Source organism: Streptomyces sp. SLBN-118 (assembly GCF_006715635.1).
Lineage (GTDB): Bacteria > Actinomycetota > Actinomycetes > Streptomycetales > Streptomycetaceae > Streptomyces.
The window spans coordinates 3,306,236-3,418,893 of the sequence record NZ_VFNP01000002.1; the positions used below are offsets into that span (position 1 = coordinate 3,306,236).

The following is a 112,658-nucleotide window of genomic DNA, read 5'->3' on the forward strand; positions in this document are numbered from 1 at the left end:
ACCACCGATCAGCGCACAGTCGGCGACACCTGGGCCCGTCAGCTGGAGTACGCACCCGTGCTCGCTCTCGTCGACAGCGAAGAAGCCGACGACAAGGACCGCGCGCTCCTCGCTCAACTCCACCCGACCGCACACCAGGTGCCCGCCGGATCAGGCGAACTCGCCCAACTGGCCTTCGCAGGCTTCGACGTGGAACGCAGCACGGATCCGTCGTTCCCGTCTGCTACGAGCACATCAGCCCCTGCCGAAGCGGCCACGAACTCTGGTGCGACCAAGGCCGCATCGCCAAAGAGCGACACCGAACGCTGCTTTCACCGCGCCGAGTACCTCCAGCAGATCCCGCAGGCCAGCCTCACCCACCAACTTCTCTACCCCTACCGCGCCGACGCCGAGTCCGTGCACAGCCAGTTCGACCTCAGCCTCTGGAACCGTCGCAAGATCGCCTACGGCGTCGAACGCCAGAAGATCTTCGTCCTCGGCTTCGCCCTCTCGCAGAATGCCACCAGCCACCAGATCCACCTCGAAGCCCGCAGCAACGCCCAGCGGGCACTCCGCATGGCCTGACACCCCTCCACTCATCACGACGGCCGCACCCCCACCCCGGGGTACGGCCGTCGTCCATTTACGCCCCTGAGAGGGCGAGCGGAACAGAACGGACGCCGCAGCCACCTCACAGCACCCCCACGACGCCCCAGGCCTCCCCGCCCCCACCCCGCACGCCCAGAACCCCCAGGTCACAGCCACGCCCTCACCGAGGCCCCGCTCCCACGGCAATCCGGGCGACCACGCCCAGCACGATCCGCTAGGCTGTCAGCGGTCAGTCGGCTACTGGGTGTGTGCCGGGGAAGGTGTCCACTAGGACATCCTGCCCATCACGTGCGCATGTCGGCTGACCAGGGCGTTTGGCTCGCCGTGACGGGAATCCTTACTGAGGTTTCCGGCACGGTTTCCGACAAGCCCCCGCCTCCGTAGCTCAGGGGATAGAGCACCGCTCTCCTAAAGCGGGTGTCGCAGGTTCGAATCCTGCCGGGGGCACCAGCGAAAAGACCCCCAATCGGTCACGGTTGGGGGTCTTTGACATCCACATCTGACATCAGTGGCGGCGTTTCAGCAGCCTGTCCATGTGACTGATGGCCTCGCGCTGAGTGTCCTGGACGACGTGCGTGTAGACATCCATCGTGATGCTGATCTGGCTGTGACCCAGGATCTCCATCACGACGCGCGGAGCGACGCCAGCGGCTGTCAGCAGGGTCGCGCAGCCGTGCCGGGCATCGTGCAGCCGGATCACTCGAAGGCCGGCGCCATTGGCGACGCGGGTGAACGATCGGTACAGGTTCCTCGGCTCGATCGGCCGACCGTTTCGGGTGACGAAGACGTGGCCTTTGATCTCCGAAGCGGTCGCGGCCTGACGCATCCGGTGCCAGCGAAGAGGCGCGATGCACATCGCAGGCAGCGGCACGGCACGGCGGCGACGCCCCTTGGGATCGTCGTCGTAGAGAACCCCGCGGCGACGCTGCGTCTGCTGCCGGACGTAGAGGACCCGATTGTCGAGGTCGAGGTCTTCCCAGCGAAGGCCGACGATCTCACCCCGGCGCAGGCCCATGGCGATGGCGAGCACGAACGCGGCGTAGAGCGGGTCCTTTCGAGCGGCAGCGAGGAAGTCCAGGGTCTCGTCGAGGGTCCAGGGGCTCAGCTCTCGCGTCTTGGCCCGCGGAGGCTCTACGAGCTTGGCCACGTTCCGCGTGATCAGCTCCTCTCCACAGGCGGCGGAGATGGCCGTACGCAGCACGCGGTGTGACTCCTTCGCGGTCGCCGCGGTTGTCTTCTTCTCCAGCTGGTTGAGGAACCGCCGGACATCAGCAACGCCCAGCGACTCCAGGCGCTTGGTACCGAGCATCGGAGTCAGGTAGAGACGCACGTGTGCCTCGTACTTGTCGTAGGTGCTGAGCTTCCGGCGCGGCTTGACCATGTTGTCCAGCCAGTACGTCAGGTACTCCGAGAGCTTGGCCGACCTGGTGGGCACAGGCACGCCCTGGTCCACCTTGTCGAGCAGTGCGCGGCGCTTGGTGTCGCACTCGGCCCAGGTCTTGCCGTAGGCGAACTTCCGGGCGCGGGTGCCGTCCGGCTGGAGCACGTAGACCGCGGCTTGGTACCGGCCGTCCTTGCGCTTGGTGATCGTGCCCGCCCCGTTGGGGTTGCGCTTGCGCTGGGAAGCCATCAGGCGGCCTCCTCGATCCGATCGCGGATGTAGTCCTGGAGCGCGATCTCAGGGATTCGGCGGCAGCGGCCTTCCTTGATCGAGACGAGGCGCTTCGAGCGGATCAGGTCGTAGACCTTCGAGCGGCCGAGCTTGAGCCGCGCCATGACCTCGGGCACGGTCAGCAGTTCGGCAGTGGCGGTGGTCATGCTGCGGCTCCTTCCAGGGCGCGTCGGTCTTGCAGCGCTTCGCGGGCGGTTTCACGGTTGAGCTGGAGATCGCGGGCGATGCTGGCGGCGAGGGCAGACTCGCCGGGTGTGTGGCCGTGTCCGGCGTACTGCCAGTCGGAGAGGACGAGCACGGTGTCCGGCTCGTCGGCCAGGCCGAGGACTTCGCGTTCCTGGGCGGCCCGGTAGTCGGCGCGGATCTGCCGGAGGGCGCCCAAGGTGGTCGAGTAGCGACGGGACTTGGTGGAGAAGTGCCCACGGAAACCGAGCATGTGCGCCCAGGCCGTCAGCTTCCGGTCCGGGTACAGCGGGTCCAGATCGAAGCAGGCTTCGATGAGGCGGCGGGGGTGGTCCGGCACGTCGAGCAGGTCGAGTACTTCGCGGTTGCCGATCCGGCGATCCAGGCTGCCGGTGGCCTCGGCCGCCTTGGTGGCGTACTTGGCAACGTAGGCGGCGACTTTCTGTTCGGTGACGTCGTCCTTGCCGAAGGCTTTGATGGGTCGGACGTCGAGCTTTCGGCCCCAGCGAAAAGGCCGGCAGGGCTGGTCTTCAGCGGCGGGCGCGGTGACGGTCGTGTATGAGTGCGTGGCAGCGGCGCGGATCGCATCGGTGAGCAGCTGCAGCGTGGCCCAGGAGGGCGGCGGGGAGTCGGGCCCGTCCGGTCCGTCGAGACGGATCACGGCGTGGAAGTGGATCGCTCCGCGCTTCTGGAACTCAGCGACCTTTCCGTACGAGACCCGGCAGGCATCGGTGAGTTCACGGCGGGAGAGCCCGGCGCGGGCGGCGATCTCGCGGCGGAGCCGGGTGCTGAAGCGCTGCCACAGTTCGCCCGCGTGGTTGTTGAAGAGCACGGCTCCCGCGTAGTCGTACGTCTCCGGGTCGAGCGCCGTACCGAGGGCGGGGTCGTCGTCCTGGTGGTGGACGCCGCAGCGGCACGGCCCATGGTCGGGCTGGTTGTGTACGCGGCCGAACGAGGGCGCGGTGAAGGTAGCGAAGACGCGGGGGTGGTCGCGGACGGTCGGCGGGATGTCCTTGTCCTCATCCCCGGCGAGCCCGGCGCGGATCAAGTGGAAGGTGTCCCCGGCGTACGTGTGGGCGCAGGCGGGGCAGCGAGAGGCGCGGCGGTTGCCGCACGCGACTCGGAGACGCCCGCCGGGTTCCGTCTCGGTCGAGTAGTGGCGCAGTCTCTCGCCGGTCGTCTTGTCCTTGGCGAGGGTCCAGCCGGTGAGGTGGATCGGGTCGGCGCAGCCGCCGGTACGGCGCACCTGGTCCTGCCAGCGATCGAAGTCCGGAGAACCGGCCACCCGCAGCGCGTCGCCGAGGGTGGCCGGGTCCAGACCCGTGAAGGTCTCGGTCATGCGCGGCTCCCGGCGCGGACGGTGGCGCGGGCCGGAATGGTGCCGATGCCGTGGCAGCCGGTGCAGTGCGCGGTGATCGTGCGCAGGTGTCCGGCGCGGTTGCGGCCGCCGAGAGTGATGGCGACGGAGGCGAAGCCGTCACAGTCCGGGCAGATCCGGACTGGTGTCGTTGGGCGGTGGGTCATGCTGGTGCTTCTCCTTCGGTCTTCGGGTCGGAGGGGCATGGCTTCCGGGGCGGCGCGATGCTTGGCGGCTTGGGCCACCCCGGAGGCCGGTCAGCGATGCAGCTCGTCGCGAACGGTGCGGACGAGGAAGAGCAGGACCACGCCGCTGGTGGCCAGGGCGATGGCGGTGACGGCGACCGCGAGCAGCAGCGAGACGGCGACGGCGGCCAGGGCGAGAGTTCCGCCGATGCCCCCGGCGACCACGAGCACGGCGGTACCGGGTGAGCGCTGGACGAGTGCGGCGAGCCCGTTACCGGGAGCGGTCGGCGCGGGTGCCGGGGCAGGGCTGGTGTGCTGGACCAGCGGCGCAGTCGGGGTACTTGCCTCGAGGCTGGGCTTGTAGGTGTCCGGGGTCGGGTACTTGGGCTTGAACACGGCGTTCTCCCTTCGGGGCTACTTGGTGAGCGGGTCGATGGCGGGTGCCAGGAAGCTGTCGGCGAGGAGGTAGCCGCCGAGCAGCAGAAGGGCGACCAGCCACAGCGGCGGGCGGGCGAGCTTGATGCCGAGGGCGCCGACGATGATCAGGGCGAGCCAGAGCGGTACGTCCATGACGCGATCTCCCTTGTGATCAGCGGGGGTTGCAGCGATGGGCAGATGCGGCGAGTTCGGCGGCCGGGCGGGAGTGGTAATCGCCGGACCAGTCGCAGCCGGGGGCGGTGCAGGCGGCGGCGTGGGCTTCGCGGCCGTGGCGGTTGATGTAGCTGCCGACCTCGACCGGGCCGATCCGGCGCACATCGCGGAAGCGGTAGCGGGCCATCACTGCTCTCCCTGCTGGCGAAGGCTGCGGCCGGAGAACTCGCGCAGGATGTGAGCGGCTTCGGTCGGGTCGTCCGTGCGGTCGGCGGCCTCTTCGGCGAGCAGCCGAGCGAGCGTGGGGCGACCGGTGTCGGCCATCTCACGAGCAGCGTCGAGGAGATCGGCGCGGGACGGTTCGCGTCCAGCCATGGGTGATCAGTCCTTTCAGGTGAGTTGGGCGGCGATGGCGTCGGCCATCGGGATCGGGACGCCCAGGCGGGTGCGCAGGGTGTCGATGTCGATCGGGGCCCCGGTGCGCGTGTGGTGTTCGGCGGCGACCTTGCGCGCGTAGGAGAGCAGCGCGTCCGGGACGTTCACGGCCGGAGCCGCGGGAAGTGCCGCCGGGGGCTGATCCGGGGCGGCGATCTCTTCCGGGGCCGGGTCCGGCTCGGGGGCGGAAGAGGCCGGCACACTCACCGGTTCCACCGGGTCGTGCTCGGTTTCGCGGTCAGCGGGTGTGTGGACGAGGAGGGTGCCGCCGAGAAAAGCCAGCGCAGGCCATCCGGCGACCAGGATCCGCAGCCAGGCGGGGACGTTCGTCAGCTCGAGCAGTCCGGCGGTGGCGACGTTCGCCCCGAGCGAGGCAGCGAGTGCGACGGCGAACCACGTCCACGCGGCACGGATCGGCCCTCCCGTACTGCGGAGGATGCGTAGCCGCCGCCAGGCAGCGACGAGCAACAGATCCACGGAGATCGGGTAGGCCCAGGCCTTCCAGCCATCCTGTCCGGCAGCGGCGGCGATGTCGTGCAGGTGGGCGAAGGACAGCGCACCGGCGATCACGGCTTGCACCAGCACGGCATCGGGGCGGATCGAGCGGGTCACGGTCTTCACCTCCTTCACAGGGATTGGGGCCGGGGCCGGGCGGGGCTCACACGTCCTGCCGCCCGGTCCCAGCCGGAGCTAGTCGGCGGCCGGGTAGCCGTGACCGGGCGGCGGGTAGTACTGCGTGCCCAGGGCCAGTTCGAATGAGATGGTGAGCGCGTCGCCGACGACGTCCGCGAACTCCGGATCGGCGTCAGGGCCGGACTCGTAAGCGACCAAGTCGCTAAGCAGTTCGTCCGTGCGGGCAAGGTCGATGCAGTGCGGACACATTGCGATTCGCCCTCCTTCGGGCATGGCTCGGGTAGGGACCTGGCGCGAGACGGTCACGCCGACCGGGATGGAACGGGGTGGATCAGAAGGCGTCGGCTGCCAGCTCGAAGGCCTCGACATGCACCGCGGCGCGGTGCGGGCGGAAGGCAGCCAGAGCCGGGATGTCCGGCGTCAGCGCTTCGTGTTCGACACAGGCCGCGACGGCGTCATCCAGCGAGATGAACGGGGATCGGATACGGGCCCATCCGCCGGTGAGCAGACCAACTACAGCGGTACCGGGGCGGGTGGCTGCGATCGAGGTAGCGGCGCCTACGGCGCGGATGCTGATATCCGCGAGCGCCATCTTGGCGGAGGCTTCGTCATTGACGCGGTGAGCCACGCGGCCGCTGAGCTGAGCCCGCAGAGCAGTGGCGCCGGTGCCGAGTTCGGAGCCGAAGCGCTGCCCGCAGACTTCGAGATAAAGACCGGCGGCGCGGCCGAGCTGAGCTAGCCGGATGAGCTGGGTGACCATGTGGTCCCGGCGTTTCTCGTCGGCCTTGCTGGAGATCAGGAAGAGTTCGGCGACCTCGTCGACGAAGAGCACCAGGGGCACGGGGCGGATGTCCTCGGGCAGGCCCCAGATGTCCGAGGTGATCGACTCCAGCGGGCTTGCCGGGTCCAAGTGCTGTGCGGAGCGGATCAGTTCGTACCGGCTGGTCATCTCCTCGACCAGGGCGTCGAGCAGTTCGGACGCCTCATCCGGCGTACAGGCAAGAGCGGACAGGCGACGGGCGAACGGCGCCAGCTCCACACCCCACTTGCAGTCGATCCCGACCAGCGCGACCCGCTGAGGAGCCAACCCCTTAAACAGGCCCCGCAGGTACACGGACTTGCCCGACTCGGTCGCGCCGATCACCAGCTCGTGAGCGCTGGTGCGGAAGTCCCGCACATGGAGTCTGCCATCGGCCCGCAGTGCAACCGGCACCCGCAGCAGCTCAGTCGGGATCTTGCGGGGCATGACGACCTCGCGCAGCACGTCGTGGCCGATCAGCCGCACTTCCAGGAAGCCGGGCTTCAGCGCCTTCACGTGCACACCGTGCGCCCGCCACGAGTGCCGCAGCCGCTCGGTTGCCGCATCGAAGTCCTGAACTTCCTGACCGGGCTGCATCTTGAGCCGCAGCACCAGCCCGGAGCGGGTGATCCGCACCCGGCGCACCTTGGGCACCATCCGAGACGGCTGCCGGTTCCGTACCGCAGCCACCCAGATCCGCCAGCGCGAGGGCTGCTCAGTCAGCCCGCACGCCTCCATCACCGACCGGAACGTGACCACGATCCGGGCCAGCATGACCAGCCAGCCGAAGCCGAGCCAGTACCAAGCCGGAAGCCGCCAGCGCAGCAGCCCCAGCCCGACGGCGACCAGCACTAAGCCGATCAGCGTGGTGAGCTGTCCCCCAGTCATGGCGATCAGCCCTTGCCGCTCGAAGCCAGGTTGTGGGCGGTCACTGCCGCCGCACGGAAGCTGATGCCGTGCCGCTTCTGGCCGTTGAACTCGTTCTCCCACGGCCGGGCCACCAGACCGGTCAGGGCGACCGGAGCGCCCGTCACCATCTCACCGGAGACGTCCGGCTCGGCCACCGTCACGGTCAGCACCTCGGCGTTGCCGTTCATCACGAACAGCACGTCCACGGTCAGCAGCGCGTGCCCGGTCTCCATGTCGGTGGCGATGACGCCGTTCTTCTTGTCCTTCATCTTCGGCTGCGGCGGCTGAGCAACCATCACGGTCGCGCCGGTCGTGTCCACGGGGATCTGACGCACAGAGATCACTCCTATAGAGGGGTTGGACTCAGCCACTCATGTACATGAGTGACATGAAGAAGAGTGCCTGACTCCTATACATGAGTCAACCCGCTACGACGAGAAACTCGCAGCGGGCTGTGGGGAGTTGAGTGAGCGTCAGTCTGCAGCGGGGATGCGGTAGCTGAAAACGAACTGGTCAGCGGCCATGAGGGTGTCGCAGACCTCGACCACTCGACCCTCTTCGGTCACCGCCTCGCGGATGAGGTGGACGACGGGTGCACCGGCGCTCAGGGCGAGTTCGGAGGACTCGGCCTTGGTGGCCGGACGCGCTTGAAGCGTCTCAACGAACTCGGCGAAGACGTAGCCGTCCCCCTCCAGCCGGGCATAGATGCCACCGGGGCCGGGGTTCTCGGCGAACAGTTCGGGGATGTCCTTGACCACGTCCCACGGGAGGTACGACGTAGCGGTCTCGACCGGGGTCCCGTTGCGGAAATAGAGCCGCCGACGGGCGAGCACTTGGGTGCCGGCCTCAACACCGAGCCGATCGGCGATGTCCTCAGGGGCCTCCATCGGGCCGATGTAGAGGACGCTCACCTTCGCAGTGGCACCGGACTGCGCGGACTCTGCGAGATACGCGGCCTTGCCACTCCGGCGATGCGAAGCCCGGAAGCGGTCCGAGGAGCGCAGCCGCACGGGCGGCCGGTCCTTCACGATGGAGCCCTTGCCGTGGCGCGTGTCCACCAGGCCGCTGGCGCGGACCTCCACCATCGCCTTGCGAATCGTGCCGCCGGAGACGCCGTAGCGCTCGACAAGCTCGGACTCGCTCGGCACCATGTCACCAGGCTTCAGGACACCGGCCCGGATCTGCTTGACGATCTCGTCGGCGATCTGCACGTATCGAGGTCCGTTCGTGCCACCTCCTACCGCGGTTCCCATAGTCCTTCTCACTCTCCTATGCTCCTGTACATGAGTAACGGGTCCCAGCAACACAAGTCAACGCCACTGCACTCCGTGTCGGTGGCGGGGGCTGTAGTGCGCGAGGACGGCCGACTGCTGGCGATCCGCCGGGCCGACAACGGGACTTGGGAACTGCCGGGCGGCATTCTGGAGCTCTCCGAGTCACCCGAAGAAGGCGTCAACCGCGAGGTCTTGGAAGAGACCGGTATCCACGTTGAGGTAGTCGAGCTCTCCGGCGTCTACAAGAACACTGCGCGCGGCATCGTCGCCCTGGTCTTCCGCTGCAAGCCCTCCGGGGGCACCGAGCGCACCTCCGACGAGTCCACGGCAGTCCAGTGGCTCACGCCCGAGGAAGTCGCCGAGCGGATGTCCGAGGTCTACGCAGTCCGGCTACTCGATGCCCTCGACAGGAAGGGCCCGCACGTCCGAAGCCACGACGGACGCCGCTTGATCCCAGCAGCTGGATAGAACTTTCCCTACTTCATCAAGGGCCCGCGCAAGCGCGGGCGCGCCCCCTTGCTGGCGCCCGGGCCCCTGCCTTCGGCGGGCCCAGCCGCCCGCATGGGGCCGCAGCTCCACTGCGGCCCGTGTGTAGGAAACCCTCCGGGGCTGGGGCGGTCGGCTCCACGGCTTTAGCCACCTCCCCGATCAGGGTCCCTCGCCGAGCAAGACCAGGGGGCCAATCGGGCACATCAGCGGGCAGGCCAAGGGCTGCCCGATTTCGCTGACCAGCGTAAGGCCCCCTGATCATGCACGGCCCCAGACCGGGCAGGACACCGGCCAAACCCGCTCCGCCGACCTCTACGCCTTCAGTGCAATGCCTAGGTCTGAGGCCCCAAAACCGTGCACACTGTTCCCAGCATCCTCCCTAACAGGAGGTAATCACGACGTCGATCCGGAGGACAGCGTGGCTCCTCGCACTCGCCGCAAGTTCCCATACTCAATTGAGGAGTTGGAGATCGAGGGGTACAAGTCGCTCGGCCAGCGCAAGGTAATCACACTTAGGGCACTTACCTTGATCGCGGGAGTAAACAGTTCTGGAAAATCCAGCATTTTGCAACCCCTGCTTCTACTCAAGCAGACTGCCGACGCCCCCTACGATCCTGGGCCCCTGCAGCTCGATGGGCCGAACGTCAGTGTCACGTCAATCGAGCAGGTACTCTCCAAGACACTTTCAGCCACTGCCCGCTCTCGCGGCTTCTCGGTAGCTATCACTACTTCAGAGTCACAGACAAAGGTGAGGTTCAGCAAGGACAGCACAGGAAATCTGCGGGTAGCCGAGTACTCCGGATACTTCCTACCCAATCAGGAAGAAGCCATCACCATCAGAGAGGGAATGCCACAGAGTCAGTTGAAGAAGGTCGTGGAACCGCTCCTGCAAGCGGCAGAATTGCCCGACCTATTCAGGCAGTCCAAATCCAAGTTGGCAGTAGTTCGCGACCGCTTCATCCTCAGCCCAGCTATTGTATACGAGCGAGGGCCTAGCACTACTACCATCCCGCTCAATTTTAGCGGACGGGGTGACATTTCCGATATGGCCTCACGTATCATCCACCTGCCCGCACTCAGGGGAAATCCCCTGCGAACTTATCGAACAGCGGCAGTCGATGTCCGGTATCCGGGCCGGTTTGACACGTACACCGCAGGCATTATTTCTTACTGGCAAAGCAACAAGCGCACGGAAAAGCTCCAACAACTGAGAAAGGATGTCGAAGAGCTTGGGTTGACTTGGAAGATCGAAGCAAAGCAGGTTGATGACACGCAAGTAGAATTGCTTGTGGGTCGGCTACCCCAAGCACGACAGGGAGGTGCGCGCGATCTCGTTAACATCGCCGACGTCGGCTTCGGCGTGTCTCAGACTCTCCCAGTTGTAGTGGCCTTGCTTGCAGCCACCCCCGGACAGCTAGTTTATCTAGAGCAACCTGAAATTCATCTCCATCCACGTGCACAGTTGAAGTTCGCGGAACTCATTAGGCGGGCTATCGATCGTGGTGTACGCGTCGTCATCGAGACCCACAGCTCACTTTTCTTGCGCGCGGTGCAAACCCTTATCGCACAGGGCTCTCTCGACTCGGATGACGTGGCAATGCATTGGTTCACGCGCGACAGATATTCCGGGGAAACGCAGATCAGCACGGCCGACCTTCAACCGGATGGAAGTTTCGGTGACTGGCCCGAGGACTTCGACGACGTCTATTTGACGTCGGAGTCAGATTACTTGAACGCCGCTATGGAGAGGGCGGCTATCAGGTGAATCACATGCAGAGAACGCTTGTTATCGATGCCTCCGTCGCCAGATCCGCTGGAGGGACAGAGAATCCCATATCCAAAGCATGCCGAGATTTCATGGAAGAAATTCTGCACGTTGGGCACTACGTCGCCCTGAATCAGGCCCTATTGAAGGAGTGGCAAAAGCACCGTTCGAACTACTCACTTCAATGGCTGAGCTATATGCAACGCCGCGGAAAGGTCAGACTCGTTCGATGCCCCGAAACGAGAAATAGGATCCTGACCAATTGCGTCAATGGTACTGATGCAATTACGTCCAACCAGAAAGATGCCGTACGCAAGGACTTCCTTCTTCTGCATTGCGCTTGGGCCTCGGATGAGCTCGTATCTTCGATGGATGAAAAAATGCGAAAGCTTCTCTCCATCCTGGCGCTTGAGTGTGCGGAGATTGGCTCCGTGACATGGGTAAATCCTGCACGGGCGGAAGACAAGGCAGTCGGATGGGTTAAGGCCGGAGCTCGAACCGAGGAAGATCGTAAGCTTAGAAGCTGGAACGCTCCGACCTGATTCCGTGGCGGCAGGGCGCGGGGATCTGTTGCCGGGACAACCTTGCCTGCGCTTGCCGCGCGGACAAGACCCAGGTTTCGGGAACGCACTGTCCGCACTTCCCGTTCGACACGTGGGCAGTGGGCGGACCGTCCTGACGAGCCTCTGGGGCACTGCCCGCACCCACAGCCCTTCCGGTCCTGACATCCACGGCTGACATCAACGGCGGCGCACAGCCCCATCCCTGGGCGGCCCAGGGTGGCGCTCGGAAGCCCTGTCATACGTGCGGCAGAGGGGCAGAGATCGAACTCCTAAAGCGGGTGTCGCAGGTTCGAATCCTGCCGGGGGCACCACGCGTTACCGCTCTGACCTGGGGTTTCTCCCCCAGGGAGGGGACCTAATCGGCCTCGGACTCGTCGTCCGGGGCCGTTTGCGTGAGCGGGAGGACATCACCGTCGCGGTGGGCCGGAGGCTCGGCCGACCCGAGTTGGGGCGACAGGCCATAGACACCTGGCATCCACACGCATTCCGGCATCCTCAGGAGGACCACGCCGCGAGGAGTTCCGCCGGGCCGTACGCAGCGTCGAGCCCCGCACAGTCGGTCCCGCTGCGCGAGACAGCGATCACAGGCACGGGAGCAGGCGTGAGTGCGGCGCGGTGTCGGTGCAGCGCCGCGAGATCGTGCCGGTCGAACGGGGAGTTCTCCAGCCACTTCACCGAGCCGACGAACAACAGCTCCTTGGCGATCGGCGCGCGGTCCGCTCCCACGATGTCGATCTCCACATCGTTGGTACGGGTCCAGTAACCACCGATGGCGGGGGCAGCGGGGAGCCTCGCGTCGGGCAGCAATCGAGCCAGCGCCTCGCGCACCAGAGGTTCAACGGCCCTGCCGCGCCAGCTGGTCCAGTTTTCGCGGATGCGCCGCAGCGTCAGGTCACCCCGGCCCCGCTCGATCTCCTCCATCGCCGGGCCCAGGAGCTTCAGCCAGAAGCGGAGGTAGGGATCCGCGACCCGGTAGCGACGATCCTTCGAAGGCCGCGTGGACACGGGAAGCTCCGCTGCGATCACCCGTTTGTCCACAAGGATCCCCAGCGACCGCTGTAGCGGGGTCGCCCCGATCCCGCCGGCGGCGCGGGCAATATTGGAGAACGTCCGCTCACCGCTGCCGATCGCCGAGAGGACGGTGCGGGCTTGCACCTGCTGGGGGAACTCTGCAGCAAGCGAGCGCTCCGCCGACACCAGCAAGGCCGAAACCGGATCGCTGAGCGCCGCCTGCAGGAACTCCCACATCCCGGCACCGTGCGTCCACTCTGCACAGATCAGTGGCAGTCCACCGGTGATCAAGGCCGCATCGAAGGCCGAGGCGGGCTCGAGGCCAAGCATCTCGCCCACCTCCGCCGGGTTGAGCGGACCCAGCACCATCTCCCGTCCACGCTGGTGAAACGGGCGCCCATAACTGTTCAGCGCCTCCATCATCGACAGGTCGGAACCGATGAGAACCAGCAGAACCGGCTTATTCTCCAGCACTCGGTCCCAGGCCCGCTGAAGCATGCCCTCGAAGGCGCCCTCCGCATCCATCAAATAGGGCACCTCGTCCATGACCACCACGCTCGCCCGGTCGTGCGGCAGTGCCGCCGCCAGTACGTCGAAGGCCGCATCCCAACTCGCCGGGCGGGCCGCGGACAGCAGATTCGCCAGCGGAAGGCTGGACGACTGCGCATCCTGGCTGAGTCGCTCCAGGTCCGCCCCCGGCGACGCCCCAGTGGCTGCATAGAAGAGGAACGGCGCACCGGACCTCTCGGCGAACCGCTCCACCAACCGCGACTTACCCACCCGGCGGCGCCCTCGAAGCATCACGCACCGCCCGGGTCGCTCCCCACCGACCCCGGCCGTCACCTTGCCCAGCTCGCGATCCAGCGTCTCGAGCTCGTGCCGCCTGCCCACGAAATCTGCCATGTCGCCGCCTTCCATTACCCAGCACCCTCACGGATACTAACATTGCAGTTAGCAACATTAGCGTTAGTGACAGAGCCGGCTGGGAAGGACGGCTACTTACCCCGGTACACCCACAGGAGAAAGGCGGCCGTCGGCGCCACAGCATGGTCCGCCACTGGGCGCCACGGCCGCCGAATGCGTGAGCGGCGCGTGAGCGGACCGCGTAACAGGAGCCGTTCTGAGCCGGATGGCCGGTCATACCGCGCGGCGCTGATCAGGTAGAAGAGCACCACGCGGCACAACCAAGCACCACCGACTGTGTCAACGGGGACGGTCACCGACGACCGGGCACCGCCGCTTCCGCAGCAGCTGGTCCATGTGGCTCATGGCTTCGCGCTGGGTGTCCTGCACGCCGTGCGTGTAGACGTCCATGGTGATGCTGATCTGGGAGTGGCCGAGGATCTCCATCGCGACGCGGGGCGCGACTCCGGCCGCTGTGAGGAGGGTCGTCGTGCCGTGGCGAGCGTCGTGGAGGCGGATGACGCGGAGGCCGGCGGACTCGACGACGCGGGTGAAGGAGCGGTAGATGTTCCGGGGGCTCGACCTGGCAGCCTCCCGGTAGTCCGGGCTACCGCCGGGCCTTCGACGAGCGGCGGTGCTTGCGGGCGGTCGCGCGCAACTGCGTGATCCGCGCGCTGCCCGCCAGCGCGGTGAGCAGGATGCCCGCCACCGCGGCCAGCAGCCGGGCCACGCGCAGCGGAACGTGCCCGTGGGCACCGATTCCGCACCGATTCCCAATCGCTGCACGAGTGACAGGGCGTCCGGCACCTGGCAATACGGGACGGGCCACAGCGTGTCTCGGCGCGGTCAGGCAGCGGTCACGGCCAGCGCCTCGGGTGCTGTCACCTGTACTGATCCGTCCGCCGTCACGACGACGTCCAGCCGCTCCCCGTTGACCTGGAGTCCGGTCACGGTCAGCGGGCCGTAGTTGTGGGCGAAGGTGGGGGTCACGGTGACCGTCCCGGCCGGGGCATCGGCATCCAGGCCCAGGGCCGCCTGGAGGATGAGGACCGAGGAGGCGGCCGCCCATGCCTGGGGCCGGCAGGACGCCGGGTAGGGGGCGGGCCCGGTGCCCGCCTCGCTGCCGTGGCCGGCGAAGAGTTCAGGCAGCCGGGCGTCGAATGCCGCCGACGCCCCAAGCAGGCCATCCGCCAACGATGCCGCGGCGTCCGGGAAGCCAGCCTTGACCAGGCCATGCACGGCGATCGCGGTGTCGTGCGGCCAGATCGAGCCGACGTGGTAGCCGTAGGGGTTGTAGCCCACCGCGTCGCTGCTCAGCGTGCGGAGGCCGTGTCCCGCGTCGAGGTCGGGGCTGGTGAGGCGGGCGGCCAGCAGTGCGCTCTCCTGTGCGTTGAGCAGGCCGGTGCCGAGGAGGTGGCCGAAGCCGGAGGTGACGGAGTCGACCGGCTTACCGTCGCCGTCCAGCGCGACCGCAGGGAACGCGCCCTTCTCGTCCCGTACCCAGAAGCGCTCGCGGAAGCGGGTGGCGAGCTGGTCCGCCCAGTCCTCCCAGGCGTCCGCGCCCGGCCGCCCGAACGCGCGCAGCAGCGCGGCACCGGCGCGGGCGGCCTCGTAGGCGTACGCCTGGACCTCGCACAGGGCGATCGGCGCGTGGGCGCGGCGGCCGTCGCTGTAGCGGATGGAGTCGTCGGAGTCCTTCCAGCCCTGGTTGGACAGGCCGTGGCCAGTCTGGTCGACGTACGTGAGGAAGCCGTCGGCGGATGCCGCGTCGCGCATCCAGGCGAGGGCCGCCTCGGCGTGCGGCAGGAGTTCCTCGACCGCGGCAGGGGACATGCCCCAGCGCCAGGCGTCGTGGAGCAGGGTGATCCACAACGGCGTGGCATCGACTGTGCCGTAGTACACCGGTGGGAGGGAGAGCCGGTCGGCGATCTGGAGGGTGGCGCGGCGTACCTCGTGGAGGATCTTGCCCGGCTGTTCCTCCGTGGCCGGGTCGGTGACGGCGCCCTGGCGGCGGGCGAGCGTGCGCAGGGTGCCGGCCGCGAGGTCGGCGCCGAGCGGCAGGAGCATGCGTGCGGCCCAGAGCGCGTCACGGCCGAAGAGGGTGAGGTACCAGGGTGCGCCGGCGGCCAGGAACTGGTCCGGACGGTCCGGGTCGGGCGACTGGCGGTCCGTCAGGCGCAGTCGGTCCAGGTCGGCCAGGGACTGCTGAAGCCATTGGTCGAGGCGGCGGTCCGCGCTGCGCAGCGTGGGAACGGACCAGGGCAGTTGGTCCGCGGGCGGAGCCGGGAACTGGTCGCCGTCCATGTACGCCGCCGTACAGGTCAGCGTCAGGCTCCTCGACGTACCTGGCTTGAGGTCGATGTCGTACGACAGCTCCCCGGTCGGCACCTGTAGCGCGTCCGGCACGGGCTCGGCCGCCAGGCGTACGGCGAAGTCGTCCGCGGACCAGGCGAGCCCGATGGCATCGCAGTCCGCGACCTGCGGAGACACCTCCTCGATCACATGCCCCGACTTGACCTGCTCCATGGTGGCGAGGTCCGAACCGGCGCTCACCGTCAGCCGGAAGCGCACGTGCTCACCGCCCGCGTTGGTGACCTCGAAGACCTCCTCCAGTCGGCCGTTGGCCGTACTACGGCGGCGGTGCAGAGCTACGACAGGATCCGGTGTCACCTCGCCGAGCCCGCGCAGGATCGCTCGGAAGCCGGCGCGGTCCGCGCCCCGCAGTCCGCCCTGAACGGGAGCGAGTGCGATGTCGTCGGCGGTGACGGTCAGTCGGGAAAGTGCCCTGCGGTCGCCGTGGTAGAAGCCGTCCGCACCGCCGCTGAGCTGCCCGTCTTCCCCCGAGATCACGAGGCTGGGCGCGTGCAGCGTGACGACCGCGTCATGCAGGAACGGCTGCAGGCCGCCGGTCGCGGACGGGGAGGCCGTGACCGAGCCGTTGGTGTCCTGGGGCTTGACAGTGGAGTCCAAGGAAGTAGAACCTCTCAGCGTTGGATCGTTAAAACGACACTAAGCCAGTCGTCAGAGCGAACACAACGCCTATTGGAACGCTAAAACAAGGTCCATATCGCTTCGGCAAGTCGGAGAGCCGCATGCCCCGCTCCAGTAACGCTTCCTCGGCCAAAGGTGGCCCGGTGACCCTCGCGATGGTCGCCCGCCGGGCCGGGGTCTCCCCGCAGACCGTGTCGAACGCGATCAATTCGCCGGCCATGCTGCGGCCCGAGACCCTGGAGCAGGTCCGCCGTGTGATCGACGAGATGGGCTACCGCCCCAGCCGTGCGGCGCAGACGCTGCGCACCCGTTCCAGCAGGCTGATCGGCTACGGCATCCAGCCCACCCCTGCCAGCTCCCCGGTCCTGGACCGGTTCCTGCACGCCTTGTCACAGGCCGCCGACGACGCCGGTTACCGGATCCTGCTGTTCGCCTCCCCGCCCGGCGGTCCGACCCTCGAAGGGTACGAGGAACTTCTCGACCAGCATGAGGTCGACGGGTTCGTCCTCAGCGGCACCGAGCGCGGCGACCCGCGTCAGGCGTGGCTGGCCAAGCGCGGCGTGCCGTTCGTCGGCTTCGGCCGCATGTGGTCGGGACGGCCGATCGGCGACTGGGTCGACGTCGACGGCGCCTCGGGCACGGACGCCGCGGTCGAGCACCTGGTCTCCCTCGGACACCGCAGGATCGCCTTCCTCGGCTGGGAACGCGGCTCCTCCGGCGCCGGTGACGACCGCGCCGAGGGCTGGCAGCGGGCCATGCGGCGGCACGGGCTGCCGGTGCGCGGGCGGCGGGCGCAGAGCGTGAACGACATCGACGCCGCCCGCGCCGCCGTGAAACCGCTCCTGGACGCGGGTGCGACCGCCGTGATCGCGGCCAGCGACATGCTGGCGCTCGGCTGCTACCAGACGCTGCGCGAGCGCGGCGCCGCCCCCGGCCGGGACGTCTCCGTGGTCGGATTCGACGACTCGCCGACCGCCGAGATCCTTTCCCCCGCCCTGGCCTCCATCGCGCAGCCGCTGGAAGAGGTCGGCCGACAGTGCGTACGACTGCTGCTGGCGCGGATCGCCGCTCCCGACGCGGCGCCGGAGCGCCTGCTGCTGGAGCCGTCGCTGATGGTGCGCGACAGCGTCCGCGCACCGGGCGGCAGCGACGCGGAAGGACCGACTTAGCCAAGTAGCCGCTTCCTCAGTCCAGTTGTTGCTGCCTCAGCCGAGCAGCTGCCACCCCAACCGAGCCGAGCCGAGCCGGCGCCGACGGGCTCTCCGCCTCTTCGCCCCCTCGGCACGGCCCCTCTTCTTCCAGGCATTTCTTCTCCTCCTCCCCCACCCCGGCCCCGCGTCCCCGCGCCGACCGGGTGGAGCCGCACGTCACATCCGTAACCCTCGGAGGATTTCCATGGTCAACCGTACGGCCGCCGCGTCCCTCGTCACCTGCGCGGCACTGGTCACCGCCACAGGCTGCTCGTCGGGTTTCGACAGCGGCAAGAAGACTGAGCAGGACTCCAGCTCCAAGCAGCATCTGACCGTGCTGATCGCCAGCTCGGGCGACGCCGAGACCAAGGCCGTCAAGGACGCGGCGGCGGCGTACGCGAAGGAGTCCGGCAACACGGTGACCGTGGACGTCGCCAAGGACATCAACCAGCAGCTCGCCCAGTCCTTCGCCGGGCACAAGCCGCCGGACGCCTTCTACGTCAACTCCGACCAGTTCGCCAACTACGCCAAGGGCGGCTCCCTCTACGCCTACGGCGACCAGGTCAAGGACGCGAGCGACTTCTCCCAGCAGCTGCGCGCCTCCTTCACCTACAACGGCAAGCTGGTGTGCCTGCCCAAGGACACCTCCACCCTCGCCCTCGCGATCAACACGGACCTGTGGAAGAAGGCCGGTCTGACCGACAAGGACTACCCGACCACCTGGGCCCAGCTGAAGACGGTCGCCGCAAAGCTGACCAAGGGCAAGGTCACCGGCCTCGTCACCAACGGCGAGTGGGCACGGCTCGGCGTCTTCATGAAGGAGGCCGGCGGCTGGATAACCAATGCCGGCCAGACCAAGATGACCGCCGACTCCACGCAGAACGCCGAGGCGCTCACGTACGTGCAGTCCCTGCTGAAGTCCGGCGCCATGAAGTATGCCAACCAGGTCGACACCAACTGGGGCGGCGAGGCTCTCGGCACCGGCAAGGCCGCGATGACCATCGAGGGCAACTGGCTCACCGGCGGCATGAAGGCCGACTACCCGAGCGTGAAGTACACGGTGGTCCCGCTGCCCGCAGGACCGTCCGGCAAGGGCACGCTCGCCTTCAGCCAGTGCTGGGGCGTGGCCAAGGACAGCGCCCGCCAGGCCGCGGCCGTGGATCTGGTCAAGTACCTGACCTCCAGCGCGCAGCAGGTGAAGAACGCCGCCGCCTTCGGCGTGATGCCCTCCCGCACCAGCGCGCAGGCCGAGTACGCCAAGGAGAATCCTTCCGCCAAGGCGTGGGTCGACGCCAGCGCCTACGCACAGGGCCCGGTGACCATCGCCGGCTTCGACAAGGTCCTCACCCAGTTCAACACCGACCTCGCGGCACTGAACACCGCCGACCCGAAGAAGATCCTCGCCGACGTGCAGAGCAACGGCGAACAGGCCCTCACGAAGGGCGAATGAGCCGCCATGTCCCCCCGTGACACCACACCTACGGTGATCGGCGGCAGCTCACAGACGGCCGACTCGCCGGGCGCACCTGACGCGCCCGGCGAACCCGGCCCGGCCGCGGCGCCCCACGCCAAGCCCGCCCCGCGCGTGGGGCGCCGCGCCGAAGGAGCCTGGGGCTGGCTGTTCGTCAGCCCCATGGTCATCGTCCTCGGCCTGTTCCTGGTCCTGCCGACCCTGATGGCGCTGTGGGTGAGCCTGCTGCACTGGGACGGCCAGTCCAACCCCTTCAGCGGGCAGGCGAAGTTCGTCGGACTCGACAACTACCGAGCCCTGCTCACCCAGAACGGCCTCGACCGCACGCTCTTCGCGACCTCGCTGCGCAACAACTTCTACTACGTGCTGCTGACCGTGCCGCTGCAGACCGTCATCGCGCTGGGACTGGCACTCATCGTCAACCAGCGGATGCTGCGCGGCCGCGGCGCCCTGCGCACCACGTTCTTCTTCCCCTCGGTGACCAGCTCGATCGCGGTCTCCACCATCTTCCTCTTCCTCTTGCAGGGCAGCGGCGCCGTCAACACCCTGCTGTCCTGGATCGGCGTGAAGGGCCCGAACTGGTTCAACGACCCGCGCGGAGTACTCTCCCTCCTCCTCGGCGGCCTCGGCATCGTCGACCCCACCCACCCCTCGGGCACCCTCGCCGACCACTCCTTCATGGGACTGTCCTGGTTCGAGTGGCTGTCCGGACCGTCCGTCGCCATGTGCACGATCATCCTGCTCGCCGTGTGGACGACCTCCGGCACCTTCATGCTGATCTTCCTCGCCGCCCTCCAGGGCATCCCCCGCGAGCTGGAGGAATCGGCCGCCATCGAGGGCGTCAACCGCTTCCAGATGCTGCGCCACGTGACGCTGCCCGCCCTGCGGCCCGTCCTCTTCCTCGTCCTCACCCTGGGCACGATCGGCACGTGGCAGGTCTTCGACCAGGTCTACGTCATGAGCCAGGGCGCCCCCGGCAACACCACCCTCACCCCCGCCTTCCTGTCCTACTCGACCGCCTTCGGCGACGCCGACTTCGGGCAGGGCGCGGCCATCGCCTTCCTCCTGCTCGCGCTGATCCTCACCATGACCGGCCTGCAGCGGTACGCGCTGCGCGAACGCGCCGCCCGACCGGGGAGGAACCGATGACCTCCAAGTCCGTGACCGCCAAGTCCGTACTGTCGCAGCAGTCTCCCGTGCTCGGCCGATTCCCGGTGCCGCTGCGGATCCTCGGATACACCGCGGTGGCCGCGATCGGGCTGCTGTACCTCATGCCGTTCGTGATCCAACTCGTGACCGGCTTCAAGACCGACCCGGACGCTGCCGCGCACCCCCTCGGCCTGATCCCCACGACCCCCACGACGGCCGCCTACCAGCGCCTGTTCGGCCTCAGCCAGGCCGCCGACGGCGTGCCCTTCCTGCGCTGGCTGGGCAACTCGACCTTCATCGCCGTCGTCGTCACCACCGGACGGGTGCTGTTCAACTCGATGGCCGGCTACGCCCTGGCCCGCCTGCGCTTCCCCGGCCGCACCCTGCTGTTCGGCTTCATCCTCGCCGTCATGGCGGTGCCCGGCATCGCCCTGCTGATCCCGCGCTTCCTGGTGCTCAACACCTTCGGGCTCTTCGACACCTACACCGGCATGATTTTGCCGCTGCTGGTCGACGCGGCAGGCATCTTCATCATGAAGCAGTTCTTCGAGTCGATCCCCCGCGAGGTGGAGGAGGCTGCCCGCGTCGACGGCGCGGGCGTCTTCCGCATCTTCTGGTCGGTGGTCCTGCCGATGGCCCGCCCCGCCCTGATCACCATCACGATCCTGTCCTTCCAGGGCTCGTGGAACGAGTTCACCCACTTCCTCGTGGCCACCCAGTCCAGCCAGTACGAGACCCTCACCACCGGCCTCGCCCGACTCGTCTCCGGCGGCCTCGGCGGCGGCAAGCAGTACCCGCTGAAGCTGGCGGCGGCCCTGCTGTCCACACTGCCGGTGGCAGCGCTTTTCTTCTGCTTCCAGCGCTACTTCGTGCAGGACGCCAACGCCGGAGCAGTCAAGGAATAGCGACCCTCACCTGGCTGAACACCCGCGAAGGAGTCCTCGCCTTCCGCCTCCGCCAAGGCTTCACCAGGTTCGTCAACCTGTCCGTCGAGCCGTACCCGCTCCCCGAACACACCTCAATGACAACGGCGTCGGCCGATAAGCGCCCCTCCTGATCCTCGGCCCGACCCGCACCGCGGCGTTCAACGCTGCCCGCAGGGTGGAGCGGACGCGCCGGCGGGTAGCTGGGCTCACGATGCGGCGGTAGGGCTCCATCTCCTCGGCCACCTTCTCCAGCAGCTCCGCAATCTGAGCCAGTTCCTCCGCGTCGTCGGCGTCGGCGAGGGCGGCGAGCCCACCGACGCCGAGCCTCAGCAGACCCGGCGGTCGAGCCTGGTCACAGCCGGAATCCAACCACGGACTGCACACAGCGGCCATGGCTTCGAACGGAGGGAAAGGCCGCAATCATGGAGCGGAAAGGGAGCCGTTGCGTGCCTCGGGTTCATGATGTCTGGCCGCCCACGCGGCGATCTGAGCCCGTGAGGTGAAGCCGAGTTTTGTCAGGATGTGCTCAACATGACCCTCCGCAGTGCGCCTTGAGATCGTCAGCTCGGCCGCGATCTCATTGTTGGTCATGCCTCGGGCGACCAGATCGGCGACCTGGCGTTCGCGGCGGGTCAGCGGCGCCGTTGCCTCGTTCGCGGGCGGCGGTGGAGTGGGGGCCAAGGACTCTTCCAGGGCATAGGCCACGGACTGCTCCAGAGTGAGCCGCCTTCCCTCTTCGACGGAGGCGGTCCCCGTACGGCTCCTGCTGTGCGGCTCCGCCCTGTCCTTCATGGGCGGACTCCTCGCCGGCAACGCCCCGCTGCGCGGCCGCGCAGGCCTGGAACTCGTCGTCCCCACCCTGGACTTCCGCCTCGCCGCCGAGTTCTGGGAGATCACCGACCCGCGCACCGCACTGCTCACCCACGCCATCGTCGGCGGCACCCCCGCCTACCGCCGCGAGTTCACCCAGGGCGATACCCCCGTTGGGCCCCACGACTTCGACGCCTGGGTCACCCGCGCCGTCCTCAATCCCGCCCGTCCGCTCTTCCGCGAGGCCCGCTACCTGCCCGCAGAGGAAGTTGTCGGCCCGCACTTCGAACAGGTCTGCCGCGAATGGGCCCGCTGGCACGCGTCCCCCGCAACCCACGGCGGGAACGGTGCATCGTGTTACCTCCGGGCCGCCGTGCCGGAGTTACGGCACTTCGTGCGCCGTACCACTCAGCAGTGGGATTCCCGAGGAATCGAGCGAGACGCTGTCGCTCGTCGTCAGTGAACTGGTGACCAACGCCGTGCTTCACAGCGGCAGCACAGACGTCACCGCGTTGATCGTCTTCGACGGAGTCGCGGTGACCATCGAGGTCACCGACTCCGGCCGGTGGCTGGCACGTGGCTCCAACCGTTGTGTGGCGGAGGACGAGGACGCCGGCTTCGGACGAGGACTGGCCCTGGTCAGGGCCTGCACCAGCTGGTGCATGGCCCACCCGTCCGCGGCGGGCACCCGGGTCCTGGCCCGCCTCCCCGTCGCGGAGTCCGGCTCCGTCCGCGCCGAATGCCTGCCCTCAGCCAGTCAGGTGGATGGCGAGTTCGGCGTCCGTGGCGTTCACGAAGGTTCCGCTGATGTGGCCGCGGGCCTTTCGGTACTCCCCGGTGCCGCCGGTGATCGCGATGTCGAAGTCGGCCTCCCCGGTGGCGGACAGCCGGATCAGCCCCTGGGCCGCGATCTGCCCCCGGGGCAGCGAGAAGGTCGCCACGCACTGCGACTCGCTCGAACCGTCCGGTTCGAGGGTGAGAAGCGTGCAGACGCCTCCGTCGTGGCCGACCTTGACATTGCCACGGAAGAGGTCGTCGGTGAACACCTCCTCATCGCCCTGGTCGAAGCCCGGCTCGCCCAGATCGAGGTCGGTGCGCGACGTCAGGTGCGAGCGCAGGTTGATGACCTTGTCGTCACTTCCCGGGCCGTAGCTGCTGGACGTGGCCGCGGCGGCACCGGCGATCGGAAGGCCGGCGAGGACAGCGGTCAGGCCGGCAACCGCGCCCAGTCTCAGAGCCATGAATCGGCACACAGTGCACCTCCTTTGGAATGAACGGGCGATTTAGCGATGAATCAACATCCAAGGGCTATGTAAGCGACCCACAACCGGGCCACCCCCCGACGCGCCCGACACCCGCGAGCAATACCGCCCGATCAGTCGCGTCCACTCGGGCCCCCACCGGCGCCTGACAGAAGCGCGGCGCCCCGACCGCCCCACTGGCTCGCTCCGGATGCGGGGGCCCGGGATCGCGACGAGGATCGGCAGGTGGGCACAGGTGTGCCGACGCGCCAACGAGAGGTGGAGGACCATGAGGGTGTTGCTGACCGTCGAGATGGACACCGAGAAGGCGAACAAGGCGATCACGGGCAACACGCTGCCCCAGACCATGAAGTCGGTGATGGACCGGCTCAAGCCGGAGGCCGCTTACTTCGGGGCACAGGACGGGATGCGTACCGGGTACATCGTCTTCGACCTGAAGGAGGCGGCCGACATCCCCACCGTCGCCGAACCCTTCTTCCAGGAGCTCGGTGCCAAGGTGAGCTTCATGCCCGTGATGAACTTCGACGATGTCCAGGCCGGTCTGAAGAAGTACGGCGGGAAGGGCTGATCGCACGCCCACAACCGGTTCGGCACATCGCACGGAAGCCCTCCCGCCCAGCAGTGCGGCGGGAGGGCTTCCGGCGTGCAGAGGTGGTCCACGCCTCACTGAGCGCCCCGGGGGCCAGGACGTGCCGGGGGCTCAGGACGTGCCGGGCGCTCAGGACGTGCCGGGCCGCAGGTCGCCGATCACGCCGATCCGGATGCCCAGCCACGGATAGGTGTGGTTGTAGAACTCGTTGTCCTGCGGTTGCAGTCCGACCGCCGAGGGCCACATCTGGAAGGCAGGCGCGTTGGAGACTCCGCCGTGCAGCCGCCGCCAGACCCGTGCGGAGTTCCGTCCGGAGGGGGGCGCCGTGATCGTGTCGGTCCACTCCACCGCGTTGCCGCCCTGGTCGAGAGTGCCCCACGGTGAGGTGGTCCTCGTCTGGCCGACCGTGCTGAGGCTGCCCTGGTAGGCATCGGCGTAGGTGATGGGGTCCAGACCGATCGGGTTGACGGTGGCGCAGGCCTCGGGCTGCAACTGTCCCGGGCACCAGCTGGGTGCCGGCAGGCCGGAGGCGTGGTACGAGGCCAGTGGCTGGTCCGCCGCGTTGGTGACATCGCCTGTGGTCGGGTTCAGGACGGTGGGGTTGGGTGCCGTCGCGTCGCCGTCCCCGAAGACTCCCTCGTTGGTCGGGTACTTCCAGTAGGAGTAGGTGCCACCGCCGTTCGGGTCGTAGTAGGCCGCCTTGATCCACTCGTCCTGGCTGGGCACGACGAAGCCGGAGTCATGGGCTCGGGTCGCATTCGGCCGGGTGAGGTCGTACATCCCGCGATCGGTCCGCGCCGACAGTCTGATGCGGTAGGTGACGTACGTGAAGTCGCCGCTGCTGCTGGACTGCTCGGAGATCAGCCGGCCGTTGTAGAGCGAGTTGACGAAGCGCGCCGCCCTCAGGAAGTTCGCGAAGCCGTACGGCTTGTTCGCCCATTCCGGAAAGGCCACCGAGTAGTGGCGGCCGCTGCCGGCGTTTGCGGAGAGGTTGATCTGGCCGTACTTCGGCCACGCCGACGAGCTCTCGGTGTCGTCATAGAGACGAAGGCGATTGCGCCCCTCGGGATCGACCGTGTTCAGGAACGCCACCCACTGTTCGACGGTGACTTCGAGCTGCCCGATCTCGTAGGGATATCTGACGCCGCCGACCGTCAGACAGCCCGTCGGTGTCTGGGGGGCGTCGGCGCACGACTGGTAGATGGCGTCCGTGAACGGGACCACGCCCACCGAGGGATTACCGGGCGCGCCGACCTTGGCGGTCTTCACTGTGATGACCGCGCCCCCGGGAGAGGGGTCATTCCCGTGGCCACCCGGCCCGTCGGCAGCGGCGGCGGCAGCGGCACCCGAGCCGGCCGTAGCGGACGCGGCGAGCAGCAGCGCCGATGCCCCGCACGTCGCGACGACGGCCCTCCTGAGGCGGGTACGGCTGGAAACGAAGTGCATGGGGATACCCTTTTCGGCCATGGCGGCCCGCTCCGCAGCACGGAACAGCACGGAGCCGGCCGACGATCACACATCGGTTGACGCCACGCTAACCGCACCCGCTACTCTCCGCTTCCGGTGCATCACGTACAGGTAGCGGGAGAGACGCATGCAGTGGACCGTCCATGGCGAACGGCAGATCTACAGCAACCCGTGGGTCAACCTCTGGCTCACGGACGTCCAGCAGCCGGACGGCCACCGGTTCGAGCATCACGTCGTACGGATGCGCCATCTGGCGGTCGCCGCAGTGGTCGACGACCACAAGCGCGTACTGATGATGTGGCGGCACCGGTTCATCACCGACACCTGGGGCTGGGAACTGCCCATGGGCCTCATCGAGGCGGGCGAGACCCCCCAGCAGACCGCGGCGCGTGAGGTCGAGGAGGAGACCGGCTGGCGGGTCGAGGCCATGAAACCCCTGGTGTACGCGCAGCCCGCGAACGGCATCACCGACTCCGAGCACCATGTCTTCCGCGCCGACAGAGCCACGTACGCGGGCCCGCCCACGGAGACAAACGAGTCGGACCGGATCGAGTGGATCCCTCTGCGCGAGATCCGCGGCCTGATCGACCGTCGGGAGATCGTCAGCAGCGGCAGTCTGGTCGGCCTGCTGTACCTGCTGCTGGACGAGGCCGGCTGATCGCGGGCCGATCCAGCTCGTCGGCGGCCATGAGGGCCGCGGACACGCACGACCGACCGCCTCAGGCGCGGCAGACCGCCCGCATCTGGGCCGCCGCGTGGTGCGCACCGTCGCGTTCGTCGCTGCCCCAGTCCTTGCCGCGGTCCACCAGTTGCACCGCCAGCCGCTGGTTGGTGACCGGGATCTTCTCAACGATCAGGCCGCTGCCCCGCAGTGACATCTGGTCGATCTCGAAGGACTTGATCGCACTGTCCTCGTCGTCCGGGTCGGCCAGCACCCGGTAGGTCGTCGGGTCGCCCGCCACGTCCTGGTCGCGGTTGGCCTCCGGGATGACGACGGCCACCGAGCAGGTCGTGTATCCGCTGCCCACGTACCACGACCAGGTCGCCCTGCCCCCGCTGTCCCTGGTGTCACTGCCCGACATCGGCACCGCGCTGAAGCGGCCGTCGCAGCCGTCGCCTTTGTGGCCGCCGATGTTCACCGTGTACCAGCCGTCGAAGCCGTCGCTGAAACGGCCGGTCTCGCGGTAGAGGCCGCCGCCCGTGCACCCCGGGCCCGCCCAGGCGGAGTACGAGGGCCTGGCAGGGGCATTCGGCGTGGCCGGCTTCCTCGTGGCGCCGGAGCGGCTCGGACTCGGGACGGGCTGGGACGTGGACGACGCGGTCGGGGAGGTGCCGGGCAGTGCCGTGGGGACGATGCGCTGCGGGGCGCCGCCGAAGTCGCCCGGGTCGAAGTCCGCGTCGTCGGAGGCGTTCGCCTCGGTCGCGGCCGAGTCGCCTCCGTACAGCGTGACCGCCGAGACGGCCACGGCGAGGGCGGCCAGGGCAACTCCCCCCGCCAGCAGGATCTTTCCCGTACGAGAGAGGAGGGAGATACGTCCCGCCAGTGTCTCCCGGGCCATCCACGCCCCTCCCAGTGCCCGTGTTCCGCACTTCGGGCATCTCATGTCGGGCAGCGAACCTCTGCTGTCGCCCCCGCATCGTTCGCACGCCATGTCACACCTGAACCAGTAGACCAACTGCTTGGTAGGTCAAGGCTGTCCACTATGCATCAGCACGCCAGACCGAGATAGGTGTTAACGGCGGTAAGGGGATCAGCGGAGTTCATCGGGGCAGGGAGTGCCGCGCGGCAGCTGGTACGGAGCCGCCAAGCGGTACACCCCGGGCGCGGGCGCGAGCAGTTCGGTCCACTCGTCGCCCTCCGCGTCCTCCTGCGCCTTGAACAGGCAGCCGTGGCGATTGACGAAGGTCTTCGGATCGTCCTTGTCGTCCCGCTTCTTCGACGCCTCGGTCTCCTCGGGACTCTTCACCTTCTTGCCCTGCTCGTCGACGATGCTCAGCCACGGCGAGTACGGGATCCGGATCAGAACCCGGCCCGCCGTCTTCACCTGGATCGTGAGCTCGCCCGCGCCCGCGCGGTCCACGCTCGCCGGCGGGTCGGCCAGCGGCATGGGGTCCTTCACCTCGAACAGCTGCCAGTTCGCGTCGCTCCAGATCCGCGTCAGATAGGGCTGGCCCTCGCGCACCAGCTCCGCCTCCTGCTTCGCACCGCTGGAGTCGGGCGTGCCCTTCGGCAGCACCACGTAGTGGACCGCCCACCGGTCGAGCCAGGCGCGGTAGCCGGCCGAGGTCAGCGTCCTGTCGTCGTCGTAGAAGAGCGGATTGCGCTTCATGTCGGCCTGCCGGTTCCAGCCGCGGGCCAGATTGACGTACGGCGCGAGCGCGGACGCCTCCCGGTGGCTGCTGGCAGGAACGACCTCGACCCGGCCGCGCTCGGCGCGTACCTGCTGGAGCCGGTTGACCAGCGGCGCGAGCTCCCGGCTCCAGGAGGCGGCCGGGGCCGTACGCACCATGTCGTCCACGGCCTTGAAGCCGATCCAGAAGTTCAGCCCCGCGAAGGCGAGGACGAGCGCGTACCACTTACGGGACTTCGGCACGGTGTACGGCAGTGCCGCCAGCAGCACCACGCCCGCGAAGAGCATCGGGAGCCGCGAGACGTTGGAGCCGATCTGCGAATCGATCAGCCAGGTCAGCAGCGTGCCCAGGGTGTAGACGGCCGCCGCCACGCGGACCGTGAGCCACTCCTTGGGCACGAGGACGAAGACGAGGACCCCGAAGAGGAAGGGGAGCGACGTCGACCAGAACGACATCGGCTGCGTACCCGAGAAGGGGAACAGCAAGGAGGACAGCGCCACGACGGCAACAGGAGCCAGACCGAGGGCATACGCACCGGGACGGCGCCGGTTCAGGAACAGCGCCGCCGCGACCACGCCGAGGAACAGGCCCGCGACCGGGCTGGACGCCGTGGCGATACCCGCGAGCGGGGCGGCCACCGCCGCCTTGGCCCAGCGTTTCGTCCTCCAGCGGTGCGGCCAGCAGAAGACCGCGGCGACCGCGCCGAGCGCGAACATCATGCCGAGGCCGAAGGTCACCCGGCCGGACAGCGCGTTGCACAGGAAGGCGAAGACCCCGGCCAGCGCGCAGGCCGTGGGGTTACGGACGGCCCGGACACGCACCAGGATCAGCGCGGTCAGCGCGGCCGAGACGGTACCGGCGACCATCATGGTTGAGCGGACGCCGATCAGCGACATCAGATACGGCGAGACGACGCTGTAGGAGACCGGGTGCATCCCGCCGTACCAGGCGAGGTTGTACGCAGAGTCGGGGTGGCGTCCGACGAACTCGGCCCAGGCGTCCTGGGCCGCGATGTCTCCGCCGCTGTTGGCGAAGAAGAAGAACCAGATCAGATGGGTGAGCGCGGCGAGAGCCGTCGCGAGAAGCACCGGGTGACGGGTCAGCCGGTCCCGCAGGTCGGCGAGCGGACCGGGCTCGGTGCGGCCGGGCGCGGGCAGACGTATTCGCAGCCCGGTGTCGGGGCTGCTGCCGTCCGCCTGTGTCGGCTCAGCGGTGGTCACTGCGGCTCTCTCCGTCTTCCCCGGCTGTGCCGTTGTCCCTCGGCCTGCCTGCCTCCGACGCGCTTTTTGCTGCTGTTCATGTTCAAGGACGCCGTCCCGGCACCTTTGAGTTGCCCCGGGACGCTAGCACGCGGGCGCCCGGTCATCCCGGGACGCCCGCGTGAGCCGGGGCCGACCCAGGGCCTGTCGTTCGGATCTTGCCGGGCTCGCGTGCCCTGGCACGCCCATCTGCTGCGTTGTCGTCAGTCGCCTACGCTCCGCGTGGGCTCCTTCCTCCGCCTTGCAACTGCACGCACCAGACCCCGCTCACTGATCCGGCCTGATCCAAACGACAGGCCCTAGCCGAGCCGGATGAGCTTGTCGCCGAATCCAGGTTCCGCCAGGTCCCGCTGGAGCGCGACCGGGGCGTTCACCTTGCCCGTGCCCGAGCCGACAGAGACCTGGCCGACGACCGTGCCCGCCTTCGCGCTGTGCGGGATCTTGTTGCCGGCGTCGTTGATCGCGATCTGGACCTGGAGACCGGCCCAGCCGACCGCCTTGAGGTCCTTCGTGGCGACAACGGCCACCTGGCCACCGAGGCCGTCGTCGATATGGCCGACGACCTCACCCTTCTTGATGACGGTCGCCGACGTGACGCCCTCCTGTGCGGCCTTGATCAGGCTCAGGCTGTATGTCTTGACCGCCAGCGTCAGCTTCTCGTGCAGCAGCGTCGCGTTCTGCGCGCCCATCACCGCGCCGACGATCCGGCGCTTCTGGCCGTCGACGACCGTGTTGGCGGTCCAGAGGAGATTGCCTCCGGCCGGGGTGGACGAGCCGGTCTTGATGCCGCTCACTCCCGGCTCGAGAAGGATCGTGTTGTTGTTCTCGATCCGCTTCTCGATGCCCGGGATGGTGATGTTGGGCGTGTCGACGATGGTGCGGAAGATGTCGTTCTGCAGCACCGCCCTGGCCAGCTTGAGCTGGTCCTGCGGGGTGGACACGGTGGTGGCCTTCAAGCCGCTCGGGTCCGTGTAGGTGGTGTTGGTCATGCCCAGCCTCTTGGCGGCGGCGTTCATCTTCTTGACGAACTCGGCCTCGGACGTGGAGTCCCAGCGGGCGAGGAGACGCGCGGCGTTGTTCCCGGACGGAATCATCAGCAGCTGGAGCATCTGCTTCTCGGTGAACTGCTGACCCTTGGAGATCTGAGCGGTCGACTCGTCGTCGATCTTGGACTCGTCCTCCGCCTTCTGATCGACGGTGATCTTCTCGCCGACCTGCTTCCCGGAGATCGGGTGCTCCTGGAGGATCACGTACGCCGTCATCGTCTTGGCGACGCTCGCGATCGGCGCGGGCTTCTGCGCGCCGTACGTGCCGATGCTGCCGACACCCTCGACCTCGACCGCGCCCTGCCCCTCGCCCGGCCACGGCATGTTCAGCTTTCCGCCGGCGAAGGTGAAGGTGGGCTTGGCGGACAGCGAGAGCGCGGGGTCCGGGAGCGGACGCAGAGCCTGTGCAACCGCAAAGACGATCAGGAGCAGGGCGACGAGCGGCGTCCAGATCTTGATCCGCCGCAGGACGGTACGGACGGGCGTCTGGGGCGGCGGCGGGGTGTTCGTGAGCTCGGCGAGAAGATCCAGCGGCGGCAGCGGCGGCATGGGCTGCTGCTTGGTCCGCTCGGCTTCGGACAGCGAGGCGGGCGCGGACTCCGGCGCGGGTGCTCCGGGCTTGCTCGGGGTGGGCGTCCGTACGTCCTCGGTCCGCAGCGGCACAAAGGTGCTGCTGCGCCCGGCGGGGGGCTCGGGGGGGCGGGGCGCCGCGGGCACCTTGAGCGCGGTGGTCGGCTGGTCGACGGCGGGCCGCCGCGTGGTCTTGAAGACGGCGGTGGCTTGATCGACGGCGGGCTTGGCCGGGATGGCCGGGGTCTTTGCTTCCGCGGATTCGGGATCGGGCGGGGCGGCTTTTTCCTTGTCGCTGCCCTTGTCGCTTCCCTTGCCGCTGGCCTTGTCCTCGTCGGCCTCGTCGGCCGGCTTCAGGGCGGGCGCGTCGGCGTCGTCCTCTGCGGACGGGGCGGTGGCTTCGTCGTCCGCCTCGGGCTCGGGCTCGGGCTCCTCGTCGACCTCGGCCGCAGCCTCCGGCTCGGGCTCAGCAGGTGTGGACTTTGCGTCTGCGGACACGTCCTGGTCGCCCGCAGGCGCCTCGTCACGCTCTTCCACGTCCGACGAGTCGGCGGCAGCTTCCTCGGCGGCCTGAGAGGCGTCCTCGTCCGCGTCAGCGTCCTCGTCCGCGTCAGCGATCTCGTCCCCGTGAGCGTCCTGCGCGCCGCCGGGCCCATTGGAACCGGCGGCGTCCGGAGTCCCGCCGGTATCCGAGTCCTCCGCCACCTCCGGTGCCCCCGCCTCATCCGCGGCCTCAGCCTCATCGGCGTCCGCGCCGTCGGCAGCCGGAGCGGCCTGCATGTCCGCCTCCCCGGCCGGCGCGGCGTCCCCGTCCCCGCCGGCCACCCAGGCCGCCACCGCGGCCCGCAGCCTCGCGTCGTTCTCCGCGGAACCCGACTCCGTGCCCGGCTCGGCCTCCGGCCCGGAGTCCTTCCGTTCCGCCGGCAGCTTGAAGACCGCCGTCGCCTGGTCCACCTGGGGAGCCGTCGCCCCCGGAGATGCCTGCCGGAACACGGCGAGCCGCGGGTCGCGCTCACCCGGAGTCGTCCCCCCCGACGACTTCCGCTGCTCCGACTTGTCGGGGGACTCGCCCGCCACCGTGCCTCCTCCATGAGTCATGCGTCACGCGTTCCTGAGCCATACGTACGTACCCACAGGCATCGTCACGCGACAGCCCGTGTTGTCCGAACCATCTACCAGTGTCCTGTGTGAGAGCCCTGCTCCCGGGCCTAGACGAGAACGACATACCTGCCGGTTCCCGAAGAAAGCACCCAGGCGCTCTCGACAGACCAATGTGAGAGGGGTCACCCTGTCGTACATCCACGCGGGGAGGCATGGATGGGCAGGAGCCGCAGAACACTTCCGGAGGAGCTTCTGTTGCTCGCTCTGGACCCGGCCACGGGTACCACAGCGCAGCCGCAGTCGCTCGACATCGGCCTGGCCGGAGCCCAGCTAGTAGAGCTGGCTCTGGCAGGACGGATAGCCCCAGACGGGGATCGTATCGCCGTGGTGATGCCACGGCCGACAGGAGATCCGACTTTGGACTCCGCACTGGAACTGCTGCGCAGACGCGGCAGTCCGGTCCGGGCTGTCCACTGGATTGGCGGGCCCCGACTGGGGCTGCGCCAGATTTACCTCTCGCATCTGGAGCGGTGCGGCATGGTGCATGCCGTGGCGGGCCAGATGTGCGGGGTGCTGCCGACGACTCGCTACCAGGCGACGGACACGGCGATCAGCCGGGACATCAGGGCCCGGCTGGACAATGCGATCCGCACCGGTGTACCGCCGGACCCGCGGACCGCGGCGCTCGCCGCGCTGGCCCACGCGGTCGGACTCGGCAAGCACCTGTACCCCGGCAACGAGGGGCGTTCCTCGAGGTCCCGTCTGCGGGATCTCATCAGGCACGACCCGATGGGCGGCCTCGTGGCACACGCCGTGATGGACGTCCAGAACGGTGTGGCCGCTCAGCCGCGCCGTAATCCCACCGCGGTGAACGGCACCAGGCAGCCGGCAGCCGTGGCGGCGATGCAACCGCGCCATGGAGCGATGGCCCGCGTCGCCGCGCACTGACACAGATGCACCACCCGTAGCACCGCCGCACCGACGTCCCCACGTTCCGGTTCGGGAGCCGCACGGAACGCGCGGGGCAGCCTTGTCGCTGCCCTGCGCGTTCGCGCATGACGCCTGTGTAGCCATTTCGCAGCGCAGCCACGACCATTGGTGGCAGTCTGCTGAGCGGTAGATACGCTCAGCTACGCAGCCGGAGGTGCAGTTTCCGTGGCGTCCAATGTCAACCCCACCGTCAGGCGACGCCGTTTGGGACAGGAGCTGCGCAGGCTCCGGGAGCTGAAGGGCATGACGGCCGAAGAGGTGGCGGAGCGTCTGCTCGTCTCCCAGTCGAAGATCAGCCGCCTGGAGAACGGCCGCCGTTCCATCAGTCAGCGCGACGTCCGCGACCTGTGCGGAGTGTACGAGGTCGAGGACCACAGGATCGTCGACTCGCTGATGCAAATGGCCAAGGACTCCCGCCAGCAGGGCTGGTGGCACGCCTTCGGGGACATCCCGTACAGCGTCTACATCGGCCTGGAGACCGACGCGGCGAGTCTTCGGGTGTACGAACCCCAGGTCGTCCCGGGCCTGTTGCAGACCCGGCAGTACGCCGAGGCCCTGATCGCGGGGGCGCTGCCCGAGAGCGGGACCGCCGACGTCGAGAAACGGGTCAGCGTCCGGCTTCGCCGCCAGGAGCGGGTCCACGACGCGGAACACCCGCTGCGCCTGTGGGTGGTGATCGACGAGGCCGCACTGCGCCGTCTGGTCGGCGACAAGACGCTGATGCGCGAGCAGTTGGAGCATCTGATGGAGCTGTCCCAGCTGCCCCATGTGACCGTGCAGGTACTGCCCTTCGACATGGGCGCCCACCCGGGCATCCTCGGCCAGTACGCGATCCTGGAGTTCCCTGACGCCTCCGACTCGAGCGTCGTCTACATCGAGGGCGTCACGAGCGATCTGTACCTGGAGAAAGCCAATGACGTGCACAAGTACACCGTCATGTACGAGCATCTGCGCGCCCAGGCTCTGAACGTGGATCAGTCGCGTCAGTTCATCGCGGACATCGCCAAGGAGTACGCCCGCTGAACCGCTTCATCCGGGAGGGGGACGGCACGGTACACCCATGCCACCTCGCGGCGGAAGACTGCCGTGGTATATGCCATCCGGTCGAGTGAACGCCCGTCCCACGCGTAGAGGGCCGCGGGTAACGTCGATCACGCCAGCAAGAACGTTGGCGCAATTCACACCACTCGCCGAAGCGGAGCAGACATGGCAATCATTGAGGGCGCCACGGACACCTGGACGAAGTCCTCGTACTCCGGCGGAAACGGCGCTTGCGTAGAGGTCAAGTCCCCGGTCACACAGGCGATTGCCGTCCGGGACTCCAAGGTCCCCGCGGGCCCGTCGATCACCTTCGTCCCCGAGTCGTGGAACGCCTTCGTGAACGAAGTGGGTCACGGCGTGTTCGATCTCGGCTGAGCGCCACGCCGAAGAGCACGCCGAGCCGAAGCACCATCCCCAGAGCCCTCTCGACTGGTCCGCCGTCCCGGCCGAGGGGGTTCGGCCATGCCCCCACGGCCCTTCCCAACCCCCAACCCCGTGTCTGCTCAGCGCAGTTGATCGACATAGCGGTCGGTTCCGGGGACCGTGGGGATGAAGGGAGCCACGAGCTCCACCCGCCCGAGCCCCGATTCGACGACCGCCACGTCGAGGCCTGCACAGACAGAGTCCCAGTGCTCCCTCGGGTCCTCCTCGAGAAACCACAGCAGCGTCAGCCGGGTGTCCACGCCCTCCACCTGTTTCACATAGGTCATCCGGTCTCCGGGCAGTGGCGTCGGCCGGAAGACGGTCACCATCGCCGCGCAGGATCCCGCCAGCCGCTTGGGCAGATGCTTCGTACGCAGCCACTCCAGCAACTCGGCCCGCTGCTCGGGCCCGTCCGTGTCGATCACCTCGACGACCAGGCCCGCGTACGGATGGTCCAGTGCGTGAAAGTCGCGCGGGCCGGCCGCCCCGTCCCGGTAGACGGTCGCCTGGTGGTCCTGGAAGGCGGTGAAGACGTGGGTACGGTCCTGGTAGACGCGGCCGTCCCGGTTGAGCCGCTTGTTGATCCCGACGGTCCACTTCATGTGGTCGGCGTAGCGCCGGTCGGTGATCCAGTACGCGGAGAGGTAACAGCCCGCGGTGACGGGCTCGGCCACCGCCGACTTCTCCGGGTAGCGCAGCAGTTGGAGGTCCCGCGTGGCGACCCAGCGCCGTCCCGCGTACATCCAGGGCATGGCCATCGCGCCCGCGTAGTAGTGGTCGTCCTCGTACCAGCGGTTGTACGCGTACTCATGGCCCGGGTGCGGTTCGACCATGGTGATCAGGGCGTGGCCGGGGCGCACCCCGTAGGGGCCCACGGCCGCCAGTTCCGCGTACACCTCGGACCGGGTGTCCTCGCTCACGACGCTCCCCTTCCTTCCTCCGGTGGTCGGACCTACTCTGACGCCCCGTCAGAAGAACTGCCAGAGCCGGGAGGCGCCAAGATGCTGCTCCAGGGGAAGACCGTGATCGTCTCCGGCGTGGGGGCCGGGCTCGGCCATCAGATCGCCGCGACGGTCGTACGGGACGGGGGCAACGCGATCCTCGGCGCCCGAACCGAGGCGAACCTCGCCAAGTCGGCGCGAGAGATGGACCCCGAGGGATCACGCACCGCCTACCGCGCCACGGACATCACCGACGAGGCGCAGTGCGAGGCGCTGGCCGCGCTCGCGCTGGAGCGTTTCGGGAGGATCGACGCGGTCGTCCATGTCGCCGCCTGGGACAGCTGTTTCGGCGGGCTCGCGGACGCCGACTTCGAGACCTGGCAAGGCGTCATCGACGTGAATCTGCTGGGCACGCTGCGGATGACCCGGGCCTGCCTGCCCGGACTGAGAGAGCGCGGCGGCTCGGTCGTCATCATCGGGACGCAGTCGGCGGTGGCGGCTCCCTCGCAGGTGTGGCAGGCGGCGTACGCGGCGTCAAAGGGCGCGCTGACCTCGGCGATGTACTCGTTGGCGCGCGAGTTCGGCCCCGACCGGATCCGGGTCAACACGGTGCTGCCGGGCTGGATGTGGGGACCGCCCGTACAGGCGTACGTCCAGTTCACCGCGCACACCGAGGGGGTACCGGAGGACGAGGTGCTCGGGCGGCTCACCGAGCGGATGGCACTGCCGGAGCTGGCAACGGACGGAGATGTCGCGGGGGCCGCGGTCTTTCTCGCCTCCGACCGGGCCCGGGCGATCACGGGTCAGTCGCTGCTCGTCAACGCGGGTGAACTGATGCGGTAGCGGCCCCTTTTGATTCCCCTTCGAGTCATAGATGTGAACGAAGGTCATTGACTCGAACAATTTTACTTGCCCTTGACTCCTCGGGTCGTTGTCGTGGCCGCGCGCATGGACACACCATGAACGGCGTTCACAAGGCGGACCCCAGGAGGGGCACATGAACAGTCTCGACTGGACCGTGCTCATCGGATACTTCGGTGTGATGGTCGCGATCGGCCTCTGGTCGCACAAGCGCGTCGACAACGTCAGCGACTTCTTCACCGCAGGCGGCAAGATGCCCTGGTGGCTGTCGGGCATCTCGCACCACATGTCCGGCTACAGCGCGGTGATGTTCACCGGTTACGCGGGCATCGCCTACAAGTACGGTGTGACGTCCTTCGTGACGTGGTCCCTCCCGATCGCCATCGGCGTCTTCATCGGCGCCAAGCTCTTCGCGCCTCGGCTGAACCGCCTGCGCTCCAAGCTGCATGTCGCCTCGCCGCTGGAATATCTGAAGAACCGTTACAACCTCAAGACCCAGCAGGCGCTGGCCTGGTCGGGACTGCTGCTGAAGATCGTGGACGTGGGCGCCAAGTGGGCCGCCATCGCCACCCTGCTCTCCGTCTTCACCGGTATCTCGCTCAACCAGGGCATCCTGATCACCGGCGTCATCACCGGTGTCTACTGCACCGTCGGCGGTCTGTGGGCCGACGCCCTGACCGAGCTGGGGCAGTTCATCATCCAGCTCTTCGCCGGACTCGCGATGCTCGTCGCGGTCATGGGCAAGCTGGACGGCTTCAGCACCCTGTGGACGATCTGGGACGAGCCGGAGCTCCAGGGGCACGCGGACGCGACCGCCGGACCGTACACGGTGACGTTCCTGCTGGCGTTCCTCTTCATCAAGACCTTCGAGTACAACGGCGGCATGTGGAACCAGGCGCAGCGCTACATGGCGACCGCCAACGCCCGCGAGGCCACCCGCTCGGCGCGGCTCTCGGCAGTCCTGTGGGCCCTCTGGCCGCTGATCCTCTTCTTCCCGATGTGGTGCGCACCGCTGCTCGTCCAGGCGAAGAAGCCGGACGCGTCCGACTCCTACGCGCTGATGACCGAGCAGTTGCTGCCGCACGGTCTGCTGGGCCTGGTCATCGTGGGCTTCTTCTCGCACACCATGGCCATGTGCTCCTCCGACGCCAACGCGATCTCCGCGGTCTTCACCCGGGACATCGCGCCGGTCATCTCCAAGAAGGCGCGGAACTGGACCGAGCGGGCCGGGCTGGTCGCCGCCCGTCTGTCGACGATCTCGTTCCTGGCGCTGTCGATGGCGATCGCGACCCAGGTCAACTCGCCCACGTTCAAAGACATCATCACCATCGTGATCAAGTGGGTGGCGGGACTGATGGGCCCGATCGCGATCCCGTTCATGCTCGGCCTGCTGCGTCCCTTCCGTAAGTCCGGACCGACCGCGGCGCTCACCAGTTGGGCGGCGGGCCTGATCGCCTTCTTCTTCCTCAACTACGAGATCGACGGCACCGCAAGGACCGATGTGGCCCTGCAGTACCAGGTCTCGCTGCCGCTGGCGGTCTCGCTCGTACTCTACGTCGTGATCGGCCTGGTCAAGCCGGAGGACACCCCCGAGCGCGACGCGGTCATCGCCCGGATCAACTCGGACGACGACGGGCCGGGCACGGCGTCCGCCGGCGGGGCGGTGCCGTCGCCGGCCGAGCCCGTCGAGGCTGCCGAGCCCGTCGAGGCTGCCGAGCCCGTCGAGGCTGCCGAGCCCGTCGAGGCTGCCGAGGCTGCCGAGGCTGCCGAAACGAAGGTGCTGGGGGGCGAGGGCGCGGGCGCGCCTCAGACCCGGGGGTAGCGGGCGAGCCAGCCGGGCGAGGCGACCGTGGGGCCGTGCAGGGCCGGGCCCTGCGTCATCTCCATAGCGAAGTCGTCGGCCAGTTCGATGACGGTGGGGCGGCCCTCCAGCTCGGAGAGCCAGGCGGGCGGCAGAGCCGTCTCACCGTGCAGAGCACCCAGCAGCGCCCCGGTGACGGAGCCGGTGGTATCGGAGGGGCCGTCGTGGTTGACGGCGAGCCGCAGGCCGTGCCGGATGTCCTCGCCGACGAGAGCGCAGTAGACCGCGATGGCGAGGGCTTCCTCGGCGTTGTCGCCCTCGCCGATCGAGGCGATCCGGGCGGGGCCCGGAATGCCCTGGCGTACGGCGCCGAGCGCCAGCTGGAGGGCGTCCGTGACGGGCTGGTGCCCCGGCCGCGCCGACAGCAGGGCGAGCGCGCGCTGCACCGAGCCGTCGAGGGTCTCGCCCCGGGCCAGACCGTGCACGATGACGGCGAACGCGCCCGCCGAGAGATAGGCGGTGGGGTGGCCGTGCGTCTGCGCCGCGCACTCCACCGCCAGCTGGCACACCAACTGCGGCTCCCAGCCCACGAGCAGCCCGAACGGCGCGGAACGCACCAGCGCGCCCGCGTCGCGCGCGGTCGGGTTCTTCGGCGCTTCGACGGTGCCCATCGTCTCGTCGCCGAGCCCGATGAGGCAGGCCCTGACCGGGTCGCGGCGGGTGTAGAGCCACTCCTCGCGGGCGAGCCAGCCGTTGTCCTTGCGGCGTTCGTCGGGGCCCCAGTCGCTCTGGGTGGCGGCCCATCTCAGATAGGCGCGGTGCACATCGGTGGGCGGATGCCAGGCGCCGGTGTCACGGCGGACCTGGGCGCGTATCAGCCCGTCCACGGTGAACAGGGTCAACTGGGTGGCGGCGGTGACGGCCCCGCGGCGGCCGTGGGCGGGCACGAGGTCGGCGACGCCCTCGGGACCGTGGGCCGCGCGTATCTCCTCCAGGGTCAGCGCGGAGACCCCGGCGCCGAGCGCGTCGCCGATGGCGCCACCGAGCAGGGCGCCGCGCACCCGGGCGCGGAAGTCCTGCTGCTCGGCGCGGCCCCACACGGCAGTAGCTGCTGCGCTCACCGCGTGCCCCTCCCTGGACGTCGAACACATGCCTGGCGCAGCACTGTAATCGACCGGGGTTGATCGCTTCAGGACCGGAAGGACCGCTGAGCGGTATGTAACCGCTCGTCCGTGGAGCCGGATTAGCAGTGCGAGGTGCGCCGACGCCGTCGGCAGAGTCGCACGTCAGACCCGTACCGATCGGCCAGGCACCTGCGCCGCAGGTCGGCCCGAACGCGCCTGCATCCGTGCCGTGGACCGCCCCGGCACCCGCCCCCGCACCCACGAGGTCACCGTCCGCGCGACCCGAAGCGCACCGTGACGGTCACTGACCGTCGGCACCCGCAAGGCCGCTCCGGGCCACCGCCAACCGGGCGAGGAGCGGCGCATATCGCTGCCGGGCCGCACCGGGGCAGTCGTCCAGCTCGGCCAGAAGATCCACAAGATCGGTCACATCGCCCCACTCGGGGCGCTGCGCGAGCAGACGCTCCAGCCTGTGCTCGGCTTCGCTCCACTCTCCCAGCGCGCAGGCCATCACCACCAGGTCGACCAGCTCCTCCGCCGTCGGAGCCTCCGGGTCGGCCACGGTGTGCGCCAGGGCGCATTCCCGCCAGAGGTCCGCCACCGCCTCCGTACCCCGCATCCGGCTCTCCGCCATCGTCAGGTGGAACAGTCCGTCTTCGGCGTCGAAGGTGCGCAGCCGCAGCGCGGCTTCCCGAGCCTCCTCAAAGCGCCCGAGCCGTCGCGATGTCTCGGCGATGAGGCGCAGTTCGTCGTCGCGGGCCCCTGGAGGCAGCGCGTCGAGCACCGCCATCGCTTCCTCGGGCCGGTCCAGGTTGAGCAGTCCGACCGCACGCCGGCCCTCGACCCACGAGGGGGAGTAGCCGAGGGCCAGACTCCGGTCGAGATCGGCCATCGATCGTCGGGTGAGACCGGCCGACTGCAGCGCGAGAGCCCGGCGTCCAAAGGCCCAGCCCGAGTACGGGTTCGCGGCGACGAGACGGTCCAGTTCTTCGAAATGACCCTGCTGATCGCCCAGCCGGCCCCGGATCCACGCCCTGCGCGCCCTGGCCCATGTGTGCTCCGGGGCCAGCTCCAGGGCACGGTCAAAGGCCGCCAGCGCCTCCTCCAGCCGGGTCTCGGCCGTCCGCACCGACGCGTGCCGGATCCAGGATGCGGCGTCGCCTGCGTCGCCGAGGTCGGCGTCGTCGACCAGCAGCCATCCCCCGTCGGCGCTCCTCAGTTCGCGGTACAGGGCCTCGCGGTCGTTGAGCACCCAGGGGGTGTCCTTCAGCAGGAGCGCGGCCCGCTCAAGATCCGTAAGAGCCTGAGGATGCCGCTTCATCGCCCGGTACGTCTGGCCCCGGGTGCCGATGGCCCAGCCGTAGTCCGGCTTCAGCTCGACGGCTCGGTCCAGATCCGTCAGGGCTTGCTCGAACCGCCTCTCGCACCGGTACGCGTCACCGCGCACGGCCAGCGCCCATGCCGGGTCGTCGTTCACCGCCACGGCCTGGTTCAGATCGGCGAACTGGGCATCCCGGTCGCCCAGGCGGCGATGTATCTCGGCTCGCCGCACCAGGGCCCAGCCATAGTCCGGCTTCAGCTCGACGGCCCGGCCGAGTGCGGCCAGAGCCTCGTCGACCCTCCCCAGGGAGTCCAGGGCCAGCGCCCGGCTGCCCAGCGCCCACGCATAGGTGGGGTCGAGGGTCAGCGCCCGGTCGTACTCCACGAGAGCCTGTTCATGGCGGCCACATTGAAAGTGGAGATAGCCGCGCTCCCCCGGCACCCACGCCAACTCCGGTTCGATCTCCTCGGCCCGGTCCAGGTCTGCGAGCGCCCCCGCCTCGTCTCCGAGGTCGAAACGCACTTCCGAGCGCCGGATCAGCGCCCACCAGTACTGCGCGTCCAACTCCACCGCCCGGTCCAGATCGGCCAGGGCTTCGCGATTGCGGTCCATCAGATACTTGGCATGCCCCCGGGTCGCCAGCGCCCTGGCGCGGTCGGGTACGAGACGAAGCGCACGGTCGCAGTCCGCGACCGCCTCCTCAAGATGGTTCAGAACGCGATGGATCTCCCCGCGATGCTCCAGGATCCACGCCGTGTCGGGCGACAGGCTGTCCGCCCGGTCGAGCCCGGCCAGCGCTCCTGCGAAGTCGTCCTTCTCGAGGCGCACGACAGCTTGGCCGAAGTGGGCCCGCGCGCAGGTCGGATCGAGGGCCAGCGCCCGTTCGTAGTCGGCGACCGCGTTCGGGTAGTCGTTCGCCAGCCGGTGGTGCATGCCCCGGACGACCAGCGCGGCCACTTGGTCCTGCTCGCGGAACCCCGCGCGGGCCAGCAGGAGACTCACGACCCGTACGGGCCCGCCCTGTTCCCCCTCCAGCGCGGCGAGGGCGTCCCTCCCCCAGGTGCGCAGTTCCTCGGAGTCGGTGTCATCGCCCGCCGCGGCGAGGACCCGGGCCCATCGCCGGGTCGTCGCCCTGCCCGAGTCGCAGGCGTCCACGCCGTCGCGCAGCATGCGGGGCAGCGCCTCCTCCGGCCGTGCGCACAGCCGGTGGTACGCCTCCTCCATGTGTGGCCCCCGCCAGCTCTCCTGCTCCCAGAGCTCGTCCTCCGGCACACCCTCGGCGGCCGTCTCCGCCCACGAGGCGAAGGTCTGAGCCAGGCGCTCGTGGTCGGCGTGCCAGCGGCGGGGCGAGCGGGTGCGCTGGAGGCGCAGCATCGGGCCTCGCACGACGTCGTGATACTGGGCGTGGCCGTCGCGATCGGAGACGAACGGCAAGGTGCGCAGCCAGTCGTACAGCTCTGCATCCACGTCGGTGACCGCCGCGAAAACGTCCTCGTCGAGGCGGCGGGGCAGCGCGCACGCCAGGGCCACGGACCGGCGGACGGAGTCCGCCTCCCACTTGAGAAAACGGTCCACGGCGGTGGCGCTGGGGGCGCTCACCTCGCCCGGGTTCTGGGCGAGGGTCGACACCAGGACGGGCAGTCCGCCGGAGAGCCGGAGCACGTCCTGGACGACCTTCTCGTCCAGGACACCCTTGGCTGCCAGGAGTTGGCGGGACTCCGGTTCCGTGAAGGGCTCCAGGGGCAGTTCGGTCACGAGGTCGGCGTAGTCGGCCCAGCAACCGGGGTCGAGGCGGCCCTGCCCCGCCATGGTCACGACGACATGGGCGGGCAGGGTCCCGTACCGCTCGGTGGTGATCATTTCGCGCAGCCAGACATCGAGGAACGAACCCGTGCGTTCGTAGGTGTCGAAGAACAGCGCGATCCAGGGGCTGTCGGCACCCACTCGGTCCAGCTCGGCGATGAGGACCGGCGTGAGGAACCTGACCGGGTCCAGCACCAGCTGGACGTCCTCCTGGTTACGGAAACGGGCCCCGAGCACGGCCTTGAGCCGGTCGGCACCCTGCGCCACGTGCGCCGGGTCCATCGCGCCTGCGAGGGCGCCGACACCCGGCAGCAGGCCCAGCCCCACAAGGCCGGCCTGTGCGGCCACCATCGACCCGGCCGACGGCGGCGCGGGCGATGCCGCGTCCGCGGGCTGCTCCGGCTCGGGGACGGCCGCCTCCGCTTCGTGCCGCCGCTGCCGGTACGTGGCCAGCATCCGCTCCAGCGCCTTCAGCGGGCGGTCCTGCCGGGCGAACTGGGCCGCGATCGCGGCCATCGCTTCGGGCACGCTGTGCACCGAGTCGTCGAGCGTGGCGGTCAGGGCCTGCCGCTGCCGCGCTGCGTGCTCCAGCTCGCGCACGAGCGAGGTCTTGCCGACGCCCGCGTTGCCGTGGACGTGGAAGATGAAACGGTGACGCTCGTCTTCGACCGGTACATCGAAGTTCTCCCGGAACAGGGCGAGTTCACCCCGTCTCCCGACGAATCCGGCGCGCCTGCGGCGCTTGATCAGCTCCTGCATCGACGGTCTCGCCCCGGCCCGCTGCCCCATGGCGCAAGTATTTCAGCCCTGATCGAGGAGCGGCAGAAGCTCGGGCAGATGTCCGTCGGACGCCGTCGCGGCGCGCGTGCGCTCGTCCGCCACCTCGCCGTACAGCGTCGTACGCGGCTTCGACGGCCTCCCTGCCGCCTCGGCGATGGCGACGAGATCCTTGATGGAGCGGTACGAGCCGTAACTGGAGCCAGCCATACGGGAGATGGTCTCCTCCATGAGCGTGCCACCGAGGTCGTTGGCCCCGGAGCGGAGCATCTGGGCCGCGCCGTCCGCCCCCAGCTTCACCCAGCTGGTCTGGATGTTGGTGATGTGGGGGTGGAGCAGGAGCCGGGCCATGGCGGTGACCGCGCGGTTGTCGCGGACGGTCGGGCCCGGTCGCGCGATCCCTGCGAGATAGACGGGCGCGTTGGTGTGGATGAAGGGCAGCGTCACGAACTCGGTGAAGCCGCCCGTCTCCTGCTGGATCCGGGCCAGCGTCCGGAAGTGGCCGAGCCAGTGCCGGGGCTGGTCCACATGCCCGTACATCATCGTCGAGCTCGACCGGATGCCGAGCTCGTGCGCGGTCTTGACGACCTCGATCCAGGTGGCGGTGGGCAGTTTGCCCTTGGTGAGGATCCAGCGGACTTCGTCGTCGAGGATCTCGGCGGCCGTGCCGGGGATGGAGTCGAGCCCGGCTTCCTTGGCTTTGGTGAGCCACTCGCGGATCGAAAGCCCTGTGCGGGTCGCTCCGTTGACGACCTCCATCGGCGAGAAGGCGTGCACATGCATGCCGGGGACGCGCGCCTTCACGGCGCGCGCGATGTCGAAGTACGCGGTGCCGGGCAGGTCGGGATGGATGCCGCCCTGCATACAGACCTCGACCGCACCGACGTCCCAGGCCTGCGCGGCACGGTCCGCCACCTGGTCGAGCGAGAGGGTGTACGCATCGGCGTCCGTACGCCGCTGGGCGAAGGCGCAGAAGCGGCAGCCGGTGTAGCAGACGTTGGTGAAGTTGATGTTGCGCGTGACGACGTACGTGACGTCGTCGCCGACGACGTCACGGCGCAACTCGTCCGCGATACGGGTGAGCGCGTCCAGCGCGGGCCCGTCCGCGTGGAGCAGGGCGAGGGCCTCGTCGTCGGTGAGCTTCGTCGGATCGTCCGCGGCTTGCTTGAGAGCCCCTCGTACGTCGGTGTCGATCCGGGAGGGCACCATGCCGGGCCGGGCGGCCTCGCGCAGGGCCTCCCAGTCCCCGTAGACCTCGTCGAAGTCGTCACGCCGGTCGGAGGTCCGGCCCTCGGTGTCGATCGTCCGGTGCAGATCGGTGCGCCCGGTGGAGGAGAAGCCCTCGTCGGGTTCCTGCCACGCGTGTCCGACGACGGGGGCGTCCGGGTTCGCCAGCCCGGTCCCCGGATCGGCGAGCGCGCGGACGTGCGGCAGCAGCCGCGGGTCGAGCCAGGGCTCGCCTCGCTGCACGAACTCCGGGTAGACGCAGAGGCGTTCTTCGAGCCGGAAGCCCGCCGCCGCCGAGCGCTCGGCGAGCTCGCCGATCTGCGGCCAGGGCCGCTCGGGGTTCACATGGTCGGGCGTCAGGGGCGAGACCCCGCCCCAGTCGTCGATACCCGCCCCGATGAGCCGCGCATACTCGCCCGCCACCAGGTTGGGCGGCGCCTGGAGGCAGGCGGAGGGGCCCATGATGTGCCGGGCCACGGCGACGGTCGCGACCAGCTCGTCCATCTCGGCGTCCGGCATGCCGCGCATCGCCGTGTCCGGCTTGGCGCGGAAGTTCTGCATGATCAGTTCCTGGATGCCGTGATACGCACGGGCGATGCGCCGCAGCGCGAACAGCGAATCGGCGCGCTCCTCGTACGTCTCGCCGATCCCGATCAACAGCCCACTGGTGAAGGGGACCGAGGACCGTCCCGCGTCTTCCAGCACCCGCAGCCGTACGGCGGGTTCCTTGTCGGGCGACCCGTAGTGCGGCCCGCCCGGCTCGCTCCACAGCCGCGTCGCCGTGGTCTCCAGCATCATGCCCATGCTCGGCGCCACGGGCTTCAGCCGCTGGAAGTCGGTCCAGGTCATCACACCGGGGTTGAGATGCGGCAGCAACCCGGTCTCCTCCAGGATGCGGATCGCGATGGCCCGTACATACGCGATGGTGTCGTCGTACCCGTGCGCGTCCAGCCACTCCCGCGCCTCGGGCCAGCGGTCCTCGGGCTTGTCCCCGAGGGTGATCAGCGCTTCCTTGCAGCCGAGTTCGGCCCCGCGCCGGGCGATGTCCAGGACCTCGTCGGGCGACATGAACATCCCGTGCCCGGCCCGGCGCAGCTTTCCCGGCACGGTCACGAAGGTGCAGTAGTGGCATTTGTCCCGGCACAGCCGGGTGAGCGGAATGAACACGCTCTTCGAGTACGTGATGACGCCGGGGCGGCCTGCGGCCTCCAGCCCGGCATCCCGCACGCGCGCGGCGGACGCAGTGAGGTCTTCGAGATCGTCTCCCCGAGCCTGGAGCAGCACGGCGGCCTCGGTAACGTCCAGCGCCACGCCGTCCCGGGCACGCTTGAGGGCACGGCGCATGGCGTTCTCGGTGGGGCGTCCGGGCCGTCCGTGCTGGTGATCCGTCATGGACCGAGCATACGAGCGCGGGCTGACAGGCCGGCCCCAGGATGGAAGACGGCCTGGCCTGAGTACCTGCGCCCAGGTCTCGTGGGGATCGGCACGCAAGCCCGGCCCGGGCGGGCGCTCACGCCATCGCGAGGATCGCTGACGCAGTGACGATCTGCAGCGCGAGCTGGGTGAGGACGAGCGACTTCCGCGCCCGCCTCGCCCAACCACCCGTCGGGTAAAGGATCAGCGCCGCGACTCCCGCCGCTGCGCTCCCCCAGAACGCGTACCACGCCACGCCGGCCAGCGTGTTGTAGCCGGGGGCGCACTCCTCCCCGTAGGTCAGACAGCGCCCGAAGCTCTCGGACATCAGGACAGGGAGCCACGCGACAACCGCGGTCGGGAGCAGCGTCAGCAGCCCGAGGTAGGCCGGACGGCGCCATTGCCGGTCGCTGGTCCGGGCGGGGATGGCTGGAGCGTCACTCATGCCTTCAGTTCGCCACAGACGACACCCGCCCAAGATCCGTTCCGCTACTCATCCGCGTACTCAACTCGCATCACAGGCAGCACAGCACCAGGCGCCCGTCAGTCGGCGTAGTCCTTGAGCTTCTGCGTCTCCAGAGTGATCCCGACCGGGTCGGGGAGATCGACAACGGCGCCGAAGGGACGTGTGGTGATGCTTCGGTACGAGCCGCCCTCCGGTTCGGCATGGACGGTGACCGAGCAGGTGTCACGGTCGACGAGGAGATAGACCGGAATGCCTGCGGCCGCGTAGCCGTCGGGCTTCTCGACGCGGTTGCGCTGGTCGGTGTCCGCATCGCGCGAGGTGACCTCGACGGTCATCAGGACGCCGCCGGGCTCGGCCCACTCGCCCTGGGGGACGAAGTGGTCGATGGGCGCGAGAGCCCCGTCCGAACGAGCCCGCCCTCTGCGGTGCGTCTCGGCCTTCAGGCCTTGCTCGGGGTAGAGGCGATGATCAGGGAGATGCTGCATGCACTGCTCGAGGAGCCACATCATGATGGCTCCATGGACACCGTCCGGCACGGATTTGACCTGGACCTTTCCCTGGATGAACTCCAGCCGCACCATCTCTGGCGAACGGCGGGCTAGTTCCTCGAACTCCTCGACCGACATCTGGGGCCGGGACGGCCGGGGGGTGATCCTCGGGGTCAAGGCGCCGCCTCCTCCCCTCCTCGGTGTCCTGACCGGCGCATCCTGCATGCTCATCCGCGACTCCTCGGCGGCAGTCCTGCCGCGATGCGTGCAGCGTCGGCATGGGCTGCTACATCTGCCGGACGGGGCCCCGGGCGGAACGTGGCCGGGATGTCGTCCTCGTCCTCACTGCGGCAGGCCTCACACATGCCGTTGATCAGCGGCTCGTCCTCCTCGGTCGTGTCGCAGAACATGCAGACCATGACACTGCTCAGCACGGTCTCGCGCTCGCGGGCAGGCTTGGGCGGCATCTTGTCCTCCAGTCGTCGTTTCGCGATCCCCGCCGGGTGGTGGACCGCATCGGGCAGTCCGTCAGTGAGGGCGTGGGTCAGGTGCTTCACGCTCGCGCCGTACTCCAGCCAGGTCGCGGCAAGGGGTTCCAGCCGCTGACAGTCGGCGGCGGAGAGGGTCATGCGGGGGTCGGTACGGCCGAGGGCGGCGAGGGTCCGGTAGGCGGTGGTGCGCTCCGGCCCGGGCTCGGCGGTCGCGGTGGCCGACTCGGCGTTCGTACCGAGGCCCTGGGTGTCGTCGTGGGCGTCGAGCATCACACCGCGTACGCTCCGGCAGAACTCCTGCCACCACTCGGCACTGCGGGCTGTACGCGACCAGTACGTACGCGTCACCCAGCGGACCGCGTCGTCGTCGCGGACCACCTTTTCCTTGATCCGGCGCAGATGGCCTGCGTCCGTGAGTGCCTTGAGCGCACTGCGGATTGCCGCCTGGCCGTAGCCGGCGATGTGTTTGGCGAGGGTCTTGTGGTCCATCGCCGCGCCCTCGGGCAGGCGGTCGATGAAGCCTGCGACGGCCGCTTCACGCTGGGGCAGGTGTACGAAGTCGCCGCTGCGGTGGGGAGGTTCATCGGAAGCGAGGCGCTTGCCGTACCCCGGGCTGGCCATGGGGTGTGCGGGCGTAGGCAGGGCACAGCTAGAGTTGATGTAAGCCACGAGATCGGTCCTTGTCGATCTTGGAGGTCAGACCCCGATTGGTGCTGCTAACACCGGTCGGGGTTGTTTATTGCTGTGAACGCTAGAGGCATATGACAGCGCGTGGCAAGTTGAACACCGAAAGTCAACTCTCGTGGGCATTGCGGGTATTGGGGAGGGTGGGTGGGCTCAACCCACCAACCATTCCTCACAAAGAGGGCTCGGGACTCGGAGCTCAAAGCTTGGAGCTCAAGGGCCGGCTCCATGGGCGAAGTCCCCCTCTCCCACATCCGGCGGCCGATCGGCGCGCGTGTGTTCGACATGACACGACGTCCCCTCTTACTTCATTGCTGACGAAAAAATGTTCGTGGCACCATGCCGTGCATGACCAGCAACGGGGACGGCATACCGAAGCCCGAACAGCCCTTGAGACTCACCGATTTGGCCGATTCCGCAACAGATTCGCCCGCTGTGTGTGCGACACCCACAGCGCCTGTTGGTGATCAACTCGCAGCGGCCCGCAGAGAGTTTGCCGTGTTGCTGGGGGAATTTCGGCGCACCGCGGTGCTGGTGCCGTTCGACGCGTACGGGAGTCTGTGGACCGCGGACCAGGGCGGGGTGCGGTGGATCTGCGCGTTCTCCGACGAGGAGGCGCTGGCTCGGTTTGCGCGTGCGCAGGGGGACGCCGAGCGCGAGTGGACGTACCAAACGATCCTGGGCGCGCGGCTGCTGGACGTGATGGTGCCGATGCTGCCGGGACCCGCAGGCGTGGCGCTCGACGCGGGCAGTGACGAAGGAATGTTGTTCCCGCCGGTCCAGGGCATCGTGCCGGACGCGGTGGCGGTTGATCTCGGGGGGACGGAATGACCGGAAGCGATCCTGATCTCGCGGCGCCGCCGTCGGCGCTGGCGGAGATTGCCAAGGGCATCAACCTCGCGCATTCCGAGCTCAAGGATCTCGGGATGATCGGCGAGGCGTCGGTCGGGCGCGGCTTCTCCGATCTGTCCCTGTCCGGGATGGAGTTGGGGCACAGCGGGCTGACGGCGGAGTTCGAGACGTTCTGCGAGCGCTGGGAGTGGGGGGTGCGGGCGCTGACGTTGCGAGGGAACGGCTTTGCGCAGGCGGTGGGTCTGTCGGCCGGCTCGTTCGCCGAGCAGGAGCAGTACATCAAGGACTCGATCAAGATCGGCGTGAACTCCGTCAACGGGAACCCGCACTTGAGCGAGGACGACGTCAAGGGCATGAGCTGGGACAAGATCAGCACCCAGTCCGCGTTCGACGGTGCTGACTGGAGCCCGGAGTCCTTCTCCGAGGCCCAGAAAGAGGTCAACCAGACCTGGAAGAACACCGGATACGACGTCATGGACGCGGAGATGGACTCGATGGAGCGCTCGGGTCTGATCGATCCGAAGGTGCGCGGGAAGCTGGACGAGCAGCTGCGCGAGACGTTCGATCCGGACCAGCAGACGATCGATCAGGCTGAAGAGCCGCGGTGGGGGGAGCACGGCTGATGCCGGACTGGGGAGGATGGGTCGACAAGGGCATCGATCTTGTCGACAAGGGGGTCGACAAGGCCAAGGAGAAGGTCGGCGAGGGCGTCGACTGGGCAACGGACAAGGTCGGCGAGGGCCTGGACAAGGTCGGCGCCCACGACTGGGCCGACGCCGTCGAGGACTGGGGGGACGAGACCGCCTCATCGCTGGGCGCGGAGGTCGGTGAGCAGCAGCTCGGGCAGACCGAGGAAGCGAATGAGCTGATCCACGGCAATCCCGGGAAGATCGCCGAGACGGTGAAGAACCTGCGGGACTTCAAGACGGCGTTCGACCTGGTCGGCGGCGGGATGAAAAAGCTCGACGCCAGTCACTGGAAGGGCGAGGCTGCCAACGCCTTCCGCGAGAAGTTCCAGACGCTGCCCACCGACTGGCTGCGTGCGGCGGACGCGTTCGAGGACGCCGCGAAGGCACTGGAGACGTACTCCAAGTCGATCACCAGCGCGCAGGGCAAGGCGAAGGAAGCGATCGCCCTGTACAAGGAGGGCAACGAGTCCTCCAAGACGGCCGCGGAGGCGTACAACAAGAAGGTCGACGCGTACAACGACGCCCGCAACGGCGACAACCCGCTGCCCAAGCCCGATCCCTTCTCCGACCCCGGCGAGGCCAAGCGGGAGCGGGCGCAGGAGATCCTCAAGGAGGCGCGCACTCACCGCAACGAAGCCGCGGAGACTGCCAAGAAGGCCGTCACCGCGGCGTTGGCCCACGCCCCGAAGGAACCCCACGGGCGCGAGAAGCTCAAGCTCGAAGCCATGGACTACGCCCTGGGCCAGAGCTTCGAGCTGGCGCATTTCGGCGGTGGCGTCGTCAAGGGCACGGCGGGCCTGCTCAACTTCGTCCGCTCGGTCAACCCGACCGACCCGTACAACCTGACCCACCCGGCGGAGTACTACAAGGGCCTCAACATGACGCTGGCCGGGCTGGCGTCCACGGCCGCCAACCCGGACCGCGCGCTGAAGAACGCGTGGGACGCGGCGAAGGGGGACCCGTCCGAGTTCCTCGGCCGGCTGGTTCCGGAGCTGGTCGGTTCCAAGGGCGCGGGGCTCGTTCGGGGCGGCATCCGCGCCGGCATGCGGAACGGCGTCAAGCACGGACTTGAGGAGGGCGCCGAATCGGCCGCTCGTAAGGGCGTGAACGATCCCGCCAAGCCTTCTCGGCCTCAGGAGGCGGTGGAGAGCAAGGGAACCGACCCTGTCGATCTCGCCACCGGCACCATGTACCTCCCTCAGACGGACGTCACCCTGCCCGGTGTACTACCCCTCGTCTTCCGCCGCCGCTTGGCTTCCGACTACCGGGCGGGCCGCTGGTTCGGCCCCTCCTGGTCGTCCACCGCAGACCAGCGCCTTGAGATCGATTCCGAAGGCATCGTCTTCGTGTGTGAGGACGGCCTGCTGCTTGCCTACCCACATCCGGCACCCGGCGTCCCAGTCATGCCCAGCCACGGGCCGCGCTGGCCCCTGGACCGTGACAACGATGGGGACTTCACGGTCACCGACCCGGACACCGGCCGGGTTTGGCTCTTCAGCACGCGCAGCGCGGATGTTGCCCTGCTGGTTCAGATCGACGACCGCAACGGCAACTGGATCACCTTTGAGTACGACGAGACGGGCACGCCGACCGGGATCGTTCACCACGGTGGCTACCACCTGAAGTTCACTACCGACCAGGGCCGGATCACAGCTTTGCACCTAGCCTGCGCGGCACCGGACGGTACGGACCAGGAGATCCTGAGGTACGGGTACGCTGGCGGCCACCTCACCGAGGTCATCAACTCCTCTGGCCTGCCACTCCGGTTCGCATACGACGAGCGTGCCCGTGTCACCTCCTGGACCGACACCAACGGCAGCCGCTACGAGTACAACTACGACGACCGCGACCGATGCATAGCCGAAGGCGGCACCGAGGGCCACATGGCTCTGCGGCTGGACTACGGCGGCATAGACGCCGAAACCGGTCTGCGCGTCACCACGACAACCACCAGCAGCGGGGGCGTCCACCGCTATCTGATCAACGAAGCCCACCAAGTCGTCGCCGAGATCGACCCGCTGGGCGCGGTAACCCGCTATGAGCGGGACCGCTACAACCGACTGCTCTCAACTACCGACCCGCTCGACCACCACGCGCAGTTTGACTACGACGAAGCCGGGAACCTCGTTCGCGTCACCCGCCCCGACGGGCGGGAGTCCCGAACCGAGTACAACGACCTCGGTTTGCCCCTCAAGGTGAACGGCTTTGACGGCACGTCCCGGCGCCATGCCTATGACGAGCGCGGCAACTGCATCTCGGTGACCAGCCCAGCGGGCCAGACCACCCGCTTCACGTACGACGAAGGGGGACGACTCACCGCGATCACTGATCCGCTCGGCCACCGCACCACCGTCGCCTATGACAGTGCCGGACTCCCCATCCGGATCACCGACCCGCTCGGCGCGATGACGAGGTATGAACGCGATGCCTTCGGTCGGCCGATCACCGTGATCGACCCGCTCGGCGCAATTACTCGAATGGAATGGACCGTGGAGGGCAGGCTCGCAAGCCGCACCGCACCCGACCAGACCAGAGCAACGTGGACCTATGACGGCGAAGGCAACTGTGTGACCCACACCGACGCCTTGGGCTCCCTTACGCGCTTCGAGTACGGCCACTTCGATCTGCTCACCGCCCGCACCACGCCCGATGGGACGCGCTACGAGTTCGAGCACGACGCGGAGCTGAGACTGACGCAGGTACTCAACCCGCTCGGACTCCAGTGGATTTACGCCTATGACCCTGCGGGCAACCTGATCCGCGAGACTGACTTCGACGACCGCGTCCTCACGTACGAGCACGACGCGGCCGGCCGCCTCACGTCGCGCACCAACACCCTTGGCCAGTCGATCGTCTTCGAGCGCAACGAACTTGGCCAGGTCATTCGCAAGAATGTGGACGGGCAGGTCACCACCTTCGTATATGACGTCACCGACCAACTCGCCCAAGCCGATGGCCCCGACACCACCCTCTCCCTGCTGCGGGACCGATACGGCCGCCTACGCTCGGAGACGGTCAACGGGCGGGCGACGACACATGTATATGACGAACTCGGCCGCCGCATCGGACGCACCACGCCCTCCGGTGCAGTCAGCACCTGGACTTACGACGCTGTCGGCCGCCGCGCGGAACTTACGACCTCCGGCCGCACGCTGGCCTTCACCTACGACGCCGCGGGCCACGAGACCGCACGCCAGGTCGGTGACTCGCTGACCCTCGCGAGCACATTCGACGAGGTTGGACGTCTGGTGGACCAGGCGGTAAGCGGTCGGTGTGGCAAAACCTTGAGCCACCGTGCCTATCGCTACCGCGCCGACGGAACTCTCAACGGTGTCGACGACCAACTGCGCGGTACCCGCACGTTCGACCTGGACATGGTGGGTCGAGTCACCGCGGTCCGGGCCGCAGGATGGACGGAACGCTACGCCTACGACGAGGTTGGCAATCAGACCACGGCCTCATGGCCCGTGGGGCACCCCGGTCAGGAGGCGGTCGGAGCACGTGCATACCAAGGCACCCGCATCACCCGCGCCGGGAACGTGCGCTACGAACACGACGCCCTCGGCCGCGTCACGCTCCGGCAGAAGAGTCGGCTCTCGCGCAAACCAGACACCTGGCGCTACGAATGGGATGCCGAAGACCGCCTGACCACCGTGACCACTCCCGACGGCACTCAATGGCGCTACACTTATGACCCCCTGGGCCGTCGCACCGTCAAAATGCGGATGGCAGCCGACGGCCACACGGTCGTCGAGCGTGTCGCCTTCGCCTGGGACGGCACCACCCTGTGCGAAGAAACCACCACATCACCGCAGTTGCCAAACTCCGTCACCCTCACATGGGACCACGAAGGGCTGCACCCACTCGCCCAAACCGAACGCATCACGGCTGCCGCCGATGCGCCCCAGCCCGAGATTGACTCTCGCTTCTTCGCCATTGTCACCGACCTCGTCGGTACACCGACGGATTTGGTCGACGAGAACGGAAGCCTCGCCTGGCACGCCCGCTCGACCCTCTGGGGCACAACCACCTGGGCAGCAGACGGCATCGCGTACACGCCCCTTCGCTTTCCCGGTCAGTACTACGATCCCGAGACGGGCCTGCACCACAACTACTTCCGCACGTACGACCCCGAAACCGCTCGCTACCTCACGCCGGATCCCCTCGGTCTCACCCCGGCACCCAACCCGGCCACCTACGTCCACAACCCAACGGGGTGGACGGACTTTCTTGGCCTCGCCCCGGACTACAACGACTCAGTCCCCATCTACCGCACCCCCAAGGCGGCTCACGCACAGTACGAACTCGACCACGGACCAAATCCCGCGAACCATCAGCCCGGCGTCGACATCGGGGGCGGCATCCTCTCGGACGGGAAAATCTACTTCGGCGAACGCGGGGTAGCTGCTGAGTACGCAGGGCCCAACGGACTCAACTTCGCCAAGGGCATGGTTCAGTACGATATGCACCCGTCTTTCCTCTCCGAATTCGCCGAACATGCGAAGGTGCACGACCGTAATGGCCCGGGCGGAGCTGTCAGGCTTGAGTTTGAAGTCCCTGTGGATAAACTGGACAGGTTCAACGAACTGACCCGTCATAGATCTTGGGTCCGGATATATGGAGATCCCTAATGCCGCGGTTGGTGAATCACCAGGAAGTCGACGTCACGATCACGGCCGTCGCCCCCGTCGGATCACGAGTCGACGCCGACGGCATCATCGGCTTCATCGACCAGGTCAAACATCCCTCCTGGTGGTCCGCGGAAGAAGCACCTCCGCAGGTCGGCGATCACCTGCACGCAGTTGTCCTGGACGACTCCAGAACCCCTCCCCGGCTCAGCGCACTCCAGAAGGACATCGACATCGCGCGGGAGCTGCGCAAGCGCGCGTGAAGCTCTGGCGCATTCCGTCCACCCTCGCCGCTGCTGACCTCTGGGGTACATACCTCACGGATGCGGATCGGGGTGTGCATGGGCTGGGGATCTGCTCCACCCTCAGAGAGGTTGACCGGGCGTTCGACGACGACTTCGTGGATGTGGTCGACGGCGGAGGCTTGTCGCTGCGCCAGGACAACGGTTCCCCGAGTCGTCGTTCAACACAGAGAAGGAACTCGCGTCTCTGATCCAGCTTCGACTGTGCAGACATTCGAGAAAAGCACGAGCGTCAACGGAATGAGTGCCGGGTACCGTCTCGTTGTCGATTCCACGGACGGAAATTGCATCACGTTCTTCCCCGCAGGAAAGAGTTACACGCCGTGATCAAAATTAGATTCTCGGTACGCCCCGACCAGGGTGAAAATAGCGGGTTCGACCTCGGTGACATGGAGTTCTCCGGCGATCTGGGGCGAGTTGGTTCAACGGGCCGCACGCCCGACCAGGGGATGATGATCTATCTTTCCGTATCCCTACTCCTCGACACGTTTCGCCTTTTCCTGGAAGGAAGCCAGAGCGTATTCAGCTACACAGGTGCCGACACGTCATTCAATGTCCGTGTCCGCCGGATCAAGAAGGGTAGGCTTTCCGTTTTCCTCAATAAGGAACCCGTAACCAATGCTAGCCAAGCCGAATTGAGTAACGCGCTACTGGTCGCCGCCGAAGAATTCTTGGCAGAGGTATTGGACCTTCCCGAAACCGACGTTGCCAGAATCGACTACCTCGGCGCGCTCGAACGATTTCGACCTCTGGTCGACCCGACGCATCCTAAGACGCGACACGCGTGAGGCAACCTCGCCAGAGAACCCACCAGGCTCGAGAACGGCGCTGGTGAATCACGGGGAAATCGACGTAACGATCACCACCGCCGCCGTCGGATCACGAGTCGACGCGGACGGCGTCATCGACGAGGTCACGGATGTATCCAATTCACTCCGTCACAGATATCGCAATTCGCGGCGGAGGCGTACAAGCATGGCCGAGGCCAGCAGGATTCAGATCCATTCCGTCGAAGAGTCGAATGAGGCCGGAGGCATCTGCATCGCAAGGTGTGTCGGCGGGGTTGCACGGGTCGGGCAGGCTTTCGCCGTGGAGGGTGATTCGCAAACCAACCGCCCCGAACTGCGCGTCACTTTGGATCAAATCGAGCGGTACACCGGAGTATTTGTGGAGTTTTTCGATCCTCCGCATGCAGCCAGAATTTATCTCTCAGGGGAATCCGTCGGAGCGCTGAGCAGAGGATCTATCGTCGTTTCCTCGGCGTCAGGTACGCACGTTTCGCAGTAGCCGCCAAATCCACCCATCGCAGCGCCAGTTCGGCCCAGACTGCCGTCTTACCGACGACGCCTTCGGCGGTGCCCCATCCCTGGCGACTACGCGGCCACAGGAGCTGCGGCGCCTTCCCACTGAGCGGATCCGCATTCCATATCGCTGGCAGATCGCTGCCGCAAAAGACACGGCGAAATCACCCTCGCGCACAATGTTGTTCTCCTGGCAGCTCTCACAGCGCCGGAACACCACCTCATGGGTGAAACCATTGGGGCGAGCAAACCCCGCCCCGTCCAACGCATCGGCGACCGCCGGCCACGAGCTGATGTCAGGGCAATAACCAGTCGACTGGTTACTGACCCAAGTGACCGCCCAATGACCCGACTCGCGACTGAAGCCCATCTCGCCTCACTCAAAACCCGGCCGCCACCTGCACATGCCACGTGCTCACTACGCCGCGACGCCAGCCGCAGCCCGGCGTCCAAGTCGATGACGAACGTGAACGGCTCGTCCAGCTCCGCCTTTGCGCGTTCAGAAGCCCAGCCCTCGAAGTCGGACACCGAATGGATCATCTGGCTCTCGCTGCCAAGCCTGACCATAGCCCTCAGATCAGCGGGCCAAACATAACGATAAATCCGCCCCGTATTCACACAAGCCAACCTAACCCACGTGTAAGCAACTCACCTCGCGGTGGGTGAGCCACCAATGGCCCGGGGTGATGACCGGCGAGGAATTAAAGGGTTCACCGCCGCGGCAGTTCTGCCCAGACCGTCTTGCCGACGTCGCGGTCCGCCGTGCCCCACGCCGTGGCGAGTGCGTCGACCAGGAGCAGGCCGCGGCCCGTCTCCGAGTCGGGGGTTGGTGGCCTCGGGGACGGTTCGCGGTCGGCTCGGGCGTCCGAGACCTCGATGCGGAGGGTCATCGGGCTGAGCGTGAGGCGCAGTTCGAAGTCGCGGCCCTGGACGCGGGCGTGGGTGACCGCGTTCGCGCTCAGCTCGGCGACGATCAGGGCGGCCGAGTCGGAGAGGTCGCTGCCGTAGGGGATGCCCCAGCCGTTGAGCTGGTGGACAGCGAGGTGGCGGGCCACGCGGGCGCCCCGGCGGGTGGCGCTGAAGCGTTGGGTGAACTCGGACGTGGGGGTGGTGATTTCAGCTTTCACGTCACTGAGCGTGGCCGGTTCGCCGTACCCTGACCAGGAGTGAAATGGAGACTCTGGGTAACTGTACGGGCACGGACGGCAGGCTGTACGGAACGTCGGTCGTGTCCCGAGAAGGCGGTACGGCATGACGGAAGAGCGGCCGGAGCGGCCGGCTGAAGTGGACGGGACAGCGCACCTCTTCAGGGCGCTCGGCAAGCAAATCAAGGTGTTGCGGGAGCAGGCGGGGCTGAGCCAGCGGGAGTTGGGGGTTGCCGCGCACTGCGGCGAGGATCTGATCTCGTCGATCGAGCGTGGTGTACGGACGCCGCAGCCCGACTTCCTTGAGCGGGTGGATGGGTTACTGGCTGCGGGGGGCGTGCTGGAAGCAGCCGTCGAGGACGTACGGGAGGCTCAGGCGAAGGCGCGGACGCGGCATCCGGACTGGTTCCGGGATTATGCGCGAGCCGAGGCGGACGCTGTCTCTCTGCACATCTACAGCAATCAGGCTGTCCCTGGGCTGCTTCAGACCGAGGAGTATGCGCGCGCCATCTTCACCCAACGGCGGCCGCTGCTCGACGAGGAGACCATCGAGAAGCGGGTGGCGGACAGGCTGGCCCGGCAGCAGATCTTCGAGCGGTGGCCCGCGCCGACTTTCAGCCATGTGCTGGAGGAGGCGGTGCTGCAACGACCGATCGGTGGGAATACCGTCCATCAGCACCAGTTGCGGCAGCTGCTGCGCATCGGACGACTGCGGACCGTGGAGTTCCAGGTGATGCCGACCGACCGCGAGGAACATCCCAGCATGGACGGTGCGTTCACTCTGCTGACACCCAAGGGGCGGCAGCAGGCGGCGTACACGGAGGTCCAGGGGTACTCGAGGCTGGTCACCGAACCCGACGAAGTCCGTGTCTTCGCCGAACGTTATGGGATCATCCGAGCGCAGGCTCTCACGCCCCGTGAGTCATTGGCCCTGATCGAGAAGATGCTGGGAGAACGATGAACACCGAGCAGCTCCACTGGTTCAAGAGCAGTTACAGCGGTGGCGAGGGCGGCGAGTGCCTGGAGGTCGCCACCACCCCCACCGCCATCCGCATCCGGGACTCCAAAGTCACCGACGGCCCCCAGCTCGCCGTCACCCCCGCCACCTGGTCCGCCTTCCTCGCGCACCCCGCGCTGCTCCCTCTGGACTAGCCCGCACGCGTGTCTCCCGTGCGCGGCCCTCCCGTGTCGGCAGGCTCGGGGGGCGTGACCACATCACGACTGATCGCTGTCGCCGTACTGACCGCCGCCGCACTGTTCCCCGCCTACGCAATGTATGGGCCGCGCACCGGGGCGCCCACCGTGCAGGCGCCCGGTGCGGTCGGGGGCCGCGGCGACTGTCCGTACGGCAGGCAGTCGGCGGCTGACACCCACTCGGCGTCCTTCGGGTGCCGGGTCGACGCGTAGACCAGCTGGACGATGCGGCGCGGCTCATCCACGAGGTGGCGCGCACGGCAGCCGTCACTTCAAGAGCCGGGCCGCGATGTCGGCGGCCTCCTTGCGCTTGTGGTCGTGCCGGGCCGTCGCGAGGTACAGGTCCTCGCCGTCCCGGCGCGTGATGTGGGGACGGCGACCGCTCCCCAAGATCACATATCGTGTAGCCATGGCCATGCCACCTCCCCACCAGTCACCCGGTCCGTACGGACCTCCACAGCCCAACCCCTACGCCCAGCAGCCCTATCCGCACCCGCCCTACCCGCAGCAGGGATATCCGGGGCAGGGATATCCGGGGCAGCAGGGTTACCCGGGGCAGGCGGGGCCGGGCGGGTGGGGACAGCCGCCGACGGGGCCGCCGCAGCGCAAGAATCACGCCTGGCTGATCGTCGGTATCACTCTCGGGGCGATGGCCCTGCTTTTCGCTCTTTCCTACATCGGCAACATGGGCAGCGACTCCGAGCGCCCGGCCACGGCGTTTCCCGAGGCCGAGTACCGGCTCACGGTTCCGAAGACCCTCCTGGCCAACGAGTACAGGCTGGTCAAGGACGGGTCGGCGGACGCCGACGCCGAGGCTCAGAGGAAGGGTTACGGGGCCGGTCCGGATGCCCGCAATGTGAAAGCGGTCGTCGGCTCGTACACCGGTACCGCCACCGATGCCGCGCGCGGCGTCGTACTCACCGGCGTGTACGGGCAGTTCAACCATCCGGCTCAGGCACGCGACAGTCTGCTCGACGGCATGAGAAAAGCCGAAGGGATGGACGAACCCAAGCCGCCGAAGACCATCACGCCACCCGGCTCGGACGTCGACATGACCTGCACGGTCATGCTTTCCACGGACAAGGACGGGACCTCCACCGTCCCGGTGTGCGCCTGGGGCGACGGCAATACGGCGGCCTACGTCGCCTTCCTCACCCCCGCGTCCGCCAAGCAGGACCCGGACACCGTCGACCTCAACACCACCGCTCAGCAGACGCTGAAGATACGGAACGAGATACGCCGACCTATCGGCTGAACGCATTCGGGGCAGCCGGAGTTGGGCTCCATCCTCTACGCAGCCTCCCGATCGGCCAGGGAGCAGAGACCCGGTCGGCGCAGGGGATTGTGGCCGTCGGGCCTGTGTTCGCCCGTACCAGATTCCGTACGTACGGGAAGGGGCCGGCCGATGCCTACTCGGTGTCCTTGGGGTGCCGGGTCGACGCGTAGACCTCGTCGCCGCGTTTGGGGGTCACGGCGCGACCACCTCGCCGTGGTCCTCGTCCGGCAGCCGACGCGTGAGCTGCTTGGTCAGCTCGGGGTCAGCCAGAATCCGGGCTGTCGCGCGCCATTCGACGATGACCCGGTGGAGGTTGGCGTGGACGTCCAAATGGACGGCATCGTGCGTGGCGTCGACGAGATCCCGCACGAATTTCCGCACTTCGTCGTCAGACAGGTGGCGCACCCAGGGGAAGACCGACGGCAGCGCGAGCAATATGGCCCGCGCCCCGCCGTCGGAGCCGATCAGCGCCGCGAAGAGCCGCGCCGTGATGTCGGCGGTCTCCTCGCGCTCACGGTCGTGCCGGGCCGTCGTGAGGTACATGTCCTCACCGTCCCGGCGCGTGATGTGCAGCCGGTGTGCCTTGTCGAGCTTCTCGGCGACATGCTTCGAATTCTTGGAGAGCTCGGAGAACGTGACCGTAGGCATCAGCATGTCCCGACCGCACTTCGGAACGTATTCCGAAGTCAATGATTCACAGGTACTGCCCGAACTCGTCCAGCGCCCGCAGTACCTCCGACTCCCCCGCCGGCGGCAACTGCAGCACCACCTCCTCCACGCCCAGTTCCTCGTAGTGAGCCAGCTTCCCCGGCGACGGCAGGACCGCGTACGGAACCACCTGAAGCTGCTCCGGGTCCCGGCCCGCCGACTCCCATGCCTCCCGTAGCACCGGGAGCGACTGGGTCAGGCCCCGGCCGCCGATCGGGAGCCAGCCGTCCGCGTAATCCGCGATGTGCGCGAAGAGCTTCGGGCCCGCCGCTCCGCCGACGAGCGTGCGCGGGCCGCTGACCGGCTTGGGGTAGGCGTACGAGGCCCGTACGGAACCGAACTCGCCCTTGTACGGGGTCGGTTCGGGCGCCCACAGCGCGCGCATCAGTGCCATCCGGTCCCGGGTCAGTTCGCGGCGCGTCGTCCATTCCACCCCGTGGTCCGCGGCCTCTTCCCGGTTCCAGCCGAAGCCGACGCCCAGCGTGAAGCGACCGCCCGACAGGTGGTCGAGGGTCGCGATCTGCTTGGCCAGGTCGATCGGGTCGTGCTCGGCGACGAGCGTGATGCCCGTGCCCAGGCCGAGCTGCGAGGTGACCGCCGCCGCCTGGCCCAGGGCGACGAAGGGGTCGAGGACCCGGCCGTACTCGGGCGGCAGTACGCCGCCCGCGGGGTAAGGGGTCGTGCGTTCCACCGGGATATGGGTGTGCTCCGGCAGGTAGAGCCCGCCGAATCCGCGCTCCTCAAGCTCGCCCGCCAGCCGCACCGGCGTGATCGTCTCGTCCGTCAGGAAGATCGTGGTCGAGATCCGCATACGGAACCTTCCGTCATCGACTCTGGTGACGGCTCAAACGTATGCCGTACGGTGCCCCATGCCGAGAGCCCGGCATCAACGGGGAGGATCCACATCATGATGCGACTGCGCGTCGCCACCACCGGACTTGTGCTGTCCGGAGCACTGCTGGCCGGGGCGCCCGCCGCCTCGGCGGCGTACACACCCACCGCGGCCGTCACCCAGCAGAACATCGCAGCCGCCCAGCGGGAAGCCGGTGCCGCCGTCGCGAGGACGTCGACCACCAGCACCGTGAGCACCAGCACCGTGAGCACCAGCACGGTGAGCACCGTCAGCAAGGACCGCAAGAAGAGCAAGAAGAAGAAAAAGAAGAAGAGCGGCCTCTCGGCCGGTCTGGTCATCGGCCTGATCATCGGCATCGCCGTCCTCGTCATCATCGCGATGCTGCTCATGAGGCGGAATCGGAGCAGCGACTAGGTCAGGGTCCGGAGACTCGCTCGGCCTGCCCGGACGATCGTCCGGGCAGGCCGCGGTCGCCGCACGGAATCATCACGATTCGGCCTAATCCTCGCCCAGGACTAACCAACCGCTTAGCATGATGCCTCCTACGGGTGGCGCCGGCGTCCGACGTCGGCGGTTGATCTCCGCGCTGCTGGAGGGCACCATGCACACCAGTCCCGTCTCCGTTCTCCCCGTCCCCGGTCTCGTAGACGCCTCGCCTCTCGAGCTCTTCGACCACGCCTGCCGGAGCCTGCTCGGGCGTGGTACGGAGTTCAGCGACACCGTCCACGGCAAGATCCGCGCCGAGGTGCCGTACTACGCCGACCCCGTACTCGCGCCGCCGGACCTGCGCATGTGCGTGAGGAGAGGCGTCCGCCACGCGCTGGAGGCCACGCTCGATCCGGACAGGATCGTGGATGTCGAGCGGTTCACCAGAGAGCTCGGCATACGGCGCGCCGAACAGGGCCGCCCCCTCGACGAGGTGCTGCACGCCTACCGGGTCGCCGGCCAGGGCGTCTGGAGCGGGATCGTCGGCGTCGTGGAGCGGGACGACTTCGGCGGTGCGCGGCATCTGGTGCACGTGGCCGAGCTGGTGTGGAAGACCAACGACCGCGACGCCGTGTTGGTGGCCGACGCCTACCGCCAGGTCGCCAAGGGCCTCGCCAGCCGGCAGGGGGAACGGGTCCGCCTCATCCTCGCCGCGCTGCTGGAGAGCCGCAACGAACCCGAGTTCACACGCGACGCGGCGGCGATCCTCGATCTGCCGCTCGACGGACGATTCGCGGTGGCGTTGGTGAGAGCCACGCAGTCGTACGGCCGCACCCCGGAAGGCGTCCCCGAGATTCGCGGCATCCGGATCCTGCGCCACACCTGCAGACAGGGCGATGTGCTCGTCGCCCACCTGGGCGATCGCCCCCTCGACGCGCTCGCGTCCGGACTGGACGCAGGCCCTGGGCTCCGCATCGGGATCAGCCCCGTCGTCCAGGGGCTGGACAGCCTGCCCCGAGCGCGTGACATGGCCGGACTCGCCCTGGGCACCTGCCGCGCCGACGGCGAGATCGCCCGGCTCGACGCCCGCCTCCCGGACGGGCTGCTGATCTCGCGGCCCGACCTGTCAGCCGAGCTGGCCCATATGGTGCTGCGGCCCCTGTACGACCTGGACCCCGCCGACCGCGACACGCTGTTCGACACGCTTCGCATCTGGATCGAGAACGGCGGTTCCGCCGCGCAGGCCGCCAGGCACATGTACTGCCATCGCAACACCGTCCTCAACCGCCTGCGCCGCTTCGAGCAGCTCACCGGCCTGGTTCTGTCCCGCCCCCGCGATCTGGTGCAACTCACCCTCGCGCTCGACGCCCACCGCCTGTTCGGGCCGACCGCCGCGCTCGGCACCGGCGGCACCGGCGGCATTGGCGGCACGGGCGGCACCCTTCCGCCACCGAACACGAGTACATGGGCATCAGCACACTGATCTCGCAGCGGCATTGGGAGTGGTGAACGGCCTGCGCCCAGCCTGTCGACGCGCCGTTTCACGCGTGTTCTGGTGAGGCTCCAGCACAAGGAACCAGCCACGCCGCCAGGAGATCGCCATGGCCTACGAGCACCCCCACCACCTGCATCAGCGGCCACGGCCGCCACGCCCGGGCACGTCCTTCGCCCTGGTCAACGGCCTGACCCTCGGCGTACATCTGGTGCTCGCCTGCTCCGCCCCCGACTTCATGGGCGAACGTCTCTGGGGAGCGAGCACTGTCGGCATGCTGGCACTCCTCCTCCAGGCATCCCTCCTGCTGTGGACGGCGGCGCGATACGACCGCCGCAAGGGCGGCCCCGCCCCACACCAGCAGGACGTGGAGCAGTACTGATGAGCCATGACACTCTGCTGGCCTCGCCCGACCTCCTGGACACCGACACACGCGCCCTTGTCCTCGCGGGCTTCCTGACGTTCATCGTCCCCATCCTGCTCATCTGCGTTCTCAGCGCACCCGAGAGAGACCGGGTCAACGACTTCTACACAGCCAGTCGCAGAATGCGCCCGTTCCGCGGGGCTCTCGTGCTGTCCGGCGTGTACCTGTCCGCCGCCACGGTGCTCGGCACCACGGGAAGCGTCGCGGTCTTCGGCTACGACGGCCTGTTCATCGCCCTGTGCACCCTGCTGTCGCTCGGGGTGCTCCTGCTGCTCGCCACTCCCCTGCGCGAGCGCGTCGGCTACACCCTCGGGGACACCTTCGCCCTGCGGACCCCGGGGCCCGCCGTGAGGATCGCGGCCGCCGTCGTGACCTTGAGCGCCTGCGTCCCGTACCTGGTCGTACAGCTCTCCGGTGCGGGAGTGACCACCACGACGCTACTGGGACTGTCCGGTCCCGGCGCCGAACAGACAGCCATCGTCATGATCGGCATCCTGGTCGTCTGCGCCACGGTCTTCGGCGGTATGCGCGGCACCGTCGTGATCCAGGTGATCAAAACGGTGGTGCTGCTCGGCGCGGCCTTCGCCGTGGCCGCCGTACTGCTCCACCGCTTTCACTGGAACACCGACTCCCTGGTCGACGCCGCCGGACGCGGCAGTGGCCGTCCCGCCGGCTATCTGCGTCCCGGCCTCCGGTTCGCGGGCAGCAGCGGCCCGGAAGCCACCCTCGACTTCATCGGCCTGATGATCACCATCGTGCTGGGGGCGGCGTGCCTGCCCCACGTCGCCATGCAGCTCAACGCAGCTCCCGACGCGCCCACGGCGCGCCGCACGGTGCGCCACACCATCGTCATCGTCGGCGCCTTCTGCCTCACCCTGGCGCTGATGGGCCTGGCGGCCGCCGCGTTGGTCGGAGCCCCGGCGATCATGGCCGCGGATCCGGGAGGCAACAGCGCCCTGCTGCTGCTCACCAGCGAACTGGCGGGCGGCTCGTCCACCGACGCCGCCGGAGCCTTTCTCGTCGTACTGGTCTCCTCCGCCGTGTTCCTCACCACGCTGGCCGTCGTAGCCAGCGTCACCCTGGCGGCCGCCGGGGCGATCGCCCACGACCTGTACACACACGTCCTGCGCCGTGGACGCACCACCGAGGGCCGGGAGGTGGCCGCCGCACGCCTGGCATCCGCGGGCATCGGACTGCTGAGCATCGCTCTGGCGGTCTGGGTCCAGGGATGGAACGTCCTGTTCCTGTCGGCCCTCTCCCTGGCGGTCGCGGCCTCCTGTCTGCTTCCGGCGCTCGTGTACTCCCTGTTCTGGAGCGGCTACACGCGAGGCGGCCTGCTCTGGACGCTGTACGGGGGCCTGTTCAGCGCGATCGGACTCCAGGTCTCCAACCCGGTCTTCTCCGGAAACCCCTTGGCGCTCTTCCCCGACTGGCACCTCGACTGGTTCCCGCTCCAGACGGTCGTCCTCGTGTCCATGCCGACGGCCTTCCTTCTCGGCCTGGTGGGCAGCCTCGCGGGAAGGCGGCGGGTGCGGCCGGTCATGGAGCACGCGGGGGTATGAGTTCCACGGCACGCGGCCGCAGCGGCTGGAAAACCTCCCCGAAAGGCCCGCGCAACCCGCGAACCCCTTTCCCTTGCACGGCAGTTCACGGCTCAATACGAGGGTTTGAGTACATCACTCCTGTCCCCCTCACCCACCCCGGGGAGCCGACGGCATGTGCAACGACGAACACGCACAACACGCGATGGACAGACGAGGACTACTGGTGACGGGAGCCGCCGCTGCGCTTACGTTGGGCACCGTGAGCTTCGCGAACGCCGCACCCAACGACGGCGGGCCGAGTGCCGCCGAACCGACCGAGGTCGTGCGGGGCACCCTGCCTCCCGGCTCCCCCGACTTCGTCTACCTGCCCGTCGAGATCCCGAAGGGCGTACGCGAGATCCACGTCGCGTACACCTACGAGCGGCCTGCCGTCCCGCCCGGCACCCAGGGCAACGCGCTCGACATCGGCATCTTCGACGAGCGCGGTACCGAGCTGGGCGGCAAGGGCTTCCGGGGCTGGTCGGGCGGGGCGCGTACGGAGTTCTTCATCCGGGCGGACGAGGCGACTGCCGGCTATATCCCGGGCCCGGTGAAGGCGGGCACCTGGCACATCGCGCTGGGGCCGTACACGGTCGCGCCGCAGGGTCTGGCGTACGAAGTCTCCGTCACGCTGCGCTTCGGGGAGCCCGGCACGACACCCAAGCCGGTCTATCCGCCCGAGCGGGCCAAGGGCCGCGGCCGAGCCTGGTACCGGGGCGACTGCCATCTGCACTCCTGGCACTCGGACGGCAGGCGCACCCCCGCCGAGATCGCGGCGCTCGCCCGTCACGCCGGGCTCGACTTCATCAACACCTCCGAGCACAACACGCACTCCGCGCACCCCCACTGGGCCGACCAGGCGGGCGACGACCTGCTGATCCTCACCGGCGAGGAGGTCACCACGCGCAACGGCCATGTGCTGGCGCTCGGCATCGATCCCGGGACCTTCGTCGACTGGCGCTACCGGGCCAAGGACAACCGTTTTGGCCACTACGCGCGCCAGATCAGGCGGGCGGGCGGCCTGGTCGTCCCGGCCCACCCGCACGCGACCTGCATCGGCTGCAACTGGAAGTTCGGTTTCGGCGAGGCGGACGCGGTGGAGGTGTGGAACGGCGCGTACACACCCGATGACGAGGTCTCGCTTCAGGCCTGGGACAACACGCTGGTCGCCGCCGCACGCTCGGGCAGGCGCTGGACCCCGGCCATGGGCAACAGCGACGCGCACCGTCCGCCGGACCCGGTCGGCACCCCGCAGACGGTGGTCCTCGCCGAGGCCCTGACACGGGAAGCGATCCTGGACGGCATCCGGGCGGGGCGTTCGTACGTCGCCGAATCGAAGGCGGTCACGCTGTCCTTCTCGGCGGCGGGCGCCCGCGGGGAGCACGCGGACATCGGCGAACGGCTCCGGGTCGACGAGGACACCCCGGTGACGGTACGGCTGGAGGTGACCGGGGCGCCCGGCTGCTCGGTGCGCTTCGTCACAGACCAGGGTGTGCTGCACACCGTGACGCTGCCGCCGGAGGGGGCGGGCACGGTGGAGTGGCGGACGACAGCCGAGTACGCGACGTATGTGCGGGCGGAGGTCCGGCACGCGGTGGTGGTTCCGGGTCTGCCGGGGCCGCTGGCGGCGTTCACGAACCCGATCTTCCTCGGCGCCTGAACAACTGCGAACTCGTCGGAACGAACCGCCGGTGCGCGGGTGGGGTGAACCTCACCCCGGGTGCTCCCCGGCCTCGGAGCCGTCCTGCGCATCAGGAAGAGCTCAAGGATGCCGGGCAGAGACCCGGTCCGGCCCTCCTACCCCGGCCACACCACCGACTGCAGCTCGCTGTACGCGTGCAGGGCGTAGGAGCCCACGTCCCGCCCCACCCCGCTCTTCTTGAAGCCGCCGAACGGAGCCTCCATGTTCCGGCCGATGGTGTTCACGCCGACCCCGCCCGCCCGCAGCTCCCCCGCGACCCGGAACGCCCGTGCCACGTCCCCCGACCAGACGTAGTCGATCAGGCCGTAGTCGCTGTCGTTCGCCAGCGCGATGCCCTCGTCCTCGTCGTCGAAGGGGACCACGACCACCACCGGGCCGAAGATCTCCTCGCGCACCACCCGCATGTCGTTCGTGCAGTCCGCGAAGAGCGTCGGGGCCACGTAGAAGCCCTTCTCGTACGAGGGACGTTCGCCGCCCGCGACGAGCCGCGCGCCTTCCTTCTTCCCCAGTTCGATGTACGACTCGACCCGGTCGCGGTGCGCCGCCGAGATCACCGGTCCGACGACCGTGCCCCGCGCAGCCGGGTCGCCGACCTTCATGTACGTGAGATATCCGGTCAGTTTCTCGACCAGGAGGTCGTGGATCCCGCGCTGTGCGATCACCCTCGTCGGCGCCGTACAGATCTGGCCGCTGAAGAAGGAGAACGTCGTGCCGATGCCCATCACCGCGGCGTCCGCGTCCGCGTCGTCGAACACCAGCGCCGCGCCCTTGCCGCCCAGCTCCATCAACTGGCGTTTCATGCCCCGGCCGCACACCTCGGCGATGCGCTGCCCGACGGCCGTCGAGCCGGTGAAGCTGACCATGTCGACGTCCGGGGAGTCGACAGCGGCCTCGCCGACGGCCGGTGCGGAGCCGGTCACCACGTTCACGACACCGGGCGGTGCACCCGCCTCCACCAGGGCCTCGGCCATTTTGTAGACGGACAGGGGGTCCTGCGGGGCTGGCTTCACGACCACCGTGTTTCCCATGGCGAGCGCGGGCGCGACCTTGCCCGCCGGATTGGCCCAGGGGTTGTTGTACGAGGTGATGCACGTGACGACGCCGACCGGGCGGCGAACGGCGAGCGCCCCGAAGACGCCCGCCTTCCCCATCGGTCCTGCGGCGTTGATCTGCGGCGGCAGTCCCTGCTCCACGGGCTCCAGCGCGCCCTTCGCGTACCGCCGAAAGCGCGCCGCACCCACCGCGACCTGCATACCGCGCGCCGTGGCGGTGGTCGCTCCGCTCTCCGCCTGCGCGAGCGCCGCGTACGGCTCGGCCTCGCGCTGGATGACATCGGCGGCGGCGTCCAGGATCCTGGCGCGCTCCTCCGGTTCAGTGCGCGACCAGGCGGTGAACGCCTCGCGGGCGGCGGCTGCCGCGGCGTACACCTGCTCGCGGCTCGCTTCCGGGGCCTGCCCGACGACCTCCTCGGTCGCCGGGTTGACGACGTCGTAGTGCCCGCCGTCGGGCTCGACCCACTCCCCTGCGATGAACAGCCTCTGTGTCACTTGGTGCTCACGGTCCTTGTGTCGCGGCCGGACCTGAGCACCGTGCCGGGCACCTCGCCGGTCACCTTGTCGTCCCGTATCGTCTCGACGCCGTTGACGCGCACCGAGACGATCCCGATCGCGCGCGAGTCCAACCGGGGGCTGTCGCCGGGCAGATCGTGCACGAGCGTTGCCGGGCCCGCCTCTATCCGCTCCGGGTCGAACAGCACGAGGTCCGCGTGCCAGCCTTCCTGGATGCGGCCGCGTTCGCGCAGGCCGAAGAGCTGCGCGGGGTCGTCGGTCAGCAACTTCACCGCTTCCTCCAGACCCAGCAGCCTGCGCCCGCGCAGACAGTCGCCGAGGAAGCGGGTGGTGTACGGGGCGCCACACATCCGGTCCAGGTGCGCGCCCGCGTCGGAGCCGCCGAGCATGACGTCCTCGTGCTGCCACGTCCGTTGGCGCAGCTCCCAGGAGGCGGGGTCGTTGTCGGTCGGCATCGGCCAAAGGACCGTACGCAGCTCGTCGTTGGCGCAGATCTCGACAAGGCAGTGGAAGGGGTCCTGGCCGCGCTCGGCGGCGATGTCCTTCACGACGCGGCCGCTCAGACCCTCGTTCTGCGGGGAGTAGGTGTCGCCGATGACGTAGCGCCCGAAGTTGGCCAGGCGCCGGAAGACACCGGCCTCCTTGCTGTCGGCCCGGCGCAGCATCTCCTCCCGTACGGCCCGATCGCGCAGCTTGGCGATCCGCTCGGGGACGGGCAGACCGAGGATCTCGCCCCAGCCGGGGATGAGGTTGAGCGCACAGAACGTGCCGAGCGACATGTTCATGGGGGTGAGGATCGGCATGGTCAGGGCAACGATGCGGCCACCCGCCTTGCGGGCGCGCTCACTCGGCATGAGCTGGCGCGGCACCCGCTCGGGCACGGACGCGTCGATGGTCAGGACGTTCCAGTTCAGCGGCCGGCCCGCGGCCGCGGTCATCTCGACGAAGAGGTCGATCTCCTCGTCGGCGAACTGGTCCAGGCAGCCGGCGACGATCGCTTCGAGCTGGGTGCCCTCGTGTTCGGCGACGGCCCGGGACAGCGCGAGGAGTTCCTCCGGCTTCGCGTGGCGGGAGGCGACCGGCTTGCCGTCGCCGTCGGAATGGGTGGACGACTGGGTGGTGGAAAGCCCCCAGGCGCCCGCGTCCATGGCGTCGTGGAAGAGCCGGAGCATCTCGTCCAGTTGGTCAGGTGTGGGCTGCCCGCCGACGGCCTCTGGTCCCATGACATGCCTGCGCAATGCGCAATGCCCCACCATGAAGCCCGCGTTGACGGCGATCCGGCCCTCCAGGGCGTCCAGATACTCGCCGAAGGTGTGCCAGTTCCAGGGCGCACCCTCCTCCAGGGCGACCAGGGACATGCCCTCCACCTTGGACATCATGCGGCGCGTGTAGTCGGCGTCCTCGGGGCGGTCGGGGTTCAGGGGCGCGAGTGTGAAGCCGCAGTTGCCGCCGGCGACAGTTGTCACGCCGTGGTTCATGGACGGCGTCGCGAACGGATCCCAGAACAGCTGCGCGTCGTAGTGCGTGTGCGGGTCGACGAACCCGGGGGTGAGGACGAGACCGGACGCGTCCTCGCTCGTCGTGGCCGCCTCGTCGAGGGTCCCGGGGGCGGCGATGACGGCGATGCGCCCGTCCCGTATCCCGACGTCGGCGACGTACGCGGGGGCGCCCGTCCCGTCCACGACGGTCGCCGAGCGGATGAGGTGGTCGAGCATGACGGTCCCTTCAGCGCGGTGGTGGTCGTCCTGGTTGTCCTGGCCGTCTTGCTTGCCTTGGCCGTCTTCTTTGCCTTGGCCGTGTCATGGTTCCGGCCGGGGGCACGTGCGGCAGGCCGCTGCCGACGGCCACCCGGCCGGGACCGGGACGGCGGTCCGGGAGGCCGCCGCCGTTCTGTGGGAGCGGGGGATCTCCCCTGCCCGCCCTCCCCCTACGGCCTTGCGGCCGTAGGAGGGCTTGCAGGGAACGGGCCCGCCGCAGGCGCAGCGGAACCCTCAGCCCGCCGCCCCGCGGAACCGCGTCGTCCGGTGCACCGGGTCCGTGTCGATCTTCGGGATCACGTGCTCGCCGATCAGCCGGATCGACTGGAGCGTGTCGTCCCGGGAGATCCCGATCGGCATCCCGAACGACAACTGGTCAGCCCCCGCCTGCTCCCACCTCTTGCACTGCCGGAAGACCTCGTCCGGATCACCACAGATCAGCAGCTCCTCCGCGATGAGCAGCTCGATGATCTCCTCGTTGAACTCGGGCAGGGTCTCCGGCCACACGGGGAAGCCCTCGGGCCGCGGGAACGTGTCGTGGTACCGGAAGACCAGCGACTGCAGGTAGTGCAGCCCGCCGCCCGCCGCGATCCGCACCGCCTCCTCGTGCGTCGGCGCGCAGATAGCGGTCGACGTCACCATCACGTTGTCGTTGACGAAGTCCCCGACCGGCTCCGCCTCGAGGATCGCGGTCTTGTACTGCTCCAGCACCCACTCCATGTCGGAGACCTTCTGGACGCTGAAGCCGAGCACGCCGAGGCCCTTCTTCGCCGCCATGGCGTACGACGGCGGCGACCCGGCGGCGTACCACATGGCGGGGTGCGACGTCCCGTACGGCTTCGGCAGCACCTTGCGCGGCGGCAGCGACCAGTGCTTGCCCTGGAAGCCTGCGTACTCGTCCTGGAGCCACATCTTGGGGAACTCTGCGATGGTCTCTTCCCAGAGTTCCTTGGTGTAGTTCATATCGGTGACGCCCGGTATGAACCCCAGGATCTCGTGCGAGCCCGCCCCGCGCCCGGAGCCGAACTCGAAGCGGCCCTCGGAGAGATGGTCGAGCATGGCGACCTTCTCGGCGACCTTCACCGGGTGGTTGACGGGTGCCAACGGGTTGAAGATGCCCGAGCCCAGATGGATCCGGTCCGTGGCGTGCGCGAGGTAGCCGAGGAAGACGTCGTTGGCGGACAGGTGGGAGTACTCCTCCAGGAAGTGGTGCTCGGAGGCCCAGGCGTATTTGAACCCGGATTTGTCCGCCTGGATGACGTACTCGGTCTCCTCCATCAGCGCCTTGTGCTCGGCGAGCGGGTCGGTCTCGGCGCGCTTGCCGACGTATCCCTGTACAAAGAGCCCGAATTCCAAGGGGGTTCACCACCGTCCTGATGTTTCTGACGAACCGTCAGATCTGGATGTGCCCGACTGTTCCACCGCGCGGGTGAGCCGTCAATAGCTGACGCATCGTCAGGCACGCTCAGAAAAGACTCACACCTGCCAGCCAGCCTCCGTCGATGACGAAGGGCTGCCCGGTGATGTACGAGGAGTCCTCGCCGCTCAGGAAGAGCGCGAGCCGGGCGATCTCCTCCGGCCGCCCGACCCGGCCGAGGGGCACGAGCTTCTGGTACAGCTCGCTCACCGCCGCCGGGTCCACGCCGTCCGGATTGCTCATCGGGGTGTCCACCGCGCCCGGACAGACCGCGTTGACGCGTATCTTCTTCGCGGCCAGCTCCAGAGCGGCGACCCGGGTCAGGCCGAGGATCGCGTGCTTGCTCGCCGCGTACGCGCCTACACCCGCCATGCCCGTCAGGGCCGTGTACGAGGCGGTGTTGACGATCGTCCCGCCGCCGGCGGCCTCGATCTCGGGGGCGACCGTGCGGATGCCGAGGAAGCAGCCGACCTGGTTGACCTGGATGATCTGCTGGAACTCCTCCAGCGGCGTGGAGACCAGCTCGTTGAAGCGCAGAATGCCCGCGTTGTTGACCAGCCCGTCGATCTTGCCGAACGCATCCTTCGCGGCGGCGACGGCGGCGGTCCAGTCGTCTTCCCGGCCGACGTTGAGACGGACATAGGCAGCCGTGCCCTCACCCAGCTCCTTGGCGAGGGCCTCGCCCTGGTCGTCGAGCACATCGCCGAGCACCACCCTGGCGCCCTCGGCGGCGAAGAGCCGTGCCTCCTGTTCGCCCTGGCCGCGCGCCGCGCCGGTGATCAGGACCACGCGTCCGTCGAGCTTTCCCATTGCCACTCTCCTCGGTTCAGGTGCGGGGTCAGTTCGGGTGCGGGGTCAGTTCAGATGGGGGGCCACGTCGGCGCCGAACGCCGCGATCTGGTCCGTGAGCTCGCCGCGGCTCCGGCTGCGGAACCGGACCTGGATCTGGTGCACACCCATCGCGGCGTAGGCACGCAGCGACTCGGCGATGGCCTCGGGCTTGCCGCTGACGGTGCGGCGCCCGATCTCCCAGTCGGCATCGCCCACATACAGCGGTTCGGTGATCGCCCCGATCTCGATGGGCGCGGTGATGCCCGCGTCCGCGCGCAGGGCCTTGAGCCTGGCGATCTGGTCGGGAAGCCGCGTACGCGGGTCGCCCTGCGGGAGCCAGCCGTCGCCTCGTACGGCGGCCCTGCGCACGGCGGCGGGCGAGGAACCGCCGACCCAGAGGGGGATGCGGCGCTGGGCCGGCCTGGGCCGCTGCCCGAGCCCGCTGAAGGAGAACCACTCCCCGGCGAACTCGGGAAACTCCTCCTCGCCGAGCGCCGCTCTGAGCGCGTCGATCGTCTCGTCGAGTACGGGCCCGCGCGCGGCGAAGTCGACGCCGAGCGCCTCGAACTCCTCCTGGACATGCCCGGCCCCGACCCCGAGGATCAGCCGCCCGCCGGAGAGATGGTCGAGGGTGGCGTACTGCTTGGCGCTCACAAGCGGATGCCGCAGACCCACGACGGCCACATGGCTGAGCAGCCGCACGCGCTCGGTGATCCCGGCGAGAAAGGCGAGGGTGGCGACGGGGTCGTACCAGACGGTGGACATGGCGTCCGCGAGCCGCCGAGGGATGGCGACGTGATCGCAGGTGGCCAGGTAGGCGAACCCCGCCCGGTCGGCGGCACGGGCGATCTCGGCGAGATCCTCGGCGCCGGCGGCGGCTTCCCAGGACTCCGCGTAGATGGTGCTCTGCGACTGGACCGGGAGCTGCATTCCGTACGAGAGCTGCCCCTTGGGCAGTACCTGCACGTGCACCGTGCGCCTCCTCCGCCTTGACCTGACGAACCGTCAACCGGTCGGACGGGGCCATCGTCGTACCTGACGATCCATCAGACAAGAGGTGCGCGGGCGGCAACCTCCCCTCAGCTCACGTCGAACCCCAGCGTGGTGGCGACGCCGACAGCCTGCTCCAGGTCGATCTTCGCCCCCGCGAGCTCGACGTGGGGGTACCTCCCGTGTCCGAAGGACACGGGGGAGGGTCGAGCGCGGAAAGATCGCTGCCCCGCAGATCGGCATCCTTGAGCTTCGCCCCGTGCAGCAGGGCCCCGGACAGATCGACCCCGACGACGCTCGCCCCCTCCAGCCGGACGGCGGTCAGATCCGCCTCCCGCATCCGCACACCGTCGGAGACGGCCCTTCCCCCGTGAGCCGCTCACCGGCCTTCAGGCAGGCCCAGGCAGGCCCCTCCGCCGATGACGCTGGTGGCGGCCTGGTTCCCACCGGACGTGGCCGACGCGTGCCCGCGGCTGGCACAGACCGGGCCGATCGCGGAGGGCACGACGCACGCGCAGTCCTACGGCGTCACCCCAGCAGCGCATAGACGGTGGATGCCCGGGCGGCCGCCTCGTCCGATCCTTCGGCGGTCATCGTGATGTCGGCGAACGCCATGCGCTTGCCGAGCTTGGTGATCCTGGCGTCGACCAGCACATCGGCGTCGAGGACGGCCCGCTGGAAGCTGGTGGACTGCTGCACGGTGGTCATCGGCCCGTACGCCCCCCGCGCCGAGGCGACAGCGATCACCGTGGCCGTGTCGGCCGCGGCCATGAGCGCCTGCCCGGACATGCCCCCGCCGTCGCGGGCCAGCCGGTCGGACCAGGGCAGCCGCAGTACGGCGTGGCGCTCGCCGGTCTCGACCACGGTCAGGCCGAGGTCGAGGACCCAGGGGGCGAAGTTGTCGGCGAGGATCTTTTCGGCGTCGGTAAGGCTCAGCGTCATGTCCTGAATGGTGACGGTGGGGGCGGCGCGCCACAACACCGCGGGCGGAGGCGCCAAGCACCTTCGGCTGCCTTATTGATCAGGAGTTGATCTGCCAGGTGGGTGGCTGAAGCAGTGCTACGCCTTGCGGCTCTCGATTCGTCGTCGCTCAAGCACGTACGCAAGCGCGTTGAGGGCCGGCATCGCTCCTGCGAGTGGTGTGGCCCCACCTCGGCAAGGCGCTCAGGTGAGGCACAGGCGAGGCGGCCAGGTCCCGGTGGACGACCGGCCCGTCCCAGGAGTCGCGGAAGGACTGGGCGACCTGGCGCGAGACCGAATCGGCCCCGAGCGAAGAGGAGTCGATGTGGAGCAGGTAGGACATGGTGACCTTTTCGTGAGCAGGAAGGAGGACCGGGAAGACGGGCCGCTGCTGTACAGCCCCGTTGGGGCAGGGAGCGGATTTAGGGTTTCGGTTACGAGGTGCGCCGGCGAGTACTGTCGAAGGGCACGGCACCGGCGCATCGACGGGTGCGGGTCAAGCCGCGGCGGGCGCTGCGTGGCCGGTCGCGTACTCGTACGAGGCGGCGATGACTTTCTTGGCCACCTCCAGGTCAGCCTGGCTGCGGGGGGCGTACAACATCACGACGTTGATGCCGAGGTTGTAGAGCGGGTGCTTCTCTCCCCAGCCGGAAGACAGGAACGCGACGTGGTCGGACGGGTCCAGGGCCAGGTGGAGGCTGCCGTCAGCGTGCAGGTGTGCGAACTCCGCATCACCGCGCGGCGGCAACAGCACGGCGCCCTTTGCGGGGGCGACTGCGTCGAGGAACAGTGCCCGCGAGCTGGGAGCGGAGATCTCGCTGCGGCCCCAGACGGTGCCGGGCAGCGCAGTGTCCATCCACTGCAGCAGCAATTCCCTGATCTTGGGTGAGCTGGTCTGGGTGAGCTGCAGGTGCGGGACTTCGGGCCCGGTCTCGGGCCGGTCGCCTTCACGCTCGGGCAGTACCGGGAACGTCATGGTGATGCCTCGTCTGTAGTCGCGGGACCTCTCACCTACGCGATGAGCGGGCCGCTCTTCCAGCAGCAACTCCGGCGGGACACCGGGGCCGCTCCCCTGACACCACCAGGTTAGTTTCCTGCGTATAGTGGTTTCCCTCAGGAAAGTGCCCCTAGGTTCGGTGATTACGGGGCCGCGAAGGAGAGGGAGCAGCCGTGACCGATCCCGTAGAGCAGGCGTGCCCGATCAACCCGGTGATCGACCTGGTGTTCAGCCGCTGGACCACCCCCATCCTGTGGGTCCTGGAGCACCACGGCCGGCTGCGCTTCAACCAACTGCAGCGACACCTGCCAACCATCACCCCCAAAGTCCTCACCCAGCGCGTGCGCCAGCTCGAACGCGACGGCCTGATCATCCGCACCTACCACGCTGAGATCCCCCCGCGGGTCGAGTACGAGATCAGCAACCTGGGCCGCACTCTGGTACCCCTCTTCGGCGCCATCACGGACTGGTCCCAAGCGCACTTTCCGCAGGTCGGCGACGCCCGCCGCGCCTACGACGCCGCGCGGCAGGAAGAAGAAGCCTGGGCCGAAGGCTGAGCGGGCAACCAGCCTGACGGCCGCCGGCGCATCCGTCGCGTCCTGGACGAGTAATTCCGAAGTGATCGCGATGTGGCTTGTCGATGTTCCGGGGGGCTAATCAGTGGCTCCGGGGCGGCCTGGGCTGCTTGTATGCGGTCATGAGCACTGATCTCCCAGCCGGCTATGACATATCGACTGAGGCAGCCCGTCTCGACCGTGCAGTCATCCACCAGTGGCTTTCGGAAGACTCGTACTGGGCCCTGGGCCGGTCCAGGGAGAAACAGGACGCAGCCATGGCCAACTCTCTGAACTTCGGGGTCTACGAGAGCGCCACCGGCGTCCAGCTCGGTTACGCCCGTGTGGTCACCGACAAAGCCACGTTCGCGTGGTTGTGCGACGTCTACATCGCTCCCGACAGCCGGGGGAAGGGCTTGGGGCACGCCCTGGTCACTGCCGTCTGCGAGCATCTCGCGCCCTATGGACTGCGCCGCGTGTTGCTGGCCACTGAGGACGCGCACGCGATCTACGCCAAGGTGGGCTTCGCGTCACTCGAGAAGCCGGAGAAATGGATGACGCTCGGCGCACAGTAAGGGCCGTAGCGAGTTCTGCCTGTCGGGTGCCCCTCGCCGTGCAGGTGGCCCGGCGATGCAGGCAGGGCGCCCAAGATCGTTCTGTGAAGAATGACCTGGACGCCCTGCTGATGGCGATGCCCTGAGTGGCGGCGCTGCCCCCAGTCACACCCCCGGGCCCGCCCACAGCCCCTCCGCCGTCAGGCCCAGCAGTTCGATCGCGTTGCCCCGCACGATCCGGTCCACCACCTCCGTCGCCAGGTGGCCCATCTGGGACTCACCGACCTCCTTCGACTTGGGCCAGGTCGAGTCCGAGTGCGGGTAGTCCGTCTCGTACAGGACGTTTCCGACGCCGATCGCGTCCAGGTTCTTCAGACCGAACGCGTCGTCGAAGAAGCAGCCGTACACATGCTCCGTGAAGAGTTCCGACGGCGGCCTGTGGACCTTGTCCGCCACTCCGCCCCAGCCGCGGTTCTCCTCCCACACCACGTCCGCGCGTTCCAGGATGTACGGGATCCAGCCGATCTGGCCCTCCGCGTACATGATCTTCAGGTTCGGGAAGCGCTCGAACTTTCCGCTCATCAGCCAGTCGACCATCGAGAAACAGCAGTTGGCGAAGGTGATCGTCGAGCCGACGGCCGGCGGGGCGTCCGCCGAGGTGGAGGGCATCTTCGAGGACGAGCCGATGTGCATCGCGATGACCGTGCCGGTCTCGTCGCAGGCCTGGAGGAAGGGATCCCACTCGTCCGTGTGAATCGAGGGCAGGCCCAGGTGCGGCGGGATCTCCGAGAAGGCGACGGCACGGACACCGCGCGCCGCGTTGCGGCGGACCTCGGCGGCGGCCAGGCGGGCGTCCCAGAGCGGGATGAGGGTCAGCGGGATCAGACGGCCCCTGGCGTCGGGGCCGCACCACTCCTCCACCATCCAGTCGTTGTACGCCCGCACTCCGAGCAGGCCCAGTTCACGGTCCTTGGCCTCGGTGAAGGTCTGGCCGCAGAAGCGCGGGAAGGTCGGGAAGCACAGGGCCGACTGGACATGGTTGACGTCCATGTCGGCAAGGCGGTCCGGGACGCTGAAGGAACCCGTCCGCATCTGCTCGTACGTGATGACCTCGAGCTTGATCTCGTCGCGGTCGTAGCCGACGGCGGTGTCGAGGCGGGTCAGCGGCCGGTGCAGGTCCTCGTACACCCACCAGTCGCCCATCGGCCCGTCGTCCCCCTGCGCGCCCATCACCGGGGCGAACTTGCCGCCCATGAAGGTCATTTCCTTCAGTGGCGCGCGGACGATGCGCGGGCCTGTGTCCCGGTACTTCGACGGGAGCCGGTCCCGCCAGACGTTGGGGGGCTCAACCGTGTGGTCGTCCACCGAGATGATCTTCGGGAAGGTCTCCATGCCTTCCACGGTAGCCTTGATCTGACGATCCGTCAGCTATGGAGATGCCCCTCGTCGTTGCCACCGGCCACACGCACGTCCTTGACGAAGATCACACACGGCCTTCACGAGTCGGGGGTTAGCGGCGTACTCGTCGGGGGCAGAGGCGACCAGGAGGTGCCCCGCTGCTGACGGGGCCGCCCCGAACAAGGCAGACTGTCGAGGGCGATTCCGGCAGTACAGGGGCAGGGGGCAGCTATGGACCGTGACAGCGGGCCACGCGTACCGGAGCCGCGCGCTCCGGAGCACAGCGGCGTCGTTGACCTGCGCTTCAGCGTGCTCGGCCCGGTACGCGCATGGCTCGGCGGCGAGAACCTGCCGTCCGGCTCGCCCCAGCAGCGCGCGCTGCTGGCCGCGCTGTTGCTGCGCGACGGACGCACCGCGACCGCCTCCGAACTGATCGACGCGATCTGGGGCGAGGACCCGCCTTCGCAGGCCCTCGCTGCCGTGCGGACGTACGCCTCCCGTCTGCGCAAGGTCCTCTCCGCCCACGCACTGGTCAGCGAGTCCGGCGGCTATGCGATCCGGGTCCGCCGCGACTGTCTCGACCTTGCGGTGGCACAGGAGTTGGCCACCGAGGCGGAGAAGGCGCGGGCCGCCGGCGACCGGCGGCAGGCCCGGGTTCTGATCAACAAGTCGCTGGGCCTGTGGGACGGCGAGCCGCTGGCCAATGTGCCGGGGCCGTACGCCGAGAACCAGCGGGCCCGTCTGGAGGAGTGGAGACTTCAGCTTCTGGAGTCCCGGCTCGACCTCGACCTGGAGGTCGGCTGCCACGCCGAGGCGGTCTCGGAGCTGACCGCGCTCACCGCCGCGCACCCGCTGCGCGAGCGGCTGCGCGAGCTGCTGATGCTGGCCCTGTACCGCAGCGGACGGCAGGCCGAGGCGCTCGCGGTGTACGCCGACACCCGCCGGATGCTCGCCGACGAACTGGGCGTCGACCCGCGGCCCGAACTCTCCCGCCTCCAGCAGCGCATCCTGGAGGCCGACGCGGAACTGGCCCGCCCGAGCGAGGAGACCGCCCCGGCTCCGCAGGTCACCCGCCCGGCGCAACTGCCCGCCACCGTTCCGGACTTCACCGGACGAGCCTCCTTCGTACGCGAACTGGGCGACCAACTCACCACCGCCGAGGGTTCGGTCATGGCCCTCTCCGCGCTCGCGGGCATCGGCGGCGTCGGCAAGACGACCCTCGCGGTCCATGTGGCGCACGAGGCACGTCCGCACTTCCCGGACGGCCAGCTGTACGTCGATCTGCAGGGCACGGGCCACCGCTCGGCCGACCCGGAGACGGTGCTCGGCGCCTTCCTGCGGGCGCTGGGCACCGCGGACTCGGCCATCCCGGACTCGCTGGACGAGCGGGCCGCACTCTTCCGCTCCACGCTCGACGGCCGCCGCGTCCTGGTCCTGCTGGACAACGCCCGCGACGCCGCCCAGATCCGCCCGCTGCTGCCGGGAACGGCGGGCTGCGCGGCCCTGATCACCAGCCGGGTCAGGATGGTCGACCTGGCCGGTGCGCATCTCGTCGACCTGGATGTCATGTCGCCCGAGGAGGCGCTGCAGCTCTTCACCCGGATCGTGGGCGAGGAGCGGGTCACCTCCGAGCGGGAGGCGGCGCTGGACGTGGTCGCGGCATGCGGGTTCCTGCCGCTGGCGATCCGTATCGCCGCCTCCAGGCTGGCGGCCCGCCGCACCTGGACCGTCTCGGTCCTGGCGGCGAAGCTCGCCGACGAGCGGCGCCGTTTGGACGAACTCCAGGCGGGGGACCTCGCGGTGAAGGCCACCTTCGAACTCGGATACGGCCAGCTGGAGCCCGCCCAGGCCCGCGCGTTCCGCCTGCTCGGCCTCGCCGACGGCCCGGACATCTCGCTGACCGCGGCCTCGGCCACGCTCGACCTGCCTCCCCAGGACACCGAAGACCTGCTGGAGGCACTCGTCGACACCTCGCTGCTGGAGTCGGCGGCTCCTGGCAGGTACCGCTATCACGACCTCGTGCGCCTCTACGCGCGTGCATGCGCCGAGCGCGACGAACACCCGCCGGTCGAGCGGGAGCTGGCGCTGTCGCGCCTGCTCGACTTCTATCTGGCGACCGCCGCGAAGGTTTACGCCATCGAGCGGCCGGGCGACCGGCTGGTGGACCACGTGGGGCCGACGACACACGAAGGGCTGGTCTTCGCCGACCGGCACCAGGCTCAGGACTGGCTCTACGCCGAGGCGAACTGCCTGCTGGCGAGCGCACGCCAGGCCTCCGGCGGCCTACGGCTGCGGCTCGCCGTCGACCTGCTGTGGGCCGCGCAGGACCTGACGGAGTCCGGCGCCAACTCCAAGCAGTACGAGATCGCCGCGCACTCCGCGCGCGACGCGGCCCGCGCCGCCGGTGACATCCGAGCGGAAGGGCGCGCCCGGACCTCGCTCACCAGCGTGCACCTGGTGGCCGGCCGCTACGACGAAGCCGACGAGGAGGCCAAGCAGGCGGCCACGCTCGCCAGGTCCGTCCAGGACCCCGCCCCCATCTACTGGTCGGACAACGACCGCGGGATCATCGCCTTCAACCAGGGACGCCTCGCGGAGGCCGAAGGGCATCTGGCCCGGGCGATCGAGGGGTCGCGGGCCGACGGGAACCGGCCGCACGAAGCCAGCGCGCTGTGCAATCTCTCCCGCATCCACCTGTCCCTCGGCCGCATGGCACAGGCGATCGCCATGGCGGAGCAGGGCGTCGAGATCTACGACCGCATAGGGCACACCCTGCGACTGGCCAACGCCCGCTACGCACTGGGGGTCGCCCTCACCGACGCGGGCCGCCACACGGAAGCCCTGGAGGCGCTTGTGGAGGCCCTGGAGCGGTTCGAGACCAACCGGCAGCGTCTGTGGGAGGGCACCACGCACTTCCGTATGGCTCAGACGCATCTCGCGGCCCGCCGCCCGGCGCGTGCCGCCCAGCACGCCGAGCAGGCACTCGCCATCGGCTGCATCGGCGGCGACCGGACCCGGGCCCATGTGCTCACCACACTCGGCCGGGCGCTGGACAGCCTCGGCCAGGCCGACCGGGCACGGGCCTGCTGGCGCGAGGCGCTGTCGTTGCACGAGCAGACCGGGGCGGCGGAGGCCGAGGAAGTACGCGGTCTGCTGGCCCCCCTCAGTGCGGCGTAAGGGACCGCCCCGGCTGTGTAACAGCGCGCCCCATCTGCTGTGACAGCTCTCTGCCAGGACGTTCATTGAATGTTTATGCTCGTCCGACATGCTCCATTGCAGTCGATCCGTCGCGTCGGGGGGCAAGCGGATCACCTGGGACCACACCTTGCCGGGGGGGCGAGCGACGGTCCCCCGGCCTTCTGTCCGGCGACCCTCGGGGGAGTCTCCGGGCAGAAGGCCACCTTCAGTAGTCGGGCAATCCCATGGGGGACGGAAAAATGAGCAACACCGAGAAGAAGCCTGAAGGGTTCGCGACGATGGACCACCACACTCCGGCGCCGCCGGTGGACGGTCTCAGCACCATGGACCACCACACCCCGGCCCCGCCGACGGGTGCTCCCATCGCCCAGGACCACCACACTCCGCTTCCGCCCACCGATGGCGTGTCCACCATGGACCACCACACCCCGGCCCCTCCGGCCGACGGTATGGCGACCATGGACCACCACACGCCGCTCCCGCCCTCGGACGGCATCACCACGATGGACCACCACACGCCGGCCCCTCCGCAGGGCTGACGACAGACCCTGGGACGGGGTGCGGCCGCGGCGGCGCGGAGGGGAAGCCGCCGCGGCCGCTGCATGTCCGCCGCCGGATCCTGAAGGATCCATGTCGGCTGATTCCACCGGAGCTTGACCCGCACTCAGACACTTCGGTCAGAAAGCGTCCACCCCTCGGACAATTCCAAAGGAACCTTGCCCGAAACGGTGCGCGACGGGTCGATGGCAGTGTGTACTGTGCGGGTCCTCCCCCGTACGGCCCCACCCCCTGCCTTCCCCGAGGTCTATTCGATGATCGAGATACCGGACCTGGCCGTCGGCGGCCTGGCCGCCGGGACCCTGTCGGCATTCGTTCTCGGGGGCGGGCTGCTGCGTTCCCGTCGTCAACGGGCCCGGCAGCGCGAGGAGATCGCCACCCTGCACGCCCATCTGGACGTCGCACGCCAGGAGGTCGACCGCGCAGCGCAGGCGTTCACCGCCGAGGTGGTCCATCTCGCGCAGCGGCGTATTCCGGCCGAGGCCACCCGTGCCGCGCATCCGCATGTCCAGGTGCCCGGCCCCCTGCACCCGGAACTCGCCGGGAGCGGACTGGGCGCGGGGATGGACAGCGTGGTGGCCGGGCTGCTGGCCGCGATGGCGCAGGAGCGCAAGCGGGTCGACGCGGCCGCCCGCGCGGGCATGCGAGGTGCCACACGGGAGATCCAGGCCGGGCTCTACCGGCTCCAGGACGTGCTGCGAGGGCTGCAACAGCGGTACGACGACCCCGACTTGGCGCAGACACTCTTCGAACTCGACCACGAGAACGAGCAGTCCCTTCGTCGCGCGCAGGTCGCCGCCGTGGTGTGCGGGGCCTGGGTGGGGCTGGCCCGTGAGGAGTCGCACCTGGTCGATGCGGTGACCGGCGGCCAGTCCCGGCTCGTCGGCTACCACCGGGTCCAGGTCCACAACCACCTCGAAGAGGGCACCGCACTCGTCTCCCACGCCGTCGAGCCGGTCGCGATCATCGTCGCCGAGCTGCTCGACAACGCACTGCGCCACTCCTCCCCCGACACCACCGTCGCGGTGAACCTCGAACGCGCCCACCACGGCGTCTCGGTCACCATCGACGACGCCGGTGTCGGCATGGCCTCGGAAGAACGGGCCTACGCACAGCGGATGGTGGCCGGAGGCGACCCGATTCTGCTGTCCGAGCTCGGCGATCCGCCACGGATGGGCCTGGCCGCGATCGGCCAGCTGACCCGGCAGTTCGACCTGTCGGTCGACCTGTCGACACCGTCCCCCTACGGCGGCGTACGCGCCGTGCTGCTGGTCAAGAACCACCTCCTCAGCCGTATCGACCCCACTGAGCGGCCGCCCGCGGCCAGCGCCGCGCGGTCCACGCGCCAGGCCGCTCCAGCCGCCCCCACCGCACCGCCCGCGCCCGTTGTGGAGCCGCGCCCGGCCCGTGTGCCCACGCCCGTCGCACGCGACACCGCCCCCGTCACCCACGAATCCGCCCCCGAGCCCGACGGGGACGTACTGCCACGGCGCCGCCGCCGGGTCCGCGCCGACGATCTGCCCGCGCAGGCCGGGTCCGCCGCGCCCGAGCCGCCGCCCGCGCGCACCCCCGAGGAGGCCGCCGCCGCGCTCGGCGCCCTGCAGTCCGGAACCGCCGCCGCACGATCCGCCACCGACGCCGAAGGGAACGACCCCAGATGACCAGCCGCGACCCCGGCGACACGGCGTGGGTGCTCGATCCGATCCTTCAGATCCCGCACGTACGGGCCGCTGTCCTGCTCACCAGGGACGGTCTCGTCTCCGGATACTCCGACGCGCTCTCCCAGGCCTCGGCCGAACGCGTCGCCGCGATCACCAGCACCGTCCAGGGCGCCTGCCGTACCGCCGCCGCGGCCTTCGCCGACCAGGACAGCGCCCTGCTGCGCCAGGTCGTCATCGAGTCCGACCACGGCTACATCCTGGTCGCGCCCACCGCGCACGGCACCTGTGTGGCCGCCTTCGGCGATCCCGAGGTGCGCCTCGATCTGCTCGGCCACCGGGTCCACTCACAGGTGGCACGGCTCGGCGAGAAGGCGATGGCCGCCGCTCCCCGCGGAGCCGATGGCGGCACTGAGGCATGACCGGCCGCCGGAGCGGCCGCCCCCTGGTCCCCGCCTATCTGTCCACCGGCGGTGTCGCGCGGCCCAGCCGCAACAGCCTGGAGCGCCTTTCGGTGCTGACCGGCAAGGGGCCTGTTCCCGCCGGACTCCCCGCCGCCCAGCGGAGTCTGCTGGAAACGCTGGACGGCGGCTCGCTCACGGTGGTGGAGACCGCGGCCCTGCTGGAACTGCCGGTCTCGGCCGTACGCGTGCTTGCCGCCGCTCTGATCGACCAGGGGCTGGTGAACGCCCGCCCGCCGGTCCCCTACGCCGCCCAGCCCGACCCTGATCTGTTGAAGAGAGTCGCCGATGGCCTCCGCGCCCTCAAGCTTCAGTGAGCACGCCGGCTCCGGCGGGCTGCATCTGCCGGACAGCGCCCGCGAGTTGGTGAAGATTCTGGTGGCGGGCCCCTTCGGGGTCGGCAAGACCACACTGATCGACTCGGTCTCCGAGATCCGCCCGCTGCACACCGAGGAGCAGCTGACCGAGGCGTCCGTGCCGTCGGACGACCTCGCCGGCGTACGCGACAAGACCACCACCACCGTCGCCATCGACTTCGGACGGATCTCCCTGGCGGGCGGCATCGTGCTGTATCTCTTCGGCACCCCCGGCCAGGAACGCTTCCGCTCACTGTGGGACGACATCGCCTACGGGGCGCTCGGCGCGCTCGTCCTGGTCGACACCCGCCGTATCGACGACTCCTTCGACGTGCTGGGCCTGGTGGAGGATTCGGGGCTGCCGTACGCGGTCGCGCTCAACCAGTTCCCCGACTCCAAGCAGTACACCGAGGAGCAGTTGCGCCGCTCCCTGGATCTGGAGCCGGGCACCCCGATGGTGACCTGCGACGCCCGTGACACCGGCGCCTCCATCGACGCGCTGCTCGCCCTCGTGACGCACCTCATCGCCCGCACCAGCCCGCACCCGCCGACGGAGACCCGGTGAACACCTACCCCGCCCCCGCAGAAGCGTTCAACCTGTCGGCTCCGGTCCGGCTCTGGGAAGAGGGCTTCGCCGCCGATCCGCACAGCTACTACGCGATGCTGAAGGCCCAGGGACCGATCGGCTGGGCAGAACTGGCCCCCGGTGTCCCCGCGTATGTCGTCACCGACCGCCGTGCCGCCCTCGATCTGCTGCACGACGACGAGACCTGGTCGCACGACCCGAGGCCCTGGGAGGCCACGGTCGCCGAGGACTCCCCGATCCTCGGCATGATGCGCTGGCGGCCCAACGCCCTTTTCTCCGACGGCGATGCGCACATCCGCTACCGCCGCACGCTCCTCGACGCCTTCGACCTGGTGGAGCCGCACGATCTGCGCGAGCGGGTGCACCGCGCGGTGGACATCCTGGTCTCCAGGTTCGGTCCCGGCGGCCGCGCCGACCTCGTCGCCGACTTCGCCCGCCCGCTGATGGCGCTGATCTTCAACAACCTCTTCGGCCTCCCCGACAGCGAGAGCGGACGCCTCAACGACGCGCTGGGCCGGATGATGGAGGGCGGCGAGCAGTCCGCGCAGGGCGAGGCCGAGTACGGACGTTACGTACTCGAACTCATCGCCGCCAAGAGTGCCGAGCGCGGCGACGACCTCACCAGCCGGCTGCTCGACCACCCCCTGGCTCTCACCCCGGAGGAGGTCACCTGGCAGGTCTTCCTCACCCTGGGCGCGGGCCACGAGCCCACCGCCAACCTCGTCTCCAACGCCCTGTCCCGCATCCTCGGCAACCCCGCCTACTACTCCACCCTCACCAGCGGCTCCCGGCCGGTCATGGACGCCGTCGTCGAGGTGCTGCGCTACGAGACCCCGCTGTCGAACTACGGCATCCACTTCGCCCGCAGGTCCCTGAGCTTCCACGGCGTCTGGGTGCAGGCGGCGATCCCCGTCGTCGTCTCCTACGGCGCGCTCGGCCACTTCGCGGACAAGGAGTTCGACGGCGCCCACCACCCTCACGACGCCTCGCACCTGTCGTGGTCGGCGGGCGAGCACTCCTGCCCCGTCAAACAGCACACCCTGCTGATCGCCACCGAAGCCATCGAGCGGCTCACCCAGTGGCTCCCAGACCTGGAGCCGGTGACCCCGCGCGAACGCCTCACCTGGCGCCCCGGCCCCTTCCACCGGTCGCTGACGGCCCTGCCCGTCCGCTTCACGCCCCGTGTCCCCGACCAGCCAGGAGAACGAGCATGACCGCGTCCACCCCCGTGGCCCTCGACCCGTTCGGCGCCGACATCCCCGCGGAGAGCGCCCGGCTGCGTGCACTTGGCCCCGTGGTACCCGTCGAACTGCCCGGCGGCATTCCCGCCTGGGCTCCCACCGGATACGACACCCTCAAGACCCTGATCCTGGACTCCCGGGTCAGCAAGGATCCGCGCAAGCACTGGTCGCTCTTCCCCGAGATCGGCGAACACCCCTCGTGGGGCTGGATCCTGGGCTGGGTGGGCGTGGTCAACATGCTCTCCACCTATGGCCCCGACCACGCCCGGCTGCGCAAACTCGTCGCACCCAGCTTCACCGCCCGCCGTACGGAGACGATGCGCGCCCGCGTCGAGCAGATCACCAGCGAGCTCCTGGAGGGCCTGGAGAGCGAGGGCGCCTCCGGCGAGCCGGTCGATGTGCGCGCCGGATTCGCCCATCCCCTGCCCATGCGGATGATCTGCGAACTCTTCGGTGTCCCTGACGACTTGGTCGCGGACACCGGCCGGCTGATCGCCGCCATCATGGACACCTCCGACCCGAGCCCGGAGCACGGGGCGTTCGTCCAGGAGCAGATCGGCAGCGTGCTGGGCCGGCTCATCGCGTACAAGAGCGAGCACCCGGGCGACGACATGACCACCGAGCTCATCAAAGTTCGCGACGAGGACGGCGACCGGCTCAGCGACGAGGAACTGCTCCACACGCTGCTGCTGGTCATCGGCGCGGGCTTCGAGACGACGGTCAACCTCATCGGCAATGCGGTCGTCGCACTGCTGACGCATCCCGACCAGCTCGCCGCCGTACGCGCGGACGAGACCGGCTGGGACGCGGTGATCGACGAGGTGCTGCGCGTCCACCCCTCCATCGCCAGCCTGCCGCTGCGATTCGCCATCACCGACATCACGATCGAGGGCGTGACGATCCCGGCGGGGGACGCGATCGTCACGACGTACGCGGCGGCGGGGTACGACCCGGCGCACTACGGCGACGACTCCACGGAGTTCGACGCCGCCCGCGGCGCGGACGACCACCTGGCCTTCGGCATCGGGGTGCACCGCTGCATCGGCGCGCCGCTGGCCCGGATGGAGGCGGCTACGGCGCTGTCGGCGCTGTTCGAGCGCTTTCCTGGGCTCGAACTGGGGGTGAAGCCGGAGGAACTGCGGCAGGTGCCGTCGTTCATTGCGATGGGGTGGCGGGAGATTCCGGTGCGGTTGCGGGGGTAGTTCCCCCACCCCGCCATTACCCGAACTGGGGCACGCCCCAGCCCCAGCCCCAGCCGCTTCGCGGGCGCGAACCCGGGGCTCTGCCCCGGACCCCGTATGCGACCTCCGGCCGCATGTCCTCAATCGCCGGACGGGCTGGATCGCGGCCCTGCCGCACATGTCTGCCCGTCCGGGCTGGACATGCCCGAACGGCGTACGGGGGCTTGGGGGCGGAGCTCCCGGTTCGCGCCGCGAAGCGGTCGCAGGGGTCTGGGGCGTTCCCCAGTTCGGGTTGGGGGTACCTCCCACGGCCGCCAGGCCGTAGGGGGAGGCGGGGTGGGGCTGTATCGATGTGCGGCTCCGTCGCGTGGGCCCGCCGCAGGCGTCACGCCACCCCCGCCCGCGCCCGGAGCTCGCCCTTCAAGACCTTCCCGCTCGCATTCCGCGGCAGATCCCCCACGAACTCCACCTCCCTCGGCACCTTGTAATTCGCCATCTCCCGCCGCGACCACGCGATCAGATCGTCCGCCGTCAGCGTCGACCCCGCGCGCCGTACCGCGTACGCCTTGCCCACCTCGCCCAGCCGGGCGTCCGGTATGCCGATCACCGCGATGTCCGCGATGTCCGGGTGCAGGCCGAGCAGTTGCTCGATCTCCGCCGGGTAAGCGTTGAAGCCGCCGACGATGAACATGTCCTTGATCCGGTCGGTGATCCGGAGGTTGCCGCCCTCGTCCAGCACCCCCACGTCCCCCGTCCTGAGCCAGCCGTCCTCCGTGATCGCCCTCGCGGTCTCTTCCGGGTCCTCGAAGTAGCCCTGCATCACGTTGTGCCCGCGCACCAGCACCTCACCGGGCTCGCCGCCCGCCGCCGCCACGCGAACCTCCGTGCCGGGGATCGCGCGGCCCGAGGTGATCGCGATCGTCTCTGGGGCGTCGCCGCGGCGGCACATGGTGACGATGCCGCTCGCCTCGGAGAGCCCGTACGCCGTCAGGACGGTGTCGATGTGGAGTTCGGTGCGCAGTCGCTCGACCAGCTGGAGCGGCACCACCGCCGCGCCGGTGACGACGAGCCGGAGCGCGGTCAGATCGTGCTGGTCGCGCGCCGGATGGTCGAGCAGGGACTGGTGCAGCGTCGGCGGGCCCGGCAGGACCGAGATGCGCTCGGATGCGATGTTGGCCAGCACGGTGTCGACGTTGAAGACGGGCTGCGGCACCATCGTCGCGCCGCGCGTGAGGCAGGCGATGATGCCCGCCTTGTAGCCGAAGGTGTGGAAGAAGGGGTTCACGATCAGATAGCGGTCGCCTTCCCGCAACCCGGCGAGCTCGCTCCACACGTCATAGCAGCGCAGGGTCTGCGCGTGGGTGATGACGGCCCCTTTGGGGCGGCCGGTGGTGCCCGAGGTGTAGATGATGTCGGAGGGGGCCGAGGACCGGATCGAGTCGGCCCGGGTGCGTACGTCCGCCGCCGTGACGCCGTCGCCGCCCGCCAGGAAGTCCTTCCAGGTGCGGTAGTCCTCGGGGGCGCTGTCGGCGAGGACCACCACCTGCTCCAGATCGGGCAGGTCCACCTCCGCGCGCCGCAGGGACGCGACGTACGAGGTGCCGAGGAAGGTGCCGGTGACGAAGAGCAGTCTGGCGCGGCAGCGTTGGAGGACGTACGCGGCTTCCGTGCCCTTGAAGCGGGTGTTCAGCGGTACCAGTACCGCCCCGGCCGTCACCGCGCCGAGTGCCGAGACGATCCAGTCGAGGGTGTTGGGAGCCCAGATGGCGATCCGGTCGCCGGGCCGCACACCTGCCGCCATACACGCGGCGGCGGCGCGTTCGACGCGCTCGCCCAGTTCGGCGTACGAGACGCGGGTGCGGCCCTCGACGACGGCCTCCCGGTCCGCGTACCGTCCGGCAGCGCTCCGTACCAGCCTCGGGATGGTGCCCCACTCCAGGTCGCCGCGCATCGCAAGCCCTTCCGCCGCAGTCCCGCTCGGTAGCCGACTAATAGCTGACTACCCGTCAGATTAGCTGTACCCTCCCCCTCATGGCGAGCCTCAAGGACGCAGCCGCGATAGCCGGAATCGGACAGACGGCCTTCGCGAAACAACTCCCCGAATCCGAGAAGACCCTGGCCTGCCGGGCCATCCTGGCCGCGCTCGACGACGCGGGGATCGCCCCGTCGGAGGTCGACGGCTTTGCCTCGTACACCATGGAGGAGACGGACGAGGTCGAGATCGCGAAGTCCGTCGGCGCGGGTGACGTGACCTTCTTCTCCAAGGCCGGCTACGGCGGCGGCGGTTCGTGCGCCACCGTCGCCCATCTCGCCGGGGCCGTCGCGACCGGACAGGCGAGCGTGGGGGTCGCCTGGCGGTCCCGGAAGAGGGGCTCGGGACCCCGACCCTGGAAGAACACCGCAGTCCAGCTACCCACCCCCGCGCAGTGGACCCGGCCCTTCGGGCTGCTGCGCCCCGCGGACGAGATCGGCATGCTCGCGCGGCGCTATATGCACGAGTACGGCGCCACCCGCGACCACCTCTTCAATGTCGCCCTCGCCTGCCGCAACCGGGCCAACCAGAACCCCGCCGCCGTGATGTACGAACGGCCCCTGACGCGCGACATGTATATGACCTCGCGCTGGATCAGCGAGCCGCTCTGCCTCTTCGACAACTGCCTGGAGACCGACGGCGCGCTGGCCTGCGTCGTCGTCAGCGCCGAGCGCGCCCGCGACTGCCGGCACCGGCCGGTCTACGTCCACTCCGCCGCCCAGGGCCTGCCCTCCCAGCACCACGGAATGGTCAACTACTGGAACGACGACCCGCTCACGGGACCCGCCTGGACGGCCGCCCGCCGGCTGTGGAAGACCGCCGACTTCGGCCCGCAGGACGTGGACGTCGCCCAGATATACGACGCGTTCACCCCGCTCATACCGCTCTCCCTGGAGGGCTACGGCTTCTGCGGCAGGGGTGAGGGCGCGGCGTTCACCGAGGGCGGCGCCCTGGAGATCGGGGGCCGCCTCCCGCTCAACACCGGCGGCGGCGGACTCTCCGAGGCGTATGTCCACGGCTTCAACCTCATCAACGAGGGTGTGAAGCAACTGCGCGGCACGTCCACCGCACAGGTCCCCGACGCCGCTACCTGCCTGGTCACAGCGGGCGAGGGAGTTCCCACGTCGGCCGTTCTGCTGAGGAGTTGAGATGCTCACACCGGTCCTCGACGAGGACGGCGCGCCGTTCTGGGAGTACGCCGCGCAGGGCGAGCTGCGCATCCAGAACTGCGCTGCCTGCGGTGAGCTGCGCTTCCCGCCGCGGCCCTGCTGTCCGCACTGCGGGTCCTTCGACAGCCAGTGGCGCAGGATGAGCGGGCGCGGCCGGATCTGGTCCTATGTCGTCCCCCACCCGCCGCTGCTGCCCGCGTACGCGGCCGTGGCTCCGTACAACGCGGTCGTCGTCGAACTCCTGGACGCGCCCCGGATCCGGCTGGTGGGCAATGTGGTCGCGGCGCCGGATGCCCCGCTCGACTCCGTCGACCCGGCGGGGCTGCGGATCGGCGCCGGGGTGAAGGTGGCGTTCACGCGACTCGACGGCATCACCGTGCCGCGCTGGCTCCTGGAGCGGGCATGAGCGTCCGTGTCGAGACCGAGAAGGAGACGGGCGTCGCCTGCGTCACGCTGGACCGGCCCGAGAAGCACAACGCGATCGATCTGGGAATGGCTGGGGAACTGGCCTCTGTGTGGCGGGAGTTCCGCTTCGACGACACCGTGCGGGCGGTGGTGGTGACGGGCGCGGGCGACAAGGCCTTCTGCACCGGCATCGACCGCTCGGTGGACGTGCGGCAGCCCTCGTCCCCGTACTCGATCGACGATCCGCTGATCGCGATCGGCCCGAAGGCGAACGACCTGTGGAAGCCGGTGATCGCGGCGGTGGAGGGGATGGCGTGCGGCGGGGCTTTCTATCTGCTCGGCGAGAGCGAGTTCGTGGTGGCCTCGCGGGAAGCCACATTCTTCGATCCGCATACGACATACGGCATGGTCAGCGCGTACGAAACGATCTATCTGGCACAGCGCATGCCGTACGGCGAAGTGGCGCGGACAGCGCTGATGGGGACGGCGGAACGGACGTCGGCGCGGCGGGCGTACGAGACGGGGCTGGTGTCCGAACTCACGGAGCCGGGTGGGGCGTTGGACGCGGCGCTGGGATGCGCCCGGATCATCGCGTCGTACCCCACGGGGGCGGTGCAGGGGACGGTACGGGCTGTGTGGGCGGCCCGGGAGGGGGCGCGGGGACAGGCGGTGGCCCATGCGCCGCACCTGATCGCTCTGGGGAATCTGGCGGCAGAGGGGCAGGCGGAGCTGTTCCAGGGGCGGGGGCGGGGCGGGTACCGGTTGCGGTAGCCCGGGCGGGGGGGCGCCTGCCGCGGGCCCACGCGAGCCCGGCAAGATCGACCGGACAGGGCCCAGCCCAGCCGCACATCGATACAGCCCCCGCCCTCCGGGCTGAAGGCGTGGCCCTGACGCGCCTTCAAGCCCTCAGTCGTCGCTCCGCGCCTGCGCCTCGCACTTGCTCACCCGCGCCACCGACGTGGGGCTCTGCATCCTGACCTGCACCGTCCGGGTCTCCCCGCCGTCCAGCGTGACGTCGGTGTATCCGCGGTCGACGACATCGCCCCCGGCGTTCAGGAACACCACGTCCACCTCGTACCGGTGTGAAGCGCCTGCCTCCGCGACGACCTTCACCGTGGCGGACGTGTCGGCCTTGCGCTTGCCGCGGGCCTTGTTCACACAGTCGACGACATAGGCGCGCGCCGCGGCGGTGGCCGAGTCCGTCGGCGTGGGTGCGCCGGTGTACGAGTCCGAGCCGGAGGAGACCGACGATCCGGACGAGCCGTAGTCGTCATCGTCGTAGTCGTGGTAACCGCCGTTCGACTTCTTCGAGTTCGAGCAGCCGCCCCCGCCACCCCCGCCGCTCTTCGACCTGCTCTTGCCGCCCTTACCGCCCTTGCCGGTCGTGTGCGAGTTCGAGAAGCCCGTCAGGGCAAGCATCACGACGACGAGTACGGCCGCGAGCTTTGCATGCCGGCGCACAATGGCCACCTTCCCCCGGTGCTGCGGCACTTGACGTACCTGACGACAGCGCGCGACACCGTAGCAGTCGCGAATCACCGGAGGGTCGGCGGCTCGGTGTCCCGCTCCGGGTCCGTGCGGCCGCTCATCACCACCGCGGCCACCAGCAGCAGTACGCCGCCGCCCACCGCGCATGCGACCCCGTCACCGAGACCGCCTCCCTCGCCTCCGAGAGTCAGGCTGCCCGCCGCCTGTCCCTGGCGGACCATCCACAGGACCGTGAAGCCGAGCACGATCACCCCCGAGAGCGCGACCAGCAGCCGCGAGCGCAGGACGAGGCCGATCAGGGTCACCAGGGCCGCGAAGGCGAAGGGCAGCAGGATCGAGACCTGCAGATCGGCCTTGACGTCCGTGATGCCGTTGAACAGGTCCTGGATGCGGTAGTAGCGGCCGTGACGGCCGTCGTACCAGTCACGGAAGGGGCTCCATACGGCGGCCGTCGCTCCAATGAGGGCGAGGACCGAGCCGATGACGTTGCGCATCATCACCGGCCTCCCTGCGCCGCTCTCGGTCACGACGCTACGCCCGGACCGTGCCCGTCGCCATCGGGGCCCTCCCCGTCATCCCGGCGCCCCCCGGCCGGTCGCCGTGCCCTTGACCGCGTCCAGCGCGTACACACAGCGGTCCTTGCTGCACGCGTACACGACACCGCTCTGCGCCACCGGGGAGCCGGTGATCTCGCCGCCCGTCGCCAGCTTCCATCGCAGCTGGCCGCCGCTCGCGTCGAGGGTGTAGAGCACATGGTCCGCGGAGCCGAAGTGGACGCGGCCGTCCGCGACGACCGGTGCGCCGATGACCTCGCCGCCCGCGGCGAAGCGCCACATGGGGGTGCCCGTGACGGCGTCCAGGGTGTAGAGCGCACTGCCGCTGCCGACATGGATATTGCCGCCCGCGACCAGGACCGGCTCGCTGGACTGGCGCGATTCGGTGGCGATGCGCCAGCGGTCCTTGCCGGTGGTGGCGTCCAGGGCGTACACCGTGCCGAGGTAGTCGGCGAGATACACGCCGCCGCCCGTCACCGCCGGGCCGGGTGCGAAGACCGGCGGCGAGAGGAAGACCGCGGGAGCCTCGAAGTGCCAGCGCACAAGCCCGCCTGTGATGTCGATGGCGAGGACTCGGGTGCCGGCGGCCACATAGACATAGCCGTCGGAGGCGGAATGCACGCGGACCGGCACACTGCCGCAGGACGCCGCGTCGCCGATGGGGTAGGACCAGCGCTCGACGCCCGTACGGGCCTCCAGCGCGCGCAGCCTCGCGTCCTGCCACACGTACACCGTGTCGCCGACGATCGCGGGCCCGGCCTCAGGGGTCTCGAAGTCGGTCTGCGCTCCGGTGATCTCCCACAACTTCTCACCGTTGGATGCCTCCCATGCCTGTACGCCGCCGCCGCGCGTCCCGGTGAGGACCGTGCCGCGGTCGACCTTGAGGGAGTACACCCACGCATCCGTCTGGAGCCGCCAGCGTTCCTGGCCGCTCGCGGCGTCGAGTGCGTACAACGAGGGGCCGTCGGAGGCGTGGATACGCCCCCCGGCGACGGCCATCGCCCAGGCCACGTCCTTGGTCTTGAACTGGCGGCGGCCGCTGCCCACATCCAGCGCGTGCACCTCGAAGGAGGTGACGTACAGCAGACCTCCGGACACCACGGGCGTGCCCCAGACGTCGTTCGACATCCTGAAACGCCAGGGCCGCCAGTGTCCGGCGCCACCGTCCGGGGATGCGGAGGGGCGCCCGGCCGGGGCCCGGTCGGGCGCCGGTGCGGGTGCGGGGACGGCGCTGGTGGCGGCCTCGGCGCCGTTCAGCGCCGTGGGCGGGCGGACCCAGCCCGTCGCGGGACCGGCCTCGGCGACCGCACCGCGGCCCGCGTCGGCGACCCGGGGGCCGGGGCCGATCGGGACCTTGGAGCCGGGCAGCCGCACCGGTCCGGCGGCCGCGGCCACCGCGGCGGGCGGCGCCTGTCCGGTACGCGGGTCGCTGCCGCGCCAGGCGGAGTCCCAGTCGGCGCCCTGACGGGGCGGCGGCGCCTGGGGGGCCGGCGGGGCGGGCTCGGCAGGGCGCTGGGCGGGGGCCGGGGGTGTGGGCCGTCCGCCGCGGCGGCGCTCGATCATCGTGGTGGCCCGCAGGGGCAGCCACGCGGACGCGGTCCCGCTGTCGTCGCTGCCGGAGGAGAAGAGATGGGGGGCGAGCTGGGCCTGAAGATCCTCGGGCGTGGGCCGCAGTCCGGCATCCATCTGCATACAGGACTCGATCAACGGCCGGAGTTCGCCGGGCAGGCCTTCCAGGTCCGGGCCCTCGCGCAGCAGCATGAAGACGGTCTCTACGGGGTTCGCGCCGTGGAAGGGTGCATGCCCGGTCGCCGCGAAGACGAGCGTGGAGCCGAGCGAGAACACATCGCTCGCGCCGGTCACGCTGCGGGAGTCGCGCGCCTGCTCGGGTGACATGTACGCAGGTGTGCCCACGGCGACATTGGTCATGGTCAGCCGGGTGTTGGAGACACCGGACGCGATACCGAAGTCGATGACGCGCGGCCCGTCCTCCACGACGAGGACGTTCGAGGGCTTGAGGTCGCGGTGGACGAGGCCCGCGCCGTGGATGGACTGCAGCGCCTCGGCGATCCCGGCCGCGAGCCAGCGGACCGCCTGGGCCGGCATCGGCCCGCACTCATTCACTATTTCTTCGAGGGAGGGGGCAGGCACATACGCGGTGGCCAGCCAGGGCACGGCTGCCCGTGGATCGGCGTCCACGACGGCTGCCGTGTAGAAACCGCTGACGGCCCGCGCCGCCTCCACCTCCCGGGTGAAGCGGACGCGGAACAGCTGGTCCTCGGCGAGTTCGGTACGCACCGTCTTGATCGCCACCCGGCGACCGGACGCGGAACGGGCGAGATACACCAGTCCCATGCCGCCGGCACCGAGCCGGCCCAGCACCTCGAACGGACCGATCCGTCTCGGGTCATGCTGCGTCAGCTGCTCCATCACTTGCCTGCCACCTCCCCGTACGGGCCCCATAAGAATGGAGCCCGTCACCTACAGCCCCGTGCAGCGTCTCACCACCGAGCCCTCAGCGGTGCGCACCCTGATTCTTCCTGTCGAAGGCGGCGGTTGCGAACCCGGGGGCGGATCGGGGTGTCTCACCCGGATTCGGGCACGGCTCGTCCCTGCATGCAGCCGACATCCGCCCTGCATCGGGCCTGCATCGGGCCTGCGACGGTTCAGCCGCGCGGGCGGGACGCGAGGCTGCCTTCAGGCGGCCTTCGGTTCGGCGAGTACGGCGAATGTCGCGCCCTGGTCGTCGGAGAACACGGCGATGCGCCCGTAGGGAATGTCGAAGGGCGGGGCCTGCACGCGCCCGCCGAGGCGGGTGACGGCCGCGGCGGAGTCGTCGCAGTCCTCGACGCAGAAGTAGACGAGGAAGTGGCCGGGCATCTCGGCCGGGAAGGCGTCGGTGATCACGCTGCGGCCGCCGATCGCGGTGTCCTCGCCGGGCTCGGCACCGGCGGGCGACCACATACGGAAGTCGACGGAGGAGTCGGGCAGGTCCGTCCCCTGGAAGCCGAAGACCGACTCGTAGAACGGATCGACGTGCTCCGGGTCCCGGGTGTACACCTCGGCCCAGCAGAAGGAGCCGGGCTCACCCTGCTTCTCGAAGCCGTCCCTGTCACCCGCCTGCCAGAGCCCGAAGACCGCCCCGCCGGGGTCCGCGGCGATGCTGGCCGTACCGGATGTCCCGACCGGCTGACGGTCGCTGATCACCTGGCCGCCGGCGTCGCTGATCTTCCGGCCCAGTGTGCCCGCGTCCACGGTGGCGAAGTAGACCCCCCAGACGGTGGGCATCCGGCCGTCGGTCTTGGGCACGAGGGCCGCGACGAGCTTCCCGTCACTGAAGGCGTCGGCCTGCGGGCCTTCGCCTTCGCCGAATGTCCAGCCGAACAGCTCACCGTAGAAGCGCTTGCCCGCCTCGACATCGGGGAGCGCTGCGTCCACCCAGCACGGCGTGCCCTCTGGGAATGCGGCCATGGACCTGGTTCCTTCCCTGTGCGGGATGGGGTACCTCCCACGGCCGCCGGGCCGCAGGGGGAGGCGGGTGTGGCACCCGTCACACTCAAGTTAACGGCGCCCGCCGCGGGCCGCAGGGAATCAAATCGAACATTTGCCTCATTACGCGACTGCGTGCCGACAATGCGGCATGAACGGGGCCCGGAATTGTTGAGTTGTCCACCGAAGTTGTCCACAGGCTGTTGATAAGACTATTGGTGCACCCCATTTGCAGTCGGCCGAATCGCGCGCCGATCACCCCTCGGTAAGCTGACGGCATGACAGGACAAGTACGCACCGTCGACGGCCGCGTGGCCGGACGACGCGGACAGGCGACGCGGCAGAAGCTGCTCGACTGCCTCAGCGAGATGCTCAGCTCCTCGCCGTACCGGGACGTCAAAGTCATCGACGTGGCCCGGAAGGCGGGCACGTCCCCCGCGACCTTCTACCAGTACTTCCCCGACGTCGAGGGCGCGGTCCTCGAGATCGCCGAGGAAATGGCCAAGGAGGGCGCCGGGTTGACCGAACTCGTCTCCGGCCGCTCCTGGGTCGGCAAGGCGGGCTGGCAGACGTCGGAGGAACTGGTCGAGGGCTTCCTCGACTTCTGGCGACGCCACGACGCGATTCTGCGGGTGGTGGACCTGGGGGCCGCGGAGGGGGACAAGCGGTTCTACAAGATCCGCATGAAGATCCTCAACTCCGTCACCAACTCTCTCACGGACGCCGTGAAGGACCTGCAGTCCAGGGGCAAGGTCGACAAGGACGTCAGCCCGGCGGCGATGGCAGGATCGCTGGTGGCGATGCTGGCGGCGGTGGCGTCGCATCAGAAGGGGTTCACGACCTGGGGTGTGAAACAGGCGGAACTGAAGCCGAATCTGGCGCTGTTGGTGCATTTGGGCATCACGGGCAAGAAGCCGACGAAGTAGCTTCCGCTACCTGCACCGAGTCCTGTCACACCGACGGCGGTCCCTGCCATGGGGGCCGCCGTCGGCTTTTTCCCCGCCGAATGTGCGGTCGGCCCACCCCGTCACCGCGTCGCGAACAGTCCCGCCCGTTCGGCCGCATGGGCGCGCAGCCGGTGGACCGGGCCGAACAGGAGCTCGTCCGCGGCCGCCCGTTTGAAGTAGAGATGCGCCTCGTGTTCCCAGGTGAAGCCGATGCCTCCGTGCAGCTGGATCGCCTCGCCCGTCACCGTCCGCAGCGCCTGAAGGCACTGGGCCAGCGCCAGCCCGCCCTCCGCCGGGTCCCAGGCCGCGTAGTACGCCGCCGAGCGTGCCGCCTGGACGCATACGTACAGGTCGGCGAGCCGGTGCTTGACCGCCTGGAAGGAGCCGATCGCCCGGCCGAACTGTTCGCGGGCGCGGACATGCTCGACCGTCCGGTCCAGCGCGCTCGCCGCCGCGCCGACCGCCTCCGCCGCGAGCAGGGCCGCCGCTCCGGCCCCCACGGCCGCCAGCGCCTCCGGCACATCCGCCGCATCGTCCTCGCCCAGCAGCCGGGCCGGGCAGTCCCGCAGTTCGATCCGTGCCTGCGGCCGTGTCTCGTCCAGTGAGGTCTGCCGGGTGCGCGCCAGACCCGCCGCATCCGCCCGGACCAGGAAGAGGAGGGTACGGCTGCGGGCGTAGCCACCCGTGTGCGCGGCGACGAGCAGCAATCCGGCGCTGTGCCCGTCGAGGACCTGGCCGGCCTCCCCGTACAGCATCCATGTCGCGCCGTCCCCGGGCCGCGCCTGTACGCCACCGGCCCGGCCGCCGCCCGCCCACTGTCCCGAGGTGTTGTCGCCGCTCAGGGCCAGCGCGAGCGCCAGGCCCCCGCCCGGCACGGCGAATGCGCAGGTCAGCGAGCCGTCCGCGATACGGGGCAGCAGTTCGCCCCGCTGCTCGGGCGTCCCCAGTGCGGCGATCAGCGGCGCACAGAGCCCGGCCGTGGCCAGCAGCGGCGAGGGCAGCAGAGCCCGCCCGGTCTCCTCGCATGCGAGCGCGAGGTCGGTCAGGCCGCAGCCCACGCCTCCGTACGACGCGGGCAGTGCGAGGCCCGGCAGGCCGAGCTGCCCGGACAGCTGCGCCCACAGCTGCGGGTCGTACCCGGCGGGGGTGCGGACAGCGGCCTTGACCTCGTCCGGGCCCGACCGTTTGGCCAGCAGCTCGCGCAGGGTGCGACGGATCTCGTCCTGCTCCGCGGTGAAGGCGGTGTCCATGGGATCCCCTCCGTATCTGACGGCCCGTCATGTTAGAGCGGGAGGGTCCAGATGCACAGAGGCGTGTTCAGCAAACCTCGCCCGGCGCCGTGGCGGTCGCCCGCATTCACGCAACCCGAGTTAACTGATGTACCGTCAGATTCATGCCATCCACCCCGCGAACTCCGCGCAAGGTCGCCATCGTCGGCATATCCCTCTCGGACTGCGGGCGTATCGATGGCCCCACGCCCTACGCCCTGCACGCCCAGGCCGCGCGCCGGGCACTGTCCGACTCAGGACTCGAACGCTCCGTCATCGACGGCTTCGGCTCGGCGGGCCTCGGCATCCTCGCCCCGGTCGAGGTCGCCGAATACCTGGGCCTGAAACCGCGCTGGGTGGACTCGACCGCTGTGGGCGGCGCCACCTGGGAGGTCATGGCGGCACACGCGGCCGACGCGATCGCGGCCGGTCACGCCAATGCCGTGCTCCTCGTCTACGGATCGACGGCACGGGCCGACATCACGGCGCGGCGGCGCACCGCCAACCTCTCCTACGGCGCGCGCGGACCGCTCCAGTTCGAGGTTCCGTACGGGCACACGCTGATCGCCAAGTACGCGATGGCCGCCCGCCGCCATATGCACCAGTACGGCACGACGCTGGAACAGCTCGCCTCGGTGGCCGTCCAGGCACGGGCGAACGCCGCGGCCAATCCGGACGCGATGTTCCGCGAGCCGGTCACCGTCGACGAGGTGCTGGACGGGCCGATGATCGCGGACCCCTTCACCAAACTGCACTGCTGCATCCGCAGCGACGGCGGCTGCGCGGTGCTGCTGGCGGCCGAGGAGTACGTGCGGGACACGGCGAAGGCTCCGGTGTGGATCCTCGGCACCGGTGAGTACGTCTCGCACACCACGATGTCGGAGTGGGAGGACTTCACCGTCTCCCCGGCGGCGGTGAGCGGACGCCTCGCCTTCGAGCGCGCGGGTGTCACACCCGCCGACATCGACATCGCCGAGCTCTATGACGCCTTCACCTATATGACTCTCGTGACGCTGGAGGACCTGGGCTTCTGCGCCAAGGGAGAGGGCGGCCCATTTGTCGAAAAGGGCCGGATCGGGCCCGGCGGTGAGCTGCCGGTGAACACCGACGGCGGCGGCCTCTCCGCCTGCCATCCGGGGATGCGCGGGCTGTTTCTGCTGGTCGAGGCGGTACGGCAGTTGCGGGGCGAGGCAGGCGGCCACCAGGTGCGGCGACGGGACGGAGCCCCGCCGCGGCTTGCGGTGGCGTCCGGCACGGGGGGCTGGTTCTGCTCGTCCGCAACGGTGGTGCTGGGCCGGGACTGACGCCGGGCCACGGCCGGACACAGCCTCACCGGGGGCCGGGCGAACTGACTCCCCGTTCCCGCCGTCTTCTCTTGGCGAGTGGGGCGCTGTGCGCGTACGCGAACGGCGCCCGGCAGAACGGAAGAGGGGCGGACGCCGGCGCCCAGTCAGGTTCATCTGGCCTCCGCCGACACCACGGACAAGCTGTGCGCCGCGTTCGGCCTGGACACCGGCGGCGAAGTCAACTGCAGCGGCGGTAACGACGTCGTGGTCAACCTCAAGCGATGGCTGCTGCTCAGCCCGTACTACCGGGGACGGCCCGACATGTACCACGCGCTGATCGTCAACCACGAGGTCGGTCACCGGCTCGGCCGGGGCCACCAGGGCTGCGGGGGCCGCGGCAAGCCCGCCCCCGTGATGATGCAGCAGATCAAGGGGCTCAACGGCTGCACGCGCAACGCCTGGCCCTACGACTCCGACGGGCGCGTCGTCGAGGGCCCGAGCGTCCCGTAAACCCACCCGGCCCGAACCTCGGACCGGGCAAGCTCTTCGGGCTCGCCCTCGGACTGGTCACGGGCGGGTCCTCCTCCTGGCGGTCCGCGCGGTTGTCGCGTCGTCCGGGCGCATCCGCTGGTGTTGACTGGCCGTATGGACCGTATGGATCACAGGGGCAACGATCAGAAGGCGTTCCGTACGCTGCTGCACGCGCAGCGGGTGTGGGACACCGAGCTTCCCGCGTTCGACCCGGCCACCGCGCCCGGAACACCGCTGCCGCTGTTCCACCGGTGGTTCGCGGAGGCCGTGGCCGCAGCTCAGGCCGAGCCGCACACCATGACGCTGGCGACCGTGGACGAGCTAGGGCTTCCCGACGTACGGACGCTGATTCTGCACGACGCGGACGAGCGCGGCTGGCACTTCGCCTCCCACTCCACCAGCGCGAAGGGCCGGCAGCTGGCCGCGAACCCCGAGGCCGCCCTGGGCTTCTACTGGGCGGCGCAGGGCCGCCAGATCCGGATCCGCGGACGGGTGACGTCGGGCAGCCCGCCGGAGAGCCAGGCCGATCTGCATGCCCGCTCGACCGGCGCTCTGGCCGCCGCGCTCACCGGCCGCCAGAGTGAAGTCCTGGATTCCCAGGACGAGTTGATGTACGCCTCGCAGGCCGCGTGGGACCGGGCCCGGAGGGAGCCGGACCTGCCGGTGCCGACCTGGACGCTCTATGTGCTGGGGCCGTACGAGGTGGAGTTCTTCCAGGGGGACGGGCAGCGGCGCCACATCCGGCTGCGCTACCGGCGCGAAGAGGACTCCTGGGTGAGGGAGTTGCTCTGGCCCTGATCCGCCGGCCGGAACACCGGGACGGCCACGCCGTCCCCCTCGGCAGCATCCGCAGCGCCCGTGGCGTCCGCACGAAAGGTGACCTCCAGCTCCATGCCGATCCGCAGCTCCGCCTGCGGGCACTCGACGATTTCCGTCATCATCCGCGGACCTTCGGCAAGATCGACGACCGCGGCGGTGTACGGAACGCGCTCACCGAACGGCGGGAGGTCATTGCGGTGCACGACCGACCATGTGTAGAGCGTGGCCCGGCCGCTCGCCCGCTCCCATTCGACGTCCTCGCCCCAGCAGTACGGGCAGAACTCCCGCGGGTAGTGGTGCGCCTTCGCGCAGGCACGGCAGCGGCGGATCAGCAGCCGGCCTTCGGCAGCCGCGTCCCAGAACGGCCGGGTGAAGTCGTCGGCCTCGGGCAGGTCGAAGCGGGGTGCCGCGGGCATCAGAACAGTCCGAGCGCGCTGTCGAGGGACCAGGTCTGCCAGGACATGGCGAAGAGGGCGACGAACGATATGAGTGCCATCATGGCGTTCTGCCCCTGTTCGGCCCAGTCGTGGATCATCAGGACCAGATAGATCAGGTTGAGGAGCAGTCCGCCGAGGAGGGCGATCGGGGTGAGGAAGCCGACGATCAGTCCGAGACCGAGGGCGAGTTCGGCGTAGACGACGATGTACGCCATGGCCCTGGGGCGCGGCTGGACCACCTTCTCGAAGCCGTTCTTCACCACGGGCCATCTGTGCCTGCCCGCGACGTCGGCGGCCCAGGAAATGCCGGTGCCGCGCTCGAACCAGCCCTTCTTGTCCTTGTGGCGCCAGCTCTCCAGCCACCACAGGCCGAGACCGATGCGGAGTACGGCCAGCCATTCGGCGCCGGCGAGCCAGACGGTCTCCATCCCGGACTCCCTCTCTCTTAATTCTGACGGTACGTCAGTTCAGCGGATGCGAAGGCATGTGCGCAAGAGGTGTGCGGGCGTGATCAATTCGCAACCAATTCCCGTCTTGACTGAGACCCATCGAGTAATCACGCGATTACGCTCACGGTTCATGGCCGACGAAAAGGACATCACGCTCACCAATGACCGGCCCGTGTACGTGATCGGCGCCGGCCCGGGTGGTCTCGCGGCAGCCGCGGCACTTCGGGAGCGGGGCGTACGAGCGGTGGTGCTGGAGAAGTCCGAGTCCGTGGGCGCGTCCTGGCGCAGGCATTACGACCGGCTGCACCTGCACACCACCCGGCGGCTCTCCGGGCTGCCCGGGCTCGCGATGCCGCGGCAGTTCGGCCGCTGGGTCTCCCGCGACAACGTGATCCGCTACCTGGAGAAGTACGCGGAGTTCCACGAGCTGGAGATCGTCACGGGCGTCGAGGTCTCCCGTATCGAGCAGCCCGGCGCCGACTGGCTGCTCCACGCCACCGGCGGCCGGCAGCTGACCGGCCGGGCCGTCGTGGTCGCCACGGGCTTCAACCACACCCCGAGGCTGCCGGACTGGCCGGGCCACGAGGCGTACACCGGTGAACTGCTGCACGCGGGCGAGTACCGCAACGCAGCGCCCTACGCGGGCAAGGACGTGCTGGTCGTCGGCATCGGCAACACGGGCGCGGAGATAGCCGTCGACCTGGTGGAGGGCGGGGCCGCCAAGGTCCGCATCGCCGTACGGACGATCCCGCACATCGTCCGCCGCTCGACCGCGGGCTGGCCCGCCCAGCGCACCGGCATCCTGGTCCGCCGGCTGCCGGTCCGCCTCGTGGACCGGGCGGGCGACATCATGCGCCGCATCGCTGTTCCCGACCTCGCCGAACAGGGCCTGCCACGCCCGGACACGGGCCTGTACTCCCGCGTCAAGGAAGGCGCGATCCCGGTCCAGGACGTGGGCCTGATCGACGCGGTACTCACCGGCAAGGTCGAACCGGTCGCGGCGCTGGACTCCTTCGACGCCGGCAAGGCGGTCCTCGCGGACGGCACCCGGATCTCCCCGGACACGGTGATCGCGGCGACGGGCTACCGCCGGGCCCTGGAGGGCATGGTCGGCCACCTCGGTGTACTGGACGAACGGGGACGGCCGGTGGTGCACGGGGGAAGGTCGCCCGAGACGGCACCGGGGCTGTACTTCACGGGGTTCACGAACCCGATCAGCGGGATGTTCCGGGAGCTGGCGATCGACGCGCGGCGGATCGCGCGGGCGGTGGCGGCGGGCTGACCCCGTACCGGCGCGCACACTCAAATCCGCCCGCCTGAGGGCTCATTTTCAGCCCCTCCGGCGATTGAGGAGGCGCCCGCAGTTCGGGGCGAGGCTGGGTGGGAACAAAGCACGTACACGCAGGAGTGTTCCTGACTGGTCGTCAGGTCTGTAATCTGACTATACGTCAGTTAAATGGCCAACGAGCAGGAGCGGGGCACAGCGATGCTTGGATCAACTCACGGCACCCTCACCTCCGACCTCCGCGCACGTGTGGTGGCCTGCGGGGAACAGCCCCGCAACGCCGTCCATGACACGGCCGCGGTCACCGCCGTCGACGGTGATCTGGATGTCAGCGGTCGGCCCTTGTACTCGGCCGTGCCCGATCTGGACCGTTTCTTCCGGCCTGCTTCCGTCGCCGTCGTCGGGGCGTCCGACGACGGCGGGCGGCCCAACACCGGTATCACCCGGCAGCTCGTCGACTGGGCCGAGCGCGTCGGGGCACGGCTGTATCCCGTGCATCGCTCCCGGGAGAGCGTCTTCGGACTGCGCTGTGTCCCCTCCGTCGCCGAGTTGCCCGAGCAGGTCGATCTCGCCGTGCTGCTGGTCGGCGATCCGCTGCCGGTCATCGAGGAACTGGCCGAGGCCAAGGTCAAGTTCGCCGTCGCCTTCGCATCCGGCTATGCCGAGACCGGCCAGGAGGGTGCGACGGCGCAGGCCCGGCTGGCGGCAGCGGTGGAGCGGTCGGGGCTGCGGCTGCTCGGGCCCAACACCAATCTCAACGCATTCGAGAAGTTCCGGGAGGACCTTCAGGGGCCGGCCATCGCGCTGATCACGCAGTCGGGGCACCAGGGGCGGCCCGTCTTCGCCCTGCAGGAGCTCGGCGTACGGCTCTCCCACTGGGCGCCCACCGGCAACGAGGCCGATCTGGAAACCTCCGACTTCATCTCGTACTTCGCCGAGCGGCCCGAGGTCGGGGCCATCGCCTGCTACGTGGAGGGCCTCAAGGACGGCCGCTCGTTCCTGCTCGCCGCCGACCGGGCCGCGCGGCGCGGCGTGCCGGTCGTCGCTGTGAAGGTCGGGCGGACCAAGACCGGGGCGCGGACGGCCGCCTCGCACACCGGCAAGCTGACCGGTGCCGACCAGGTGGTGGACGCGGCCATGCGGCAGTTCGGGGTGATCCGCGTGGACGGGCTCGACGAACTCCAGGACACCGCCGCGCTGTTGGCGCGGGCGCGCAGGCCGGTGGCCGACGGTGTCGTCGTCTATTCGATCTCCGGCGGCACAGGCGCGCACTTCTCGGACCTGGCGACGGCGGCCGGGCTGAAGCTCCCGCAGCTCTCCGCCGGCAAGCAGGCCGAGCTCCACACCTGGATACCGGAGTATCTGAACGTCGCGAACCCCGTGGACAACGGCGGGCACCCGGTGGGCGACTGGCGCGGCCGCAAGATCATCGACGCGATACTCGACGACCCGTCGGTCGGGGTGCTGATCTGTCCCATCACCGGCCCGTTCCCGCCGATGAGCGACAAGCTCGCCCAGGACCTGGCGGACGCGGCGGAGGCCACGGACAAGCTGGTGTGCGTGGTGTGGGGATCGCCGGTGGGTACGGAGGCGGCGTACCGCGAGACGCTGCTCGGGTCATCGCGCCTCGCCACGTTCCGTACCTTCGGCAACTGCATCACGGCCGTCCGCGCGTATCTGGACCACCACCGCTTCACCACCGGCTATCTCTCGCCCTTCGACGAGGCGCCGCGCACCCCCTCCCCCTCCTTCCGCAAGGCGCAGGCGCTGATGCGCCCGGGCAAGCAGCTGAGCGAGCACGCGGCGAAGTCGCTGCTGCGGGCGTACGGAATCCGCGTGCCGCGCGAACAGCTGGTGACCAGCGCCGCCGCGGCGGTCCGGGCCGCGGGCCTGGTCGGCTACCCCGTCGTCATGAAGGCGTCCGGGACACAGCTCGCCCACAAGACCGAACTGGGCCTGGTCAAGGTCGGGCTGACCTCGGCCAGCCAGGTACGTGACGCCTATCGCGAGCTGACCGACATCGCACGCTACGAGGGCGTGGACCTGGACGGGATCCTGGTCTGCCAGATGGTCGAGCGGGGCGTCGAGATGGTCGTCGGCGTGACTCAGGACGCACTGTTCGGGCCGACGGTGGCGGTCGGCCTGGGCGGAGTGCTGGTCGAGGTGCTGCACGACACGGCCGTACGCGTCCCGCCCTTCGGCGAGGACCAGGCGCGCGCGATGCTCGGCGAACTGCGCGGGTGCGCGCTGCTGGACGGGGTCAGGGGCGGCCCGCCGGTGGATGTGGACGCGCTGGTGGAGGTCGTGCTGCGTATCCAGCGGATGGCCCTCGAACTGGGCGACGAGCTCTGCGAGCTGGACATCAATCCCCTGATGGTACTGCCGCGCGGTCAGGGCGCCGTGGCACTGGACGCGCTGGCGGTGTGCCGGTGAGCGCCGACGTACTCCACCGCACGGAGGGCGGCGTCTCGTGGATCACCCTCAACCGCCCCGAGGCGAAGAACGCCGTCACCTGGGACCAGCGGGAGAGGATCACCGAGCTGCTCGCCGCCGCCTCCGCCGACCCGGAGGTGCGGGCCGTCGTCATCACCGCGACCGGCACGGGCTTCTGTGCGGGCGCGGATCTGCGCGGCACCCCGCAGACCGCCCGGGAACGGGTCGCCGGGGACGTCGCGCGGACGATACGCCTGGGGGCGCAGCGACTGATCGGCGCGGTACTGGACTGCGAGAAACCCGTGATCGCCGCGGTGAACGGCACCGCCGCGGGCATCGGCGCGCATCTGGCCTTCGCCTGCGATCTGGTCCTGGCGGCCGAAACCGCCACGTTCATCGAGGTGTTCGTGCGCCGCGGTCTCGTCCCCGACGGGGGCGGGGCGTATCTGCTGCCCCGGCTGATCGGACCGCAGCGCGCAAAGGAGCTGATGTTCTTCGGCGACGCGCTCCCGGCGGCCGACGCCGAGCGGCTCGGCCTCGTCAACCGGGTCGTTGCGGTGGAGGAGTTGAACAAGACCGCGCACGAGTGGGCTCAGCGCCTGGCGGCAGGACCGACGCGCGCGATCGGGCTCGCCAAGCAGCTGGTGAATTCCTCGCTCGACGTCGACCGGACCGCAGCCTTCGCCGCGGAGGCCGCCGCGCAGGAGATCAACATGACGACGCGGGATGCGAACGAGGGCGTGGCGAGCTTCGTGGAGCGGCGCACGCCTGAGTACCGGGGGTTCTAGGTCGACACTCCCTGGAGCACCGGGGTCGCTGGAGCGTCCTCCCATTCATGGGCAACTCACCCCAGCAGGGCCTGAGTTGGGTACTGACCGGTTGCTTTTCTGACATGCCACCGTCATTCTGTACCCGCGAGTAGATCTACTCGTGTAGATCGCTCGTGCACCGCTCTCACGCTCCATCCGAATGCGACCCCGGAAGCCCCCCACTCGCTTCAGGAGGACCTCTTGAGCAGTAGACATGCCCGGCCCAAACTCCTTGCCGGTGCCCTCATTTCCGTCAGCACTCTGGCCGCCGTCCAGCTTGCCGCGTTTCCCGCGGCAGGTGCCCCGGCAGGCACCGGGGCGGGTGACCGGGCGGCCGCCTCGGTCCCCTCGTCCCGCGCGGCAACCGCGGCCGCGGTCGGCCGCGTCGAGGACCGGACCGCCCGGGCGCTCGCCGCTTCGCTCGCCGACGCGACCTGGCGCTCACAGGTACGTGATGCGGTCCTGGCCGACAAGCAGGGGGACCTGCGCGCGCTGACCGGCCGGCCCGCCGCGGCGCAGGCCGGAAAGCGCCTCACATCCTCGCTGGTCTCGGCCGACCGGCAGATCGCCGCCGCCAAGGGCCTCGGCGCGGACACCGGCTCCCTTCTGCGGTTGCGTCTGGCCGCGGACTCGATGCGCAAGGACCTCAAGGCGGGCGCCGTTCCGCTGGTCGCCGCCGCCGAGGCCGACGATCACGCCAAGACGATCACCGCATACGACAGCAACGGCGCCGCCCACACCCTTGACGCGGGCAGGACACCCGACCGGCCCGTCTATGTGCTCGACATCGACGAGTCCAAGGCCCTTGCCGCGGGCATGAAAGTCATGCGCCAGGAGTTCGGCGAGCGCGGCCTGACAGCGCCGCGGGCGAGCACCACCGGTTCGGGCTTCTGGACCACGCGTATGACCGGCGTGGCGCTCTCGGACGACGAGGAGCCCTGGTTCAAGGGCGACGCCGAAGTCTATTCGCTGGTGACCGGCTTCGGCTCGGACGGCAGGGTCCGCGTCGACCCGGTCGAGATGCCCTACCTGGACAAGGACGGGGTCGTCTACCACCCCAACCAGATCCTGGTGAACTGGTCCAACTACAAGTACAACCTCGCCGACGTCGTGATGATGGAGGAGGACGGCAGCACCAACTACCGCGACCTCGCCAAGGCCATCGCCGGAATCCTGCTCACCATCGCCGATCAGGGCGCCTACATCCCGTTGGTGAACGCGGTCCTCGATGCCATTCCGGACGACTGGTGGACCGACGATCCGGACTACGTCGACTCCTGGTACACCCTCGCCAAGAACGACACGGGCCGCCGCGACGGCGCGCGCTCCAACGGCTGGATGACCCTCGAGCCGTACTACGTCCAGGGGTTGTGAGACCTCGCCCGCCCCTGCGCTCACCCATGTTCTGAAGCGCTTGCCGTGACGGCCCCTGCGGCCGGGCCGAACGCCCGGCCGCAGGGGCCGTTTCGCAGGCCAGCCACCCATCAGCCGCGTCAACAACCCTCCGGGTCAATACAGCTAGGGCGTGGCAGCCCTCCACGGGGTTCCAATCTGACGCCTCGTCAGGTTCAATGAGGATGTGATGGGACACGCAGGGATGGCGGCCACCGCCGTCCGATACCTCAGGTCGGTCGGGGCCCCCACGGCCACCGAGCCGTTCGACGCCTTGCCGCGCCCGGACCTGCGAGCCGTCGGCGACGACGAGCGGCTGCCCGTCGACCCGGGCGAATTCCGGCGCGTCCTCGGCCACTTCGCGACCGGCGTCACCGTCGTCACGGCTTACGACGAGGCGGGCCCTGCCGGTTTCGCCTGCCAGTCCTTCGCCTCGCTCTCCCTCGATCCCCCACTGATCGCCTTCATGGTCGCCCGCACGTCGACGACCTGGCCGCGCATCGCGGGCGCCGGAGCCTTCTGCGTCAACATCCTGGGCGCGCACCAGGGCGAGCTGTGCCGGGGCTTCGCGATCAGCGGCGCGGACAAGTTCGCGGGCGTCGGGTACGACCGCGCACCGGCGACCGGGTCGCCGCGCCTGGAATCCGTACCAGCCTGGATCGACTGCACGATCCAGGCGGTGCACACGGGCGGCGACCACCTGATCGTCGTGGGCCGGGTGGAAGCCCTCGGCGCCTGTGAGGACGGTGCGCCACTGCTCTTCCACCGGGGGACGTTCGGCCGCTTCACCGCGTGAGCGCGGAGCTCGCACGGCCTGGACGTACAGGAGAAGGCCGTCAAGGCGTGGGCCAAGACCAACGGTCACCGCATCGTTCACGTGTCGCGCGATGAGGGCGTGTCTGGTGCGACCGAAGCGCTTGACCGTCCGGGCCTGTCAGAAGCTCTGCTGCTCATCAGGGAGGGCGAGGCAGAGGGGCTGCTGATACCTCGGCTCGACCGGTTGGCCCGTGCGCTCACAGTGCAGGAAGCCACGCTTGCTGTGGTCTGGCGTGACGGCGGGAAGGTCTTCACCGCCGATGGCGGGGAGGTCCACCAGGATGACCCTGACGACCCGATGCGCACGGCCATGCGACAGGTCATCGGCGTGTTCGCCGAACTCGATCGGCGCATGGTGGTCAAGCGTCTCCGGGACGGGCGTGCGGCCAAGGCAGCATCCGGACGGAAGGCCGTTGGGGCGTACGCCTACGGCTTCCACGGGGACGGAGAGGGGCGAGAGCGTGACGCAGCACCCAACCCCACGGAGCAGGCCGCACAGGCCCGCATACTCGAACTGAGGGCGGAGGGGATGAGCTACCGGGCCATCGGTGCGCAGCTCGACTCTGAGGGCCTGCCCCCGCGCAGAGCCGCGAAGTGGAGTGCCATGACGGTTCGCTCCGTTTGCCAGCAGGCCGGGATCTCCTGAACAGGCGCACAGCGGCACAGACAGGCCCTCGGCTTACGCCGGGGGCCGCTGTCAACCGTGGGTGTCTGACGCCGTCCGACAGGCGTAACGATGCCTGCCCCTGCCGACCACGGGCTTACAGGGGCAGACGCAGCGGGTGCAGGTCGCTCGAACCGCTCCCCCTTCCAGCGCACCTCGGTCGTGGTGCTCGCCGTCCCTCAATGCGCCGGGGGTCTGTCGGTCACCCGTCCCGGACCACCATCGCGAACGATGTACAGAGACGCCGGAACCCCTTGTGTCCGCTTCGGCCCGTGTGGCTCATGCACTCCACGTCGACCGTCGCGCCGTCCGTAGAGGGCATGGCCGTCCACTTGCAGTGAAGGCACTCCGCTTCGAAGGTCACGTCGGTGTCCGGGTGCTGCGTGATCCGATGCTTCACGTACCGCATGACGGAGCGCACCATCACTCGGCCCCGTGCTCTTCCCGCAGGTGCGTACGGAGAACGACGTTCGCATCGGACACCTTCGAGTAGTCCCCAACTGACCGGGCGTTGGTTCGATTCACAGCGATGCCGAGGCACGCGCCGCAACCGCCCACAGGGTCCGGCTCCCCGACCGGAGCTGTCACATGTACCGGCCCCGTCATCGTCGTCTTCGGTGTACTCATCCCGTACGGCCTCCCCGCCTGGATCTCGCTGTGATCCATCCTTGGGGCTCTGGCCCAGCGTCCCTACCCTCTTTTCTCTTGAGGCAAGAACTCGTCTCGGATGCTCTCGACGAGGGCGCGCATGTCGTCGCCGTAGAGCGCCACGCCGGCGAATCGCTCGAAGGTGTCCACGTAGGTCTGCATGTCCCTGGGGTCCCGTGTCGTGATCTCCGAGTGGAACGTCTCGACGATCACAAGCCGGTCATCGTGGATGCTGAAGCACGTCATGGGGAAGTCCGGCATCCGACCAGCCAGGGGCACCACCCCAACGGTCACGTTGGGGAGGCGGGACAGGGACACGAGCCGATCGAGTTGTACCGCCATCACGACTGGCTCGCAGATCAGCCACCGTAGGACGTGCTCACAGATCACGAAGTAGAACGACCGGCCGTCTTCGTAGAGCGTCGCCTGCCGCTCCATCCTCGCTGCCACCGTCCGAGCCTTGGTCTCGTCCGGCAAAGCTGGAGGCAGGGAGAACACCGCCGTGGTGTACTCCGGTGTCTGGAGGAGTCCGGGGATGAGTTGCCCCTGAAACAGCCTGAGAGCGGCTGTGTTGGTCGATGGCCTTGATCGTGTTCTGGTGCTTCCACGGGCCCATACGGCGCAGCAGGCGCCACGCTGTGGCCTCGGTGACCTCGGCTCGGGCAGTTTCGAGGAACTGTTCCTTCACCGTGTCCGAGACTCTGAGCGCGGACAGGATCAGGTCGACGTCCTGAACAGTGGGCAGGGTCCGGCCGTTCTCGATCTTCGAGAGCTTCCCTGCGGACATGGAAGCCCTGCGGGCTACCGCGTCACCGGTCAGTCCCGATGCTTCCCGCAGTGCCCGCAGGGCTCTCCCGATCGACTCCGTGGTCAGTGATGCCGCTCCCAGTAGGCCGCGAACGGCACGGCGCGGGTGAGCGCCACGTCGCGGTAACCCCGGTACTCCCTCAGCCGGTCGGCAGGCAGGAGCTCACCGCCGATGAACGCGCCCTCGGGGGTGTAGTGCATGCGGTACACGTCACGGTCGTCGAAGAGCCAGAAGTCGTGATCGGGTAGGCCGGTCACCTTCTGCTCGGCAAGGTCAATGATCGCGATGGACTCCCCGGCCTTGATGTTGCCGGGGTAAGCCGACAGCTCGTAACGCAGGTAGTCAGTCAGAGGGGAGCGCAGGACATGAACGCGGGACACGCTCTTGCCCTTGTCGGTCATCGAGCGCACCCATGGGTTGTCGCTCCACTCCGGGCTCATGTCCTCACCCGCGAGGAACCGAGCGATCTCTTCCCGCTCCTCCTCCACGTCGTACACGTCAAGCGTCTCCAGCCGGAACGCGGTCCGCTCGAAGGTCTCGAAGAGACGGCCGAACTCCTCACCGCTGAGCACGGAAGAACTCCTCAAGCACTGCGGCCGGAACCACGACTGCCGTCTCGCCCTCGGGCAGGTCGAGCTGTGCCAGTCGCTCAGGATCGGTGATCACGTAGCCCTGCACCACGTAGTCCTTGCCGTCGTCCGTGCCCCAAAGCGTCGGGCACGTTCCGTTCTTGCAGTCCGGGTCTCCCGACAGCTTCCGCAACGGTGCGCCCATGGCTTTCCCCTCACGTCGACAGTCCTTGTCGCGTTCGATGCTTCTGGCTTACGGGCAGCATGGTCAAGATCCCCGGCTTTCCAGAACGGGAAAGTCGCTTGCTCGACGCGGCTCTACACGGGCTTGGGGGGCCGAGACGGATGGACGAGACCTCTGGTTCCCCAAAGCATTACCACGCGAACTCCTCGTGCAGTGGCTCGATCAGCAGACCGGGCAGGGACGCGAAGGCCGCGGCGCCGATGATCGCCACAAAGGTGACGATCGCGACGAACCAGGCGCGATGAATACGGGGAGGCCGACGCAGGGTCCCCGGGCTGCCGTGCGAAGCGGTTGTCTCGTTCACGTCACTCAGCATCCGGGGGCGGACCTCCGCCAACGAGTGGCCCAACAGACAGCATTCGATAGGATCGGGCCATGGGTGATGACAGAACGCACCGGGTTGTCGTGCTGGCCCTGACCGGGCTGCTCCCCTTCGAGCTGGGCATTCCGCACCGGATCTTCGGCCGCGCCAAGGACACGGACGGCCATCCGTTCTACGAGATCGTCACCTGCTCACTGAGCCCGGGCCCCGTCCGTACGGACGCCGACTTCGACATTCACGTCGAGCACGGCCCGGAGATCCTCGCCACGGCGGACACCGTCGTCGTCCCCGCCTCGTACGAGCTGGGTCCCGTCTTCGACGAGGGCCGGCTCACCGAGGAACTGGCCGACGCCCTCGCGCACATCCGGCCCGGCACGCGCATGGTTTCCATCTGCACCGGCGGTTACGTTCTCGCCGCCGCCGGGTACCTCGACGGACGGCCCGCCACCACCCACTGGTCGTCCGCCGAGCACTTCCAGCGGCTCTTTCCCTCCGTCAAGGTCGATGCAGATGTGCTCTTCATCGACGACGGTGACGTCCTCACCTCGGCGGGCGTCGCCGCCGGCATCGACCTGTGCCTGCACATCGTGCGGCGCGACCACGGCACGGCCGTCGCCAACGACGTCGCGCGCCGCACCGTCGTACCGCCGCACCGCGACGGCGGGCAGGCCCAGTACATCCACCGGCCCGTCCCCGAACCGCAGTCGGCGACCACCACCGGCGCGCGGGAATGGGCGCTGAGTCGGCTCCACGAGCCGATCCAGCTGCGCGACATGGCCGACCGGGAGTCCATGTCGGTACGGACGTTCACCCGCCGCTTCCGCGAGGAGGCGGGCATCAGCCCCGGGCAGTGGCTGACGCGGCAGCGCGTGGAGCGGGCCAGGCATCTGCTGGAGTCCACGGATCTCTCCGTCGACCAGGTGGCACGGGACGCGGGCTTCGGTACGGCGCAGTCGATGCGGCAGCATCTGCAGGCGGCGCTGGGTGTCCCGCCGACCGCCTACCGCCGTGCGTTCCGCGCCGCCGCGGGCGGCTGAGCCCGCTGTGTGCGGCTGAAGCGGCGGCCTGAGGCGGTTCAGAAAGTCAGCACGCCCCGCGCCACCCGCCCATGGTGCGTGTCGTCCGCCGCCTTCGCGAAGTCCTCGACCGGATACGTCTCGGTCACCAGCTCGTCCAGCAGCAGCCGGCCCTGCCGGTACAGCTCCGCGTACAGCGCGATGTCGTGCTGCGGGCGCGAGGAGCCGTAACGGCAGCCCAGGATGGACTTGTCCAGGAACATCGCCGCGGGCACGAAGGACGCCTCAGCCGTCGCCGACGGCATCCCCAGCAGGATCGCCTGCCCGCGCCGGTCGAGCAGTTCGATCGCCTGCCGGATCAGGCCGACGTGCCCGACGCACTCGAAGACATGGTCCGCGCCGGTCGGGAGGGTGTCCCGCACGCCTTCGGCCGACGGAAAGAAGGCCGTCGCCCCGAACTGCCGGGCCGCGGCCTCCTTCGCCGGGTTCGAGTCGACGGCGACGATCGCGGACGCGCCCGCGATCCGTGCGCCCTGGATGACGTTCA

General features: G+C 69.1%; 106 protein-coding genes, 1 tRNA gene and 8 pseudogenes (2 of these 115 running past the window's edge). 57 read left to right on the forward strand and 58 right to left on the reverse strand.

Going from position 1 to position 112,658, the window contains the following annotated elements; genetic code table 11:
* Positions 1-564, forward strand: the 3' portion of a protein-coding gene (locus tag FBY35_RS37615; RefSeq protein WP_260848898.1) for a GTP-binding protein. It extends 459 nt beyond the left edge of the window; 564 of the gene's 1,023 nt are visible here — the last part of the coding sequence; the start codon falls outside the window, past its left edge; the stop codon is at positions 562-564.
* A 398-nt stretch (positions 565-962) separates the two neighbouring features.
* A tRNA-Arg gene (locus FBY35_RS33505) sits at positions 963-1,038 on the forward strand.
* 55 nt (positions 1,039-1,093) lie between these two features.
* Here FBY35_RS33505 and FBY35_RS33510 read toward each other — a convergent pair.
* The 13 genes from FBY35_RS33510 to FBY35_RS33565 form a co-directional block, all read right to left on the reverse strand.
* Positions 1,094-2,218: a site-specific integrase gene (locus tag FBY35_RS33510; protein WP_142217658.1), complete on the reverse strand. Its 1,125-nt coding sequence runs from the start codon at positions 2,216-2,218 to the stop codon at positions 1,094-1,096.
* A complete protein-coding gene (locus tag FBY35_RS33515; RefSeq protein WP_142217659.1) occupies positions 2,218-2,406 on the reverse strand; it encodes a helix-turn-helix domain-containing protein in 189 nt (62 codons plus the stop codon). Before FBY35_RS33515 ends, FBY35_RS33510 begins: the two co-directional genes overlap by 1 nt.
* A complete protein-coding gene (gene repSA, locus FBY35_RS33520; protein WP_142217660.1) occupies positions 2,403-3,782 on the reverse strand; it encodes a replication initiator protein RepSA in 1,380 nt (459 codons plus the stop codon). The genes FBY35_RS33515 and repSA overlap by 4 nt, the downstream gene beginning before the upstream one ends.
* Positions 3,779-3,967 (reverse strand): hypothetical protein, encoded by a 189-nt coding sequence (locus FBY35_RS33525; RefSeq protein WP_142217661.1) that lies wholly within the window; start codon positions 3,965-3,967, stop codon positions 3,779-3,781. The genes repSA and FBY35_RS33525 overlap by 4 nt, the downstream gene beginning before the upstream one ends.
* Before the next feature lie 90 nt (positions 3,968-4,057).
* Positions 4,058-4,381, reverse strand: a complete 324-nt coding sequence (locus FBY35_RS33530) for a SpdD protein (protein ID WP_142217662.1) — start codon at positions 4,379-4,381, stop codon at positions 4,058-4,060.
* 18 nt (positions 4,382-4,399) lie between these two features.
* Complete coding sequence (locus tag FBY35_RS36540; RefSeq protein ID WP_186357128.1) at positions 4,400-4,555, reverse strand: hypothetical protein; 156 nt, start codon at positions 4,553-4,555, stop codon at positions 4,400-4,402.
* A gap of 19 nt (positions 4,556-4,574) precedes the next feature.
* Positions 4,575-4,766: a mobile element transfer protein gene (locus FBY35_RS33535; protein WP_399209320.1), complete on the reverse strand. Its 192-nt coding sequence runs from the start codon at positions 4,764-4,766 to the stop codon at positions 4,575-4,577.
* Positions 4,763-4,951: a hypothetical protein gene (locus tag FBY35_RS33540; protein ID WP_142217664.1), complete on the reverse strand. Its 189-nt coding sequence runs from the start codon at positions 4,949-4,951 to the stop codon at positions 4,763-4,765. Before FBY35_RS33540 ends, FBY35_RS33535 begins: the two co-directional genes overlap by 4 nt.
* A gap of 15 nt (positions 4,952-4,966) precedes the next feature.
* Positions 4,967-5,623, reverse strand: coding sequence for a DUF2637 domain-containing protein (locus FBY35_RS33545; protein WP_142217665.1), 657 nt, complete (start codon positions 5,621-5,623; stop codon positions 4,967-4,969).
* 78 nt (positions 5,624-5,701) lie between these two features.
* Complete coding sequence (locus FBY35_RS33550; RefSeq protein WP_142217666.1) at positions 5,702-5,893, reverse strand: hypothetical protein; 192 nt, start codon at positions 5,891-5,893, stop codon at positions 5,702-5,704.
* Between the two features lie 82 nt (positions 5,894-5,975).
* A complete protein-coding gene (locus FBY35_RS33555) occupies positions 5,976-7,331 on the reverse strand; it encodes an FtsK/SpoIIIE domain-containing protein (RefSeq protein ID WP_186357129.1) in 1,356 nt (451 codons plus the stop codon).
* Positions 7,332-7,336: 5 nt separating this feature from the next.
* On the reverse strand, positions 7,337-7,687 hold the full coding sequence (locus tag FBY35_RS33560; protein ID WP_142217667.1) for a hypothetical protein: 351 nt from the start codon (positions 7,685-7,687) through the stop codon (positions 7,337-7,339).
* 138 nt (positions 7,688-7,825) lie between these two features.
* The gene (locus FBY35_RS33565; RefSeq protein ID WP_142217668.1) at positions 7,826-8,605 is read right to left on the reverse strand and encodes a GntR family transcriptional regulator; all 780 of its coding nucleotides are present in this window, start codon (positions 8,603-8,605) and stop codon (positions 7,826-7,828) included.
* Between the two features lie 18 nt (positions 8,606-8,623).
* Here FBY35_RS33565 and FBY35_RS33570 point away from each other — a divergent pair, with 18 nt between their 5' ends.
* The 3 genes from FBY35_RS33570 (at position 8,624) to FBY35_RS33580 (ending at position 11,422) form a co-directional block, all read left to right on the forward strand.
* Entirely contained in the window at positions 8,624-9,094 is a 471-nt protein-coding gene (locus FBY35_RS33570) for an NUDIX hydrolase (protein ID WP_142217669.1), read from the forward strand.
* 484 nt (positions 9,095-9,578) lie between these two features.
* Complete coding sequence (locus FBY35_RS33575; RefSeq protein WP_222123170.1) at positions 9,579-10,880, forward strand: AAA family ATPase; 1,302 nt, start codon at positions 9,579-9,581, stop codon at positions 10,878-10,880.
* Between the two features lie 92 nt (positions 10,881-10,972).
* Entirely contained in the window at positions 10,973-11,422 is a 450-nt protein-coding gene (locus tag FBY35_RS33580; RefSeq protein WP_142217671.1) for a hypothetical protein, read from the forward strand.
* Positions 11,423-11,938: 516 nt separating this feature from the next.
* Here the strand turns inward: FBY35_RS33580 and FBY35_RS33585 are convergent.
* The 4 genes and pseudogenes from FBY35_RS33585 to FBY35_RS33600 form a co-directional block, all read right to left on the reverse strand.
* A complete protein-coding gene (locus tag FBY35_RS33585; protein WP_142217672.1) occupies positions 11,939-13,357 on the reverse strand; it encodes a DUF234 domain-containing protein in 1,419 nt (472 codons plus the stop codon).
* A 300-nt stretch (positions 13,358-13,657) separates the two neighbouring features.
* Positions 13,658-13,936: pseudogene (locus tag FBY35_RS33590) on the reverse strand (tyrosine-type recombinase/integrase); the annotation flags it as partial.
* Positions 13,937-13,964: 28 nt separating this feature from the next.
* Positions 13,965-14,087, reverse strand: coding sequence for a hypothetical protein (locus tag FBY35_RS37620; protein WP_260848990.1), 123 nt, complete (start codon positions 14,085-14,087; stop codon positions 13,965-13,967).
* Positions 14,088-14,203: 116 nt separating this feature from the next.
* Positions 14,204-16,327, reverse strand: a complete 2,124-nt coding sequence (locus FBY35_RS33600) for a glycogen debranching N-terminal domain-containing protein (RefSeq protein ID WP_142217674.1) — start codon at positions 16,325-16,327, stop codon at positions 14,204-14,206.
* A gap of 122 nt (positions 16,328-16,449) precedes the next feature.
* Between FBY35_RS33600 and FBY35_RS33605 the strand changes: the two genes are divergently transcribed.
* The 4 genes from FBY35_RS33605 (at position 16,450) to FBY35_RS33620 (ending at position 21,063) form a co-directional block, all read left to right on the forward strand.
* Positions 16,450-17,517: a LacI family DNA-binding transcriptional regulator gene (locus FBY35_RS33605; RefSeq protein ID WP_142217675.1), complete on the forward strand. Its 1,068-nt coding sequence runs from the start codon at positions 16,450-16,452 to the stop codon at positions 17,515-17,517.
* A 226-nt stretch (positions 17,518-17,743) separates the two neighbouring features.
* Positions 17,744-18,988: an extracellular solute-binding protein gene (locus FBY35_RS33610; RefSeq protein ID WP_142217676.1), complete on the forward strand. Its 1,245-nt coding sequence runs from the start codon at positions 17,744-17,746 to the stop codon at positions 18,986-18,988.
* A gap of 6 nt (positions 18,989-18,994) precedes the next feature.
* Positions 18,995-20,158, forward strand: a complete 1,164-nt coding sequence (locus FBY35_RS33615; protein WP_142217677.1) for a carbohydrate ABC transporter permease — start codon at positions 18,995-18,997, stop codon at positions 20,156-20,158.
* Positions 20,155-21,063 carry a carbohydrate ABC transporter permease gene (locus FBY35_RS33620; protein ID WP_142217678.1) on the forward strand — a complete coding sequence of 303 codons (909 nt, stop codon included), beginning with the start codon at positions 20,155-20,157 and terminating at the stop codon, positions 21,061-21,063. Before FBY35_RS33615 ends, FBY35_RS33620 begins: the two co-directional genes overlap by 4 nt.
* Before the next feature lie 441 nt (positions 21,064-21,504).
* Here FBY35_RS33620 and FBY35_RS33630 read toward each other — a convergent pair whose 3' ends face one another.
* The gene (locus FBY35_RS33630) at positions 21,505-21,789 is read right to left on the reverse strand and encodes a response regulator transcription factor (RefSeq protein ID WP_399209327.1); all 285 of its coding nucleotides are present in this window, start codon (positions 21,787-21,789) and stop codon (positions 21,505-21,507) included.
* Between the two features lie 52 nt (positions 21,790-21,841).
* Between FBY35_RS33630 and FBY35_RS36695 the strand changes: the two are divergent.
* A pseudogene (locus tag FBY35_RS36695) lies at positions 21,842-22,162 on the forward strand (ATP-binding protein); the annotation flags it as partial.
* Between the two features lie 199 nt (positions 22,163-22,361).
* Positions 22,362-22,550, forward strand: a pseudogene (locus tag FBY35_RS37625) (ATP-binding protein); the annotation flags it as partial.
* A gap of 93 nt (positions 22,551-22,643) precedes the next feature.
* Here the strand turns inward: FBY35_RS37625 and FBY35_RS37630 are convergent.
* Entirely contained in the window at positions 22,644-23,135 is a 492-nt protein-coding gene (locus FBY35_RS37630; protein WP_260848991.1) for an allene oxide cyclase barrel-like domain-containing protein, read from the reverse strand.
* Positions 23,136-23,424: 289 nt separating this feature from the next.
* Between FBY35_RS37630 and FBY35_RS33640 the strand changes: the two genes are divergently transcribed.
* Positions 23,425-23,724, forward strand: coding sequence for a DUF3303 family protein (locus tag FBY35_RS33640; protein WP_142217682.1), 300 nt, complete (start codon positions 23,425-23,427; stop codon positions 23,722-23,724).
* 150 nt (positions 23,725-23,874) lie between these two features.
* On the opposite strand, the gene FBY35_RS33645 is transcribed toward FBY35_RS33640, so the two are convergent.
* Complete coding sequence (locus tag FBY35_RS33645) at positions 23,875-25,212, reverse strand: hypothetical protein (RefSeq protein ID WP_260848899.1); 1,338 nt, start codon at positions 25,210-25,212, stop codon at positions 23,875-23,877.
* Positions 25,213-25,339: 127 nt separating this feature from the next.
* On the opposite strand from FBY35_RS33645, the gene FBY35_RS33650 reads away from it, so the two are divergent.
* Positions 25,340-25,870, forward strand: coding sequence for an NUDIX hydrolase (locus FBY35_RS33650; protein ID WP_142217683.1), 531 nt, complete (start codon positions 25,340-25,342; stop codon positions 25,868-25,870).
* A 61-nt stretch (positions 25,871-25,931) separates the two neighbouring features.
* Here the strand turns inward: FBY35_RS33650 and FBY35_RS33655 are convergent, their stop codons facing one another.
* The 3 genes from FBY35_RS33655 to FBY35_RS33665 form a co-directional block, all read right to left on the reverse strand.
* Entirely contained in the window at positions 25,932-26,771 is an 840-nt protein-coding gene (locus tag FBY35_RS33655) for an adhesin (protein WP_260848900.1), read from the reverse strand.
* Between the two features lie 192 nt (positions 26,772-26,963).
* Entirely contained in the window at positions 26,964-28,784 is a 1,821-nt protein-coding gene (locus tag FBY35_RS33660) for an MFS transporter (RefSeq protein ID WP_142217685.1), read from the reverse strand.
* Positions 28,785-29,122: 338 nt separating this feature from the next.
* Positions 29,123-31,537 (reverse strand): D-alanyl-D-alanine carboxypeptidase family protein, encoded by a 2,415-nt coding sequence (locus FBY35_RS33665; protein ID WP_260848901.1) that lies wholly within the window; start codon positions 31,535-31,537, stop codon positions 29,123-29,125.
* Between the two features lie 219 nt (positions 31,538-31,756).
* Between FBY35_RS33665 and FBY35_RS33670 the strand changes: the two genes are divergently transcribed.
* The 3 genes from FBY35_RS33670 (at position 31,757) to FBY35_RS33680 (ending at position 33,946) form a co-directional block, all read left to right on the forward strand.
* Positions 31,757-32,488 (forward strand): GPP34 family phosphoprotein, encoded by a 732-nt coding sequence (locus tag FBY35_RS33670; protein WP_142217686.1) that lies wholly within the window; start codon positions 31,757-31,759, stop codon positions 32,486-32,488.
* Positions 32,489-32,695: 207 nt separating this feature from the next.
* The gene (locus tag FBY35_RS33675; RefSeq protein ID WP_142217687.1) at positions 32,696-33,553 is read left to right on the forward strand and encodes a helix-turn-helix transcriptional regulator; all 858 of its coding nucleotides are present in this window, start codon (positions 32,696-32,698) and stop codon (positions 33,551-33,553) included.
* Between the two features lie 183 nt (positions 33,554-33,736).
* Entirely contained in the window at positions 33,737-33,946 is a 210-nt protein-coding gene (locus FBY35_RS33680; protein ID WP_142217688.1) for a DUF397 domain-containing protein, read from the forward strand.
* Between the two features lie 128 nt (positions 33,947-34,074).
* On the opposite strand, the gene FBY35_RS33685 is transcribed toward FBY35_RS33680, so the two are convergent.
* Positions 34,075-34,914: a hypothetical protein gene (locus tag FBY35_RS33685; protein ID WP_142217689.1), complete on the reverse strand. Its 840-nt coding sequence runs from the start codon at positions 34,912-34,914 to the stop codon at positions 34,075-34,077.
* An 81-nt stretch (positions 34,915-34,995) separates the two neighbouring features.
* On the opposite strand from FBY35_RS33685, the gene FBY35_RS33690 reads away from it, so the two are divergent.
* Positions 34,996-35,778, forward strand: a complete 783-nt coding sequence (locus FBY35_RS33690; protein ID WP_142217690.1) for an SDR family oxidoreductase — start codon at positions 34,996-34,998, stop codon at positions 35,776-35,778.
* 154 nt (positions 35,779-35,932) lie between these two features.
* Entirely contained in the window at positions 35,933-37,618 is a 1,686-nt protein-coding gene (locus FBY35_RS33695) for a sodium:solute symporter family protein (RefSeq protein WP_142217691.1), read from the forward strand.
* Here FBY35_RS33695 and FBY35_RS33700 read toward each other — a convergent pair.
* The 6 genes from FBY35_RS33700 to FBY35_RS33735 all read right to left on the reverse strand — a co-directional run bounded on the left by FBY35_RS33700 (position 37,603) and on the right by FBY35_RS33735 (position 47,328).
* Entirely contained in the window at positions 37,603-38,718 is a 1,116-nt protein-coding gene (locus FBY35_RS33700) for an ADP-ribosylglycohydrolase family protein (RefSeq protein ID WP_142217692.1), read from the reverse strand. The two genes, FBY35_RS33695 and FBY35_RS33700, sit on opposite strands and share 16 nt — an antisense overlap.
* A 304-nt stretch (positions 38,719-39,022) precedes the next feature.
* Positions 39,023-42,634 (reverse strand): tetratricopeptide repeat protein, encoded by a 3,612-nt coding sequence (locus FBY35_RS37835; RefSeq protein ID WP_313904723.1) that lies wholly within the window; start codon positions 42,632-42,634, stop codon positions 39,023-39,025.
* Positions 42,635-42,646: 12 nt separating this feature from the next.
* Positions 42,647-45,241 (reverse strand): bifunctional FO biosynthesis protein CofGH, encoded by a 2,595-nt coding sequence (locus tag FBY35_RS33720; RefSeq protein WP_142217693.1) that lies wholly within the window; start codon positions 45,239-45,241, stop codon positions 42,647-42,649.
* Between the two features lie 118 nt (positions 45,242-45,359).
* On the reverse strand, positions 45,360-45,707 hold the full coding sequence (locus tag FBY35_RS33725) for a hypothetical protein (protein WP_142217694.1): 348 nt from the start codon (positions 45,705-45,707) through the stop codon (positions 45,360-45,362).
* A gap of 98 nt (positions 45,708-45,805) precedes the next feature.
* Positions 45,806-46,354: a Uma2 family endonuclease gene (locus FBY35_RS33730; RefSeq protein ID WP_142218313.1), complete on the reverse strand. Its 549-nt coding sequence runs from the start codon at positions 46,352-46,354 to the stop codon at positions 45,806-45,808.
* Positions 46,355-46,443: 89 nt separating this feature from the next.
* Positions 46,444-47,328, reverse strand: a complete 885-nt coding sequence (locus tag FBY35_RS33735) for a hypothetical protein (RefSeq protein ID WP_142217695.1) — start codon at positions 47,326-47,328, stop codon at positions 46,444-46,446.
* 411 nt (positions 47,329-47,739) lie between these two features.
* Here FBY35_RS33735 and FBY35_RS33740 point away from each other — a divergent pair, with 411 nt between their 5' ends.
* From FBY35_RS33740 to FBY35_RS36300, 6 genes are all read left to right on the forward strand, one after another.
* The gene (locus FBY35_RS33740) at positions 47,740-48,222 is read left to right on the forward strand and encodes an SseB family protein (RefSeq protein ID WP_186357130.1); all 483 of its coding nucleotides are present in this window, start codon (positions 47,740-47,742) and stop codon (positions 48,220-48,222) included.
* The gene (locus FBY35_RS33745; protein WP_142217696.1) at positions 48,219-48,866 is read left to right on the forward strand and encodes a hypothetical protein; all 648 of its coding nucleotides are present in this window, start codon (positions 48,219-48,221) and stop codon (positions 48,864-48,866) included. The genes FBY35_RS33740 and FBY35_RS33745 overlap by 4 nt, the downstream gene beginning before the upstream one ends.
* Complete coding sequence (locus tag FBY35_RS33750; protein ID WP_142217697.1) at positions 48,866-53,563, forward strand: putative T7SS-secreted protein; 4,698 nt, start codon at positions 48,866-48,868, stop codon at positions 53,561-53,563. Before FBY35_RS33745 ends, FBY35_RS33750 begins: the two co-directional genes overlap by 1 nt.
* An 11-nt stretch (positions 53,564-53,574) precedes the next feature.
* Positions 53,575-53,823: a hypothetical protein gene (locus FBY35_RS33755; protein WP_260848902.1), complete on the forward strand. Its 249-nt coding sequence runs from the start codon at positions 53,575-53,577 to the stop codon at positions 53,821-53,823.
* A 362-nt stretch (positions 53,824-54,185) separates the two neighbouring features.
* Entirely contained in the window at positions 54,186-54,650 is a 465-nt protein-coding gene (locus FBY35_RS33760) for a hypothetical protein (RefSeq protein ID WP_142217699.1), read from the forward strand.
* Positions 54,651-54,837: 187 nt separating this feature from the next.
* Complete coding sequence (locus FBY35_RS36300) at positions 54,838-55,149, forward strand: hypothetical protein (RefSeq protein ID WP_160159363.1); 312 nt, start codon at positions 54,838-54,840, stop codon at positions 55,147-55,149.
* A 124-nt stretch (positions 55,150-55,273) separates the two neighbouring features.
* Here FBY35_RS36300 and FBY35_RS37635 read toward each other — a convergent pair.
* Both FBY35_RS37635 and FBY35_RS33770 read right to left on the reverse strand, forming a co-directional pair.
* Positions 55,274-55,730, reverse strand: a pseudogene (locus FBY35_RS37635) (hypothetical protein); the annotation flags it as partial.
* Between the two features lie 143 nt (positions 55,731-55,873).
* Positions 55,874-56,290, reverse strand: a complete 417-nt coding sequence (locus FBY35_RS33770) for an ATP-binding protein (RefSeq protein ID WP_260848903.1) — start codon at positions 56,288-56,290, stop codon at positions 55,874-55,876.
* Positions 56,291-56,414: 124 nt separating this feature from the next.
* Here FBY35_RS33770 and FBY35_RS33775 point away from each other — a divergent pair, with 124 nt between their 5' ends.
* From FBY35_RS33775 to FBY35_RS36305, 3 genes are read left to right on the forward strand one after another with little or no spacing between them, the layout of a single operon-like run.
* Positions 56,415-57,269 (forward strand): helix-turn-helix transcriptional regulator, encoded by an 855-nt coding sequence (locus FBY35_RS33775; RefSeq protein ID WP_142217701.1) that lies wholly within the window; start codon positions 56,415-56,417, stop codon positions 57,267-57,269.
* Positions 57,266-57,460, forward strand: a complete 195-nt coding sequence (locus tag FBY35_RS33780; protein WP_142217702.1) for a DUF397 domain-containing protein — start codon at positions 57,266-57,268, stop codon at positions 57,458-57,460. The genes FBY35_RS33775 and FBY35_RS33780 overlap by 4 nt, the downstream gene beginning before the upstream one ends.
* Before the next feature lie 54 nt (positions 57,461-57,514).
* Positions 57,515-57,715, forward strand: coding sequence for a hypothetical protein (locus FBY35_RS36305; protein WP_160159364.1), 201 nt, complete (start codon positions 57,515-57,517; stop codon positions 57,713-57,715).
* Positions 57,716-57,769: 54 nt separating this feature from the next.
* Here the strand turns inward: FBY35_RS36305 and FBY35_RS36310 are convergent, their stop codons facing one another.
* Positions 57,770-57,913 carry a hypothetical protein gene (locus FBY35_RS36310; protein WP_160159365.1) on the reverse strand — a complete coding sequence of 48 codons (144 nt, stop codon included), beginning with the start codon at positions 57,911-57,913 and terminating at the stop codon, positions 57,770-57,772.
* Between FBY35_RS36310 and FBY35_RS33785 the strand changes: the two genes are divergently transcribed.
* A complete protein-coding gene (locus FBY35_RS33785) occupies positions 57,912-58,757 on the forward strand; it encodes a hypothetical protein (RefSeq protein ID WP_142217703.1) in 846 nt (281 codons plus the stop codon). The genes FBY35_RS36310 and FBY35_RS33785 overlap by 2 nt on opposite strands.
* Positions 58,758-58,970: 213 nt before the next feature.
* On the opposite strand, the gene FBY35_RS33790 is transcribed toward FBY35_RS33785, so the two are convergent.
* Complete coding sequence (locus tag FBY35_RS33790; RefSeq protein ID WP_260848904.1) at positions 58,971-59,426, reverse strand: prevent-host-death family protein; 456 nt, start codon at positions 59,424-59,426, stop codon at positions 58,971-58,973.
* A 46-nt stretch (positions 59,427-59,472) separates the two neighbouring features.
* Positions 59,473-60,297, reverse strand: a complete 825-nt coding sequence (locus tag FBY35_RS33795; RefSeq protein WP_142217705.1) for an LLM class F420-dependent oxidoreductase — start codon at positions 60,295-60,297, stop codon at positions 59,473-59,475.
* 96 nt (positions 60,298-60,393) lie between these two features.
* Here FBY35_RS33795 and FBY35_RS33800 point away from each other — a divergent pair, with 96 nt between their 5' ends.
* The 5 genes from FBY35_RS33800 to FBY35_RS33820 all read left to right on the forward strand — a co-directional run bounded on the left by FBY35_RS33800 (position 60,394) and on the right by FBY35_RS33820 (position 65,924).
* The gene (locus tag FBY35_RS33800; protein ID WP_142217706.1) at positions 60,394-60,753 is read left to right on the forward strand and encodes a hypothetical protein; all 360 of its coding nucleotides are present in this window, start codon (positions 60,394-60,396) and stop codon (positions 60,751-60,753) included.
* A gap of 187 nt (positions 60,754-60,940) precedes the next feature.
* Positions 60,941-62,248: a CdaR family transcriptional regulator gene (locus FBY35_RS33805; protein ID WP_142217707.1), complete on the forward strand. Its 1,308-nt coding sequence runs from the start codon at positions 60,941-60,943 to the stop codon at positions 62,246-62,248.
* Positions 62,249-62,366: 118 nt separating this feature from the next.
* Positions 62,367-62,639, forward strand: coding sequence for a hypothetical protein (locus FBY35_RS33810; protein ID WP_142217708.1), 273 nt, complete (start codon positions 62,367-62,369; stop codon positions 62,637-62,639).
* Positions 62,639-64,243 carry a cation acetate symporter gene (locus FBY35_RS33815; RefSeq protein ID WP_142217709.1) on the forward strand — a complete coding sequence of 535 codons (1,605 nt, stop codon included), beginning with the start codon at positions 62,639-62,641 and terminating at the stop codon, positions 64,241-64,243. The genes FBY35_RS33810 and FBY35_RS33815 overlap by 1 nt, the downstream gene beginning before the upstream one ends.
* A 154-nt stretch (positions 64,244-64,397) precedes the next feature.
* A complete protein-coding gene (locus FBY35_RS33820) occupies positions 64,398-65,924 on the forward strand; it encodes a CehA/McbA family metallohydrolase (RefSeq protein ID WP_142217710.1) in 1,527 nt (508 codons plus the stop codon).
* A 137-nt stretch (positions 65,925-66,061) separates the two neighbouring features.
* Here FBY35_RS33820 and FBY35_RS33825 read toward each other — a convergent pair whose 3' ends face one another.
* From FBY35_RS33825 to FBY35_RS33870, 8 genes and pseudogenes are all read right to left on the reverse strand, one after another.
* Positions 66,062-67,513, reverse strand: coding sequence for an aldehyde dehydrogenase family protein (locus tag FBY35_RS33825; protein ID WP_142217711.1), 1,452 nt, complete (start codon positions 67,511-67,513; stop codon positions 66,062-66,064).
* A complete protein-coding gene (locus FBY35_RS33830) occupies positions 67,510-69,249 on the reverse strand; it encodes an amidohydrolase family protein (protein ID WP_142217712.1) in 1,740 nt (579 codons plus the stop codon). Before FBY35_RS33830 ends, FBY35_RS33825 begins: the two co-directional genes overlap by 4 nt.
* Positions 69,250-69,525: 276 nt before the next feature.
* A complete protein-coding gene (locus FBY35_RS33835) occupies positions 69,526-70,647 on the reverse strand; it encodes an LLM class flavin-dependent oxidoreductase (protein ID WP_142217713.1) in 1,122 nt (373 codons plus the stop codon).
* Between the two features lie 109 nt (positions 70,648-70,756).
* The gene (locus FBY35_RS33840; RefSeq protein ID WP_142217714.1) at positions 70,757-71,518 is read right to left on the reverse strand and encodes an SDR family NAD(P)-dependent oxidoreductase; all 762 of its coding nucleotides are present in this window, start codon (positions 71,516-71,518) and stop codon (positions 70,757-70,759) included.
* Between the two features lie 45 nt (positions 71,519-71,563).
* Complete coding sequence (locus FBY35_RS33845) at positions 71,564-72,469, reverse strand: LLM class F420-dependent oxidoreductase (RefSeq protein WP_142218315.1); 906 nt, start codon at positions 72,467-72,469, stop codon at positions 71,564-71,566.
* 328 nt (positions 72,470-72,797) lie between these two features.
* Positions 72,798-72,869, reverse strand: a pseudogene (locus FBY35_RS38160) (pentapeptide repeat-containing protein); the annotation flags it as partial.
* Positions 72,870-73,057: 188 nt separating this feature from the next.
* Positions 73,058-73,471, reverse strand: a complete 414-nt coding sequence (locus FBY35_RS33860) for a PaaI family thioesterase (RefSeq protein WP_142217715.1) — start codon at positions 73,469-73,471, stop codon at positions 73,058-73,060.
* Positions 73,472-73,985: 514 nt separating this feature from the next.
* Positions 73,986-74,465: a luciferase family protein gene (locus tag FBY35_RS33870; RefSeq protein ID WP_142217716.1), complete on the reverse strand. Its 480-nt coding sequence runs from the start codon at positions 74,463-74,465 to the stop codon at positions 73,986-73,988.
* Between the two features lie 194 nt (positions 74,466-74,659).
* Between FBY35_RS33870 and FBY35_RS33875 the strand changes: the two genes are divergently transcribed.
* Both FBY35_RS33875 and FBY35_RS33880 read left to right on the forward strand, forming a co-directional pair.
* On the forward strand, positions 74,660-75,043 hold the full coding sequence (locus FBY35_RS33875; RefSeq protein ID WP_142217717.1) for a helix-turn-helix domain-containing protein: 384 nt from the start codon (positions 74,660-74,662) through the stop codon (positions 75,041-75,043).
* 140 nt (positions 75,044-75,183) lie between these two features.
* A complete protein-coding gene (locus tag FBY35_RS33880) occupies positions 75,184-75,615 on the forward strand; it encodes a GNAT family N-acetyltransferase (RefSeq protein ID WP_142217718.1) in 432 nt (143 codons plus the stop codon).
* Between the two features lie 144 nt (positions 75,616-75,759).
* Here the strand turns inward: FBY35_RS33880 and FBY35_RS33885 are convergent, their stop codons facing one another.
* Positions 75,760-76,986: an amidohydrolase family protein gene (locus FBY35_RS33885; RefSeq protein WP_142217719.1), complete on the reverse strand. Its 1,227-nt coding sequence runs from the start codon at positions 76,984-76,986 to the stop codon at positions 75,760-75,762.
* A 237-nt stretch (positions 76,987-77,223) separates the two neighbouring features.
* Here FBY35_RS33885 and FBY35_RS33890 point away from each other — a divergent pair, with 237 nt between their 5' ends.
* The 8 genes from FBY35_RS33890 to FBY35_RS33925 all read left to right on the forward strand — a co-directional run bounded on the left by FBY35_RS33890 (position 77,224) and on the right by FBY35_RS33925 (position 86,252).
* Positions 77,224-80,169 carry a BTAD domain-containing putative transcriptional regulator gene (locus FBY35_RS33890; RefSeq protein ID WP_142217720.1) on the forward strand — a complete coding sequence of 982 codons (2,946 nt, stop codon included), beginning with the start codon at positions 77,224-77,226 and terminating at the stop codon, positions 80,167-80,169.
* 260 nt (positions 80,170-80,429) lie between these two features.
* On the forward strand, positions 80,430-80,729 hold the full coding sequence (locus FBY35_RS33895) for a hypothetical protein (RefSeq protein ID WP_142217721.1): 300 nt from the start codon (positions 80,430-80,432) through the stop codon (positions 80,727-80,729).
* Positions 80,730-81,002: 273 nt separating this feature from the next.
* Positions 81,003-82,409 carry a sensor histidine kinase gene (locus FBY35_RS33900; protein ID WP_142217722.1) on the forward strand — a complete coding sequence of 469 codons (1,407 nt, stop codon included), beginning with the start codon at positions 81,003-81,005 and terminating at the stop codon, positions 82,407-82,409.
* The gene (locus tag FBY35_RS33905) at positions 82,406-82,828 is read left to right on the forward strand and encodes a roadblock/LC7 domain-containing protein (RefSeq protein WP_142217723.1); all 423 of its coding nucleotides are present in this window, start codon (positions 82,406-82,408) and stop codon (positions 82,826-82,828) included. Before FBY35_RS33900 ends, FBY35_RS33905 begins: the two co-directional genes overlap by 4 nt.
* Positions 82,825-83,184 carry a DUF742 domain-containing protein gene (locus FBY35_RS33910; RefSeq protein ID WP_142217724.1) on the forward strand — a complete coding sequence of 120 codons (360 nt, stop codon included), beginning with the start codon at positions 82,825-82,827 and terminating at the stop codon, positions 83,182-83,184. The genes FBY35_RS33905 and FBY35_RS33910 overlap by 4 nt, the downstream gene beginning before the upstream one ends.
* On the forward strand, positions 83,156-83,788 hold the full coding sequence (locus FBY35_RS33915; RefSeq protein ID WP_142217725.1) for an ATP/GTP-binding protein: 633 nt from the start codon (positions 83,156-83,158) through the stop codon (positions 83,786-83,788). The genes FBY35_RS33910 and FBY35_RS33915 overlap by 29 nt, the downstream gene beginning before the upstream one ends.
* Positions 83,785-85,023 carry a cytochrome P450 gene (locus FBY35_RS33920; protein ID WP_142217726.1) on the forward strand — a complete coding sequence of 413 codons (1,239 nt, stop codon included), beginning with the start codon at positions 83,785-83,787 and terminating at the stop codon, positions 85,021-85,023. The genes FBY35_RS33915 and FBY35_RS33920 overlap by 4 nt, the downstream gene beginning before the upstream one ends.
* Complete coding sequence (locus FBY35_RS33925) at positions 85,020-86,252, forward strand: cytochrome P450 (RefSeq protein WP_142217727.1); 1,233 nt, start codon at positions 85,020-85,022, stop codon at positions 86,250-86,252. Before FBY35_RS33920 ends, FBY35_RS33925 begins: the two co-directional genes overlap by 4 nt.
* A gap of 364 nt (positions 86,253-86,616) precedes the next feature.
* On the opposite strand, the gene FBY35_RS33930 is transcribed toward FBY35_RS33925, so the two are convergent.
* Positions 86,617-88,182 (reverse strand): FadD3 family acyl-CoA ligase, encoded by a 1,566-nt coding sequence (locus FBY35_RS33930; protein ID WP_142217728.1) that lies wholly within the window; start codon positions 88,180-88,182, stop codon positions 86,617-86,619.
* A gap of 80 nt (positions 88,183-88,262) precedes the next feature.
* Between FBY35_RS33930 and FBY35_RS33935 the strand changes: the two genes are divergently transcribed.
* From FBY35_RS33935 to FBY35_RS33945, 3 genes are read left to right on the forward strand one after another with little or no spacing between them, the layout of a single operon-like run.
* The gene (locus tag FBY35_RS33935; RefSeq protein WP_142217729.1) at positions 88,263-89,411 is read left to right on the forward strand and encodes a lipid-transfer protein; all 1,149 of its coding nucleotides are present in this window, start codon (positions 88,263-88,265) and stop codon (positions 89,409-89,411) included.
* A gap of 1 nt (position 89,412) precedes the next feature.
* On the forward strand, positions 89,413-89,838 hold the full coding sequence (locus FBY35_RS33940; RefSeq protein WP_142217730.1) for a Zn-ribbon domain-containing OB-fold protein: 426 nt from the start codon (positions 89,413-89,415) through the stop codon (positions 89,836-89,838).
* On the forward strand, positions 89,835-90,608 hold the full coding sequence (locus FBY35_RS33945; protein WP_142217731.1) for an enoyl-CoA hydratase/isomerase family protein: 774 nt from the start codon (positions 89,835-89,837) through the stop codon (positions 90,606-90,608). The genes FBY35_RS33940 and FBY35_RS33945 overlap by 4 nt, the downstream gene beginning before the upstream one ends.
* Before the next feature lie 135 nt (positions 90,609-90,743).
* On the opposite strand, the gene FBY35_RS33950 is transcribed toward FBY35_RS33945, so the two are convergent.
* The 4 genes and pseudogenes from FBY35_RS33950 to FBY35_RS33965 form a co-directional block, all read right to left on the reverse strand.
* The gene (locus tag FBY35_RS33950) at positions 90,744-91,298 is read right to left on the reverse strand and encodes a hypothetical protein (protein WP_399209347.1); all 555 of its coding nucleotides are present in this window, start codon (positions 91,296-91,298) and stop codon (positions 90,744-90,746) included.
* 89 nt (positions 91,299-91,387) lie between these two features.
* A pseudogene (locus FBY35_RS33955) lies at positions 91,388-91,822 on the reverse strand (hypothetical protein); the annotation flags it as partial.
* Between the two features lie 75 nt (positions 91,823-91,897).
* Positions 91,898-94,309: a PQQ-binding-like beta-propeller repeat protein gene (locus FBY35_RS33960; protein ID WP_186357131.1), complete on the reverse strand. Its 2,412-nt coding sequence runs from the start codon at positions 94,307-94,309 to the stop codon at positions 91,898-91,900.
* A gap of 267 nt (positions 94,310-94,576) precedes the next feature.
* Entirely contained in the window at positions 94,577-95,350 is a 774-nt protein-coding gene (locus FBY35_RS33965) for a VOC family protein (protein ID WP_142217733.1), read from the reverse strand.
* 296 nt (positions 95,351-95,646) lie between these two features.
* Here FBY35_RS33965 and FBY35_RS33970 point away from each other — a divergent pair, with 296 nt between their 5' ends.
* Positions 95,647-96,294: a TetR family transcriptional regulator gene (locus FBY35_RS33970; RefSeq protein WP_142217734.1), complete on the forward strand. Its 648-nt coding sequence runs from the start codon at positions 95,647-95,649 to the stop codon at positions 96,292-96,294.
* Positions 96,295-96,395: 101 nt separating this feature from the next.
* Here the strand turns inward: FBY35_RS33970 and FBY35_RS33975 are convergent, their stop codons facing one another.
* A complete protein-coding gene (locus tag FBY35_RS33975; protein ID WP_142217735.1) occupies positions 96,396-97,565 on the reverse strand; it encodes an acyl-CoA dehydrogenase family protein in 1,170 nt (389 codons plus the stop codon).
* Between the two features lie 143 nt (positions 97,566-97,708).
* On the opposite strand from FBY35_RS33975, the gene FBY35_RS33980 reads away from it, so the two are divergent.
* The 3 genes from FBY35_RS33980 (at position 97,709) to FBY35_RS33990 (ending at position 100,198) form a co-directional block, all read left to right on the forward strand.
* Positions 97,709-98,887 (forward strand): acetyl-CoA acetyltransferase, encoded by a 1,179-nt coding sequence (locus FBY35_RS33980; RefSeq protein WP_142217736.1) that lies wholly within the window; start codon positions 97,709-97,711, stop codon positions 98,885-98,887.
* A 78-nt stretch (positions 98,888-98,965) separates the two neighbouring features.
* The gene (locus FBY35_RS33985) at positions 98,966-99,379 is read left to right on the forward strand and encodes a DUF3152 domain-containing protein (protein WP_142217737.1); all 414 of its coding nucleotides are present in this window, start codon (positions 98,966-98,968) and stop codon (positions 99,377-99,379) included.
* A 144-nt stretch (positions 99,380-99,523) separates the two neighbouring features.
* The gene (locus FBY35_RS33990) at positions 99,524-100,198 is read left to right on the forward strand and encodes a pyridoxal 5'-phosphate synthase (RefSeq protein WP_142218317.1); all 675 of its coding nucleotides are present in this window, start codon (positions 99,524-99,526) and stop codon (positions 100,196-100,198) included.
* Here the strand turns inward: FBY35_RS33990 and FBY35_RS33995 are convergent.
* Both FBY35_RS33995 and FBY35_RS34000 read right to left on the reverse strand, forming a co-directional pair.
* On the reverse strand, positions 100,150-100,635 hold the full coding sequence (locus tag FBY35_RS33995; RefSeq protein WP_142217738.1) for a Zn-ribbon domain-containing OB-fold protein: 486 nt from the start codon (positions 100,633-100,635) through the stop codon (positions 100,150-100,152). The two genes, FBY35_RS33990 and FBY35_RS33995, sit on opposite strands and share 49 nt — an antisense overlap.
* A complete protein-coding gene (locus FBY35_RS34000) occupies positions 100,635-101,084 on the reverse strand; it encodes a DoxX family membrane protein (RefSeq protein ID WP_142217739.1) in 450 nt (149 codons plus the stop codon). The genes FBY35_RS33995 and FBY35_RS34000 overlap by 1 nt, the downstream gene beginning before the upstream one ends.
* A 151-nt stretch (positions 101,085-101,235) precedes the next feature.
* Between FBY35_RS34000 and FBY35_RS34005 the strand changes: the two genes are divergently transcribed.
* The 6 genes from FBY35_RS34005 to FBY35_RS34030 all read left to right on the forward strand — a co-directional run bounded on the left by FBY35_RS34005 (position 101,236) and on the right by FBY35_RS34030 (position 108,486).
* Positions 101,236-102,387, forward strand: a complete 1,152-nt coding sequence (locus tag FBY35_RS34005; protein WP_142217740.1) for an NAD(P)/FAD-dependent oxidoreductase — start codon at positions 101,236-101,238, stop codon at positions 102,385-102,387.
* A gap of 204 nt (positions 102,388-102,591) precedes the next feature.
* The gene (locus FBY35_RS34010) at positions 102,592-104,823 is read left to right on the forward strand and encodes an acetate--CoA ligase family protein (RefSeq protein ID WP_142217741.1); all 2,232 of its coding nucleotides are present in this window, start codon (positions 102,592-102,594) and stop codon (positions 104,821-104,823) included.
* The gene (locus tag FBY35_RS34015) at positions 104,814-105,611 is read left to right on the forward strand and encodes an enoyl-CoA hydratase/isomerase family protein (protein WP_260848905.1); all 798 of its coding nucleotides are present in this window, start codon (positions 104,814-104,816) and stop codon (positions 105,609-105,611) included. Before FBY35_RS34010 ends, FBY35_RS34015 begins: the two co-directional genes overlap by 10 nt.
* Positions 105,612-105,833: 222 nt before the next feature.
* Positions 105,834-107,006, forward strand: a complete 1,173-nt coding sequence (locus FBY35_RS34020) for a DUF3103 family protein (RefSeq protein ID WP_142217742.1) — start codon at positions 105,834-105,836, stop codon at positions 107,004-107,006.
* A gap of 223 nt (positions 107,007-107,229) precedes the next feature.
* On the forward strand, positions 107,230-107,820 hold the full coding sequence (locus tag FBY35_RS34025) for a flavin reductase family protein (protein ID WP_142218319.1): 591 nt from the start codon (positions 107,230-107,232) through the stop codon (positions 107,818-107,820).
* Between the two features lie 18 nt (positions 107,821-107,838).
* Entirely contained in the window at positions 107,839-108,486 is a 648-nt protein-coding gene (locus FBY35_RS34030) for a recombinase family protein (RefSeq protein WP_142217743.1), read from the forward strand.
* A gap of 708 nt (positions 108,487-109,194) precedes the next feature.
* Here the strand turns inward: FBY35_RS34030 and FBY35_RS34045 are convergent.
* The 5 genes and pseudogenes from FBY35_RS34045 to FBY35_RS34060 all read right to left on the reverse strand — a co-directional run.
* On the reverse strand, positions 109,195-109,818 hold the full coding sequence (locus tag FBY35_RS34045) for a DUF5753 domain-containing protein (RefSeq protein WP_313904729.1): 624 nt from the start codon (positions 109,816-109,818) through the stop codon (positions 109,195-109,197).
* A gap of 79 nt (positions 109,819-109,897) precedes the next feature.
* A pseudogene (locus FBY35_RS37840) lies at positions 109,898-110,041 on the reverse strand (helix-turn-helix domain-containing protein); the annotation flags it as partial.
* On the reverse strand, positions 110,023-110,532 hold the full coding sequence (locus tag FBY35_RS34050) for a DUF6879 family protein (protein ID WP_142217746.1): 510 nt from the start codon (positions 110,530-110,532) through the stop codon (positions 110,023-110,025). The gene FBY35_RS34050 and the pseudogene FBY35_RS37840, both read right to left, overlap by 19 nt.
* On the reverse strand, positions 110,519-110,734 hold the full coding sequence (locus FBY35_RS34055) for a hypothetical protein (protein WP_142217747.1): 216 nt from the start codon (positions 110,732-110,734) through the stop codon (positions 110,519-110,521). The genes FBY35_RS34050 and FBY35_RS34055 overlap by 14 nt, the downstream gene beginning before the upstream one ends.
* 172 nt (positions 110,735-110,906) lie before the next feature.
* Positions 110,907-111,089 (reverse strand): annotated as a pseudogene (locus FBY35_RS34060) (MFS transporter); the annotation flags it as partial.
* 59 nt (positions 111,090-111,148) lie between these two features.
* Between FBY35_RS34060 and FBY35_RS34065 the strand changes: the two are divergent.
* Positions 111,149-112,132 (forward strand): GlxA family transcriptional regulator, encoded by a 984-nt coding sequence (locus tag FBY35_RS34065; protein ID WP_142217748.1) that lies wholly within the window; start codon positions 111,149-111,151, stop codon positions 112,130-112,132.
* 38 nt (positions 112,133-112,170) lie between these two features.
* Here the strand turns inward: FBY35_RS34065 and FBY35_RS34070 are convergent, their stop codons facing one another.
* On the reverse strand, positions 112,171-112,658 hold the final stretch of the coding sequence (locus tag FBY35_RS34070; protein WP_142217749.1) for a Zn-dependent alcohol dehydrogenase. Its footprint extends 562 nt past the window's final position; the window shows 488 of its 1,050 coding nt (coding positions 563-1,050); its start codon lies off the right edge, out of view; its stop codon occupies positions 112,171-112,173.

Excerpts from the sequence above, each read along its gene's own strand:
- FBY35_RS33510 (WP_142217658.1), bottom strand. The coding sequence starts at position 2,218 with ATGGCTTCCCAGCGCAAGCGCAACCCCAACGGGGCGGGCACGATCACC.
- FBY35_RS33515 (WP_142217659.1), bottom strand. The coding sequence starts at position 2,406 with ATGACCACCGCCACTGCCGAACTGCTGACCGTGCCCGAGGTCATGGCG.
- repSA (WP_142217660.1), bottom strand. The coding sequence starts at position 3,782 with ATGACCGAGACCTTCACGGGTCTGGACCCGGCCACCCTCGGCGACGCG.
- FBY35_RS33525 (WP_142217661.1), bottom strand. The coding sequence starts at position 3,967 with ATGACCCACCGCCCAACGACACCAGTCCGGATCTGCCCGGACTGTGAC.
- FBY35_RS36540 (WP_186357128.1), bottom strand. The coding sequence starts at position 4,555 with ATGGACGTACCGCTCTGGCTCGCCCTGATCATCGTCGGCGCCCTCGGC.
- FBY35_RS33540 (WP_142217664.1), bottom strand. The coding sequence starts at position 4,951 with ATGGCTGGACGCGAACCGTCCCGCGCCGATCTCCTCGACGCTGCTCGT.
- FBY35_RS33550 (WP_142217666.1), bottom strand. The coding sequence starts at position 5,893 with ATGTGTCCGCACTGCATCGACCTTGCCCGCACGGACGAACTGCTTAGC.
- FBY35_RS33555 (WP_186357129.1), bottom strand. The coding sequence starts at position 7,331 with ATGACTGGGGGACAGCTCACCACGCTGATCGGCTTAGTGCTGGTCGCC.
- FBY35_RS33565 (WP_142217668.1), bottom strand. The coding sequence starts at position 8,605 with ATGGGAACCGCGGTAGGAGGTGGCACGAACGGACCTCGATACGTGCAG.
- FBY35_RS33570 (WP_142217669.1), top strand. The coding sequence starts at position 8,624 with ATGCTCCTGTACATGAGTAACGGGTCCCAGCAACACAAGTCAACGCCA.
- FBY35_RS33580 (WP_142217671.1), top strand. The coding sequence starts at position 10,973 with ATGGAAGAAATTCTGCACGTTGGGCACTACGTCGCCCTGAATCAGGCC.
- FBY35_RS33585 (WP_142217672.1), bottom strand. The coding sequence starts at position 13,357 with ATGGCAGATTTCGTGGGCAGGCGGCACGAGCTCGAGACGCTGGATCGC.
- FBY35_RS33605 (WP_142217675.1), top strand. The coding sequence starts at position 16,450 with ATGCCCCGCTCCAGTAACGCTTCCTCGGCCAAAGGTGGCCCGGTGACC.
- FBY35_RS33610 (WP_142217676.1), top strand. The coding sequence starts at position 17,744 with ATGGTCAACCGTACGGCCGCCGCGTCCCTCGTCACCTGCGCGGCACTG.
- FBY35_RS33615 (WP_142217677.1), top strand. The coding sequence starts at position 18,995 with ATGTCCCCCCGTGACACCACACCTACGGTGATCGGCGGCAGCTCACAG.
- FBY35_RS33620 (WP_142217678.1), top strand. The coding sequence starts at position 20,155 with ATGACCTCCAAGTCCGTGACCGCCAAGTCCGTACTGTCGCAGCAGTCT.
- FBY35_RS37630 (WP_260848991.1), bottom strand. The coding sequence starts at position 23,135 with ATGGCTCTGAGACTGGGCGCGGTTGCCGGCCTGACCGCTGTCCTCGCC.
- FBY35_RS33640 (WP_142217682.1), top strand. The coding sequence starts at position 23,425 with ATGAGGGTGTTGCTGACCGTCGAGATGGACACCGAGAAGGCGAACAAG.
- FBY35_RS33645 (WP_260848899.1), bottom strand. The coding sequence starts at position 25,212 with ATGGCCGAAAAGGGTATCCCCATGCACTTCGTTTCCAGCCGTACCCGC.
- FBY35_RS33650 (WP_142217683.1), top strand. The coding sequence starts at position 25,340 with ATGCAGTGGACCGTCCATGGCGAACGGCAGATCTACAGCAACCCGTGG.
- FBY35_RS33655 (WP_260848900.1), bottom strand. The coding sequence starts at position 26,771 with ATGGCCCGGGAGACACTGGCGGGACGTATCTCCCTCCTCTCTCGTACG.
- FBY35_RS33665 (WP_260848901.1), bottom strand. The coding sequence starts at position 31,537 with ATGACTCATGGAGGAGGCACGGTGGCGGGCGAGTCCCCCGACAAGTCG.
- FBY35_RS33670 (WP_142217686.1), top strand. The coding sequence starts at position 31,757 with ATGGGCAGGAGCCGCAGAACACTTCCGGAGGAGCTTCTGTTGCTCGCT.
- FBY35_RS33680 (WP_142217688.1), top strand. The coding sequence starts at position 33,737 with ATGGCAATCATTGAGGGCGCCACGGACACCTGGACGAAGTCCTCGTAC.
- FBY35_RS33690 (WP_142217690.1), top strand. The coding sequence starts at position 34,996 with ATGCTGCTCCAGGGGAAGACCGTGATCGTCTCCGGCGTGGGGGCCGGG.
- FBY35_RS33695 (WP_142217691.1), top strand. The coding sequence starts at position 35,933 with ATGAACAGTCTCGACTGGACCGTGCTCATCGGATACTTCGGTGTGATG.
- FBY35_RS37835 (WP_313904723.1), bottom strand. The coding sequence starts at position 42,634 with ATGGGGCAGCGGGCCGGGGCGAGACCGTCGATGCAGGAGCTGATCAAG.
- FBY35_RS33720 (WP_142217693.1), bottom strand. The coding sequence starts at position 45,241 with ATGACGGATCACCAGCACGGACGGCCCGGACGCCCCACCGAGAACGCC.
- FBY35_RS33725 (WP_142217694.1), bottom strand. The coding sequence starts at position 45,707 with ATGAGTGACGCTCCAGCCATCCCCGCCCGGACCAGCGACCGGCAATGG.
- FBY35_RS33730 (WP_142218313.1), bottom strand. The coding sequence starts at position 46,354 with ATGTCGGTCGAGGAGTTCGAGGAACTAGCCCGCCGTTCGCCAGAGATG.
- FBY35_RS33735 (WP_142217695.1), bottom strand. The coding sequence starts at position 47,328 with ATGGCCAGCCCGGGGTACGGCAAGCGCCTCGCTTCCGATGAACCTCCC.
- FBY35_RS33740 (WP_186357130.1), top strand. The coding sequence starts at position 47,740 with ATGACCAGCAACGGGGACGGCATACCGAAGCCCGAACAGCCCTTGAGA.
- FBY35_RS33745 (WP_142217696.1), top strand. The coding sequence starts at position 48,219 with ATGACCGGAAGCGATCCTGATCTCGCGGCGCCGCCGTCGGCGCTGGCG.
- FBY35_RS33750 (WP_142217697.1), top strand. The coding sequence starts at position 48,866 with ATGCCGGACTGGGGAGGATGGGTCGACAAGGGCATCGATCTTGTCGAC.
- FBY35_RS36300 (WP_160159363.1), top strand. The coding sequence starts at position 54,838 with ATGGCCGAGGCCAGCAGGATTCAGATCCATTCCGTCGAAGAGTCGAAT.
- FBY35_RS33775 (WP_142217701.1), top strand. The coding sequence starts at position 56,415 with ATGACGGAAGAGCGGCCGGAGCGGCCGGCTGAAGTGGACGGGACAGCG.
- FBY35_RS33780 (WP_142217702.1), top strand. The coding sequence starts at position 57,266 with ATGAACACCGAGCAGCTCCACTGGTTCAAGAGCAGTTACAGCGGTGGC.
- FBY35_RS33785 (WP_142217703.1), top strand. The coding sequence starts at position 57,912 with ATGGCCATGCCACCTCCCCACCAGTCACCCGGTCCGTACGGACCTCCA.
- FBY35_RS36310 (WP_160159365.1), bottom strand. The coding sequence starts at position 57,913 with ATGGCTACACGATATGTGATCTTGGGGAGCGGTCGCCGTCCCCACATC.
- FBY35_RS33790 (WP_260848904.1), bottom strand. The coding sequence starts at position 59,426 with ATGCCTACGGTCACGTTCTCCGAGCTCTCCAAGAATTCGAAGCATGTC.
- FBY35_RS33795 (WP_142217705.1), bottom strand. The coding sequence starts at position 60,297 with ATGCGGATCTCGACCACGATCTTCCTGACGGACGAGACGATCACGCCG.
- FBY35_RS33800 (WP_142217706.1), top strand. The coding sequence starts at position 60,394 with ATGATGCGACTGCGCGTCGCCACCACCGGACTTGTGCTGTCCGGAGCA.
- FBY35_RS33805 (WP_142217707.1), top strand. The coding sequence starts at position 60,941 with ATGCACACCAGTCCCGTCTCCGTTCTCCCCGTCCCCGGTCTCGTAGAC.
- FBY35_RS33810 (WP_142217708.1), top strand. The coding sequence starts at position 62,367 with ATGGCCTACGAGCACCCCCACCACCTGCATCAGCGGCCACGGCCGCCA.
- FBY35_RS33815 (WP_142217709.1), top strand. The coding sequence starts at position 62,639 with ATGAGCCATGACACTCTGCTGGCCTCGCCCGACCTCCTGGACACCGAC.
- FBY35_RS33820 (WP_142217710.1), top strand. The coding sequence starts at position 64,398 with ATGTGCAACGACGAACACGCACAACACGCGATGGACAGACGAGGACTA.
- FBY35_RS33830 (WP_142217712.1), bottom strand. The coding sequence starts at position 69,249 with ATGCTCGACCACCTCATCCGCTCGGCGACCGTCGTGGACGGGACGGGC.
- FBY35_RS33840 (WP_142217714.1), bottom strand. The coding sequence starts at position 71,518 with ATGGGAAAGCTCGACGGACGCGTGGTCCTGATCACCGGCGCGGCGCGC.
- FBY35_RS33845 (WP_142218315.1), bottom strand. The coding sequence starts at position 72,469 with ATGCAGCTCCCGGTCCAGTCGCAGAGCACCATCTACGCGGAGTCCTGG.
- FBY35_RS33860 (WP_142217715.1), bottom strand. The coding sequence starts at position 73,471 with ATGACGCTGAGCCTTACCGACGCCGAAAAGATCCTCGCCGACAACTTC.
- FBY35_RS33870 (WP_142217716.1), bottom strand. The coding sequence starts at position 74,465 with ATGACGTTCCCGGTACTGCCCGAGCGTGAAGGCGACCGGCCCGAGACC.
- FBY35_RS33880 (WP_142217718.1), top strand. The coding sequence starts at position 75,184 with ATGAGCACTGATCTCCCAGCCGGCTATGACATATCGACTGAGGCAGCC.
- FBY35_RS33885 (WP_142217719.1), bottom strand. The coding sequence starts at position 76,986 with ATGGAGACCTTCCCGAAGATCATCTCGGTGGACGACCACACGGTTGAG.
- FBY35_RS33890 (WP_142217720.1), top strand. The coding sequence starts at position 77,224 with ATGGACCGTGACAGCGGGCCACGCGTACCGGAGCCGCGCGCTCCGGAG.
- FBY35_RS33895 (WP_142217721.1), top strand. The coding sequence starts at position 80,430 with ATGAGCAACACCGAGAAGAAGCCTGAAGGGTTCGCGACGATGGACCAC.
- FBY35_RS33900 (WP_142217722.1), top strand. The coding sequence starts at position 81,003 with ATGATCGAGATACCGGACCTGGCCGTCGGCGGCCTGGCCGCCGGGACC.
- FBY35_RS33905 (WP_142217723.1), top strand. The coding sequence starts at position 82,406 with ATGACCAGCCGCGACCCCGGCGACACGGCGTGGGTGCTCGATCCGATC.
- FBY35_RS33910 (WP_142217724.1), top strand. The coding sequence starts at position 82,825 with ATGACCGGCCGCCGGAGCGGCCGCCCCCTGGTCCCCGCCTATCTGTCC.
- FBY35_RS33915 (WP_142217725.1), top strand. The coding sequence starts at position 83,156 with ATGGCCTCCGCGCCCTCAAGCTTCAGTGAGCACGCCGGCTCCGGCGGG.
- FBY35_RS33925 (WP_142217727.1), top strand. The coding sequence starts at position 85,020 with ATGACCGCGTCCACCCCCGTGGCCCTCGACCCGTTCGGCGCCGACATC.
- FBY35_RS33930 (WP_142217728.1), bottom strand. The coding sequence starts at position 88,182 with ATGCGCGGCGACCTGGAGTGGGGCACCATCCCGAGGCTGGTACGGAGC.
- FBY35_RS33935 (WP_142217729.1), top strand. The coding sequence starts at position 88,263 with ATGGCGAGCCTCAAGGACGCAGCCGCGATAGCCGGAATCGGACAGACG.
- FBY35_RS33940 (WP_142217730.1), top strand. The coding sequence starts at position 89,413 with ATGCTCACACCGGTCCTCGACGAGGACGGCGCGCCGTTCTGGGAGTAC.
- FBY35_RS33945 (WP_142217731.1), top strand. The coding sequence starts at position 89,835 with ATGAGCGTCCGTGTCGAGACCGAGAAGGAGACGGGCGTCGCCTGCGTC.
- FBY35_RS33960 (WP_186357131.1), bottom strand. The coding sequence starts at position 94,309 with ATGGAGCAGCTGACGCAGCATGACCCGAGACGGATCGGTCCGTTCGAG.
- FBY35_RS33965 (WP_142217733.1), bottom strand. The coding sequence starts at position 95,350 with ATGGCCGCATTCCCAGAGGGCACGCCGTGCTGGGTGGACGCAGCGCTC.
- FBY35_RS33970 (WP_142217734.1), top strand. The coding sequence starts at position 95,647 with ATGACAGGACAAGTACGCACCGTCGACGGCCGCGTGGCCGGACGACGC.
- FBY35_RS33975 (WP_142217735.1), bottom strand. The coding sequence starts at position 97,565 with ATGGACACCGCCTTCACCGCGGAGCAGGACGAGATCCGTCGCACCCTG.
- FBY35_RS33980 (WP_142217736.1), top strand. The coding sequence starts at position 97,709 with ATGCCATCCACCCCGCGAACTCCGCGCAAGGTCGCCATCGTCGGCATA.
- FBY35_RS33990 (WP_142218317.1), top strand. The coding sequence starts at position 99,524 with ATGGATCACAGGGGCAACGATCAGAAGGCGTTCCGTACGCTGCTGCAC.
- FBY35_RS33995 (WP_142217738.1), bottom strand. The coding sequence starts at position 100,635 with ATGCCCGCGGCACCCCGCTTCGACCTGCCCGAGGCCGACGACTTCACC.
- FBY35_RS34000 (WP_142217739.1), bottom strand. The coding sequence starts at position 101,084 with ATGGAGACCGTCTGGCTCGCCGGCGCCGAATGGCTGGCCGTACTCCGC.
- FBY35_RS34005 (WP_142217740.1), top strand. The coding sequence starts at position 101,236 with ATGGCCGACGAAAAGGACATCACGCTCACCAATGACCGGCCCGTGTAC.
- FBY35_RS34010 (WP_142217741.1), top strand. The coding sequence starts at position 102,592 with ATGCTTGGATCAACTCACGGCACCCTCACCTCCGACCTCCGCGCACGT.
- FBY35_RS34025 (WP_142218319.1), top strand. The coding sequence starts at position 107,230 with ATGGCGGCCACCGCCGTCCGATACCTCAGGTCGGTCGGGGCCCCCACG.
- FBY35_RS34055 (WP_142217747.1), bottom strand. The coding sequence starts at position 110,734 with ATGGGCGCACCGTTGCGGAAGCTGTCGGGAGACCCGGACTGCAAGAAC.
- FBY35_RS34065 (WP_142217748.1), top strand. The coding sequence starts at position 111,149 with ATGGGTGATGACAGAACGCACCGGGTTGTCGTGCTGGCCCTGACCGGG.